The sequence below is a fragment of the Pandoraea sp. E26 genome (assembly GCF_000681415.1).
Taxonomy (GTDB): Bacteria; Pseudomonadota; Gammaproteobacteria; order Burkholderiales; family Burkholderiaceae; genus Pandoraea; species Pandoraea pnomenusa.
The window spans coordinates 688,288-773,252 of sequence record NZ_AYXJ01000009.1; the positions used below are offsets into that span (position 1 = coordinate 688,288).

Here is an 84,965-nt window from a genome sequence, read left to right on the forward strand (position 1 = left end):
GCCGTGCCTCCAGCGAACGTGGCACTACCCGCAGCGCCTCCAGCACCGCCCGAGATCGTTCCGATATTGAAAATGTTGGCGCTTCCCTGGAGCGACAATATCCCATCCCCGCCAGCGCCACCGCCGCCGCTGAAGCCGCCGGCGCCGCCGTTACCGCCAGCGCCGCCCGAAATCGTCCCCGAATTGCTGATCGATGTCACGACGCCGGCAGAGATCATCCCGGCCCCGCCGCCACCGCCGCCGCCGCCGTTGCCGACGCCTGCCGAGGCGTTGCCGCCCTGACCACCCGCGCCGCCGACGATCGCGCCCGCCGACGAGACGGTGATGTCGTCACCCAGGTAATAGAGTCCTGCGCCGCCGCCGTTCCCGCCGGATGCAAAATTGGTGCCATCGGCCCCGGCGAGGCCTCCAGGGCCGACAACCGGCCCGTTGACCACAAAGCCGCTGGAGAAGACGACCTGTGCAGGCGCTCCGCCCGAAGACGTGCCGCCGTCGCCGGAAGCCCCCGTGCCGCCCGTCCCCTGTGGCGCCCAGCCTCCGGGGACCTGTACCGTCACGCTGTTCGAATCAATCGTACTCGAACCGCCCCCCTGGCCATTGCCCGCGCCGCCCGGTCCGCCGCGTCCCGAGGCTCCGTCGCCGCCCGCCGCACCACAGCCGCTGATGTCGCTGACGGTACAAGTCCCGGCGGCCCATAGGGACGGCGCGGTGCCCGCGAGCGCCAGTGCGACCGCCGTACTGGTTGCAGTGCGAACAATTCGTGCCCCCATGGCATGCCGCGTCGGCCGCGACAATGGATGGCGAACGTCGTGCAGCGCGGGCGTCGCGGACGGAGGCTGGGCGGATTTGACACGGCGCGATACGCGCCTGGGTTTGCGTGAGACCACGGATATCCTCTCGTTTTGCGCCGTGCATGGCGACCGGCGACCGAGAAGATTCGGCCTTTCCCCCGCAGTACGGCAGTTCTCGAACACCAGTGCTCTGAGATGCCGTTCGAATTGAAATTGTCGAGCGCTGGGACGACGCGACCGCGTAGACGGGCGCATCGGACACCGAATGTAATACAAAGGAAGGTAATTCGCCACCCTCGCTCGCCCGGGTTCGCCGCCCCCTTGACGGGCGCGAAGGTCACGCCTCCAGATGCGGCTGCATCAGCGCCTCGAACCAGTCGAGAAAGACGGTCAGGCGCCGCGAGCGTTGGCGGCGGTGCGGGTAAAGCAACGAGACCGGCATGGGCGCCGCGCGAGCTTCGGGCATGACCTCGACAAGTTCGCCGGAATCAAGCAGATATTGCACATCGAAACGCGGAATCTGGATCAGCCCCAGGCCCGCGCGACAACATGCGATGTAGTTTTCGGCATTGTTGGTCACCACCTGACTGGGAACGTCGAGGGCACGCGCCACGCCGCCTTCGTCGCGATACTCCCACGGCAACTCGCGCCCGGTTGTCGGCGACGCGTACCCGACGGCGCAATGCCCGGCGAGCAGGTCCTCCGGGCGACGGGGGGTGCCGAATTCCTCGAGATAGCCGGGACTTGCACAGTTGATCAGCGAAATCGCGCCCAGCGCCCGCACGACCAGACTGCTGTCGTGCAACAGGCCCACGCGTACCGCACAGTCCACGCCCTCCTGGACCAGATCGACGGCACGATCGCTCGATCGCAGCATCAGGCGCAGGCGCGGATGCCGGCGCAGCAGCGTCGGCAGCGCCGGCGCGATGAGCCGACGCGCGATCCGGCTGGGAACGTCGATCTGCAACTGGCCGGATACCTGGCGCTGGCTGGCGTGAAACAACAGGTCGATTTCCTCGGCGTCGGCCAGCAATCCCCGTACGCGCTCGAGCAGTTGCGTGCCGTCGGCGGTGAGCGTGACCCGCCGAGTGGTTCGATGCAGCACGCGTGTGCCGACCTGCGCCTCCAACTGCGCAATCGCGGCGGACACGGACGCGCGCGGCACCTCCAATGCGTGCGCCGCCTTGATGAAGCTGCCCATCTCCGCCACTTTCACGAAGATCCGGTATCGATCGAATCTATCCATGTCCGCCTTTTATCACGCCCCAATCGATCCGCCCCGACCCCGAATGAGCGCCGGCACGACGGCTCGTGCCCGAACGTCAGTTCGCGCCGCCGTCGTGTGGGTCCCGCGATCACGGACCGGGCGCGCACTCACTTGGTCGTGTAGCCGCCGTTGATGAGGATCGTCTGACCGGTGATCCACCATCCATCGCTTACCAGGTGGCGAATGAACGGCACGACGTCCTCGATGTCGGTCAGTCCTGTCTTGCTGAACGGTGACAACGCGGCCGCCGTCTTGTGATACGCCACGGCATCCTCGCCCTCGGCGGGGTAGAAGAACGGCGTGTCCATCGGCCCCGGTCCCACGGCAGTCACCGAAATGCCGCGCGCACCGAACTCCTTGGCCGCCGCGCGGGTGAAATGCTCCACCGGCGCCTTGGTTCCGGCGTACGACGCATAGAACGGCGTGAATGCGCCGAGCAGCGAGGTCACCAACGTGACGATCTTGCCATGATCGTTTACATGCTTGCCCGCTTCCTTCAGGAAGAAAAAGGCGGCCTTCGCGTTGACCGCGCTCATCTCGTCGTATTCCGCTTCGGTGATCTCGACGAGGGGCTTCTTGAGCACCTTGCCCACCGTGTTGATGGCGATATCCGGCCGTCCGACCGCATCGGTGGCATCGCGAAACAGGGTCTCGACGGCCGAAGCCGCACTCAAATCCGCCTGAAACGCCACCGCCCTGGCCCCCAGGGCTTCGACCTCGGCAACCGTCTCCTGTGCCGACGCCGCGCTCGCCGCGCTGTTGTAATGGATCGCAATGGCCCTGGCGCCGTGCCGTGCCAGATCGCGGGCGATCAGCCCGCCGAGATTCTTCGCGCCGCCGGCAATCAATACCACCTTGCCCTGAATTGCGTGGTCTGCCATGAAATGCTCCTTGCTGAAGGGGAGACTCCAATGTAGACACTCGGCGCACTTGCATAAACAACTTGAGTCTGGATGGATCATCCAGAAAATCGTACTAATCCACGCCTACCCCACGCCGGCCGCGATCGGCACACGTTCGGTTACGGCCCGACGTGCCGCTCACTCGCGCGCCTCGTCAAGCGGAAGCGACATGCCGAACTTCACGCGTGACATCACCACCATTGTCTCGAAGTGCCGAATATTCGGATTCTGACGAAAGACGCGCGTCGCAAACGCTTCGTAATGGTCGATGTCGCGCACGGCGATCATCATCGCGAAATCCGCGCGCCCCGTGACGACATAACACTGCATCACTTCCGGCACGGACTGAAGGAACCGCTTGAACTCGTCGAGCAGGTCGAGCCGCTCGCGCTCGACCTGGACCAACACCCACATCATGATAGGCAGCCCCACCTTGTTGGGATCCACGACCGAGATGTCCTTCTGGATGTACTTCTCTTCGCGCAGCCGCCTCACCCGCCTCAGGCAGGCTGGCGGACTCAGATTCACCTCGGCGGCCAGCGCCTGGTTGCTGATCTGGTTATCGACTTGCAGCAGAGAAAGAATACGCAGGTCGTATTCGTCGAGTGGCGTGGCGGGGTTCTGACTCATATTTCGCAAACACCCTGAAAAAAGAAATCCGGTTAAGCAAACATGATCCGCGCGAATATTGAATTTCGCGACCGGTCCCTAGAATCGTAGCATCGCCACCCGATCGATTCCATGGAGAAAATCATGTTCCCGAAAGCCCTTGCCGCCGCCGCCGCGGCCATGCTTTGCACCCTGAGCGTGCACGCGCAAACGGTGGTGACCATCGGCTATGCCGGCGCACTCACAGGCGCTCAGGCGCACTTCGGCAAGGACAGCGAGCGCGGCATTCGCCTGGCAATGGACGAGATCAATGCCACGCATCCGGTCATCGGCGGCAAGCCGGTCCAGTTCGCGCTCGACGCGCAGGACGACGGCGCCGACCCGCGCATCGCCACCACCGTGGCCCAACGCTTCGCCGACAACCGCGTGAGTGCCGTGATCGGCCATCAGAACTCCGGTACCTCCATCGCCGTGGCGCGTATCTACGCCCAACAGCACATCGCCGAACTCACGCCGTCGGCCACCAACCCAGAGTTCACGCGCCTCGGTTTCGACACGACGTTCCGCATGCTGGCCAACGACGATTACCTCGGGCAGGCCCTCTCGCAATACGTCGCCACGCAGTTGCGTGCGCGGCGCATCGCCGTCATCGACGACCGTACCGCCTACGGACAGGGCATCGCCGAAGTCTTTGCCCGCCAGGCCGAGAAGGCCGGGGCGAAGATCGTGGCGCGCGAGTATTCCACCGACAAGGCATTCGACTTCTCGGCCGTGCTGACCCGCGTCAAACGTGAAAATCCGGATGCCATTTTCTTCGGCGGCATGGATGCACAGGGCGGGCCGATGCTCAAGCAGATGCGTCAATATTCGATTGCCGCGCCACTGGTCGGCGGCGACGGACTTTGCACCGCTGAAATGATCCGGCTGGCGGGCGCCGCGCTCGACGGCAATCTCTTCTGTGCCGACGGGGGACGCAGCCTCGCCAAGATGCCGGGCGGCGCGGCGTTCGCCGCGAAGTTCCGCCAGAAGTACGGCGAGCCGGTCCAGCTCTATGCCCCCTATGCCTACGACGCCATGACCGCAATTTATCGCGCCGCCGTCGCCGCGCAATCCACGGACCCCGACAAGATCGTGCAAGCGCTGCACCACGTGTCGTTCAGCGGTGTCACAGGGCAGATCGCATTTGACGAGCGCGGCGATCTGCGCCAGCCGGCCGCCACCATCTCCACCTACAAGGAAGGCAAGAAAATGGCTTTGACCGAGGTATCGAAATGAGTCTCGACATTCTCCGGGTCGGATCGCCCGGCCTGCGCGAAGTGGCCGCCGAGGTCACGCGTCTGGACGACCCCGTCGTCGTGCGTGAAGCCAACGCGCTGGGCGAGGCGATCCGGGCGTTCCGGGCGGAACACGGTTTCGGACGCGCCATCGCCGCGCCGCAAATCGGCATTCGCAAACGCATGATCGGACTGGCCATGCCGGGATGGCCCGACGTCATCGTCAATCCGCAGATCGTGTGGACCAGCAGCGAACGCATGACGCTCTGGGACGACTGCATGTGCTTTCCGGACATGCTCGTGCGGGTGGCGCGCTTCGCGTCGATCTCCGTGGACTTTCTGGACATGCGCGGCGAGCGGCATCTCCGGCAGGCGCTCGGCCGCCCGGAATCCGAACTGCTGCAACACGAGATCGACCATCTCGACGGCAAGCTCTCGTTCGATCGCGCCGTCGGCGAAAACGCCGTCGTGCACCGCACGGTCTTCGAGGCGCACCGCGCGGCCTTCGCCGCACAAGTCGACTACTTTCCTCAACCTCTGTGAGAGACGTGATGACCCGCCCCGACGTTGGCCGCATCGACGGTCTGACCTACCCCCCGGGCACGGCCTTCATGGCCGGCCAATACCTTCCCATGTCCGAGGCACGCATCTCCGTGCTCGACTGGGGGTTGCTGCACTCCGACGTGACCTACGACACCGTGCACGTCTGGAATGGCAGGTTCTTCCGGCTGGATTTGCATATCGCGAGATTCCGCCGCTCGCTCGAGAAGCTGCGCTTGCGAGTGGCGTACGACGACGACGCGCTGCGCGACATCCTCGTCGAGTGCGTCCGACGCTCCGGGCTGCGCAACGCGTACGTCGAGATGCTGTGCACGCGCGGCCTCTCGCCGACATTCAGCCGCGACCCGCGCGACGCCGCGAACCAGTTCGTCGCGTTCGCCGTGCCCTACGGTTCGGTGGCCAACGCCCGGCAACTCAAGGAAGGATTGCATCTGCACCTGATCGATACCGTACGTCGGATCCCGCCGGAGTCGGTGGACCCGCAGATCAAGAACTACCACTGGCTCGATCTGGTCACCGCCCAATTCCAGGGGTTCGACGCCGGGGCGGAGACCGTCGTCATCAAGGACATGGACGGCAACGTTGCCGAAGGCCCGGGCTTCAACATCTTCGCGGTCAAGGAAGGCGCCCTGTACACGCCCGAGCGCGGTGTGCTGCATGGCATCACCCGCCGTACGGTGTTCGACATTGCCGAACGACTCGGCATCGAAGTGCACGCGGGCAACGTGAGCGAAGCACAACTGCGTCACGCCGACGAGATCTTCATCACGTCGACGGCAGGCGGCATCATGCCGGTCACGCGCCTGAACGACGTCGCCGTCGGCGATGGCATGCCGGGCGAGCTGACCCGGACGATCTTTCGCACCTACTGGGATTGGCACGACGATCCGGCCTGGACGCTGGCGGTCGACTACGACGGGGCGGATCGTGTTCGCTGAGGCGCTGCGCTCCCGTCTCGAAGCCCGCCGGCAAGCGCTCGTCGAGCGGCACGCCCTCAAGCGCGAGATCGCGATCGGCTCGCCGCAGGGCGGCCGCATCACCGCGCACACGAGCGCCGCCGAGGCGCCACGCGGGTATCTCAATCTGTGCGCCAACAATTACCTCGGGTTGGCTGGCGACGCCCGCATCGTCGAGGCGGCGACGGAAGCCATTTCGCGCTTCGGCCTGGGCATGGCCTCGGTTCGCTTCATCAGCGGCACGCATGCGCTGCATTGGGAACTGGAGCAACGGCTGGCCGACTTTCTCGGCACCGAGGCATGCGCGCTGTTCCCTTCGGCTTTCGACGCCAACGGCGCGCTCTTCGAGGCGCTGTTGAGCGATGAGGACGCCGTGTTCTCCGACGCGCTCAATCATGCGAGCATCATCGACGGCATACGCCTGAGCCGGGCCGCCCGCTTTCGTTACGCGCATCGCGATGTCGACAGCGCCGCGCGGGCCTTCGACGAAGCGAACGACGCCCGCGCACGTCTGCTGGTGAGCGACGGCGTGTTCTCCATGGATGGCACGCAGGCACCGCTCCAGGCCCTGGCCGCGCTGTGTCGAGAGCGCCAGGCGCTCTTCGTCGTGGATGACTCGCATGGCATTGGGGTCATCGGCGAGACGGGGCGCGGAACCGCCCAGGCGCAGGCGCAGACCGCCGCGGTCGACGTTTTCGTCGGCACGCTCGGCAAGGCGCTGGGTGGCGCGGCCGGCGGATTCGTGGCGGGGCCGCAGGCCGTGGTCGATACGCTGCGCCAGTTCGGACGCCCCTATCTGTTCTCCAATGCCCTGATGCCCGCGATCGCCGCCGCCGCGCTTCGCGCCCTGGACCTGATCGAACAAGGTCAGATCGACTTCGCGCGCCTGCGAGCGATGAGCGTCTATTTGCGCGAGCGCCTGACAGCGGCAGGCTTCGATGTCATCCCTGGCGACCATCCGATCGTGCCGGTTCGCTTCGGAACGTCGGCACGTGCTCAGGCCGCCGCGTCGGCGCTCGCGCAGCGCGGCATTCTGGCGCAAGCGTTCTCGTACCCGGTCGTTCCCGAGGGGCAGGCCCGTTTGCGGCTGCAGGCGTCACTCGCGCTGTCCGACGACGACCTCGACCGGGTCGTGGAAGCATTCCGCTCGATGCGCCACTAGCACCGCGGAAGCGTTCGCGCACCAGCGGCCACAAGGCCGGCCGCATTCCCCCTCCCGTCGTCGCCAGCGCCGGTCCGAGCCTCGGACGCGGCCTGTCCCTTCACGGGCGTACTTCCCTGTCCACTCATCAGGTTGCCTCATGAACTCGAACCCTTCCCAAGCGCATGACAACTGGCCACACGCCGCCGCGCCGGCCGACACCCATCTTCCTGCCGCCGTCACCGACATCCCGGGTAGCGCCGCCGATAGGCCATGTCCGACAGGCACCCGCCGCACGACACAGACACAGGCCAGACGCGCAGTCGTGGCCGCCTCGCTCGGCAACATCCTCGAGTGGTACGACTTTGTGCTCTACGCCTACTTCTCGCCACAAATCGCCCATCACTTTTTCCCGGCGGCCAGCGAATCGACGTCATTTCTCGTCGCGATCGCCACGTTCGGCGTGGGTTTCGTCGCGCGCCCGGTGGGCGCCGCCGTTCTCGGGGCGTACGGCGATCGTGCGGGACGCAAGGCCGCCCTGCTGGTCGTGATCCTGCTCATGGCGATCGGCACGGCGATGATCGGTCTCACGCCCGCGTTCGACACGGCGGGCGTGTATGCCTCGATATCGATCGTGATCGCGCGCGTATTGCAGGGCTTCGCGTCCGGCGGCGAATGGGGCGGCGCCACGAGCTTCATCGTCGAATACGCACCTGCGCATCGTCGCGGCCTGTACGGCAGTTGGCAGCAGGCCAGCCTTGCCGTCGCGCTGCTGCTGGGCTCGCTCACCGCTGGCGTCATGACCTGGTTCATGTCGACACAGGCCCTGAATGACTGGGGATGGCGCGTGCCGTTCGTGCTGGGCGCGGTCGTCATCGGCACCTTCGGCTTCTGGCTGCGGCGCAACGTCGACGAGCCGCCGCGCGGCGGCGCGCAAGCCGGGACGTCTCCGTCATCGCCCATTCGCACCGCACTGCGTGAGCAGCGCCGCGCCCTTGGCATCGGCAGCCTCTTCACGATCGGCTGGACCGTCACCAACTATCTCTACCTGTTGTACATGCCCATCTACCTGACGCGCACGCTGGGACTGCCCGCGAGCGAGGCGCTGGCCGCCGTGAGCCTGCAGATCGCCTGCTTCATGGTCCTGTCACCGGTGATGGGGCGACTATCCGATCGGTGGGGCCGTCGTCCGCTCATGAGCGCCGGCGCACTGTGCGTTCTCGTCGGCACATACCCGCTGTTCGCCTTCATGTCGGCTCATCCGCACACGCTGCCGGTGCTCGGTGCGCTGTGCCTGCTCGCCACCTTCATGGCGATGATGACGGGACCCGCCCCGGCCTGGCAGGTCGAGCTGTATCCGGCCGCGGTGCGCACCACTTCCATCTCGCTGAGTTACAACGTGTCCGTCACGATCTTCGGCGGCTTCGCCCCGTTCGTCGCGACATGGCTCATCGGGACCACGGGCAACGTGCTCTCGCTTACCTGGTACATCGCCGCCGGGGCGCTCGCAAGCCTCGTCGCATCGCGGCTCTCGCGCGAGACGGCGCACTCGGCATTGATCTGACGCCCGCGACAGGAACTCCCCATGGCATCGTCCAAACCCATCCCCCCGTCCACCGACAACGACACCGTCGCCGCCTCATGTCGCGACGAGCCCGGGCAACCGGCGTCGAGCGCCGCCATCGAATGGATCTCGCGCCTGATCGCGATCGATACGACAAGCCGCCAGTCCAATCTCGGCCTGATCGAAGCGGTTCGCGACGACCTCCGATCCCACGGGGTGCATGCCTGGCTCGACTACGACGCGAGCGGCGCCAAGGCCAACCTCTTCGCCACCCTGCCGGCGAGCGACGGCCGCACGCAAGGCGGCATCGTACTGTCCGGGCATACCGACGTGGTACCGGTCGACGGCCAGGACTGGCACAGCCCGCCGTTCTCGCCGACAGTGCGAAACGGTCGCCTTTACGGGCGCGGGGCGTGCGACATGAAGGGCTTCATCGGCACCGTCATGAGTCGGGTGCCGGCGTGGTGCGCAACGCCACCCGGGGTGCCGGTCCATCTCGCCTTCTCGTACGACGAGGAGGTCGGGTGCCTCGGCGTCTCGCCCATGCTCGCCGCCATGGCGCGCCGCAATATCCGGCCGCAAGGCTGCGTGGTGGGCGAGCCGACCGGCATGCGCGTGATCGTCGCGCACAAGGGCATCAATATCTACCGTTGCTGCGTTCACGGGCATGCGGCGCACTCCTCGCTCACACCGCGCGGAGTCAACGCCATCGAGTATGCGGCGCGACTGATTTGCCACATTCGCGATGTTGCGGACGCCTTTGCGGCCAACGGTCCCTACGACGACGGTTTCGATGTCCCGTTCAGCACGGCGCAGACCGGCACGATCTCAGGGGGGATCGCCCTGAACACGATTCCCGCCGCGTGCGAATTTGTCTTCGAATACCGGAATCTGCCCGGTGTCGACGCCGACGCCGTGTTCGCCCGGATCGAGGCGTTCGCCGCGCAGACCCTCATTCCGGAGATGGCACGGGTGCATCCGAACGCCACGATCCGGTTCACGAAGATCGCCGCCCCGCCGTCGATGCAGGCGCCCGCGTCGGCGCCCTTCGTGCAGTTGATGCACGCCCTCACGCGCGACACCGCCGCCCGCAAGGTCTCCTACGGCACGGAGGCCGGCTTCTTCCAGCGCGCCGGCATCCCGACGGTGGTCTGCGGCCCCGGCAGCATCGAACAGGCCCATCAGCCCGACGAATTCGTGGCGCTGGCCGAGATCGCCCGATGCGAACGGTTTCTGTCGAAGCTCATCGCGCCTTCCACCACAGTCTCAACTCTTATATAAGACATAAGACATTTGACCGCACCTGGCATAGGGACTAAAATCTCGGGCAAAAGCAGTATTGGAAAAAGCCTTGGAGGTCTGACACCCTCCCCCGAAACGCACCACCAGCAGGTCTTCTCATGCTCGAAAACTATCGTGCTCACGTGGCCGCCCGCGCCGCGCTTGGTATTCCCCCCTTGCCGCTGACGGCGCAGCAGACCGCTGAACTGGTCGAGCTGCTGACCAATCCGCCGGCCGGCGAAGCGCAAACGCTGCTTGATCTCATCACCCATCGCGTGCCCGCCGGCGTGGACGAAGCCGCCCGCGTGAAGGCCGGTTTCCTGGCCGCCGTGGCCAAGGGCGAAACCGCCTGCTCGCTCATCTCGCGCGCCCGCGCCACCGAACTGCTCGGCACCATGCTGGGCGGCTACAACATCCAGCCGCTGATCGAACTGCTGTCCGATGCCGAAGTCGGCACGGTCGCGGCCGACGCGCTGAAGAACACCCTGCTGATGTTCGATCAGTTCCATGACGTGAAGGAGCTGGCCGACAAGGGCAATGCCAACGCCCGCGCCGTGCTGCAAAGCTGGGCCGACGCCGAGTGGTTCACGAGCCGCCCGGAAGTGCCGCAAAGCCTGACCATCACCGTGTTCAAGGTGCCGGGCGAAACCAACACCGACGACCTCTCGCCGGCCCCGGACGCCACGACCCGCCCGGACATCCCGCTGCACGCGCTCGCCATGCTCAAGAACGCGCGTCCGGGCATCACCCCGGAAGAAGACGGCAAGCGCGGCCCGGTCAAGTTCATCGAATCGCTCAAGGAAAAGGGCCATCTCGTCGCCTATGTGGGTGACGTGGTCGGCACGGGTTCCTCGCGCAAGTCCGCCACCAACTCGGTGCTGTGGTTCACGGGCCAGGACATCCCGTTCATTCCGAACAAGCGCTTTGGCGGCGTGTGCCTGGGCAGCAAGATCGCTCCGATCTTCTACAACACGATGGAAGACGCCGGCGCGCTGCCGATCGAGCTCGACGTGTCGAAGATGGAAATGGGCGATGTGGTCGAGCTGCGTCCGTACGAGGGCAAGGCCCTGAAGAACGGCGAAGTGATCGCCGAATTCCAGGTCAAGTCCGACGTGCTGTTCGACGAAGTGCGCGCCGGCGGCCGTATTCCCCTGATCATCGGTCGCGGCCTGACGGCCAAGGCCCGCGAAGCGCTGGGTCTGCCACCGTCCACGCTGTTCCGTCTGGCGCAGCAACCGGCCGATAGCGGCAAGGGCTTCTCGCTCGCGCAAAAGATGGTCGGCCGTGCCTGCGGTCTGCCCGAAGGGCAAGGGGTCCGTCCGGGGACCTATTGCGAGCCGAAGATGACGTCGGTGGGCTCGCAGGACACCACCGGTCCGATGACTCGCGACGAACTCAAGGATCTGGCGTGCCTCGGCTTCTCGGCCGACCTGGTGATGCAGTCGTTCTGCCACACCGCCGCGTATCCGAAGCCGGTCGACGTGAAGACGCACCAGACGCTGCCGAACTTCATCGCCACGCGCGGCGGTATCGCGCTGCGCCCGGGCGACGGCGTGATTCACTCGTGGCTGAACCGTATGCTGCTGCCCGACACCGTCGGCACGGGCGGCGACTCGCACACCCGCTTCCCGATCGGCATCAGCTTCCCGGCCGGTTCGGGCCTGGTCGCCTTCGCGGCCGCCACCGGCACCATGCCGCTGGACATGCCGGAATCGGTACTGGTGCGCTTCAAGGGCAAGATGCAGCCGGGCGTTACGCTGCGCGATCTCGTCAACGCGATTCCGCTGTATGCCATCAAGCAGGGGCTTCTGACCGTTGCCAAGCAAGGCAAGAAGAACATCTTCTCGGGCCGCATCCTCGAGATCGAAGGCCTGCCCGACCTGAAGGTCGAGCAAGCGTTCGAGCTGTCGGACGCCTCGGCAGAGCGCTCGGCCGCCGGTTGCACGGTGCATCTGAACAAGGAGCCGATCATCGAGTACCTCAACAGCAACGTCACGCTGCTGAAGTGGATGATCGCGCAGGGCTACCAGGATCCGCGCAGCCTGCAACGCCGTATCACGGCAATGGAGCAGTGGCTGGCCGATCCGAAACTGCTCTCGCCGGATGCCGACGCCGAGTACGCTGCGGTGATCGAAATCGATCTGGCCGACATCCATGAGCCGATCGTGGCCTGCCCGAACGACCCGGACGACGTGAAGACGCTGTCCGACGTCGCCGGCGCCAAGATCGACGAGGTGTTCATCGGCTCGTGCATGACCAACATCGGTCACTTCCGCGCCGCGTCAAAGCTGCTCGAAGGCAAGCGCGACATTCCGGTCAAGCTGTGGGTCGCGCCGCCGACGAAGATGGACCAGAAGCAACTGACGGAAGAAGGTCACTACGGCGTGTTCGGCACGGCCGGTGCACGCACGGAAATGCCGGGCTGCTCGCTGTGCATGGGTAACCAGGCACAAGTGCGCGAAGGCGCGACCGTCATGTCGACCTCGACCCGCAACTTCCCCAACCGCCTGGGCAAGAACACGAATGTGTATCTCGGCTCGGCGGAGCTGGCGGCGATCTGTTCGCGTCTTGGCAAGATCCCGTCCAAGGAAGAGTACATGGCCGACATCGGCGTGATCAACACCAATGGCGACAAGATCTACAAGTACATGAACTTCGATCAGATCGAGGACTTCAAGGCCGTCGCCGACACGGTGCAGGCCTGAGCACGAGGCTGATGCGCGGCGTGGGTTCCACGCCGCCGCGTCGGCCGCTGCCACCTCCTCGCCAATGCAAATGGCGCCGCGAACGTTCTGTTTGCGGCGCCATTTTCGTTTCAGCCTGTGTTCGTGGCGACAATCCGGTCCGCCTGCCGGTGGAACCGACGTCACACATTAGCGCAACCTCACCCCGTCGCCAGTTCGAGCGCGAGCTCCCGGTAGATGTCGCGCGCCCCTTCGAGTTGCTCCAGAGCGATCGACTCGTCGATGGTGTGCGCATCCTCTTCGTTGCCCGGCCCGAGCCCGATGGTGGGAATACCGCGTCGCCCGGCCGATTCCGATCCGTTGGTGCAAAAGCGCCACGTACCGAGCGTGGCCACGCGCCCCGCCGCCTGCGCCGCGCGGCCGGCCGCCGAGACCAGCGCATGGTCATCGGCGATCTGCCACGCAGGCAGCCAGCGGAACGGTCGCGCGCAGCACCCCGTGAACGTCCTCACCTTGTCGCCCGTGACCGCGAGCGTGAAGCGCGTCAGCCCCTCGGCGCGCAAGCGCGCCTCGATCGCCGAGAGCACGTCCTGCGACGTTTCGCCCGGGAGCGTGCGGCGGTCGAAACGAATCGTCGTCGCCGTCGGTATCATCGATATCGACGGGTACGGCGTGGAGACGATGTCGGTGGGCACCAGCAGGGCGTCGCCCAGCGACGCATGCGTGGGCAACGACAGATCCTGCAAGGCGATCAGGGCGCGGGCCGCCGCGTGCAACGGATTGACGCCGACCTCGGGCGACGCCGCATGTGCGGGCGTGCCCTCGAACGTCAGAAGCATCTCCATGCGCCCCTTCTGCCCCGACTTGATCTGGAGCTTCGACGGCTCGCAGATGATCACGGCGGCGGGTGCGCATCGGTCGAGCACCGGCGCCAGCGCGAAGCCTTCGATCACCTCTTCCATCACGCTTGCCGACACCGCCACCCGGCGGGTGAGTCGCCCCGTCGCCGCGGCTTGCGCCGCGCCGCACATGGCGGCCGCGACGCCCCCCTTCATGTCGGTGCTGCCACGCCCATAGAGGCGTCCATCGCGGATTTCGCCGCCGAACGGCGCGACTGACCATTCGCCGACCACCGGCACCACATCCATGTGGCCGTCGAAGAGCACGGCGACGTCCGCGCCCGCCGGGCCAATCAGCCCGAGCACCGACCCGTTCTCGTCGCGATGGATCTCGTCGAAGCCGAGCTCGCGCATACGCGCTTCGACCAGCGCCGCCATGCCTGCCTCGTCACCCGAGAAACTCGGCGTGCGCACCATCTCCTGCGTCAACGCAATGACATCGATCGTCATGACGTAGCGTCTCCTTCGTCTCAGCGATTGACCAGCCGGGCCGGCACGCGCAACACCAGGATGGCACCGATGAACGCGAAGCTTGCAAGGAAGTACATACCCCAATCCGTCGAGCCGGTCGTGTCCTTGATCCAGCCGATGACGTACGGGCTGACAAAGGCGGCCAGTCCGGCGAAGGCGTTGATGCCGGCAATGCCCGCGGCCGCACTGCGCCCCTCGAGGAAGGCCGTCGGCAGACTCCAGAAGAGCGGCGAGCAGACCATGCAACCGGCCGCGGCCACCGAGAGCATCGCCACGGCGACCGGCGGGTTATGGCCGAACAGTGTCGACAGGATGAGCCCGACGCCGCCCACGACGAACGGAATCACCATGTGCCAGCGGCGCTCGCGCGTCTTGTCCGAATGACGGCAAACCAGCACCATCGACACGACCGCACACGCGTTGGGCACCGCGGTCAGAAGACCGATTTCGAGCAGAGACTTCACGCCGGTCGACTTGATCACCGAGGGAATCCAGAAAGCCAGGCCCGACAGGCTCGACACAGTGCAGTAGCAGATCAGCGCCATGTGCAGCACGCGACGATCCTGCAGCAGCTTCCACAGCGACACGTGTTCGGTCTTCTCGCGCGTCTCGGCGGCGACGTTGTGCGCCAGGCGCGCTTTCTCCGCGTCGGAGAGCCAACGTGCATCGGCAATGCGGTCGTCCAGGTAGAACAACACGGCGGCGCCCAGCACCATCGACGGCACGGCCTCGATGACGAACATCCACTGCCAGCCCGCAAAGCCATGGCCCATGTGGAACGACTGCATGATCCAGCCCGAGAGCGGCCCGCCGAGAATGCCCGCGAACGGCACGGCAGTCATGAAGATCGCCACGATCTGGCCGCGACGCGCCGACGGAAACCAGTACGTGAGGTACAGGATGATGCCGGGATAGAAGCCCGCCTCGGCCGCGCCGAGCAGGAAGCGCAGCACGTAGAACTGGGTCGGCGTCTGCGTGAAAGCCATGGCCGCGGAAATGAGCCCCCAGAGGATCATGATGCGTGCAAGGGTCTTCTTGGCGCCGATGCGATGCATCAGCACGTTGCTCGGCACTTCGAACAGGAAGTAGCCGATGAAGAAGATGCCGGCGCCGAGGCCGTACACCGTCTCGGAGAAGCCGAGATCGTCGAGCATCTGCAGCTTGGCGAAGCCGACGTTGACCCGGTCAAGGAACGCGGCGACGTAGCAGAGCATCAGGAACGGCACCAGCCGCCATGCGACGCGGCGGTACAGGGCATTGTCGGCGGCGTCGCTCAGGACACGGGAATCGGCATGCATGGGTTGGCCGGGCGAGTTGCCCGCAAGTGATGCAGGGGACGGTGCGTTTTTCATCATAGGCTCCAGCGCGAAAAATATCGTGACGAACTGTTGGCCAGGCGTGATGCGCACGAAGACTTCGGCATAAGCTTCGGGCAACACGTTCCCCTGCGGGCCTCGCGGCCTGCATGGCTGTGATGGGGGTTGGGATGAACCGGGAGACGTCGCGGTGCCTGCCGCGCGCCTCCGTGTCAGACGCCTGCGCGTCCTGCGCCCTGGGCGCGGGCGCTCACGCCTGCGGAACCACGGCGCCGCGCCGTTCGACGATCATGCGATACGCCTCGGGACGGCGGTGCTTTGCAAAATTGAAGGTCGTGCTCTTGTACGAGTTGCACAGGTCGAGGTCGCAGCGCGCGATGGCCAGCTCGTCGCCCTTGGTCGAACAGGCAGCCACCACTTCGCCCGAGGGCGCGATGATGCAGCTCCCGCCGATCATCTCGCAGCCCTCTTCCTTGCCCGCCTTGGCCACACCGACCACCCACGTGCCGTTCTGGTACGCCCCGGCCTGCATGACCAACTGGTTGTGGAACATCGACAGATCGTCGTGTTCCGGCGCGGGCGGATTGTGAACCGGCGTGTTATAGCCGAGCAGGATCATCTCCACGCCCTGCAGGCCCATCACGCGATAGGTCTCCGACCAGCGACGGTCATTGCACAGGGCCATGCCCATCACGCCGCCGAAGCCGCGCCACACGCCGAACGCATCGCCCGGTTCGAAGTAGTACTTCTCCAGGTGCTGGAACGCGCGCCACGGCTCGTTCTCCGCATGGCCCGGCAGGTGCACCTTGCGATACTTGCCGATGATGCCGCCGTCGGCGCCGACCAGGATCGACGTATTGAAGCGATGCGGACAACCGGCGTCGTCGAGCGCGATTTCGGCGTAGCCGAGATAGAACCCGATGCCCAGGCGTCTGGCCGTGTCGAATAGCACCTGCGTTTGCGGGCCAGGCATTTCGCGCTCGTAGAAGGCATCGATCTCGGCCGGATCTTCCATGTACCAGCGCGGGAAGAAGGTCGTGAGCGCCAGTTCGGGGAAGACGACGAGATGGCAGCCCATCGCGTGCGCGTTGTGCAGGTGAGCGAGCAGGCGCTCCATCACGTCGGCACGGGAATCGGCGCGCTGGATGGGTCCGAGCTGCGCGGCGGCGACGTTGACGATACGGGACATGACGTTATCTCCTTGATGAATCTCTTCGAAACCCTGCGCGTCCGGCGTACCGGACGCCTCCTCCAGGGGTGGTGCGGCTGCGGCGGGTTCAGGCGGCAAGTTCCGTCATGAGCGCGAGCAGCAGATTGGCCCCGGCGTCGATATCGGCGTCGTGGGTGAATTCGGCAACGTTGTGCGACAGGCCCTTCACGCTCGGCACGAAAATCATCCCGGCAGGGCAGACCCGCGCGAGCATCTGCGCGTCGTGCCCCGCACCGCTGGGCATGCGGCGCACCGAGTGGCCGCGCTCTCGTGCGAGCGCCTCCACCCGCTCGACGATGCGTTCGTCGAACTGCACCGGAGCGAAATCCGCCAGCGAGCGTCGTGTGATGCGAACGCCTTCGGCCTCGGCCACGGCGTCGGCCTTCGCGAAGACACGGCGCACGGCCTCGGCGAGCGCATCGCCGTCGGTGTTGCGCAGGTCGACAGTGAAGACGGCCCGGTTCGGAATCACGTTGACCAGATTGGGCGACACCGTGACATGGCCAACGGTCGCCAGCTGCGCACCCCCCAGTTCGCGGGCCACGTCGCGTGCGTACGCGGCGATCGCGTAGGCGGCGTGGCCCGCGTCATGACGCATGCGCATCGGCGTGGTGCCGGCATGATTCGACACGCCCTCGACCGTGAACTCGGTCCAGTGAATGCCCTGCACGCCCGTGACCGCGCCGATCGTGACGCCCTCGTGCTCCAGCACCGGCCCCTGCTCCACATGCAGTTCAACGAACGCGTGGACGTCGGGCGCGCCGACCGCATGCGTGCCGTCGAACCCGATGCGCGTGAGGTTCTCGCGCACGGACGTGCCGTCGATCCCCACCGTGTCGAGCGCTTCGTCGAGCGGCATGCCGCCCACGTAGACGAGACTGCCCATCATGTCCGGCGAGAAACGGGCACCCTCCTCGTTCGTGAAGAAGGCCACCGCGAGCGGGCGACGCGTGACGATGCCTGCATCGTTGAGCGACGCAATGACCTCCAGGCCGGCAAGCACGCCGAGGTTGCCGTCGTATCGCCCGCCCGTTCGAACGGTGTCGATGTGCGAGCCGGTCATCACAGGCGGGCCGGCCTCGCTTCCCGCGCGCACACCCACGACATTGCCGATGGCGTCCACGCTCACCGCGAGCCCGAGCTCGCGCATCCAGCCCTCGACGAGACGGCGACCTTCGCCGTCGGCGTCGCTCAGTGCCAGGCGGCAGCAACCGCCTCCGTCGATCGCGCCGACTTGCGCCAGCGCGGCGATACGCCCGAGCAGGCGCGGCAAGTCGATACGGGGGACCGGCGGCATATTCGGGTCCGCCGCCACTGCGCCAGCCCCGGAAGTGTTGAAAAGCATGCTCATGATGCGTTCGTGCCCTGAATTCGCTGATGCGTTGATGCGTTGATGCGCTTGTGCCTTTATGCGGCTATGCGGCCCGCTTGACGGCAGCCGCTGTCACGGCTTCGGCAGGCATGCCGACGATCGTCTCGAACAGCACCGGATCCGTGGCGCCTTCGCTGCCGAAGACCAGCACGCGGCTCGAGGCATCGAGCCCCAGTTCGGCCCGCGCGTGCGCATCGGCGGCAGCGCCCAGGCACCCGGCCAGCCCGGCCACGGCCGATTCGCCGGCGACCATCGGCGCGTCGCCGAAGCGGCCTTGCGCGAGCATGCGCATCGTCTCCAGCGCAGAGGCGTCGTCGATGGTCAGAAACGCGTGCGCGCCCGGGCGCAGGATCTCCCACGCCAGCAACGACACCTCGCCACAGGCCAACCCGGCCATCACCGTATCGAGCTCGCCATGCACGGCCACCGGTTCCCCGGCGCGCGCGCTCTCGTAAAGACATGCGGCCTTGTCCGGCTCGACCACGACGAATCTCGGACGTGCCGCGCCGCGCACTTCGAGCGTTTCCCAGAAATGGGCGAGCACGGCAGCGGCCAGGCCGCCCACGCCGCCTTGCAGGAATACGTGCGTCGGCAGCTGCCCCGTCGCGTCGCGGAACTGGCGCAGCGCTTCGTCGGCCATGACAGCGTAGCCCTGCATCACGTCCTTGGGCACCTCCATGTAGCCGGGGTACGACGTGTCCGATACCACGAAGCGGCCCAGGCGCGAAGCGTCGTCGGCGGCCTGGCGCACCGCGTCGTCGTAGTTGCCCGCCGTGCGCACGACCTCGGCGCCGTAATGCGCAATGGCGTCGACGCGCCCCTGGCTGACCGTCGCGTGCACGTAGATCACGCACTGGCAGCCGAAGCGCTGCGCCCCCCATGCCACCGAGCGCCCGTGGTTGCCATCGGTGGCGCACGTCACGCACAGCGTGCGGGTCAGATCGGCGAAGCGTCCCGAGAGCAGGTCGGCCACGCTCACGCCCTGTTGCCCCGTGCGGGCTTCGATTTCGCGGATCAGCAGGCGACTCACGGCGTACGCCCCACCCAGCGCCTTGAAGCTTCCCAGGCCGAAGCGTCCCGCCTCGTCCTTGTAACGGATCTGCGCCACGCCCGCCGCGCGCGCCAGCCCGTCGAGTGCGACGAGCGGCGTCTCGGCGTAGCCCGGCCAGCGCGTGATTTCACGCGCGGCGGTGGCAAACGCGTCACCTCCCAGAATGGCACGGCGCGCGTCGCCATAACGCGCCCCAGGCTCGACGGCCGGGTTCGCGAAACACTGCAGGCGCAGATTGGGAAGGGGGTGGGTCATATGTGCTCCTCGGTTTCTGAATGGATCTGTCGGTGTCGATACCGGCTAGCGGCGCAAGTCGCCGTAGTCGTCATGCAGGCGCTCGATGTGGGCAAGCCGCTCGCGCGCCGCATCGCCAAGGGCCAGCCCAAGGCGCGTGCAAAGGTGGTTGATGACGCTCATCGCCGCAACGTAGGAATCGAACATGCCTGCGGTGCGATTCACGCAGCGCAGCACGATGTCGCTGCGCGCCGGCAGCTCCGTGGCGGTCGGATCGGTGAGGATCACCACGCGAGCGCCAACGCGATTGGCGTGTTCGACCATCGGGCGCAGCAGCGTGACGCGGCGGCGAAAGTCCATGACGACGAGCACGTCGTCGGCGGACATGTCGGCCAGGTCTTCCGCCAGGTTCAGGCCCGCGCCCGGCACCAGCAGCACGCCGTCTCGCACCTGCGTAAGCAATGCCCACATGTACTGGGCGAGCACGCGGCCGTTGCGAAAGCCCGCGATGAAGACGCGCCGCGCATTCGCGCCGATCTCCGCCGCGCGGTCCAGGTCGGCCGCGGCAATGCGCTCGAACGTGTGCGCGAGGTTCTGAAGGTCGGCCGCCAGATGCGCGCCCATGGCGCCTTCCGGCGTGTCGCCCGCCGTCTCGGGCGTGGAGATGCCCGCCAGCGCGAAGAGCGGCGACCCGTGGTCGGCGTCCTCGCGCATGCGGGTGCGCAATTCGTTGAATGTCTCGTAGCCCAGACGCTTGAAGAAGCGCGCCGCCGAAGCCTTCGAGACTTCCGCCATCTCCGCGAGCTCGGTCGCGGAATACGACGCCAATTGCGACAAGTGCGCGAGCGTCACATCCGCAAGACGTTTCTCGCTGGGCGTGAAGTCGTCTTGCAGTTGCAGGATGCGGTCTTGAAGCGTGCCGTTCATGGTGTTTTCCAATCGGCCCATCCGTTTCCGGCGGGCGCAAAGTTGCGGGTCCCAGCATGCTGCCATCGTCTGCGCCGCTTGCGCTGTTTGCGTCGCGCTTATCACGGGGCATCCTGCTTTTGGAACTTGTGTTTCAGTAAACTATGTAAACGAAAATAAAGTGTCAAAAGGAAAAAAATAAAGCATCGGCGCGGCGCCAAAGAAAATGCCCGCCAGTCGGCGGGCATGGGAGGGAGCAGACAAAGCGCTCGACTGTCCTGCGTGAGCGCCTGGCGACGGCTACTGCGAAGCGATCCACCAAGTGGTGCCGGAGGCGTCCTGAACACCGCCGCGAAGATCGTCGTCTTCCCGCTTGCGCAGCGGCGCCTGCACGACCGTCGCTCCTGCGGCCACAGCCCGCGCGAAAACGGCCGATACGTCCGGCACATAGAGGTGAATGTGCGGCGCGGTCGCGACAATCTCGGTCACCCCGCCGCCGAGCATCAATACGCTGTCGTCGATCCTGACTTCCGCATGCATGAGCGAACCGTCGGGCCGGTCGAAGCGGCGCAGCAGCACACCGCCGAACGCAGTCTCGACGAACCGGATCAATGCCTCGGCATCCGGACAGATCAGGTAAGGGCTCATCGAGGGATAGCTTTCGGGCTTCCAGGACATCGTTGACGCTCCGTGAGGTTGTACGACATTCGATTCAGGCGCACAGGTTTGCGCGCCCGCCGGCAATCACGCGACGCTGTCCAACGCCTTGGCGAATCGCGCCACCGCGCCTTCCACGTCATGGAGCTTGTCCAGACCGAACAGGCCGATGCGGAACGTCTTGAAGTCCTCCGGCTCATCGACGCGAAGTGGTACGCCCGCGGCAATCTGCAAGCCGGCGTCGGCGAACTTCTTGCCGGTGCGGATGCCATCGTCGTCGGTGTAGCTGACCACGACCCCCGGCGCCTGAAAACCTTCGGCGGCCACGCTCCGGAAGCCCTTGGCCGCGAGCAATGCGCGAATGCGCCTGCCGAGTTCCAACTGCTCGGCACGCACCTTTTCGAATCCGTAAGCCTCGGTTTCCTTGATCACGTCGCGCAATACCGCGAGGCTGTCCGTGGGCATGGTGGCGTGGTATGCGAAGCCGCCCTTCTCGTAGGCTTCCATGATCTGCAGCCACTGTCGAAGATCGCAGGCGAAGCTCGTGCTCGTCGTGCCCTCGATGCGCTCGCGCGCCAGGGCACTGAGCATCACCAGCGCGCAACAGGGAGAAGCGCTCCAACCCTTTTGCGGCGCGCTGATCAGCACGTCCACGCCAACCGCTTTCATGTCGACCCACACGGTGCCCGATGCGATGCAATCGAGGACGAACATGCCGCCAACGGCATGCACGGCATCGGCGACGGCACGCAGATAGTCGTCGGGCAACATCATGCCCGAGGCGGTTTCCACGTGCGGGGCGAACACCAGGTCCGGCTTGTTCGCCCTGATCGCGGCCACGACCTCGTCGATCGGCGCGGGCGCGTAGGCCGCCTGTCTGCCCGACTCGACCGGCCGCGCCTTGAGCACGAGGGTCTCGGAAGGAATACCGCCCATGTCGAAAATCTGCGACCAGCGGAAGCTGAACCAGCCGTTTCGAATGACGAGGCACTTCTTGTTCGTCGCGAACTGGCGGGCAACGGCCTCCATGCCGAAAGTCCCGCTGCCCGGCACGACGATGACCGAATTCGCGTTGTAGACCCGTTTCAGGCCATCGGAAATGTCGCGCATGACGCCCTGAAAGCGCTGCGACATGTGGTTGATCGACCGGTCGGTGTACACGACCGAATATTCGAGGAGTCCCTCGCGGTCGACATCGGGAAGTAGTCCTGGCACGTCAGCCTCCGATAATTGGCGAATACGAACATCGAAAGCAGATTCTAACGAAATCCCCTCCGGCGCACAGCCAATCATTCGGATGGGCGAGATGCCGTCGAATCGCGCCTTGCGCGAGCACCCGGGTATCGGTCGACGGTCCCCGCCGGACGGGTCAATCGTAGGCCCGGGCGTCCTCCACGAGCTTGCCGTCGGCCGGCAGCGAGCCCAATGCCACGAAGTCGACTTCGCCGCGCAGGCGGGTCACGTCGCGCAGCGTCTCCTGGACGCGCGCCGCCAACCCCTCCGGCGGGGCCTCGCTCGTCTCGCACAGCAGCCGCATGCGATCCTCGCCGACGCGCCCCTCCACGCGCAAGCGAACGCGCCCCAGCTCCGGGTACCGCTTCCCGATCTCGCCGACCTGGCCGGGATGCACGAACATGCCCCGCACCTTGACCGTCTGGTCGGCCCGTCCCAACCATCCCGTCAAACGCATATTCGTGCGCCCGCACGGGCTGACGCCAGGCGCTATCGCGGAGAGATCGCCGGTGGCAAACCGAATCAACGGGTAGTCGGGATTGAAGTTCGTCACGACCACTTCGCCGATCTCACCGTCCGGCACCGGCTTCGTTCCGCCCGGCTCGACCAGCTCGACCAACACGTTCTCGTCGACGATCAGCCCGGCCTGCGCGTCGCTCTCGAAAGCGATCAGGCCCAGATCCGCCGTGCCGTACAACTGACGCGCCGTAATGCCCCGGCCGTTGAACCACGCACGCAACGACGGCGGCAAGGCCTCGCCAGAAAGGGTTGCGCGACGGATGCAACCGATGTCGACGCCGGCGGCCTCGCTCTTCTCGATCAGGATCTTCAGGAATGACGGCGTGCCAGCATAGGCCACCGGCATCAGATGGCGGATTGCCTCGAGCTGCAACTCCGTCTGCCCGACGCCGGCCGGGAATACACAACACCCCAGCCTCGTCGCGCCCGTCTCGATCATCATGCCCGCGGGGGTGAAGTGATAGGAATACGTGTTGTAGACGAGGTCGCCCGGGCGCAGCCCCGCAGCAAACATGGCACGCGCGAAGCGCCACCAGTCGCTGCCCCGACCGTCCGGTTCGTAGATCGGGCCCGGCGATTGGTAGACGTGCGCGAGCGCGCCGATCGGGGTCGCATTCAGTCCACCCAGCGGCGGATGACGTCGCTGGAACGCCGACAAATCCGATTTACGTGTGACGGGCAGCGCGGCGAGCGCGGCGCGCGAGCCGATCGCCGCCGGATCGACATCGCCGAGCACTTGGGAAAAATACGCCGCGTTCGCACGCGCGTGCGAGACCTGCGCCGGCAACGCCGCCAGCAGCGCCTTCTCGCGAACCTCCGGCGCACGGGTTTCCAGCGTGTCGAAGTAGTCGTTCATAGAGACGGAAATTCGTTGGGGATTAACGGTCTGTCGTGTGCATCGCGCCGCTTGCCGGGCTGCCTAGGCAATCCAGCGCTTGCGTCGACGGTAGCTCTTGACGTTGCGGAAGCTGCCCGCGCTGCTGGCGCCGTCCTTGGCGATGCCCAGATAGAATTCCTTCACGTCCTCGTTGTCGCGCAGCGACGCCGCGTCGCCGTCCATCACCACGCGCCCGTTTTCGAGGATGTAGCCGTAGTCCGCATAACGCAGCGCCGCCATGGTGTTCTGCTCGGCCAACAGGAAGCTCACGTTCTCGCGCTGATTCAGGTCGCGCACGATCGTGAAGATCTCTTCGACGATCTGCGGCGCGAGTCCCATCGATGGCTCATCGAGCAGAATCATCGACGGCTGCGCCATCATGGCGCGCCCGATCGCGCACATCTGCTGTTCCCCGCCCGACGTGTAACCGGCTTGCGACTTGCGGCGCGTTTTGAGACGCGGAAAGTACGCGTAGATGCGCTCCAGCGCCTGTTGCTGCGCACTGCGCGACGCGTGCCTGACATAGGCGCCCGTGAGCAGGTTTTCCTCGATCGTCAAATGCCCGAAGCAGTGACGCCCTTCCATCACCTGAATCACGCCGCGCTTGACCAGCCCGTTGGGCGTGAGCTTCTCGACCCGTTCACCGCGATAGTCGATGGTGCCCTTCGTCACCTCGCCGCGCTCGGCATGCAGCAGGTTGGAAATCGCCTTGAGCGTCGTGCTCTTGCCCGCGCCGTTGGCGCCGAGCAGCGCCACGATCTTGCCCGCGGGCACGGTCAGCGAAACGCCCTTGAGCACCAGAATCACGTGGTCGTAGATGACTTCGATATTGTTGACGCGCAAACTCGCTTCCATGCCTGACTCCGAAATCGTTGCCACCGGGTCCCGATGATGGCGACCCTGCCTGTCGCGCGCACGTCGCCCACGCCGTGGTGCACAGCCCCGCTGCCGGCGCGGGCGACGACGTCGATCACATCTTGTAGCAGGCCGGCGTAATGCCCTTCTCCTTGGCATATTGCTTGGCCGACGCCTCGAACAGCGGGTGAATCAGACGGCGGTTGCCCTCGATCCAGTCGGACACCATGACCCACTTGGCGCCATCCCATTGCTGGATGCGAACCTTCCCCGAGCCCTCGTGATCCTCGCAGCTCGTCTTGATGTCGGGCAGCAGGCCGGTCGCACCGATCGCCTTGAGCCGGGCGGCGTCGATATTCAGGTTTTCGAACGCCCAGCGCACTTGCACGGGCGTCATCACCTTGCCTTTGCCGAACTTGTTCTGCGCCGTATTGAGCGCCTCGACGGTGGCGACCGCGGCGGACACGCCCCGGTTATAGAGTACCGAGCCCACCTTCGACGGGTCCTGCATGTTGCCCTTGCCCGCGCCGTAGACCACCTTGTCGATGTCGGCAATCAACGGCACCTGCTTGCCCGCCACGTTCCACGTGGCGCTCATGTAGCCCTTGGCGGCCGGTCCGGCGGGAATCGTGTCTTCCTCCGAGCCTGCCCACCAGCTGCCGATGATCTTCTCGCGCGGATAGCCGACCTTCTGCGCGGCCTTGAGCGCCGTCTGGTTCATTACGCCCCACCCCCAGAAGACCACGTAGTCGGGGTTCTCCTGACGAATGCGCAGCCACTGCGCCCCCTGCTCGTTGCCCGGATGCGCCACCGGAATCTCCACCAAGGTGAATTTGTGGATCTTCGATTCGGCCTGCATCGCCACGATCGGCTCCTTGCCGTAAGCCGAGTCGTGATACAGGTAGACGATCTTCTTGCCGGCGAGCGAGCCGCCGTTCTTGTCGGCGAGGAACTTGATGATGGCCGACGCCTGCATCTGATAGGTCGTGACCAGCGGGAAAGCCCACGGGAACACGGAGCCGTCCACGGCGTCGGTGCGGCCGTAGCCCATCATCACGAGCGGCACCTGGTCGGTGGCCGTCTTGTCGATCAGCGCATACGAGATTCCGGTGGCCATGGTGTGATATGCGGTGCCCTTGGTGACCGGATTCTTGCCCTTGAGGCGCTCGTAGCACTCCACGCCCTTGGCGTTGTTGTACTCGGTCTCGCACTCTTCCCACGTGAGCTTCACACCGTTCACACCGCCGTTTTTCATATTCACGTACTGCAGATAGTCGATGAACCCGCCGTAGAACGACTGACCGTTCGCGCCATACGGACCGACGCGGTAATCCGCGAGTGCGATGAACTGGTCATTCGACTGGGCGAGCGACGTGCCCGCCGCGCCCATGCCGAGCGCGAGCGCCACGCCCAACGATGCCGTCAACTGTTTCGTGTTCATGCTGTGTCTCCGTCTGTGGTTTTATCTGTGGCAAAACGTGCGCCGGCAACACGCGATGTCTCGCGCGCCGTCCGGGTGGACTTCAGTGCGGGAAAGGCCAGATGCGCAGCTTCTCCTTGGCGATTTGCCAAAGCCGCGCCAGCCCGTGCGGCTCGACGATCAGGAAAAAGATGATGAGACCGCCGAACATCATCAACTGGATGTGCGAGACGGTGGCGTTGGTAAAGGGCAAGTGCAGGAATGCGGCAACGGGAGGCAAGGTGCTGTCGAGCAGAATGGGCAGCAGCAGAATGAAGGCCGCGCCAAGAAAGCTGCCGAGAATGCTCCCCACCCCGCCGATGATGATCATGAACAGGATGCGAAACGACAGGTCGAGGGAAAAGCCATCCGGCTCGACCGAGCCCAGATAGCAATAGGCGTAGAGCGCGCCGGCCACGCCGCAGTAGAACGAGCTCACGGCGAACGCCAGCAGTTTCACCCGCATGAGCGGAATGCCGATGACCTCGGCCGCCACGTCCATGTCGCGCACCGCCATCCAGGCGCGACCGATGTGCGAGCGCACCAGATTCTTCGCCACGAGTGCCATGAGCGTGACCACGCCCAGCACGAAGAGGTATTTGCGCACCGGCGTGTCCACGTCGAACCCGAACACGGAGATCTTCTGCGCGGTGATCACCCCCGACGAGCTGTTGTTGGAAAGCCAGGGGAATTTCGTCAGCACCCAGAGCACGAAGAACTGCGCGGCGAGCGTGGCGACGGCCAGATAGAACCCCTTGATGCGCAGCGACGGCAGGCCGAACGCAATGCCCACCAGCGCCGCGCAGACCCCGCCCAGCGCGAACGAGGCCAGAATCGGCATGCCCTCGATACGCAACTGGAAGTTATACGACGCGTAAGCCCCCACCGCCATGAACGCCGCCGTGCCGAGCGACAACTGTCCCGCATACCCGGTGAGGATGTTCAGCCCCAGCGCCGCGAGCGAGAACACGAGGAAGGGCACGAGAATGGCCGTGAGCCAATATTCCGAGGCAATCCACGGCAGCACGCCAAACGCCACCGCCAGCAACGCGCCGACGGTCAGCCGGTCCTGCCGGATCGGGAAAATCTGGCTATCCGCTTCATATGAGGTCTTGAACTGCCCCGCTTCGCGATAAAACATGTCTGGCCCCTGCGATATTGGCTGATGCGTGGTCGATGTCGGCGATCAAACGCGATCGATGTGCCGCTCCCCGAACAACCCTTCCGGGCGAACGAGCAGGAACAGCAGCGCGAACACATACGGGAACCAGCCCTCGATACCGCCGAAGTTCCCGCCGAACTGGCTTTGCAGCAGTTGCGGCACGTAGATCTCGGCAAGCTTCTCGGCCGCACCGATGATCAACCCGCCGACAATCGCGCCCGGAATCGACGTGAATCCGCCGAGAATCAGCACGGGCAAGGCCTTGAGCGCCGTCATCGTGAGCGCGAACTGCACGCCGTTGCGCGACCCCCACAGCATGCCGGCGACCAGCGCGACGAAGCCCGACACGCTCCATACCACCACCCAGATGCGTTGCAGCGGAATGCCGAGCGAGAGCGCCGCCTGGTGATCGTCCGCCACCGCGCGCAGCGCCCGGCCAATACTGGTGGCCCGGAAGAACAGCGCGAGCAACGCCACGAGCACCGCCGCGATCGCGGCGGCCGCCAGATCGAAGCGGCTCACGAGGATGCCGGTCGAATCCAGGATCGACGCGATCGGCTCGTCCACGATGCCCAGCGAGAGCGGACGCACCTCGTTGCCCCACAGCAGCGGTGCGAGCCCCTCGAGGAAGAACGACAGGCCGATGGTCGCCATGAAGAGCGTAATGGGCGACTGGTTCACCAGCTTGCGCAGCACAAAGCGCTCCGTGGCCACGCTCATGAGCACCATCACCGCGAACGCCCCGACGGCCGCGGCCCACAGTGGCAGCCCGCGCTCCATGAGGCCGACCACGGACAGCGCCGCGAAGTACACCATCGCGCCCTGCGCGAAGTTGAATACGCCCGACGCCTTGAAGATCAGCACGAAGCCGAGCGCCACCAGGGAGTACATCACCCCGGAGAGCAACCCGCCGATCAGAATTTCCAGAAAGAACTGCATCGATGTCTCCCCATTTACCCACACCCGGCGCCGTCACCCAGCGCGGGTGGTACCCGCCTGGCTCCTGCCTCGCTTCTGCCTGGCTTCTGCCTGGCTTCTGCCTGGCTTCTGCCTGGCTTCTGCTTCGTTGCGGCCGGATTCCCCGCGCTTGCGCTTGGCGCCACTTTTCCCGATTCGTCTCAGGCGGCGGCCGGCTGGCCGTGCGCGGCACCGAGATAGGCGCGAATGACTTCAGGATCCGACCGCACCTCGTCGGGCGAGCCGTCACCGATCTTCTTCCCGTAGTCGAGCACCACCACGCGATCCGAGATATCCATCACCACGCCCATGTCGTGCTCGATCAGCACAATGGTCGTGCCGAACTCTTCGTTGACTTCCAGAATGAAGCGGCACATGTCTCGCTTCTCTTCGAGGTTCATGCCCGCCATGGGCTCGTCGAGCAGCAGCAATTCGGGCTCGGCGGCCAACGCGCGCGCCAGTTCTACGCGCTTTTGCAGGCCGTACGGCAGACGCCCCACCGGGGTCTTGCGGATGTGCTGGATCTCGAGAAAGTCGATGATCTCTTCGACCTTGGCGCGGTTCGCCATCTCTTCCTCGCGCGCCTTGCCCCACCAGATGGCGCTGGCGAGCAACCCGGCGCGCATGCGGGTGTTTCGCCCCGTCATGATGTTGTCGAGCACGGTCATGCCCTTGAACAGGGCGATGTTCTGGAATGTGCGGGCCACGCCGTGGCGGGCCGCCGAGGTTGGGTGCATGCGCTGGCGCGGCTTGCCGCGAAAGACGATCGCGCCTTGCTGCGGGTGATACACGCCGTTGATCACATTGAGCATCGAACTCTTGCCCGCACCGTTCGGGCCGATGATCGCGCGGATCTCGTGCTCGCGAACGTCGAACGAAATGTCCGTGAGCGCCTTGACGCCACCAAACGACAGGCTGATGTGCTGCAAATCGAGCAATACGTCGCCGGTCTTGCGGTTGTCCTTCATGCCATCTCCTGCAGTGTGCCGGGATGAAACCGGAGCGGGTTCGGTCGATGCGACATCGCGAAAGCGTCAGGCCGCGCAGCGCAACTTCACAGGCGCAGGATCGTCGACGGGGGCCCGGGCGCCGATCACGCGCGCCGGATGAATCGCGAGCGTGGCGCTCACGCTGCCCTCGCGTCCGTCCTCGAACTTCACGCGCGTTTCGATGAACTGCGTCGACTTGCCGGAATAGAACGCATCGACCAGTACCTCGTACTTCTGGGCGATGAATGCGCGTCGCACCTTGCGCGTGCGAGTGAGCTCGTCGTCATCGGGATCGAGTTCCTTATGCAGGATCACGAAGCGCTGAATCTGCGCGGATGAAAAGGCGGCTTCCCGGGCGAGATCGGCGTTCACGGATTCCACGCAACCGAGGATCAGCTCGGCCACGCGGGCATGGGTAGCTAGGTCGATGTAGCCGGCGTAAGCGAGGTTCTGCCGCTCCGCCCAGTTGCCCACGGCGTCAAAGTCGATATTGATGAAGGCGCAAACGCCGTCGCGTCCGTCGCCGAACGCCACCGCCTCCTTGATGTAGGAGAAGAACTTGAGCTTGTTCTCGATGTACTTCGGTGCGAAGAGCGAGCCGCAGGCGAGCTTGCCGACGTCCTTGGCGCGATCGATGATGCGCAGGTGGCCGTCGTCGTCGATGATGCCGGCATCGCCCGTGCGGAAATAGCCGTCGTCGTCCAGCGCCTCGCGCGTGGCGTCGGGGCGCTTGTAGTACGCCTTGAGCAGTCCCACGCCGCGCACCAGCACCTCGCCGCTCTCCCCGATCCTGATTTCCATGCCCGGGGCGACCGGGCCGACGCTGTCGAATCGCACCTGGCGATCCGGTTGCAGGCAGACGTATGCGCACGTCTCCGTCTGCCCGTAGAACTGCTTGAGGTTCACGCCGATGGCGCGATAGAAGCGAAACAGATCGGGGCCGATGGCCTCGCCCGCCGTGTAGGCGGTGCGAATCCGGCTCATGCCGAGCGTGTTGCGAAGCGGGCCGTACACGCAGAGATTGCCGATTGCGTACTGAACGCGATCGAGCAGCGCGACCGGACGGCGGTCGAGCACCGCCGCGCCGCAACGGTTGGCCACGTCCATGAAGTGCGAGAACATCCTGCGCTTGAGGCCACTCGCGTCTTCCATGCGGATCATCACTTGCGTGAGCACGTTCTCATAGACCCGCGGCGGCGCGAAGTAGTAGGTCGGGCCGATCTCGCGCATGTCGGTGGCGATCGTGTCGGGCGACTCGGGGCAATTGACGGTGAAACCCGCCACGAGCGCCTGCGCATACGAGAAGAGATGGTCCCCGACCCACGCCATCGGCAGGTAGGACAATACTTCGTCGCCCGGGCCGAGCCGATCGAAGGTGCTGCCGTGATACGCCGCACCGATGAGCCCGGCATGCGAATGGCACACCCCCTTGGGCTTGCCGGTCGTGCCCGAGGTGTAAAGGATGGTGGCGGTGTCGTCGGGATCGCCGGCGGCCACCGCGTCGTCGAAAAAGCGGGGATGTCGCGCGTTGAACTCGCGCCCCTGCTCGAGCGCGGCTTCGTAGGCGCGCAAACCCGGGGCGTCATAGCCGCGCAGGCCTCGCGGGTCTTCGTAGATGATGTTCGACAGGCGCGGCACCTGATCGCGCAGTTCCAGCAACTTGTCGACCTGCTCCTGATCTTCGACGATGGCGAAATCGATCTCGGCATCCTGGAGGACGTGCACCATTTCGGCGGCGACCGCGTCCTGGTACAGCGGTACGGCCACACCGCCGAGCGCTTGCGCGGCCGTCATGGCCCAGTACAAACGCACGCGATTGTTGCCCACGATGGCGAGATTGTCGCCGCGACGGAAGCCGGCGGCGGCCAGCGCGCACGCCAGCATGCGAACTTCGTGTGCGGCTTCCTGCCAGCTCCAACACTGCCAGATTCCCAGATCTTTTTCCCGATACGCCGTGCGGGTGCCGCGCGTTGCGGCGTGCGCCAGCAACAACCGCGGAAAGGTGGTCCGCTCCTGCATGCCTGTCTCCTGTGTCTCGCCACCATTCGACGCTCGTCGAGGGGGAGTGGCGTGGCTCGGTCGGCGCGCGTGCATGTGAGGCTTTCAGGCACGCATCCCTAACGCTGTGGGCGTCTGTGGTCGACACCTCTTCGATTCGAATTGATCTGACGCAGACTGCGATTTCGGCGACGGCTATGCCCGGCGGCGGGCAGCTTCTATACTGGTGCCTCGGCGCCGTACGGCAGCGTCATGAGGGTGGGCCAGGCCGTCATCGGGCAAGGCGAAGATACCTCATGACCCACGGCGGATTTGTCACCAGGACGACAATCAAGGGAAAGTCCCTATATGTCACTCGAAACCCTGCTGCAGCGCAGCGCATGGGCGCAAGGACTGACACCGGAGCAGCGCCGGCGCGTGGTCGCCGAAATTCAGGTGCGGCCCGTGGAGAGCGGTGCGTATGTGTGTCGCAAGGGCGACCCGTCGCACGCCTGGTTCGGTGTCATCGAAGGACTGGTGAAGATTGCGACGGCCTCCGCGAGCGGCAAGTCCGTGACGTTTACCGGCGTGCCGGCCGGTGCGTGGTTCGGCGAAGGGTCGGTGCTCAAGCGCGAGAACCGCAAGTACGACGTGATGGCGTTGCGCGACTCGGTCGTCGCGCACATGCCGATTGCCACGTTCGACTGGCTGCTCGACACGAGCATCCCGTTCAACCGTTTCCTGACGCTTCAACTCAACGAGCGCCTCGGCCAGTTCATCGCGGCCGTGGAACACGAGCGCCTGCTCGACACCGACGCGCGCGTGGCGCGCTCGCTGTCGTCGATGTTCAACCCGAACCTGTATCCGTCCGACGACAACACGGTCCAGATTTCACAGGAGGAGCTTAGCTATCTGGCGGGGGTGTCGCGCCAGCGGGTCAACCTCGCGCTCAAGGTGCTGGAGCAGGCCGGGCTCGTGAAGGTGGATTACGGTGTCCTGACGATTCTCGACCTGGAAGGCCTTCGCGAATTCGGGATGTAGCGGACGAGGCCTCGTCCCAGCGCTTCTTGCCTGCCCTTCGGGCGCCGCCGATGGCGCGCTCGCCCCGGCGCCGCGCGGCACCATGCGAAAAAAAGCCCGCAGGTGGCTGCGGGCCCGGCAACGCATCGATGATGCGTCTGCCCTCTTACTTCGCCGCGGCGATCACGGCAATTTCGACCAGCAGGTCCGGTGCCGCGAGACGCGACTCCACCGTCGCACGTGTGGGCGTATTGCCGGGGCTCGTCCACGCGTCCCACACGGCGTTCATGCCCGCGAAGTCCGATTCGATATCCTTGAGCCACACCTGCGCCGAGAGCAGACGCGACTTGTCGATGCCCGCGTCCTTCAGATAGCCGTCGATCTTCGCCAGCACCTGTTGCGTCTGGCCCGTGATGTCCTGGTTGCGATCGTCCGCCGTCTGGCCGCCGATGTACACCGTACCGTTATGCACCACGACACGGCTCATCCGTGCGTTCGTATGATGGCGCTGAATATCGCTCATTGACTACATCTCCAGAAAGAATAAAAAGCGTAAGCGCGCGGCGGCCACGCCGCATCGCTTACTTGGGGAAACCTGCCCGCTCGCTCAGGAACTCGGGCGCGTCGACCGCCACGGCCAGCTCGCCGAGCGTTACCGGCTTGATCGGCGGACGAATGCGGTAATAGCCCACGTCGGGCACCGCGCATCCCTGTGACTGCGCCAGCAATTCGGCCACTGTCAGACCGCAGAAGCGGCCCTGGCACGGTCCCATGCCGCATCGCGAGAATGTCTTCGTCTGATTCGGGCCAACGCAGCCGAGCTTCGCCATTCGCCGCACGTCGCCCGCCGTCACCTCCTCGCATCGGCACACGATCGTGCTGTCGTCGGGCGGCACACGGAAGCTGTCTGCCGGACGATAAAGCGCGTCGAGGAACGGGCGAATGGCGGTGTGCGAGGCCAGCTCGCGACGCAGGGTCAGCGCACGCGAGTCGCGCTTCGCCCCGTCGAGCTTGCCGAGCTTCACGGCGGCCTGGATCGCGGCCAGTCGCCCGGACGGCTCCGCGGCCAGCGCGCCCGAGATGCCCGCGCCGTCGCCTGCCACGAAAATGCCCGGCAGGCTCGTCTCGCCCCAGGCGTCCGTCTCCGGACGCCAGCACAACTGCGCCTCGTCCCACAGGTGTTCGCAACCGATGGAACGGGTGACCTGCGTGTTCGGAATCACGCCCTGATGCAACAGCACCAGCGAGGTGTCGATTCGCAGCGTTCGCCCGCCCGCGACATACTCGATGCTCTCGGCCCGCTGCGTTCCGTTCACGCGCAGCGACTCGACATGCTTCACGTGCTGCACGCCCGCCGCGCGGATCGCGCGCAGCAGTTTGAAGCCCTTCATGAGGTACGACGGCGCCTTGAGCGCACCGCCGGCATGACGCAGCGCCTCGCGTCGGCCGCCGGCCTGCGCCGTGTCGAGAATGGCCCGCACGGGCACGCCCGCGTTGATCAGTTGCCACGCGAACAGGTAAAGGAGCGGCCCGCATCCCGCCAGTACGGCAGGCGTGTCCGGCACGAGTGCCGAGGCCTTGAGCAGCGTTTGCGCAGCCCCGACGCCCATCACGCCGGGCAGCGTCCAGCCGGGAATCGGGAACGGCCGCTCCTGCGCACCGCCGGCGAGCACGATGGCGCCCGCCTCGATCTGCAACGTGCCGCCGCCCGCGCTCTGGCGCGTGACCGACACCCGCTTGTCCGCGCCGATCTGCCAGGCGAGCGTTTGCGGCCAATAGTCGATGCCCGCCGCCATGAATGCATCGACGAGCGCACGCCCGTGCAGATAGTCGGGCCCGAGCACCCCGGGGTCGGCCAGCGGCGAGCGACTGACACTGCGGTAGATCTGGCCGCCGGGCAGCGCATTTTCATCGACGACGAGCGGCGAGAGTCCGTGACGCTTCGCTTCGAGCGCAGCCGCCAGTCCCGCCGGTCCCGCCCCGATGACCAACAAATCCACAAGTTTCACGCTCATGCGACACTCCTCGCGCCATCCATGCGGCGCACCTGCATGCCTTCACGCACGGGCGTCATGCAGCCCTGCCGGTTCGGCACGCCGTCGATCTCGACGAGACAATCGAAGCACACCCCCATCATGCAGAACGGTGCACGATCGCTACCGCTCACGGGCGTGGTACGGCACGCCGTCACGCCCGCGAACAGCAACGCGGCGGCCACGTTCATGTCGGCCGGCACGTCGAGCGGCGTGCCTTCGATAAACATTCGCACGGTCGCGCCATCCTTGCGCGCCAGCGACTTAAGCAGCGAAACGTTTGGCATAGAAATGATCCAGAAGCGCAGGGCGCTCGGCGCCGAGAATCCACGGCGCGATGGTTTCACAGTGAGCGGCGGCCAGCGTCACGCCGCTATGGCAGGTCGCGAGATAGGCACCGGGGCAAGCCTCGGAGGCCTCGTAGATCGGCAGACCGTCGGCCGTCATGACACGCAGGGCTCCCCACGCGCGCACCACGCGTACGTCCTTGAGAATCGGAAAGGGTGCGATGCCGCGGCGGGCGATGTCGGCGAGCACATCCGGTGTTACACCGTCGTTGAAGCCGACGTCTTCGGCCGAGTCGCCCAGCATGACCGAGCCCTCGACCGTCTGACGCACATAGATCGTGGGGTAGTCGAGAAATCGCTTGACCCGCTCGGTGACGAGAATCTGTCCGCGCAGCGGCTTGACGGGCGCCGAGAGCCCCACCATCGGGGCGAGGTCGCGATTGCCGAGCCCGGCGGCGAGTACCACGCGCCCGGCCTCCAGCGACATGTCGCCCATGCTCACGCGAAACGCACTGCCCACCTGGCGAATATCGGTCACACGCACGTTCGGCGCATACTCTCCGCCGGCCTGCTCGAACGCGTCGAACAGCGCACGCAGTGTATAGAGCGGGCTCACGTGACCGTCGTTGGGCGAATAGATGGCGCCCGCCACGTCGGCGCCGATCGCCGGCAGCCGCTCGGCCAGCGCCTCGTGATCGAGCACGTCGTACGCGAGCGCAGGCTCCGCCTCCTGCAGCTTGCGCATGCTCTCGACCTTGATCGCCAGCTCTTCGGGCGTTTGCGCGATATTGAAGCCGCCGGGCCGCTCGAACCCGACGGACACGCCGGTGCGGGCGAACAACTCGTCGGCGAACCCCTGCCAGGTGTTGGCGGAGTGCAGCGACCAGCGGGCGTAATCGGTGCACGTGGCGCCCTTGCCCTGCACCCAGACAAGCCCGAAGTTGCCGCGCGCGGCGCGCAGCGAATTGTCTTCGCCATCGCACACGACCACGCGTTGTCCGCGCTTGACGAGTCCGTAGGCTATCGCCATGCCGACGAGGCCGCCGCCGATGACGGCGATATCGTATGTCTTTTGCATGTTTTAGTGATTTCCAACCAGAACCTTGTTCAATCCGTAGATACGGTCGAGCACCAGCATCACCGCCAGCGTCAGTCCGATGAGCAGCGTGGAGATCGCCGCCACGCTCGGATCGACCGTCTCGCTCATGTTCATGTAGATGCGCACCGGCAGCGTGATCGTCGTGGGCGACGTCACGAAGATCGTGGCCGTCAACTCGTCGAAGCTGTTGATGAACGCCAGTACCCACCCGCCCGCGACCCCCGGCAGGATCGCCGGCAGCGTGACGCGACGGAACGTGGTCCAGCGCCCGGCGCCGAGCGAGCGTGCCGCGCGTTCGGCTTCGTCCGCCTGCCCCACCAGCGCCGCCATGATCAGCCGCAACGCGTAAGGGAAGATGAGCAACGCATGGCACGCCACCAGGCTCACGAACGATCCGCCCATGTCGAGCAACGTGAACAGTCGCAGGAACGCGATGCCCAGCACCACCGGCGGAATCATCAGCGGCGAGAGCAGGAACGAATTGATCGCATCGCGCCCCGGGAAACGGTAGCGTGCAAGCCCCATCGCCGCGGGCACGGCCAGCGCGGTCGACACGCTCGCCGACGCCACCCCGAGCCAAAGGCTCGTGCGCAACGCCGACTGGAAGTCCTCGTCGTCCATGAGCGACGCGAACCAGCGCAACGAGAAGTGCTGTGTCGGGATCGAGAGGAAGTTGTCGGGCGTGAAGGCGACCAGGCAAACCACGACCAGCGGCGCCAGAATGAAAAGCAGGAACAGCCCATGGAACACCATGGCCCCGAGACCATTGCGGTCGTACTGAGGATCTTGTCGGTTCATCGTCCCTCCCTCAGCCGAGCCGGCGCGTGAAGCGCTTTTCGAGCGCACGGTTGTAGCCGCTGATGATCGCCACGTTGACGATCAGCAGCACGATCGCGATGGCGGCCCCAAGCGGCCAGTTCAGCGTGCCGAGGAACTCGTCGTACGCCGTGGTCGCCACGACCTTGAGGCGACGTCCGCCGATGAGTGCCGGCGTGGCAAACGCGCTGGCCGTCAGGGCGAACACGATGAGACTGCCCGACAGGATGCCCGGCGTGATCTGCGGCAACACGACGCGCCACATCACGGTCGCCCGCCCCGCCCCCAACGAACGCGCCGCGTGCGCGACCGCGGGGTCCAGCCGCGTGAGCGAGGTCCATACCGACAACACCATGAGCGGTACGAGCACATGCACGAGCGCCACCGTGACCGCGCCCATCGTGAACAGCATCTGCAAGGGATGCGCGATCAGTCCGAGCTTGGTGAGCACCAGGTTCACCAGCCCCTCGCGGCCCAGCAGGATCGACCAGCCCAGCGTGCGCACCACGACGGAGATCAGCAGCGGCCCGAGCACCAGCACCAGGCACAGCGAGCGCCACGGATCGCGCATGCGAAAGAGGAAGTACGCCTCCGGCACGCCGATCAGCACGCAAAGCAGCGTCACGCCCACCGACAGGAGCAACGTGCGCAGGAAGATTTCGTAGAAGTAGCTGTCGGTGAGAATGTCGACGTAATGCTGCAGCGACACCGTGGGCAGGATGCCGCCGCTGTTCGGATCGAAGCCGTGCAGGCTCAACACGAACGTGAGCACCAGCGGCACCGCCAGCAGCACGAGAAAGTACAGGGTGGCGGGCATGACCAGCGACCATGCGGCGCGACGCTGACCGGCGGCCTCGGGCGAAACCGTCGGCGACGCCTTTCCTTGCCGCACGGCGGGCGTGCCCGGAGGCGTGGAGGTTGCGGCGTTCATGCGCCCTCCCGCACGAGACGCAGCGCGTCGTCGGCCCAGTCGAGCCCGACGGCGTCGCCATCGTTGGCCGCCGCCACGCCGTCGTTGGACACGAGCACACGCAACTCGCCAAGCGCCGTTGCCACCGTGATGACCCAGTGATTGCCATGGAAGCTGCGCTGGCCCACGCGTCCGGCCACCCGCCCCGCCGTCGCCGACGTGAGACGGATGCGCTCGGGACGCAGGCTGAACGTCGCCGGTCCGCCCGCGGCCGTCGCATGCGCGGCCGTGACGGCGAGCCGATGCCCCTGAGCGTCGAGCACCGCCACGTCGCCGCGCACGTCGAGCTGGCCAGTGATGAGATTGGTCTGCCCGATGAAATGCGCGGCGAATGTGGCGCGCGGGTCTTCGTAGACGTCATGCGGCGTGTCGATGCGAACGACCCGGCCGGCATTGAGCAGCACTACCCGATCGCTGATCGCCAGCGCCTCCGCCTGATCGTGCGTCACCATGATGGTGGTCGTGCCGACCTGGCGCTGAATGGCACGCAACTCGTCCTGCATCTGTTCGCGCAGCTTCGCGTCGAGATTGGACAGGGGCTCGTCGAGCAGCAGCACCGGCGGTGCGATGACCAGCGCACGCGCCAGCGCCACGCGCTGACGCTGCCCGCCCGATAGCTCGCGCGGATAGCGGCCCGCGTGCGCACCGAGATGCACCAGCTCCAGCGCGTCCTGCACGCGACGCCGCTTCTCGCCCGGGTCCACGCGGCGCATGTCCAGACCGAACGCCACGTTCTGCGCCACCGTCATGTGCGGGAACAGCGCGTAGCTCTGAAACACGATGCCGAGCCCGCGCTTTTCCGGCGGCACCGGCGTGAGATCGCGACCTTCGAGCAGAATGCGACCGGTGCTCGGTGCCACGAAGCCCGCGATCATCTGCAGCGTGGTCGTCTTGCCGCAGCCGGACGGCCCGAGCAGGGAGATGAACTCCCCCTGCGCGATCGACAGGTCGACGCCTTCGACCGCCGCCGTTTCACCGTAACGCTTGCCGAGTTGCTCGAGACGCAAATATGGGGTGCAGGTGCTCATGACGCCTGGGGTCTCCTTGCGCTCAGCGCTCGATCTGACGGTTCCAGCGCTGCGTCCATTCCGCGCGCTTGGCGTTCACGACGTCCCAGTCCACGCGCACGAGCTTGTCGATCTGCGCCGGCGAGGGCACGCGCGCGGCCACCGCCATCGACAACTGCGTCTTCTTGTTGGACGGCGCCACGCCCTGGCTCTCGGCGAGCAGCGCCTGGGTCTGCGGGGTGAGAATCATCTGCACGAACTTCTGCGCGAGCGCGTCGTTGGCCGACTTGTCCACCACGCACATCCCCATGGCGAGCGCGACGGCGCCCTCCTTCGGGTAGACGAACTCCACCGGAATGCCCTGCTGGCGCAAGGCCTGGACACGGCCGTTGCCCCACACCGCGATCGCAACCTCGTCAGACTGGAACAGCTCGGCGATCTTGCCCGGCGACGGATCGAACGACAGCACGTTCGGCGCGATCTTCTCCATCTCGCGGAAACCCGGCTCGATGTTGGCGTCGCTGCCGCCGTTGAGCTTCGACTCGACGATCAGCGCATGCAGGCCATAGGTGTTCTTGATGCTCGGCATCACGAGCTTGCCCTTGTACTTCGGGTCGGACAGTTCCTTCCACGAGGTCGGCGCGGGCCAGCCCTTGGCCTGGAACAGACGCGTGTTGTAGGCGATGCCCGTGGCGATCAGGCCCGCGGCCACCGCGTTGCCGCTCTTGAACTTCGCGATGTCGTACAGATCGTGATAGATCGGCGCGTCGGCGAGCTTGCCGCAGAACCCCATCTGGATCGCCTGATACATCGGACCGTCATCGAGGAAAACCACGTCCATGCCGGCCTTGCCCTTCTGTGCCTGAAGCTTCGCGAGTGTCGTTGTCGAATCGCCGGGCACGATCACCACCTTCGTGCCGGGGTTCGCCTTTTCAAAGCCCGGAATGATGTCCTTCTTGAGCATCTGCTCGAACGAGCCGCCGTAGGCGCCGACGTAAAGCGTGGTGTCAGCGTGGGCGGGGCAAGCGCCGAATACGAATGCAGCCACGCCAGCCGACAGGACGGCGGTGCGACGGAGTTTGCGAAGGGTTTGGGGAACGACAGTCTTCATCGAGAGGCTCCTTGCGTGAAGCGGTGTTATGTGATGTTATGGGCCGGTATTACGAGAAAAACTCAAACTGTTGCGTTGTTTTCGTAGGGTCATTTTCGACTCGCCCACGGTCAAATCACATTTTTTTACCCACCCATACGCAAATGTTATGGGCGAGCCTTGCGAGGATTCGATGAAGATTCGGCAACTGGAGGCATTTCGTGCGCTGATCCTGCGCCAGACGGTCACGCGCGCGGCTGACATGCTTCATATCTCGCAGCCGGCGGTCACGCGTCTGATCAACGATCTGGAGACCGACGTAGGGTTTTCCTTATTCGACCGGATCAACGGCCGGTTGAATCCGACACCCGAGGCGATGGTGTTATTCGAAGAGGTGGAGCGTTCGTTCGCCGGGATCGATCGCATTGCGCAAACGGCCGAGCAGATCAAGTCGTTGCGGCGCGGCTCGCTGCACATCGCCGGGGCGCCGGCGCTCGCGCTCGAGTTCTTGCCGACCACGCTCACCGGGTTCATGCGCGAGCACCCCGGCATCAGCACCACGCTGCTCATCCACGCGTCGAGCATCGTGGTGGACATGGTGGTCGGGCGGCGGTGCGACGTGGGCTTCATCGCCCATCCGCTCACGCACGCGGGCGTGGACATCGAGCCGCTGCACCGCGCGCCCATGCGCTGCATCCTGCCGCGCGGGCATCGGTTGGCGTCCCGCGACGTGATTTACCCGGAGGACCTGCACAACGAGTCGTTCGTCTCCTATCCGAAGGAGTTCGACGGGCGCATGTACATCGACCGGATCTTCGCCGAGCGCCAGATCGACCGGGTGATGTCGGCGGAGTCGCAGTTGTCGGCGGCGATTTGCGTGCTGGTCGAGCACGGCGCCGGCGTGGCGATCATCGATCAGATCACCGCCACTTATGCGGCGCGCCGCGTGGTCGTCAAACCGTTCGAGCCCACGGTGCACTCGGGCTTCTCGCTCGTCACGTCGAACCAGCACCCGCCATCGCAACTGGCGACGGCCTTCGTGGCGTACACGAAGCAGCGCATGATCGCCCAGTTCGGCGCCTGAGACCGACGGTCGATCCGCCGCGGCGTTGCCGTTGCCGATCGGGACATCAGTGGTATCGGGGGTAAACGTTAGTTCCTCCCAGCAACAGAGAAGATGTCAAACGCTCCTAATTGTGCATTTTGTCGGGCACTACCATGACTTCACCGTGAACACGGTTTGCGGCAGTCAGACAAAAATTCTCAGGAGACACGGCATGCTTCACGACCTTCGCGCAACGCCCGAGACAGTGCACTGGGGCTACTTCAACGCGACTCAGAAACCGGCACTGACCATCAAGAGCGGGGACTTCATCCGCGCCGAGGCAGTCACCCATCATGCGGGCGACGCGCCCGATCTGATGATGGACGACGCCGTTCGCGCCATCTACGACAAGATTCCCCACGAGGATCGCAATCCCGGCGTGCACATCATGACCGGTCCGATCTACGTGGAAGGCGCCAAGCCGGGCGACATGCTCGAAGTGCGCTACCTCCAGATGATCCCGCGCTTTCGCTTCGGCGCCAACGTCGCGGCGCACTGGGGGCAGTTGTACGAGGACTTCAAGAAGGAGCGCGTGACGATCTACGAGCTCGACAACAGCTCGAACACCGCCCATGCGTTGTTCGCGTTCGACTATCCGGGCAAGCTCACCACGCCGGGCAAGGTCGTCGATCATCGCGAATGCTGCAAGGAACCGGCGCTCGCCGGCGTGCGCGTGCCGGTGCGCCCGCACTTGGGTACGGCGGGCGTCGCACCCGACGCTCAGGGCCGCGTCTCGACCGTCGAGCCCGGCCTGCATGGCGGCAATATCGACAACTGGCGTATCGGCGCCGGCGCGACCATGTATTACAAGGTCCAGGTCGACGGCGGCCTCTTCTCCATCGGTGACCCCCACATCTCGCAGGGCGACGGAGAGATCAGCGGCACCGCCATCGAGGCGTCGCTCAACGTGTTGTTCCAGGTCGTGCTGCGCAAGGACTTCGAGTTCCCGTCGCCCCTGCTGGAAACACCCGACGTCTGGATCGTGCACGGCTTCCACCAGGATCTTGACGAAGCGGGCAAGAACGCCGCGCGCGACATGATCCATCTGCTCACGGACCAACAGGGCCTGTCGCGCGACGACGCCTATTCGCTCATGAGCGTGGCGGCAGATTTCGGGGTCACGCAGGTGGTCGACGGCACCCAGGGTGTGCACTGCACCATGCCGCGCAGCATGTTCCCGCCCAAATCGTCGAAGTCATGAACGTCGCGGGCGGCCCATCCCCGCCCGCGGCAACAGGAGGTCCTTCCATGCAATATGTCTATGTCGGGCGCAACGAGCTTGTGGCCCTGATCGTCGGACTGGTGACCGGCACGCTCTATTCCTGGCTCGATTTGCCGATTCCCGCTCCGAACGTGCTCGGCGGCATTTTCGCCATCATCTTCACGTACCTGGGTTATCTGATCGTGAACGCGTGGCGCCGCTCGGTCACCTTCGGACGCCCGCCGGCCGACGGCTCGCCCGGCGTCGGTTCGGCGCGTGCTTCGTGAGGAGGCTGCCATGGTCGAAATCACGCTGGGCGCCACCGAACTGCAAGCCGCGGCCGTGGGACTGGTGACGGGGGTGCTCTACACGAGCGTGCGCGCACCGATTCCGGCGCCGAACGTACTCGGGGGCATCTTCGCCATCGTCGGCACATTCGTCGGCTTCGTTTTCGTCGCCGCCATGCGGGGGCAGTTGCACATCGGCTGACACCCTTGCACTATTGACGCCTGAGCGACGTCCCCGGCGCCCGATGTGTGATTGCAGGACGTCGGCGCCGGGGCCGCGTCGCCGGCACTTTCCGAAGGAGGCCGGGTTTTGGATCGCGCGCACTTTTCCACCGAGTCCTACGCCCACGATCAGCGCGGGCCGGCATGGCAGGCACGTCTGCTCGACGCGCGCCTGCACTTTCGCTCGCCCACACCGGGGCAGCCGCTGCATGGCACGTTGCTCACGCATCGCACGCCGGCTGGTATCGAGCTGTCCGTCATTGCGTCAACGCCGCAGATCGTCACCGCGCGCGCGGGCGGAGAACGTGGCTTCCTGCTTATCATGCTGCTCGACGGACAGGCCGAGTTGTCCGGACCAGGCACCCGTGACGGCGAGCGGCTCGCGGCCGGCGACATCGCCTGCATCCCCGGTAACGAAAGCGCCGACCTGGTGGCGAGCACACCGTTTCGTCTCGTCTCGGTACACGTGCGGCACGCGCTGATCGCGCCGCGCCTGGGCAGCGCGCCGCCCGTGCGCACGTGCAAGCTGCCCGCGGGCGTTGCGCCGCTCTTCGGCGGACTGCTCGGCGGACTGGCCGCCAGGCTCGAATCGATGCAGGACGCCGACCCGCATGTGCTCGCGCCGGTCGAGAGCGTCATCCTCGAATGCCTTGCGTCGGCGTTGGCCGCCGTCAAGCCGCAGGCCGCTCCCGGACTTTCGACTTCCCGTGCCATCGCGTTCGAGCGCATCTGCCATCGCATTCAGGCGCGCCTTGCCGAACCCGATCTCTCGCTGTGCGCCATCGCAAGGGACGAACACGTCTCGGATCGATATCTGCGCAAGCTGTTCGAAGGGTCCGGCCACAGCTTCTCGTCGTATCTGCGGCACAGCCGGTTGCAGCGCTGTTTTGCCGACTTGCACAACCCGGCCTACGATCAGTTGTCGGTCTCCGACATCTGCTACCGGTGGGGATTCAACGATCCATCGTATTTCAGCCAGGCGTTTCGCGAGCGGTTCGGGCTCTCGCCGAAAGCCAGCCGCGACCAGGCGATGCGCGCGCGGGCGCTGCCGCAACGTGCGCGCATCTCACGCGGGCATCCCGACGTGCCGGCCGGAATCGCCCAACGCGCGCAGGCTGTCGCGCGTGCCGAACAACGCGTCGGCAACGACGAAGGCGAAGACGTCGAAGCGTCTTGCGCGGCCGATATCGACCCATACCGTGCCGTGCCGCACGACGACGGCCGGCACCATTACCTGCGCGCCACGTGCGACACAGTGCATTGGGGTTATCTGAGCCACGACCTGCCGCCCGTACTGACCGTGCGCTCCGGGGACACGGTGACTGTAGAAACGCTGACGCAGCACGCGACGGACGACTGGGAGCGCATGATCCAGGGCGATCCGGGCGCGCAGAGCGTGTTCCACTGGACCGCCACGCAGAAGAATGTGGATCGTCGCGGCGCCGGCCCGATGGATGCCTCCGTGTACGGACGCGGCGCCGGCGAAGGGTTCGGTGTGCACATCTGCACCGGCCCGATCGCCGTGGAGGACGCCATGCCGGGCGACGTGCTGGAAGTCCGCATCCTCGATCTGCGCCCACGGCCGAGCGCCAACCCCGACTACGCGGGCAAGGCGTTCGGCAGTCATGCGTCGACTTGGTGGGGCTTTCACTACCAGGACATGCTCACGCTGCCGCGCGAGCGCGAAGTCGTGACCGTGTTCGAGATCGACTGTCACGAAGACGGCGACGGCGATGTGGCCCGCGCCCTCTACAGCTTTCGCTGGACACCGCAGCAAGACCCGTTTGGCGTTGTGCATCCGACCATCGATTACCCCGGGGTGCCGGTCGATCACACCCGCATCACAAAGAACTACCGCACGCTCAGGAACGTGGAAATTCCGCTGCGCCCACACTTTGGCGTGCTGGCCGTGGCACCGGCGCAGGACGGCCTGATCGATTCGATCCCGCCCTCGAGCTACGCGGGCAATCTCGACAATTGGCGCGTGACGCGCGGCGCAAGCGTGTTCCTCAAGGTCGCCGTACCCGGCGCGCTGTTGTCGATCGGCGACCCGCACGCGTCGCAGGGCGACGCCGAACTGGGCGGCACCGCCATCGAATGCTCATTGACGGGCAACGTCCAGTTGATCCTTCACAAGAAGGCCGCCATCGAGGCGAGCGCGCCGTATGCCGACCTGACCTACCCGCTCGTCGAAACGCCCACGGAGTGGATCATTCACGGCTTCAGCTCGCCCAACCACCTGGCCGAACTCGGCCAGAAGGCCCAGAGCCAGATCTACATGAAATCGACGCTGGACAGCGCGCTGCGCGACGCCTTCCTGAAGGCGCGCCGATTCCTCATGCAGGTCAAGCGCCTCACCGAAGACGAAGCTACCGCGATCCTCTCGATCGCCGTCGATTTCGGCGTGACGCAGGTCGTGAACGGTAACTGGGGCGTGCACGCCATCATTCGAAAAAGGATGTTCCTCGATCGGTGACCGTTCTCGCCATGGCCACCGGCAAGCGGACGGGAGACCGCCGGCTTCCGGATATTCGAGCGGTCGCTCAACGCTCCCCGCTCGACGCCGCCGGCGCGGTTGCAGGCTCGGCTCTGCCTGTCGGCAAAGTGATCGCCAGCAAGGCCTGCGCCTGCGCACGCAGGTCTTGCGCCGATGGGTGGAACGCGAACGGTACCGCCTGCGCGAGGCCCTGCAACATCTTGCGCGAGCTCCGGGAATACGCCGGGTCGTAGTGCCTGACAATGAGCGCCTCCGACAGGGCACGATGGTCCCCCCGATCGAGCAGCGTCAGCCACTGGTCGATCACGGCACGCCCATGCAAAGGCACCAGCCGCAGCAACTGTGCACGAAAGTAGTCCGGCTGCGCGAGCAGATGGCCATATTCCTGCATCAGGAGATCCACGCGTTCGTCGCGCGCGACGTTCACCTCGATGCACGCCGCCGTGGTGCGCAGCGCGGTCATCAGCGATTCCGGCAGCGAAATCAGACCGATGCGCCGGCTTTCCGCCTCGACGAACACCGGCCGTGCGGGATCGAAGCCGCGCAACGCCGAAACCAATGCCGTATCGAACGATTTCTGCGACGGCTGTGGCCGGTCGGGCACGGCGCCGAGCAACGAACCGCGATGCCGCGCCAACCCCTCGAGATCGAGCGTCTGCGCCCCGGCATCCGCCAGTGCATGCAGCAGACGCGTCTTGCCGCTACCGGTGTGCCCGGCAAGGACAACATAGTCGAGCCGGGGCGGCAGCGCATCGAGCGAAGCCACCACATCGCGCCGGTAGGTCTTGTAACCGCCTTCGAGCTGACGGGCGCGCCAGCCGATCATGTTCATCATCAAGGTCATCGACGCCGAGCGCGTTCCACCGCGCCAGCAATAGATGAGCGGCCGCCAGTTGCGCGGCCGTCCCGAGAACGTCGTATCGAGATGGTGAGCGATATTGCGTGCGACCATGGCCGCGCCGACCCGCGAGGCGTCGAACGGCGAGACCTGCTTGTACAGGGTGCCGACGGTGACGCGCTCCTCGTTGCTGAGTACCGGCGTGTTGATCGCACCGGGAATGTGGTCGTCGTCGAATTCGAGCGGTGTGCGCACGTCGACGATTTCGTCGAACTCGTTCAGGTGCTCCAGCGAAACGCGCAAGTGGTTCATCGTGTACGCCCTGCCGCCGGCGTCGATTCGTCAGCCCCGGCCACCTTCCCACAGCGGGTACCGTACGGCGTGCGCGAAGTTGCCTGCCGCTGGTCCGCGGCGTCGAGACGCGCACGCACCTTCGCGGCCCGGTCGATGATGCGCGCCGCGCCCTCGGCGTCGCCCGCGCCGCCGAGCGCCAGCGCGTAGTCGTCGAGCATTTCGACGTATGCGAACGGTGCATGGCGCGACGCGTCGATGCGATCGAGCGTCGCGAGCGCCCGTCCGAAATATTTCGCGGACTGCGCGAACCGGCGCTGAGTCAGCGACAGACGCGCCAGCTCGATGAGCGCCGGATAGCGATAACGGTTCGTGAGAATGTCGAGATCGTAGGCGAGACTCAGTTCGCGCTCGGCTTCCGTGTAATAGCACGTCACGCCCAGCGCGCGCCCATAGTCGTAATGCATGGCCGCGCGCTGCGAGGCCGGCCATCCGGATTGGTCCGCAACGAGCACTGCCTGCCCGAAGTCGCGGCGCGCGGTGTCCCAGTCGCCACGCACTTCCGCCGCGCCACCCATTGCCGCGTAATCCGGCCCGGGCCGCATGCGCACGGGCGTGCCGCACCCGGCCACGCTCAACAGGCCGCCGAGCACGCCCACCGCCGTCCACCACTTGAAGGATCCAATCATCGGGAAATGCACGTTCGAAGCGCTAATCGGGAATTGAGTTGTCGCGAGACACCGTTGCCTCGCGTTCGCCCGACAGGATACCTCGTCGCACCTGAACGCCCCACCGCCGGCGCCCGGTGAGAAAGTGCCCCCATCCTAGCGCCGCGCCGGCATGGCGCATCAACTGGAACGAGAACGGCTCGAGCACGGCCGCCACGAAGGCCAGCCCGAAGCTTGTGCCGGTGCGGTTTCCGGTCCAGCGCCGGTAAGCGTGGACAGACCACAGATGAAAGCCGAGATCGATGCCGATCTTGCCGAGAATGATGCCCGAGACCGGCAATACCACGCTCGCGTGCCCTCGACAGACGAACGCCACGAGCAGTGCGAAGGCACTCAGCCCATAGATGGGCTGCAACGTGTCGAAGGCCTTGACCGGCAGCATCAGGCGTCCCAGATTGCCGTAGCGCCCGTTGCCCACCATGTCGCGGTACCAGTACTGCGTTTGCAGGAACCCCGCGAACCACCGGCGACGCTGGCGCAGGAAGCTCGCGAGCGTACCGGGCGCGTCGGTGATCGCCTGAGCGGCGCCCACGACGCGCACGTCCCAGCCCAGATCATGATCGGCCGAATAGCGACGGAGCCGGTGGATGAGTTCATAGTCTTCGACCAGGCACGCCGGGTCGAATCCGCCCACTGCCAGGACCGCGTGACGGCGAAAACACGCGAACGCGCCCGAGATCAGCAGCAAGCCATCGACGCGCATCCACGCGAAACGGGAAATGAAGTTGCGAATGTACTCATACGTCTGGAAGAACTGCAGGACACGGGCACCGGGCGAAGTCCCGCAAACCGGCGTGAGCACGCCGGTGGCGGCAACGAGGTACGCACGCCGTACGAATGCATCGTGCATCGCCGCGCATGCGCCCGGCGCAAGCAACGTGTCAGCGTCGACTGTCATCACAATGTCGGTCGTCATGCCCACCCACGCGGCGTTCAGCGCCCGCGCCTTGCCGCCGTGCGGCAGGCGAAGCCAGCGCAAGTTCGGAAATGTGGCGCTGGGGGCGCTCAGACGACCTTCGCCCGGATCGGTCAGCCCGTAGTGCTCCGTAAGCAGCGCGAGCGTGCCGTCGCGCGAACCGTCGTCGGCAATGACGATCGCGTCCGGAACACGCCGCCCCGCCATGAGCGCGCGCAACGTGACTGGCAGCGCCGCCGCCTCGTTGTGCGCCGCGATCACGACCCCGAGCGTGAGTCGCGCGTCGGTGCCGCTGGAGGTCGGCATCGCCATCGCGGCAGCATCGGGATCGGGGCGCATCAGGCGCCACGCCTGATGGAACACGAACGCCAGCAGCACCGTGTCGTACACCACGTAGGCCACCCCCGTTCCCCATGCCAACACCCCCCTGAGGAAGAAGGCCTGGGCGAACAGCAGGCACCACAGGGCGCCCACACCGACATGCACAACACCGCTGGCCAGCGGTGTACGAAGGCGCGCGAAACGAGGCGAGCATCGCGCACGGGCCGCGTCCAGACGCGCGGTATCGATGGCATGCGGCACGCCCATCGCTGCGCCGGCCGCCGCGCCGTTCGGCTCGCAGACGCTCACGGCAACATCCTGCGAAGCACGGAATGACGGTCGATCCACTGATGCTTCAGCGCCGCGCCGATGTGCAATGCCAGCAGTGCGTACAGCGCATATGCGCAATAGGCATGCACGTTCCCCAGCAAATCGTGCCAATAGTTCTTGCTCGCCTCGTTCATGCCCATGAGCCACCCCATGCGGGGAAACGGCACCACGCCGAACAGCACCAGCAGGTGCGTGGACGCCGCCACCCAGGCGGAGTCGTGAGCCCAGCCGGTGAGCGGCAGCGCGAGGATCAACAGGTAGAGCATCCAGTGCACCGCATGCGCCGATGCGCGCTCCCACGAGGCAAAGACTTGCGACAGTGGCGGCGGACGGTGCGTCAGGCGCCAGACGACGCGCAACATCGCCAGGCCGAGCACGGTAATGCCGATGGATTTATGGAGGTCGATCCAGAAACGCACGTCGATCTTTTCGAGGGTGGCGTCCGAGAGCAGCGCAATCGTCTGGCCGATGGCAACATTGCCCAGCATGAGCAACGCCACCGCCCAATGCAGCACCATGGCGACACGCGTGTACTTCTCGTCCTCGTACAACGAGATGCCCGGCTTCGGCACGGACGGGGAAGGCGCGGTTGGAGTGGGGGAATTCACGTCGGACATCCTGAAAAGACAGAGGCTGATGATGGCATAACGCCAATTTAAGCGCGGTTATTCCAACGTTGGTTCAACAGACTGTTACCGGAAGTTACACAGACCTCGCCCAAGCGTCGGCCGCCGCGTCCCACGAATACCGTCGATCATTCGCCAATATCGGAATCGCGTCGGGGCTTGCCTTGCGAGTGCGCCGGAAAACCGCGATGATCGGGCATCTCGAGCGCAGCCCGAACGGCATTGCGCCCCTCCAAGGAGACCCATCATGCCTCGCAGCATTGCCGAAAAACGCGCCTTGTTTCGCGAACTTCATCTGGCCGGTTGCTTTGTCATCCCCAATCCGTGGGACGTGGGCAGTGCCCGGTATCTCGAACACGCCGGTTTCCAGGCGATTGCCACGACCAGCTCCGGATTCGCCTGGTCGACAGGCCGTCCCGACAATGGTGTGACGCGCGACAGCGTGCTGGCGCATTTGCGCACGCTCGTGGAGGCCACCGACCTGCCGGTAAACGCGGACTTCGAGAGCGGCTTCGGCAGCACGCCCGACGAGGTGGCGCACAGCGTGAAGATGGCCGTGGCGACTGGCGTCGCGGGCTTGTCCATCGAAGACTCGACCGGCGACGCCAACGCCCCGCTTTTCCCCATCGACGAGGCCGTGGCACGGCTGAGGGCAGCGCGACGCGCGATCGACGAGACCGGCGGCGACACGCTGCTCGTCGGACGCGCGGAGAATTTCTTCGCCGGCGTACCGGACCTGGACGATACCGTCGCCCGACTGAAGGCCTATGCCGACGCGGGCGCCGACTGTCTCTATGCGCCAGGTATTCAGTCAGCCGAACAGATTCGCACGGTGGTGACGGCCGTCGCGCCCAGACCGGTCAATGTCCTGGTGGGCGCGACCTCGCCGTTCACGTTGCAGGACCTGGCCGATCTCGGCGTGAGGCGTGTCAGCGTGGGCGGCGCCCTCGCCCGTGCGGCCTGGGGAGGCTTCATGCACGCGGCACAGGCGCTCGCCGAGGGTCGCTTCGACGGTTTCGACGGCGCGGCCAGCGGGGCCACACTCAACGGATTGTTCCAGCCGGGCCGGTAAAGACGCGGGGGCGCGGTCTGGCGCGCGGTGCATGACCAGTGACTTTTCGTCGATGGACGGCGTGTTCATCGCCCGGAGACAATGGGTTGCCCTGCCGATGCACCGCGTCGCCGTCGATGGCACACGTGACTCGGCGCCCAGACCCCACGGAGTGACCATGACCCCGCCGCACGATGCCTTTGCCATTCCCACACCGCTCGGTGCCGCGCTGCCCAAGCCGCGCATCTTCGAGACGTTCGACGAGACGCGCGCCGACCGGAAGCTGCGTCTGGCCGTTGCATTCCGGATCTTCGCGCGCTTTGGACTGGCCGAAGGCATCGCGGGACACATCACCGTGCGCGACCCCGAGTTCGCCGACCGCTTCTGGGTCAATCGCTACGCGCAGCACTTCTCCTCGATCCACCCGGACGACCTGATCCTGGTCGACGAAGCCGGTGGCCTGCACCACGGCGAAGGTCCCGTCAACGCCGCCGCCATGGCGATCCACGCCGGGATTCACGCCACGCTGCCCCATGTCACCGCCGCCGCTCATACCCATACGACCCACGGCCGCGCATTCTCCGCGCGCGCTCGCGCACTGGCGCCGATCAATCAGGAGGCCTGCCTGTTCCATGACGACCACGTGCTGTTTCGCGGCGACGTGCTCGTGCTGGGCGCCGAGGAGGGGCGTCGCATTGCGCAGACCATGGGGCACAAGCGCGCCGCGGTATTGCTCAACCACGGGCTGCTCACCGTCGGCTCGTCGGTCGATGCCGCGGCCTACCGCTTTCTCGCGATGGAGCGATGCGCGCAGGTGCAGTTGCTCGCGGAAGCGTCAGGACCGCTCGAAGTGCTGCCCGATGCCGAGGCCCGCGAGGTCTTCCGCCTGCTCGGCTCGGACTATGTGGCATGGCTCGGCTTCCAGGGGCTCTACGAACAGGTGTTGCGCGAAAGCCCCGAATTGTCGGCGTACGCAACGCGGCTAGCCCGATAGGACGCCACCGCGCGACGCAGCCACGCATCGAACTGGCGCAGCGGCGCCCAGTCGCTGCGCTGCGCGGGATGGGAAAAGTAGATCGTCTGCGGATTGGCGAGCGTGTGCGCGTGCGCCTGCACCAACGCGCCGCTGGCCAGTTCCCGCTCGATCAGCACGCGCGGCAGCAATGCCACGCCGAGACCGGCAACCGCGGCGTTGATGGCCATGATGAACATGTCGTAGCGCTGCGCACTGCGTTGCGGCCGAACCTCGGCGGCCTGCGGCGGACATAGCGACGCGAGCCAGTCATCCCATACGCGCGGCAGATCGCGCGCACAGATCCACGACGCGGCGGCGATGTCCTCGAGCGATAGCGACGAGCGGCCGTCGAGCAGACGCGGCGCGGCCACGAGCAGCAGCGAATCGTCGGTGATGAGCGCATTGCCGGGCATGCCGGGCCACAGGCGTGTGCTGAAGTAGATCGTCGCGTCGAACGCGCAGTCGTCGAAGAATACGGGTTGATCGCGTCCGAGGATATGCAGGCGGACGTCGCGCGTGTTTGCGTAAAAGTCGTCGAGCCGGGGAATGAGCCATTGCGCGGCGAACGTCACCCCGACGGCGATTTCCAGCGCCGTCTCGCGGCCCTGCTGCACCACGTCGAGTGTGTCGCGCCGGATCTGGTCGAGGTGCACGCGAATGCGCTTGGCGTATTCGGCGCCGGCGGGCGTGAGCACGAGCCGCTGCTTGACGCGCTCGAACAGTGCCACACCCAGGTGCTTCTCCAGTTCTCCCACGCGCTTGCAAACCGCGCCGTGCGTGAGTGCGAGTTCCAGTGCGGCCTGGGCGAAGTTCTGATGACGGGCGCTGGCCTCGAAGGCCTGCAACGCTGAGAGGCTGGGGACGCCCAGACGCATGATGACTCCTGCGGGATTTCGATGTTGCCCGACAGTCTATGCGAAGCGCCCCGCGCCATCCAGAATCCATCTATCGCCCACGGACCGGCCCGTCGCACCCCTGGCGGGGGATCGACGGGCCGCGCCGGCTGCCACGCGTGCGCCTTACTCCACGTGCGCCACGCCGCCCGCGAGCACCGCCCCACCGGCGACCTCCTTCGGCAGCGCCCACGACATCCAGTGCGTGCGCAGCGCCACGACCAGCACGAAGGCAAGCGCCGCCAGGGCACCAAAGGTCGCAAAGCCCATCTGGTAGCTACCGGTCGATTCCTTCGCAATGCCCATGATCACCGGCAGATAGAAGCCTCCGATGCCACCGGCCGCGCCGATAATGCCCGACATGAGCCCGGTCTTGCCTTGCCAGCGTTGCGGCACGAGCTGGAACGTCGCGCCGTTACCCAACCCGAAGCACAAGTAGACGAGCACGAGCAGGGCGATCCCGGCGCCCTGCGGCGGCATCCATGCAGCAAATACGAAGTCGATCACGGAGATCGCCGCGAGCAGCAGCACGAGCGCGCGCACGCCGGAGATCCGGTCGGCGACGAGTCCGCCGATCGGACGCACCAGGGCACCGAGGAAGGCCAGCAAAGACATGAACAGGCCGGCTTCGATGCGCGGCATGCCGTACAGCGAGATGAGCAGCGTCGTGACGTAGGAGGACATGCCCACGAAGCCACCGAACGTGATGCTGTAGACGAGCATGATCACCCACGTGTCGCGCTCGGTGAGCACGCCGCGATAGTGGCGCGGCAGCACGGCGATGGCGAGCAGCGCCCCGAGCACGGGCAGCAGCAGCACGCCGGCCTTGCCTTCGCCGAACGCACCGGCGTGCACGCAGAGCACGAGCGCGATCAGGCCGAATACCGTAATGAAGAAGCTGGTGAACGCACGCGGAGCACTCCCCGACTTCACGCCCCGATCCTTCGCCCAGAACACCAGCGCCAGCGCGGCGAGCGCAAGCAGCGGCAGTGCCGCGCCGGCGGCGCGTGCCCAGCCGAAGTGCTCGGCCAGTCCCGGGAACATGAATCCGTCGAGCACGGCGCCGACGTTGCCGGCGGCGGCAAGCCCCAGCACCAGCCCCTGCACCTTGGGCGGATAGTTACTGCCCGCCATGGGCAGCGCCACCGCGAAGCTGGCACCACCCACGCCGAGAAACACGCCGAGCACGAGCAGCAGCGTGTACGACGGCGTACCCGGCATGAGCAGCAGCACCACCGATGGAATCGCCGAAAGCGCCAGGCCCATCAGGGCGATCTTGCGACCGTCGCACGCCTGGTAGAGGTTGCCGAGCGTGACGCGCAGAATCGCCGCACCCAGCACCGGGACCGCCACGAGAAAGCCGGTTTGCGCCGGGGTCATCGCAATGTCCTTGCCGATGAACGGGGCCAGCGGGCCGAGCATCACCCAGACCGTGAAGCCGGTGTCGAAGTACAGAAAACACGCAACCAGCGCGCGCCAGTTGCCACTTTTCAACGATTGCGTGAGCGTGCTCATGGGAACCCTCGTGTTCGTGTGCCAAAAAAAAAGCGTCCCGAAGCCGAGCGCCTGACGAACAGGCCTTTGGCTTCGGGACGCCGTTGCCCCGAAATCCCCGCTCTCGCAGGGTCATGCGTGCGGTGCAGAAAATTCGCTTGTCTTCACTCGGCCGCCTTTGGCCTTGCACATGGACTAGCAAATGGCGTGCCAGCGCTGCGACGGGCGGGCGTCCCAAATGGCGTTGCGGCCCTGTCCACGCCGGTCTTCGCGACATGGTCGCCCCTGAGCCGGACCTGCCGCCGCGCGTCCCGGGGCACGAGGCAAGGCGGCATTCGTGTTCCGCTTGAGGGTGTCGTGCCGCATCTCGATGCGGCGGCGCACCAATTGCGTGCGCCATCGATGCCGATCTTTCATGCCGGATTTCGGCGTCTGCGCGATCTCGTGGCGCGCTGGCTGTCCGCCGCCATCGCGCCTCACGCGACGATCCATGCAGCCTTCTGACTCACGAAAGTACCGTCGCAAGTCCTGCTCGACGTGACCTTCGTGGATAATCGAAACGTTCGCACCTTTTCGCTCCGGCGCTGCCCATGAACGCCAAGTTCTTTCCGCATTTGCTGCGCTTTCATCCCCGCCTGCTGATCGCCATCGTCATCGGCGTGATCGCCGGACTGTTCGTCCAGGTGGCCGTGAGCGGCGAATTCACGCCCATCACGCGCACCCTGATCGGATGGAACGCTGGCGCCTGGTCTTATCTCGCGATGATCTGGTTCATGATGGTCACGTCGCCCAGACGCAGCATCGAGCGCTTTGCCGAGCAGGAAGACCAGAGCGCCGCCCTCGTGCTCACGCTGGTCAGCGTGTCGGCCATCGCCAGTGTGGCGGCGATCGTCCATATTCTCGCGAGCGCCAAGGCAGGCGGCTCGCAACACGCCTCCGAGCACGTGCTGTTTGCCGCCGCCACGCTCATCGCCGGGTGGTTCCTGGTGCCGACGATCTATACGCTGCATTACGCGCGCCTTTACTTCACCGATACCGAAACGCCCTACGCGCTCGGCTGGCCCGACCGCGACTGCGACCCGGATTACTGGGACTTCCTCTACTTCTCGTTCACCATCGCGGTCGCGTCGCAAACTGCCGACGTCTCGCTCAAGTCGCGCCGCATGCGACGCGCGGCGCTCGCGCAGGCCATCCTCTCGTTTTTCTTCAATCTCGCCGTGCTGGGCCTGTCGATCAATATCGCCGCCGGGTTGCTCAGCTGAAGCGCCGCCTCGCCCTGCCCGCCGCCATGTGACATGACGTCGCATCCGACGCGCACATAATTCCTTTCAAAAACATACATGTATCGCCGCCGATCGTCGCAGACGGTGGCGCGTCAATGCGCCACATGTGACGACTTGTCACGCGTGCTGCACCGCAGCAACCCCTAATATGCAAGCAAACAAATGGTGTTTGGATGACATAGACACCATACAAGACAGGGTTTATTTGCATACATAGAGCGCAACATGACTGCCGTTTCGGAAGCCCTCGACCTCGCGCGCCTGCAATTCGCGTTCACGGTCTCGTTTCACATCGTTTTCCCCGCCGTCTCGATTGGCCTTGCGAGCTTCATCGCCGTGCTCGAAGGGCTTTGGCTCAAAACACGTCGACAGCACTATCTCGAGCTGTGCCGCTTCTGGTCGAAGGCCTTCGCCGTGTGCTTCGGCATGGGCGTGGTCTCGGGCGTGGTCATGGCGTATCAGTTCGGCACGAACTGGTCGGGCTTCTCGAGCTTCGCAGGGGCGGTGACCGGTCCGCTGCTGACTTATGAGGTCATGACCGCGTTCTTCCTCGAAGCCGGCTTTCTCGGCATCATGCTGTTCGGCTGGAACCGCGTGAGTCCTCGCGCGCACTTCGCCGCCACGCTGTGTGTGGCGCTCGGCACGCTGATCTCCACGTTCTGGATCCTCGCGTCGAACAGCTGGATGCAAACGCCGCAAGGCTTCGAGATCGTCGACGGCCGTGTCGTGGTGCTCTCCTGGTGGGACGTGATTTTCAATCCGTCCTTTCCTTACCGTCTTGCGCACATGAGTATCGCCGCATTCGTGGTTGCCGCCCTCGTCGTGGCCGGCACGGGCGCCTGGCACCTGCTTCGCGGACGTCGCGATCCGGCCGTGAAGACCATGTTCTCAATGGCCATGTGGCTGCTGCTGATCTTCGCGCCGCTTCAGGCTTTCGTCGGCGACCTTCACGGACTCAACACCCGAGAGCATCAGCCCGCGAAGCTCGCCGCGATGGAAGGCCTCTGGGAGACGAAGTCCGGCGGCACGCCGCTCAACCTGTTCGGCTGGCCCGACATGCAGGCCGAGACGACCCGCTACGCCGTCGAGGTGCCGCATCTGGCCAGCTTGATCCTCACGCATAGTTGGGATGGCGAAATTCGCGGCCTGAAGGAATTCCCGAAGGATGAACGCCCCAACGTGCCGCTCGTGTTCTGGAGCTTCCGAATCATGGTCGGCCTCGGCGTGGCCATGATCGCCGCGGCGCTCGCCGCCCTGTGGCTGCGCCGTCGCGGCACGCTCTTCGCCTCGCGCGGCTTCGCCCGCACCATGCTGCTGCTCTCGCCCACCGGCTTCGTCGCCCTGCTCGCGGGCTGGGTCACCACCGAGGCCGGACGCCAGCCATGGGTGGTGTATGGCGTGATGCGCACCGCAAACGCCATGTCGCCGGTGAGCGCGCAGCAGGTGCAGGTCTCATTGCTCGTGCTTGTGCTCGCGTACTTCCTCGTGTTCGGCACCGGCGTGTACTACCTGCTGAAGATTCTGCGTGGCGGCCCGGCACTGTCCGGCGACGCATCGAACGAATCGGGCGAGTCCGGCGCCGCGCACGACGAGCGCCGCGTGCCGCAGGCCGTGCTGGCCGCGCCGGCGATGTCAGGCTTGTCCGCACGCCTGGATACCGACACGGCCCGCGCGCTCTGACCGCGCTTCGCACCACCGACGACACTGAACCTTGCGAGACCTCTCATGGATCTGACCTTAGCCTGGGCCGCCATCATCGCGCTCGGCCTCTTTCTCTATGTCGTGCTCGACGGCTTCGACCTCGGCATCGGCATTCTCTTCCCGTTCTTCCCCGACGCACGCGAGCGCGACACGATGATGAACTCGGTCGCGCCGGTGTGGGACGGCAACGAAACCTGGCTCGTACTGGGCGGCGCCGGCCTGCTCGCCGCGTTTCCCATGGTGTATTCGGTGCTGCTCTCCGCCCTGTACCTGCCACTCGTGCTCATGCTGGTGTGCCTGATCTTCCGGGGCGTGGCATTCGAGATTCGCGGCAAGTCACGCCGCACGCGACAGTGGTGGGATCTGGCGTTCATCGGCGGGTCGGCCGGCGCCACGTTCTTTCAGGGTGTCGCGCTCGGCGCCTATCTGTCCGGTATCCCGGTGGAGAACGGACAGTTTTCGGGCGACGCCTTCGGATGGCTCACCGCATTCAACCTCTTCACGGGTCTCGGCCTGCTGGTGACGTACGCGCTGCTCGGTGCATGCTGGCTCATCGGCAAGACCGAAGGCGACCTGCAACGCCGCCTGCGCCAGCTTGCGTGGCCGCTGACGATGACGCTGGTCGCCGTCATGGCCGTCGTCTCGCTGTGGACGCCGCTGCGGGTGCCCATGGTCGCGCAACGCTGGTTCGACGGCCAGTGGTTCTGGCGTTGCCTGCCGGTACCCTTCCTCGTGGCCGGCGCCGCGCTCGTCATGCGACGTGTGCTACGCCGCGCGCACGACGCCACGCCCTTCTGGCTCGCAATCGGGCTGGTGTTTCTCGGCTACAGCGGGTTGCTCATCAGCGCCTATCCGTACGCGATCCTGCCGGGCGTCACCCTGTGGGATGCGGCGGCACCGCACTCGAGTCTGTCGTTCACGATGTGGGGTGCGGCGTTCATCATTCCCGTGATCCTCGGCTATACGATGCTGGCGTACTGGGTCTTTCGCGGCAAGGTGGCTCACGATGCGCACTATCACTGATCTCGTGCGCCCCGACGTGCGCAGGCAGCGCGAGCGAAGCGTCGCGCGCAGCGCCTGGCAACTCGCCATGATTCGCTGGGGATGGTTCGTTGTCCTGTGGTGCGCGGGGGTGGCCGGGACCGCCCTGCTTGCACTACCATTCAAGCTCATCATCGCATCTGCCAAATAGGAGGCATGCTAATGAATGGACTTTGCTCTGCGCATCCGACGCGCGGTGTACGACGCCTGAACGTCGCCGCCGCGGTCCTGGCCGCGACGTTCGCCGCGGGCGCCGGCGTGGCACGTGCCGAGGGAATGAGTGTTTCGTCCCCCGCGTTCGCCGACGGCGGCATGCTGCCGGCGATTCATGCTGGCCTCGGCGATTGCGGCGGTCAGAACGTCAGCCCGCCGATCGAGTGGAAAAACCTTCCGCAGGCCACCCGGAGCGTGGTCGTCACGATGAAAGACCCCGACGGGGCAAAAGGTGGCGGCGTGGTGCATTGGGTTGCCTACAACATTCCGGCGACCGTCTCGTCGCTCGCCGCCGGTGCGGGCAACCAGTCGGGCGATCACATCACCGTGGGCAAGAACGTGAGCGGTGCGACGATGTATCGCGGGGCCTGCCCGCCGGTCGGCGATTCGCCGCATCACTACATCGTCACCGTGACGGCGACCGATCTCGATCCGGGACGTCTGCCGCCCGGACTGGACGCGTCGGGGCTCGCCGTGGCGCTCGCCGGACACACCCTCAACGGCTCGACCATCGTCGCGCGCTATGGCCGATAGTCACGGCCGATAGCCGGACACCGGCGAGTCGCATCGACACATGAAACAAAGCGCCGGCGCACACAGGCGGCCGGCGCTTTGTCTTGTCGAGGTCGTCGGTGCGCGGCGATTACTTGTCGCGAGCGAGCGCGAGAAATTCGGTGCGCAATGCCAGGTTCGGCTGCAACTCGCCAAGCATGGCCGAAGTTACCGTTTCCTCGCCGGCCGTGCGAATGCCCCGGCTTTCCATGCACATGTGACGGCACGACACCACCACCCCCACCGCCTTGGGTTGCAGATGGGTCATGAGCGCTTCGGCGACCTGTGTGGTCAGGCGCTCCTGGACTTGCAAACGGCGGGCGAAGCAGTCGACCAGACGCGTGAGCTTCGAGAGTCCGACGATCTTGCCATTGGGCAGGTAGCCGATGGTGGCCTTGCCGAAGAACGGCGCGAGGTGATGTTCGCAGTGGCTGTACACGGGAATGCCTCGCACGACGATCAGCTCGTTGTACTGTTCGGCACCATCCTCGAAGACCTTGAGCACTTCGGCCGGATCCTGCGCGTACCCCGCCGTCCATTGACGCCACGCCTTTTGCACCCGCGCCGGAGTCTCGTGAAGCCCGGGGCGGTTCGGGTCTTCGCCGATGTGTTTGAGGAATCGCTTCCAGTCGTTTTCGTCGAACGTGTCGTGAGACATATGAATCAAGCTCCTTGCATGAGGTCCGGTGCGCTGCGCCGCTGCCGCTCGCGCGCCCCGTGCGCTGCCGGACATGTGCGCACAATAGCAGAGAGTCCCGGCACGCGCATCGATGCCCCCACGGCGCGCGAGGCGCTCGCTGCGACATGCCTGCGTCGCCACGGATTGCCGTCGCCGCCGATTTTGCGCTAATGTGACATCGAACCATCGCAACCTTGCAATCCCACTTCGCAACGAACCGCAACGCATGAGGCGCGTCATGCCGGCCATCCCCCGCATGTGCACTATCCCGGGCAATCTCACGATCCGCCTTGCCGCGCTGTCCGCGCTCGCTGTGCTCGCCGGCTGCGGCGATCCGGGCAACAAGCCGTGGCAGGGCTACGTCGAAGGCGAGTTCGTCAACGTCGCCTCGTCGCAGGCTGGCACCTTGCAGACCCTTGCCGTATCGCGCGGCCAGCAGGTGAAGGCCGGCGATCCGCTCTTCGCGCTCGAATCCACCTATGAGCAGGCCGCGCAATCCCACGCGCGCGATACGCTCGCCAATGCCGAAGCACAATTGCGCGATCTCGCGACCGGCAAGCGACCCGACGAAATCGCCGTGTCGAGCGCTCAACTCAAACAGGCCGTCGCCGTGCGAGACAAGTCGGTCGCGCAATTCGACCGCGATCAGTCGCAATACGCCGCCGGCGGCATTTCCCGCGAGCAGTTCGACGCGAGCCGGGCCGACGCGCGCAGCAGCATCGCGCGCGTTCAGGAATTGCAGAGCAGCCTGGCCGTGGCACACCTGCCCGGACGCGAGGCCCAGCGTCAGGCGCAAGCGGCACAGGTGGACGCCGCGCGTGCCTCGCTCGCACAGGCCGACTGGCAGCTCGCGCAGAAGCATCCGGTGGCCGGTGCCGCGGCGCGCGTATACGACACGCTGTATCGTGTGGGCGAATGGGTCGGCGCCGGCAGCCCCGTCGTGCGCCTGCTGCCGCCGGGCAACATCAAGGTGCGCTTCTTCGTGCCCGAAGCCTCGCTCGGCGCGTTACGCGCCGGGCAGACAGTGCACGTCGCCTGTGACGGATGCGGCGGCGGCATCGACGCGCATATCACGTACATCGCCGCGCAAGCCGAATACACGCCGCCCGTCATCTACAGCAATGACACGCGCGAAAAGCTCGTGTACATGATCGAAGCCCGCCCCGCCGTGACCGACGCCGCGAAGCTCAACCCCGGCCAGCCGGTACAGGTGAGCCGCCCATGAATCCGAACACCGGTTCACCGGGCATGCCGGACATGCCGGACATGCGGGAATCGCCGGACAGGCATGGCGGGCACGACCTCGCCATCGACGTTCGCGGCCTCGACAAGCATTTCGGCGACAAGCACGTGGTGAAAAACGTCTCGCTGCAAGTCAGGCGCGGAGAGATCTTCGGCTTTCTCGGGCCGAACGGCAGCGGCAAGACGACCTGCATCCGCATGATGTGCGGCCTGCTCACGCCCGACGGCGGCAGCGGTACGTGTCTCGGCTACGACATCGTGCGCGAGAGCGCCCAGATCAAGCGACACGTGGGCTACATGACGCAACGCTTTTCGTATTGGGAAGACCTGACGATTCGCGAGAATCTCGACTTCGTCGCGCGCGTCTACGGTATGGCAAACCGCCGCGAAGCCGTCGATCGCGCCATCGAGGGACTCGGGCTCAAGGCGCGCGCGAAGCAACTGACCGGTTCGCTCTCGGGCGGATGGAAGCAACGCCTGGCCCTGGCCGCATGCATGCTGCATGAGCCTCGGGTGCTGCTGCTCGACGAGCCGACCGCGGGCGTCGACCCCACCGCGAGACGCGACTTCTGGGAAGAACTGCACGCGCTCGCCGCGCGCGGCATCTCGGTACTCGTCAGCACGCACTACATGGACGAGGCCGAGCGCTGTCACAAACTTGCCTACATCTCCTACGGCGAGCTGCTCGCGCAAGGCACGTCCGAGGAGGTCATCGCCGCGCAGCATCTGACCACGTGGACGGTGCATGGCGAGAACCTCGTCGAGTTGTCGCGCGAACTGCGCGAGCAGCCCGCCGTGGCACAGACTGTTGCCTTCGGCAATGCCCTGCATGTGAGCGGACAGGACGCCGACGCGCTTGCGCGGTTGCTGCAGGGTCTCGCGCGTGAGCGCGGCCTGCACGCCGCCCCGATCGACACGAGCCTGGAGGATGTCTTCATCTTTCTGATGAGTCACGCCAGGGACAACTTCGGGGACGGGACATGAGTACGCCGCTGGGATTTTCCATCGCGCGCTGGTGGAGCATCGTGTGCAAGGAGTTCCTGCAATTGCGGCGCGACCGCGTCACGTTCGCCATGATCGTGGGCGTGCCGCTCGTGCAACTGGCGTTGTTTGGCTTTGCCATCAACTCCGATCCGAAACACATGCCCACGGCCGTCATCCTTCAGGACCAGAGCGAATTCACGCGCAGCCTCGTGGCCGCGATGGAGCACTCTGGATACTTCCGTTTCACCGAGACGCTGACCGACGAGGCCGCCGGACGCACGGCGCTGGCGCAGGGCCGCGTGCAGTTCGTGCTCAATGTCCCGGCCGATTTCACGCGGCGGCTGTTGCGAGGCGAGCGGCCCGCGGTGCTCGTCGAAGCCGACGCGACCGATCCGATGGCCATGGCCTCCGCGCTCGGCGCGCTGCCGGCGATCGCGCAATCCGTCGCGCAGAAGGACCTGACCGGCGCGCTGGCGCCGCTGGCGGGCACGCCGGGCGGTTTCGACGTGCAGGTGCACCGCATGTACAACGCCGAGGGCATTACCCAGTACAACATCATTCCGGGCCTGATGGGTGTGATTCTCACCATGACGCTCGCGATGATGACCGGCCTGGCCATCGTGCGCGAGCGCGAGCGCGGCACCATGGAGAATCTGCTCGCCACGCCCGTGCTGCCCATCGAGGTCATGACCGGCAAGATCGTGCCGTACATCGCCATCGGGCTGATTCAGGCGAGCATCATCCTCATTGCCGCGCGCTTTGTCTTTCATGTGCCGTTCGAAGGCAGCGTGATCGCGATCTACCTGTCCGCGCTCGTGTTCATCGCGGCGAATCTGACCGTCGGCATCGCCCTCTCGTCGTTCGCCGACAACCAGTTGCAGGCCATGCAGCTCACCGTGTTCTACTTCCTGCCCAGCATGCTGCTCTCGGGTTTCATGTTCCCGTTCGGCGGCATGCCGGCGTGGGCGCAGGCGATCGGCAACCTGCTGCCGCTCACCTACTTCAACCGGCTCGTTCGCGGCATTTTGCTCAAAGGGAACGGCTGGGGCGACGCCTGGCATGACCTGTGGCCGCTGCTGGTGTTCTCCGCACTGCTCATGGCGGTGGCCGTGAAGTTCTACAAACGAACGCTCGACTGAGGCCCGTATGCGAGTCACACGCGCTTGCCGATGGCCCATACCGCGCCGCCCGCGCATCGGTACCCTCGCGCTCGGATTGAGCGCGGCCCTGTCGGCCTGTGCGGTTGGCCCCGACTTCCGTGTGCCCGACGCGCCCGCCACGGCGCAATACACGAGCGAGAGGCAATCCACGGCAACGGCGCAGGCGCGCGCCCTGCCCACCTCCCAGGGCGAAGCGCAGACGTTCGCCACCGATGTCGACGTGCCGGCAGACTGGTGGACGCGCTTCGGCTCGCCCCCGCTGAACGCACTCGTCGCGCAGGCGCTTGCCGACAGTCCCACGCTCCGGCAGGCCGAGGCGAAGCTGCGCGAGGCGCAGGAGAACTACCGCGCGCAGGCGGGAGCACGCTTGCTGCCGTCGGCGGACCTGAAACTCTCCGGCACGCGTGAACAGGTCGATCTTGCGTCATTTGGCATCACGAGCGTACCGAGCCCCGGCCCATTCACGCTTTACAACGCGAGCGTGAACATCTCGTATACGCTCGATGTATTCGGCGGCAACCGACGCGCCCTCGAATCGCTCGCCGCGCAGGTCGACTATCAGCGATTCGAACTCGAAGCGGCGCGCCTCTCGCTCGCCGGCAACGTGGTCACCACCGCATTGCGGCAGGCCAGCGCCCGTGCGCAACGCGCCGCGCTCGAAGGCATGCTGGCCGCGCAACGGGTCCAGCTCGACATCACGCAAGCGCGTGAGCGCGCCGGCGGCGTAGCCACGCTCGATGTGCAGAATCAAGCGGCGCTCGTCGCGCAAACGGAAGCGCAACTCCCCGCCCTGAGCGCGCAGATCGCCCAGTACGATCATCAACTCGCTCGGTGGCTCGGCCAGCCGCCAGGGGCATTCACCTCACCCACCATCGACCTCGCAACGCTGCAGTTGCCGCGGACGGTGCCCGTTGGCCTGCCTTCGACGCTCGCGCGGCGACGGCCCGACATCCGGGCATCCGAGGCGATGCTGCACAAGGCCAGCGCCGATGTCGGCGTGGCCACCGCCAACCTGTATCCTCAGTTCACGCTATCGGGCAGCTTCGGCACGCAGCGCATGCGCACGGCCGATCTGGGCGACGGTATCAACATCTGGAATATCGGCATGAACCTGCTGCAGCCGCTCTTTCGCGGCGGCGAGTTGCGCGCCCAGCGGCGCGCGGCCGTGGCGGCCTACGACGCCGCGCTCGCGTCGTATCAGGACACCGTGCTACTCGGCCTCGCGCAGGTAGCCGACGCGATGCGGGCGCTCGAAGCCGATGCGGCCACGCTCGCCGCACGCGCAGACGCGGCACAGCGCGCGGAGACCGCCTACCGGATCGCACGCGAGCGCTACCGGGCTGGCGGCATCAGTCATCTCGCGCTGCTCGACGCCCAGCGTCAGGCGCTCGATGCCACACGCGCCCGGCTCGACGCCCAGGGCGCACGCCTGAGCGACACGGCGGCGTTGTGGCAGGCCCTGGGCGGCGCACCGATCACCACGGCAGCCGACGATGCGGCAGTCGCGGCCCCCGAGCCCGCCCGTCCGTCTAGCCCAGCGAGTGCGCGGCCTCGGTGAGGCATTTCATCAGCGTGGCGACCGGTGCGCGCTTGAGTGCCGACTGACGCGCGAGCACCCCCAGTTCTCGCGTGAGCGGCTCACCCGCGAGCGGCAACACCTGAACACCGGTTCGCGTCGGCTTGTCCGCCGCGTTGCCGTGCGAGGGCAGGCCAATGAGCGTGGCCGGCACGATCGACCACCCGAGTCGCGCACGCACCATGCGAAGAATCACTTCAGGCTCGTCGAGCTCCACCCCCTCGCGCACCCACAGCCGGTGACGCTTCAGGTAACGCTCCACAAGATCGCCACCGTACGAGCGTCGGTTGTAGCGCACGAACGGCAATGACCCGGCCCAATGCGCGACGTCGCCACGTGTGCCCTTCGGGGCGATCGCCACGTACGGCTCGCGCATCAGCATGAGCCACTTCATGTCGGCGGGCACGCCGATGCGCGGCCGGATCATGACCGCCAGATCCAGTTCCCGGGCGTCGAGTTGCGCGAGCAACTGCACCGACATGCCCGGCACGATGTTCAGGTGCGGCATCGCCCCCAGTGCCGTCCATCGCTGCACGGCGCCCGGCAACAGCCCGAGCTGCACCGTCAGGATCGCGCCGACGTGAATCGGCGCGAGCGTCGCCTGCGCGTCGCGCGCGCCTGCCTCGCCACGCATGGCCTGATAGCCCGCGATCACGCCTTGCGCCTGTGCGAGCAATCGGCGGCCGTCATCGGACAGCGATACCGCGCGACCGGTGCGTTCGAACAGCGCAACGCCGAGATCGTCTTCCAGACGCTGGATCTGGGCGCTGACCGCCGACTGCGTCAACCCCAGACGCGCCCCCGCCGCCGAAAACGACGCGGTTTCGGCGGCCGTGACGAAGGTTTTGAGATATCGGATCATTGATCGAAAATTTTGTGACTGAGTCGCCGAATTATTCGTTTTTTATTATTTTTATCGATGGATAGAATTTACCGCAAAACCACGTTTCGCGACGAAGCCGGTGGGGATGACCCGCTTCGGCCCCCGCGGCGCGTTTGCGATCCAACCCTACATTGCACGGGAGTCCTTCATGGCAACACCGCTCTTTCACCTTGCGTTCCCGGTCGACGACCTCGAAGCCGCGCGCCGCTTCTATGGCGGCGTGATGGGCTGCGAGGAAGGTCGCAGCTCGGACCACTGGATCGACTTCGACTTCTTCGGCCATCAACTGGTCGCCCATCTTTCGCCGGAGGATGCCGGCAAGCGCATCACCAATCCGGTCGACGGCGACGAAGTGCCGGTGCCGCATTTCGGCGTTATCCTTGACATGCCCGCATGGCACGCGCTCGCCGACCGGCTTCGCGCGGCAGGCACGCGCTTCGTGATCGAGCCGCACATCCGCTTCGCCGGCCAGGTGGGCGAGCAGGCCACGCTGTTCTTTTACGATCCGGCAGGCAACGCATTGGAGTTCAAGGCGTTTGCGGACATGTCGCAGGTTTTTGCCAAGTAATTCGGGGCGCTGTCGATCGGCAGCGCCCATGCTGTTTCATTGGTTGTTGTTTCCGCTTTTGTTGCATACCGGACCCGAGTCTTCTCATGAGCCAATTCGTCATTTCGGCGCCGCCCCAGGCGTCGGTCGCCGTGGCGGGCAGCGATGCCCGCTTTCCCGTGCGCCGCGTGTTCTGCGTCGGCCGTAACTACGCCGCCCACGCGCGCGAGATGGGCAGCAATCCGGACCGCGAGCCGCCCTTCTTCTTCATGAAGCCGGCCGACGCCGTGGTGCCCGCCAGCGGCACGCTGCCCTACCCGCCGCTCACCCGCGAGCTGCATCACGAAATCGAACTGGTGGTGGCCATTGGCGCCCCGGGCGAGAACGTCGACGCGAACCAGGCGCTGTCGCTGGTGTGGGGATATGGCGTTGGCGTGGATCTCACCCGCCGCGACTTGCAGCAGCAGGCCAAGGACACGCGCCGCCCATGGGACTGGGGCAAGGCGTTCGACGCCTCGGCGCCGTGCGGCCCCTTGCACGCTGTCGCGCAGGTCGGTCATCCGAAGGAAGGCCGCGTGTGGCTGGACGTGAACGGCGAGAATCGTCAGACGGGCGACCTCAACGAACTGATCTGGTCCGTGCCCGATCTCATTGCCGAGATCTCGCGCAGCGTCAGACTGGCACCGGGCGATCTGATCTTCACGGGCACGCCGGCCGGCGTGGGACCGCTCGAACCCGGCGACAAGGTGAGCGCGGGCGTTGCCGGCGTCGGTGAGATCGCCTTCACGATCGGCAAGGCACCGGCCGCCTGACACCGCGATGCCGCGGTGCCGCGGTGCCGCACGGCCCGCTCCGGTCTCGTGGCCGGGGCGGGCCTGCCGCGCGGGACCGTCAAGGATATCCACAACATCTGTTGATAACCCTTTGCATAAGTCACCTTCCGACGTCGCAAATGCCCGCCGGCATTGACTGTCAAGTCCATTGCCTAATTTGCCGTCACCGATACGGTATTGCCCTTCTCGCCGCTCGCCCCTTCGGCAATCGAATCCCTGCGATGCAACATCTTCCGCGAGCCGCTCAGGCAGCCTTTCAATCCTGAAACGTTTTCGCGCGCACACTGACGACCCACGCGTTTCGAATGGTGAATTCCCCATTGAATTCATCGGCTTGCATCGATTGGCATGCTTCTCGCATAAAGCATGGGGCAAGCCGTCCGCTCTCGGGGAAGCCTCTTCGCTGAGTCGACTGTCTCGGGAATCAAGCCATGAACGCCACATGGCCCCGGCACGCCCGATGCCTATCCTTCGCCGGGAGCGCCCCGAGCGCGGACGGATTGCACCTCGTGCTGGAAATCGACGGCCGACACCGTCAGGGAGGGGATCATGCAAATGCGCCGAACCGGGCCTTGCGCCCTGAGTCCCTGCGCCCGCTCGCTCTCACCGGCGAGCCCGGCGAGATCGGCGAAATCAGCGAAATCGGCCCGACGCCATCCGCGCGAACGATGCGCGAGCTGGCGGCACCGGCGTCACGATGCCGCCGGCGACCGCCGCCACGTCGCACCGGGCCGGGCGCTGCGCTGACGACGGCGCTTGCTCAGGCGTCTTCCGCCCAGGACTTCGCCGCGCGTACCGCGCGCTGCCAACGGCTCACCGCCCGCGCAATCTCGTCCTCGGACAAATGGCGCGAGAAGTGTCGCTGGAGTTTCCACTGACGCTCGAGCGTGTCGATATCGGGCCAGAAGCCGACCGCCAGCCCCGCCAGATAGGCGGCCCCGGCGGCCGTCGTTTCGATGACCTCCGGCCGCACGACATCCGCGCCGAGCAGGTCCGCCTGCCACTGCATGAGCAGATCGTTCGCGGCCGCCCCGCCGTCCACGCGCAGCTCGGCCACCTGCATGCCAGCGTCCGCCTCCATGGCGCGCAGCACGTCGAGCGTCTGGAAGGCGATGCTGTCGAGTGCCGCACGCGCCACATGCGCGGCCGTCGTGCCGCGCGTGGCGCCGAACAGCGTGCCGCGCGCGCGCGGCTGCCAGTGCGGTGCGCCAAGACCGGCGAAGGCGGGAACGAGTACCACGCCGTCGGCGTCGGGCACGCTGGTCGCGAGCGCCTCGACGTCGCGCGAATGCCGGATGATGCCCAGTCCGTCGCGCAGCCACTGAACCACCGCGCCGCCAATGAAGATGCTGCCCTCCAGCGCGTAGTCCACACGGTCGCCGATCTTCCAGGCCACGGTCGTGAGCAGGTTATGGCTCGACACTTGGGGCTTGTCGCCGGTGTTCATCACCATGAAGCAACCGGTGCCGTATGTGTTCTTCACCATGCCCGGCGCGAGACACATCTGCCCGAAGAGCGCCGCCTGCTGATCGCCCGCGATGCCGGCAATCGGCACCGGCGCGGAGAACAGCGGCGTCGCCGTATGGCCGTAGACTTCGCTCGACGAACGCACGTCCGGCAACATGCTGCGCGGCACGCCGAGCAGCGCAAGCAGTTCGTCGTCCCATTCGAGCGAGTGAATGTTGAAAAGCATGGTGCGCGACGCATTCGATACGTCGGTTGCATGCAGTGCACCGCCCGTGAGATGCCACACGAGCCAGCTGTCGACCGTGCCGAACGCGAGATGCCCGGCCTCGGCCGCGTCGCGCGCACCGTCGACGTTATCGAGAATCCAGCGCACCTTGCTGCCCGAGAAGTAGGCGTCGATCCGAAGACCCGTGCGGCTCGAGACGAGCGCCTCGTGGCCGCCCGCGCGCAAACCGTCGCAGAAGTCCGCGGTGCGCCGGTCCTGCCAGACGATGGCGTTGTAGACGGGCTCGCCGGTCCGACGATCCCACACGATGGTCGTCTCTCGCTGGTTGGTGATCCCGATGGCGGCGATGTCGATCCCGCCGACGCCGGCGTGCGTGAGCGCCTCGGCGGCGACGCCGGCTTGCGTTGCCCAGATCTCGCGCGGGTCGTGTTCGACCCAGCCCGGATGCGGATAAATCTGGCGAAACTCCTTCTGCGCGGTCGACACGACACGTCCGTCGCGATCGAACAGCAACGCCCGTGAGCTGGTGGTGCCCTGATCGAACGCGAGGATGTACTTGCCCCCTGCCATCGTGCTTGCCTCCTGTCTCTTCGCTGGTAACGGCACTCAGGCGGCCATTTCCCTGTGTTGCGCGAACCATTCCCGCACGCGGGCCTCGCCTTGCGGACCGACATGCAGTCCCAGCTTGGTGCGACGCCATAGCACGTCCTGCGCGGTGCAAGCCCATTCGTACTGCACAAGATAGCGCAGCTCGGCGTCGTAGAGATCGCCGCAGACACACTCGCCCAGACCGTCGAGCGAATTGGCTTCACCGACGAGGACGTGCGTGCGCGTGCCGTACGTGCGTGCATAGCGCTGCGCGAGCGTCCGCGGCAACCACGGCAGTTGCGCCTGTAGCGACGCCGCGAAGGCGCCGGCGTCCGGCTGTGCCATGTCGCCGCCTGGCAACGGTGCCGCCGCCGTCCAGTCGCCGTGCGTGAACCCGAGGGGGCCTCGCAAGTGCGACATGGCCTCCTCGGCCAGGCGCCGGTATGTCGTGATCTTGCCCCCGAAGACCGAGAGCAGGGGCGCGCGACTGACCGGGGCGTCGAGTTCGAGCTTGTAGTCGCGCGTGACCGCCGACGGATTCGAGACTTCCTCCTCCATCAGCGGCCGCACGCCCGCGTAGGTCCATACGACGTCGGCCGGCGCGATTGCCTTGGTGAAATATTCGCTCGCCGACTTGCAGAGGTAAGCGATCTCTTCATCGTCGATCGCCACCTTCGCCGGGTCGCCGTGGTATTCGATATCGGTCGTGCCGATCAGCGTGAACTCGCCCTCGTACGGAATCGCAAAGATGATGCGCTTGTCGGGGTTCTGGAAGATGTAGGCGTGATCGTGATCGAACAGTCTGCGCGTGACGATGTGGCTGCCCTTGACCATGCGCACGCGGTGCGTTGCCTGCTGGTGAAGCACATCGCCCAGCAAATGTCCGACCCACGGCCCCGCCGCATTGACGATGGCCCTCGCGCGCACGGTCTGATGCGTGCCTTCCGGGGTTTCCAGCTGGGCGATCCACAGCGTGTCGCCGCGCTCGGCGCCGATGAGTCGCGTGCGCGTGAGAATGGTCGCACCACGCTCGGCGGCATCCTGCGCATTGAGTACGACCAGGCGCGCGTCCTGCACCCAGCCGTCGGAGTATACGAAACCGCGCGTCAGATCGCGTCGCAGCGGCGCGCCGGCCGGATGCCGGCGCAGATCGATGCCGCGCGAGCCGGGCAGGATTTCGCGTCGCGCCAGATGATCGTACAGGAACAGGCCCGCGCGAATCAGCCACGCCGGGCGCAGATTCGGCATGTGCGGCATGACAAAGCGCAATGGCCACATGATGTGCGGCGCCGCGCGCAGCAATACCTCACGCTCTTGCAACGCCTTGCGCACCAGACCGAATTCGTAATACTCGAGATAGCGCAGCCCGCCGTGAATCAGCTTGGTGCTGGCCGACGACGTGTGCGAGGCGAGATCGTCCTGCTCGACGAGCAGCACGCGAAGGCCGCGCCCGGCCGCGTCGCGCGCGATGCCCGTGCCGTTGATGCCTCCGCCCACGATCAACAGGTCGTAGGGCGCGAGCGGGTTGTCCGATGGCGATTGGGCAGGTGTCTGCACGGCGTCACTCCCGGGAAATGGGCGTCAAATCTGTGAAAGTTCGAAAATGTTCGATTGATGTTCGTTTTGCGTTCGTTTTGTGCTCAATTACGTTCACTTACGAACATCAATGTTCGAATTCTAACAGATCACGCGACTTGAGTTTCGGATTCGCGCATTTTGCGGTACCGATGCGCGAGTTCGCGCCGGGGGGTCAGGCGTCGTCTGCCACGTGGACCAGGGTGCCGGCCTCGGCAATCACCTGCGCCATGCCGGGTGGCACCGGGCGGTCGGTGAAAAGCGCATCGATTTGCGACAAATGGCCCAGGCGGACGAGCGCGGGGCGGCCGAACTTGCTGTGATCCGCGGCCAGAAACACCGTGCGCGAATGCGCGATGATGGCCTCGGCAACACGCACTTCGCGGTAATCGAAGTCACGCAGCGTGCCGTCGGCATCGATGGCCGAGATGCCCACAATGCCAAAGTCGACTTTGAACTGTCGGATGAAATCGAGCGTCGCTTCGCCGGTCACGCCCTGGTCACGGGCGCGAACGACACCACCGGTAATGATGACCTCGGCATCCGCGTAGCTGCTCATCATGGCCGCCACGTGCAGGTTGTTGGTGATGACACGCAAGCCGCGATGGCGCGAGAGCGCGCGCGCGACCGCTTCGGTCGTGGTACCGAGGTTGATGAACAGCGAAGCGTGATCGGGAATCTGTTCGGCAAGGCGCACGGCGATGCGGCGCTTTTCGTCGGCGAGTTGCGTTTGGCGGGCGTCGTAGGCGTCGTTTTCCGCGCCGCCCGGCAACCCCACGCCACCGTGATAGCGCCGCACCCACTTGCGCTCGGCCAGGAAATTGATATCGCGACGGATCGTTTGCGGCGTGACGTCGAAACGCACCGCGAGCTCGTCGACCGTGAGAAAACCGTCACGGCGAACCGCATCGAAGAGCGCTTCCTGACGCGGGTTCAGCGAAGCGGGCGCGGCGTCGCCGCCGACAGCGAGCGCCTCGGAGGCACCGGTGGGCGCGACAGTTTCGGCGGATTCGGTATGGGACATCGGAACACACGCAGTAAAAGCCTTCGCACGGCCCGGGCGGCCGCGCGTTTGCCGTCATGATACCCCGCCGTTGTATGGCATGTCGGTGACGGCACCGTGACAGCCGGCGCGGCCATCGGCGTGGTCCGGGAGGCTAGCTCAATATGGCGCGATATCGCGCGACCGGGTGAGGGGTGGCGTGTCGCGCGCGCCGGGCCGGAATCCCCCGGCGACTCGCGAGGACCAACTCAGAGGCACTGACGCACGGCGTCGGCAAGCGATTGCGGGCCCGTGGCGCCCAGATAGAGCGAGCCTTCGCTGCCCGGTCGGTGCGGCGCCAGGTCGAGAATGGCGAGTACGCCGTCTTCGGACGAAGAGAGTTGCAGCGTCTGGCCGGCACCCGCCTTGCTGCGCTGCAAACGCGCGTACGGCAGTTGCTTCTTCCACAGCCTCGCCGTGCAGGCACTCACGCGTACATACGTCTTTTTGGACGATCCCTGCCAGACCGCGCCGTTCGCGCGGGCATCCTCGACCGTGTCGCGATAGGCCGGCAACGTCTCGACTTTTACATTTTCCGGTGCAACGTCGGCGACGCTGCCCAGCGGCGGTTCGTCCTTCGCCACGACGGGTGCCGTCGGTGCGCAACCGGTCAGCCACATGGCCAGCGCCAGCGCCCCTGCAACATTGCGCGTTGCCCCGCGCATCGTCATGGAAATCCTGCCCATTCCCCGGTTCATGCCCTGCTCCACGCTCGCAAACGGTTGCCGCACGCGCCTTGTGCGGCGCCGGCCGCGCGGGCGGGCGCCGTGGTGACGACAACCTGGTATCTGGTCGCGGCGCCCGATGGCTGCGGCCACGCGATGTCTTGATGCATCCGTGTCAGGCCGCAACGCACGCCGTCATGTTCGTTAGTGCTGCCGAATTCGGCACTGGCGCCGCCGGTGTATCGCCTGCCACGCACCGCCAGTTGGCGCTCATCTTACCCGTGTTATTCATAGCATGGCAATTCGCGCAATGCGCGCTGGCCCGAATCGCGTATATTGCTGGTTTCTGTCACACTGCGCCGCTGCGCCTCGCGCACGATCCTGCCGCGAGCCGAAGTGCACCCCGCCCACCGGGCCCCGGATTGACCGTCCGGCCGGTACGCCAAAAGCGACAACGACGCGCGGGCCGAATGTTGGCACCCGTGGGGCGCGCGAGCGCCGCCAATCCGTATCCATTTTTGCGACTGTCCCGATTTCCATGTCCAGCAACGCGCAAGCCCCGATCATCGTCATCGCCCCCGATTCGTTCAAAGGTTCGTTGAGTGCGCCGGAAGTGGCGCGCGCCATTGCCGCAGGCATCGCGCGTGCGTTGCCGCAGGCCGATTTGCGGCTGCGCCCCATGGCCGACGGCGGCGAGGGTACGCTCGACGCCCTGCTCTCGGCCGGCGGACGCCGCGTGCCGCTGTCGGTGCGTGGCGCGGGTCAGGCGTCGGTGACGGCCGAGTACGGCGTCATGCCCGACGGCACCGGTGTGCTCGAGAGCGCCAACGTGGTGAGCATTACCGATCCGGTCGGCATGCAGACGCCCGTGGCGGAACGCTCGACCGTGGGCCTTGGCGAATTGCTGCGCGCCCTGCTCGACACCGGTGCGCGCCGCGTGCTCATCGGCCTGGGCGGCAGCAGCACGAACGACGGCGGCGCCGGCCTGCTCGTCGGCCTCGGTGCGCGACTGCTCGACGATGCGGGCGAGGTGGTGCCGCCGGTGCCGGCCGCCCTGCACCGGGTCGCCTCCATCGATCTGAACGGTCTCGACGCACGTCTGAAGGACTGCGAACTGATCGCCATGTCCGATGTGAACAATCCGCTCAACGGCACGCAGGGCGCCACGGCGATCTTCGGGCCGCAGAAGGGCGTAAGCCAAGCGCAGATCGAACCGCTCGACCGCGCCATCGCGCACTTCGCCGGACATGCGCATCGCGCGTTCAATGCCAACGAGGCGGCCAGCCGTGCTGGCGCCGGTGCAGCGGGCGGACTGGGCTTCGCTCTGCATCTGCTGGGCGCGCAGTTCCGTTCCGGCGCCGAGGTCGTGGCCGAGCGCGTCGGCCTGCCGCAGGCGGTGGAAGGTGCCGACTGGCTCATCACCGGCGAAGGTCGCAGCGACGGCCAGACACTCTCCGGCAAGACCCCGATGATCGCCGCACAAATCGCGATCAAGGCGGGGGCGACGGCCTCGCTGCTGTCCGGCGCCATCGACCGCGGCGCGCTCGAGAACCTGTCGCGCGTATTCTCCGGTTGCTTCTCGCTGACGTTCGGGCCGACCACGCTGGAAAAGGCCATCGCCGATGCCGCCGGCCTGCTGACCGACAGCGCCGAGCAAATGGCCCGCCTGCGCTACTCGCACAAGGCCTGAGTCCCCGCGGCGCACATCGGGCACATCGCGCGCCGCTTCTTGTCGCGCCGTTCATCGCGCCTCGCTTCGACGGCGGCGCGGCGGCACGCTGTCGCGCTCGGCGATCACACCAGCAAATCAACGAACTGGTGCACGGGCATGGCCTCGAGTCGCTGCTGATCGAGCGCAACGTCGAGAATACGCGTCTGCTGTCGCGCGGCGAAGCGCCGCGCGAGGTTCGTCTTGAATTTCTCCACCAGCAGCGGCATGCCCTGCGCCCGACGGCGCCTGTGGCCAATCGGATACTCCACCAGCACTTCGTCGAGCCGGGTACCGTCGGCGAGCGTCACCGTCAATCCGTTGGCGATCGAGCGCTTGTCCGGATCGTGGTAGTCGCGCGTGAACTGCGGGTCTTCCTGGCAGACGATCTTCGCACGCAACGCGTCGATACGCGGATCGGCCGCGACCCCGTCTTCGTAGTCATCGGCCGTGAGCCGCCCGAACAACAGCGGCACCGCCACCATGTACTGGATGCAGTGATCGCGGTCGGCAGGATTGGCAAGCGGCCCCTGCTTGTCGATGATGCGAATCGCCGCCGCATGCGTGCGAATGACAACCGAAGCGATGTCCTGCGCACTGCGCCCCATCGCCTGCAGGCGACCATGCAGCGTCATCGCCGCCTCGGCGGCCGTTTGCGCATGGAATTCGGCGGGAAACGAGATCTTGAACAGCACGTTCTCCATGACGTAGGTCCCGTACGGTCGCTGGAACGCAAACGGCCGCCCCCTGAACAGCACGTCGTAGAAGCCCCATGGCTTGGCCGTGAGCACCGACGGATACCCCATCTCCCCGGTGCGGGCCATGAGCGCGAGACGCACCGCGCGGCTGGTCGCATCGCCTGCCGCCCAGGACTTCCGGCTGCCGGTGTTCGGGGCATGTCGATAGGTGCGCAGGCTCTGACCGTCGACGAACGCGAGCGACAGCGCATTGATCATTTCGTCTCGCGACAGGCCGAGCATTTCCCCAACGACCGCTGTCGACGCCACCTTCACCAGCACGACGTGATCGAGTCCGACCTGGTTGAACGCGTTTTCCAGTGCGAGACAGCCCTGGATTTCGTGCGCCTTGATCATGGCGGTGAGTACATGGCGCATCGTGAGCGCGGGCAGCCCCTGCGCCACGGCCGTGCGCGACAGCCAGTCGGCGGTCATCAGAATGCCGCCCAGGTTATCGGACGGATGTCCCCACTCGGCCGCCAGCCAGGTGTCGTTGAAGTCGAGCCAGCGAATCATCGCCCCGAGGCTGAACGCCGCCTGTACCGGATCGAGCTGATAGGGCGTGCCGGGCACCTTCGCGCCGTTGGGCACGACCGTGCCCGGCACGATGGGCCCGAGCAATTTGGTGCAGGCGGGATAGGAGAGCGCCTCGAAGCCGCAGCCGAGCGTGTCGATCAGACAATAGCGAGCGGTCTCGAAGGCCAGATCGCTGCGGATCTCGTAGGAGAGGACGTAGTCGACAATATCCGTGAGAACCTTGTCGGGTGCGGGGCGCACGTTCGAGATGCCTGAGGACATTGTCCACCTCCGTCAACACATCAGCGGTTCACCTTCAGAACGCGTCCCCCGGAACGCGCACCCATCCTTCCATCAACACGCGCGCGCTGCGGCTCATGATGGCCTTCGTGACCGTCCATTCGCCACCGACTTCCTTCGCCTCGGCACCCACGCGCAGCGTACCCGACGGATGCCCGAAGCGCACGGCGTTACGCGCCCCGCCGCCGGCCGCCAGATTGACGAGCGTGCCCGGAATCGAGGCCGCGGCCCCGATGCAGACCGCCGCCGTGCCCATCATCGCGTGGTGCAGCTTGCCCATCGACAACGCGCGCACCAGCAAGTCGATGTCGCCCGCGTCGACGGCCTTGCCGCTCGACGCGGTGTAGCTCGCCGGCTTTGCCACGAACGCGACCTTGGGCGTGTGCTGGCGGGTGGCCGCCTCCGACACGTCCTTGATCAGTCCCATGCGAATCGCCCCGTGCGCGCGGATCGTCTCGAACATCGCGAGCGCCTTGGGGTCGCCGTTGATCGCGTCCTGCAATTCCGTGCCGCGGTAGCCGATATCCTCCGCGTTGAGGAAGATGGTCGGAATGCCGGCATTGATCATCGTGGCCTTGAACGTGCCCACGCCGGGCACTTCGAGGTCGTCGACGAGATGGCCTGTCGGGAACATCGCCCCGCCGCCGTCACCGTCTTCCTCGGCGGCCGGGTCGAGAAATTCCAGCTGCACCTCCGCGGCGGGAAAGGTCACGCCGTCGAGCTCGAAATCCCCCGTCTCCTGCACCGCACCGTCGGTCATCGGCACGTGCGCAACGATCGTCTTGCCGATGTTCGCCTGCCAGATACGCACGACGGCCACGCCATCGCACGGCACCCGCGCCGGATCGACCAGCCCGCCGCTGATGGCGAACGGGCCGACGGCCGCCGACAGGTTGCCGCAATTGCCGCTCCAGTCGACGAACTTCGAGTCGATCGAGACCTGCCCGAACAGGTAGTCCACATCGTGCCCGGGGCGCTCGCTCTTCGCGATGATGACCGTCTTGCTCGTGCTCGACGTGGCGCCGCCCATGCCGTCGATCTGCTTGCCGTACGGGTCGGGGCTGCCGATCACACGCATGAGCAGCGCGTCGCGCGCCGCGCCCGGCGTCTGCGCCGCGGGCGGCAGGTCCTGAAGCCGGAAAAACACGCCCTTGCTGGTGCCGCCGCGCATATACGTGGCGGGGATGCGGATTTGTGGCTGATGCGCCATCACGTCTCTCCTCAGGCCGCCGCTTGCGACGATTCCAGAAAGTCCTGAGCGAAGCGCTGCAGCACCCCGCCCGCCTCATAAATCGAGACTTCCTCCGCCGTATCGAGACGGCAGGTCACGGGCACCTCCACGCGCTCGCCGTTGCGGCGGTGGATCACCAGCGTCAGCTCGGCGCGCGGCGTGCGCTCGCCGATCACGTCGAACGTCTCGCTGCCGTCGATGCCGAGCGTCTTGCGATTGGTACCCGGTTTGAACTCGAGCGGCAACACGCCCATGCCCACGAGGTTGGTGCGGTGAATACGCTCGAAGCCTTCCGCAACGATCGCCTCGGTGCCGGCCAGACGCACGCCCTTGGCCGCCCAGTCCCGTGACGAGCCCTGACCGTAGTCGGCCCCGGCGATCACGATGAGCGGCTGCTTGCGCGCCATATAGGTCTCGATGGCTTCCCACATGCGCGTGATCTTGCCTTCCGGCTCGATGCGCGCGAGCGAGCCCGCCTTGACCTGACCGTCGACCACGACCATCTCGTTCTTGAGCGTCGGGTTGGCGAACGTGGCGCGTTGCGCCGTCAGGTGATCGCCGCGATGTGTGGCGTACGAATTGAAGTCCTCTTCCGGCAGGCCCATCTTCGCCAGGTACTCGCCCGCCGCACTGTCGGCCATGATGGCGTTCGACGGCGAGAGGTGGTCGGTCGTGATGTTGTCGCCCAGCACGGCCAGCGCCCGCATGCCGCGCAGCGTGCGCTCACCGGCCAACGCGCCTTCCCAGTATGGTGGCCGGCGAATATAGGTGCTCTTCTCGCGCCAGTCGTACAGCGGCTCGGCGCGCTCGCCCTGCGCCACCGACGCGGCGAACATCGGTTCGTACACGCGCCGGAACTGCTCCGGCTTGACGCTGCTGGCGACGATCGCGTCGATCTCCTCGTCTGTCGGCCACAGGTCGGCCAGCCGCAGCGGCTTGCCGTCGGCGTCCACGCCGAGCACGTCTTTTTCGATGTCGAAGCGGATCGTGCCGGCAATGGCGTAGGCCACCACCAGCGGCGGCGATGCGAGAAACGCCTGCTTCGCGTACGGGTGGATGCGGCCGTCGAAGTTGCGATTGCCCGAGAGCACGGCGGTCGCGTAAAGGTCGCGCTCGATGATCTCCTGCTGGATCGCCGGGTCGAGCGCACCCGACATGCCGTTGCACGACGTGCAAGCGTACGCGACCACGCCGAAGCCGAGCTTTTCCAGCTCAGGCAGCAGCCCCGCCGCTTCGAGATACAGCGTAACGGCCTTGGAGCCAGGGGCCAGCGAGCTCTTCACCCACGGCTTGCGCGCGAGGCCGGCGCGATTCGCATTGCGCGCGAACAACCCCGCCGCGATCATGTTGCGCGGGTTGTTGGTGTTCGTGCAGCTCGTGATCGCGGCAATGATGACCGCGCCGTCGGGCATGCGCCCCGGCTCGTTCTCCACCTTGCCGCTGATGCCCCGTGCTGCCAGCTCGCTCGTGGGCACGCGCTTGTGCGGATTCGACGGCCCCGCAATATTGCGCACCACGCTCGACAGATCGAACCGGAGCACGCGCTCGTACACCGCCGTCTTCAGGCTGTCGGCCCACAGGCCGGTCTGCCGGGCGTAGGTCTCGACCAACGCGACGAGCGCGTCGTCGCGACCGGTGAGCTTCAGATATTTGATGGTCTGCGCGTCGATGTAGAACATCGCGGCCGTGGCGCCGAACTCGGGGGCCATGTTCGAGATCGTGGCCCGATCGCCCAACGTGAGATTCGCCGCGCCCTCGCCGTAGAACTCGAGGTAGGCCGAGACCACCTTTTCCTTGCGCAGGAATTCGGTGAGCGCGAGCACGATGTCCGTGGCGGTGATGCCCGGCTGCGGTTTGCCCGTGAGCTCCACGCCGACGATGTCCGGCAAACGCATCCACGAGGCACGCCCGAGCATCACACTTTCCGCTTCGAGCCCGCCCACGCCGACGGCAATCACGCCGAGGGCATCGACCATCGGGGTATGCGAATCGGTGCCCACGAGCGTGTCGGGATACGCCACGCCGTCCGTCACCTGAATCACCGGGCTCATGCGCTCCAGGTTGATCTGGTGAAGAATGCCGTTGCCCGGCGGAATCACGTCGACGTTGCGAAACGCCTTCTTCGTCCAGTTGATGAAGTCGAAGCGGTCTTCGTTGCGGCGATCTTCGATGGCGCGGTTCTTGGCGAAGGCATCCGGATCGAAACCGCCGCACTCCACCGCCAGGGAGTGATCGACCACAAGTTGCGTGGGCACCACCGGGTTCACGAGCGCCGGATCGCCCCCTTGCGCGGCAATCGCATCACGCAGACCGGCGAGGTCGACGAGCGCCGTCTGGCCAAGAATGTCGTGGCACACCACACGGGCGGGAAACCACGGAAAGTCGAGGTCGCGGCGTCGCTCGATCAGTTGCCTGAGCGACTCGGCCAGCGTGGCCGGATCGCACCGGCGCACGAGGTTCTCGGCGAGCACGCGCGACGTGTAGGGCAAGGTGTCGTAGGCGCCCGGCGCGATGGCCTCGACGGCAGCGCGGGCGTCGAAGTAATCCAGCGACGTGCCGGGCAGCGATTTACGGTATTCGGTGTTCATGGACGGCTCAGCGTTGCTCGATCGGTACGAACTTCTGATCTTCCGGACCGGTGTAGTTGGCGCTCGGGCGAATGATCTTGTTGTCGATGCGCTGCTCGATGATGTGTGCGCTCCAACCCGACGTACGGGCGATCACGAACAGCGGCGTGAACATCGCGGTCGGCACGCCCATCATGTGATAGCTCACGGCGCTGAACCAGTCGAGGTTCGGGAACATCTTCTTGACGTCCCACATGACCGACTCCAGACGCTCGGCGATGTCGTACATGGCAGTGTTCTGCTGATCTTTCGACAACTGATGCGCGACTTCCTTGATGACCTTGTTGCGCGGGTCGCTCACGGTATAGACGGGGTGACCGAAGCCGATGATCACTTCCTTGTTCTCGACACGCTTGCGGATGTCGGCCTCGGCCTCGTCCGGCGAGTCGTAACGCTTTTGCACTTCGAACGCCACTTCGTTGGCGCCGCCATGCTTCGGACCGCGCAGCGCGCCGATGGCCCCGGTAATGGCCGAGTGCATGTCGGAACCCGTGCCCGCGATCACGCGAGCGGTGAAGGTCGATGCGTTGAACTCGTGCTCGGCGTACAGGATCAGCGACGTGTGCATCGCACGCACCCACTGATCCGACGGCTTCCGACCGTGGAGCAGGTGCAGGAAGTGCCCGCCGATGCTGTCGTCGTCGGTCTCGACATCGATGCGCACGCCATTCTGGCTGTAGTGGAACCAGTACAGGAGCATCGAGCCCAGGCTCGCCATGAGGCGGTCGGCGATGTCGCGCGCGCCCGGAATGTTGTGGTCGTCCTTTTCGGGCAGCACGGTGCCCAGCACCGATACCCCGGTGCGCATCACGTCCATCGGGTGCGCGGCGGCGGGCACGGCCTCGAGGGCTTCCTTCACCGCGGCCGGCAGGCCACGCAGCGACTTGAGTTTGGCCTTGTAGCCGCGCAGTTCAGCCACCGTCGGCAGCTTGCCGTAGACCAGCAGATACGCGATTTCCTCGAACTCCGAGGTCTGCGCCAGATCCAGGATGTCGTAGCCGCGATAGTGCAGGTCGTTGCCCGAGCGGCCCACCGTACACAGGGCGGTGTTGCCGGCGGTCACGCCCGACAGGGCGACGGATTTCTTGGGCTTGAAGCCGGTGGCGGTCGTCTCGCTCATGCTCATTCCTCCAGATCAGGGATTCGGTTATTTCTGTTGCGCGAACAACGCGTCGAGCTTCTGCTCGTACGCGTGATAGCCAATGCTCTCATAGAGCTCGGCGCGGGTTTGCATGGTGTCGAGCACGGCCTTTTGCGTGCCGTCGCGACGAATCGTGTGGTACACGTTCTCGGCCGCCTTGTTCATCGCGCGGAACGCCGACAGCGGATACAGCACCAACCCGACCTGCGCGCTCCTGAGCTCTTCCACGGTGAACAACGGGGTCGAGCCGAACTCGGTGATGTTGGCGAGCACCGGCACCTTCACCGCATCGGCGAACTGGCGGTACATCGGCAGTTCGGTCATCGCTTCCGGGAAGATCATGTCGGCGCCCGCTTCCACGCACGCGCAAGCGCGGTCGATGGCCGCCTGCAGACCTTCCACGGCCAACGCGTCCGTACGCGCCATGATGACGAAGTTCTCGTCGGTGCGCGCGTCGACCGCGGCCTTGATGCGATCGACCATCTCCTGCTGTGTCACGATCGCCTTGCCCGGACGGTGGCCGCAACGCTTCGCACCGACCTGATCCTCGATGTGCATGGCGCCGGCGCCGAATTTGATGAGCGACTGCACCGTACGTGCAATGTTGAACGCCGACGGACCGAACCCGGTGTCGACATCGACCAGCAGCGGCAGGTCGCAGACGTCCGTAATGCGGCGCACATCGGTCAGCACATCGTCGAGCGTGGAGATGCCCAGATCGGGCAACCCGAGCGAGCCGGCCGCGACGCCGCCGCCGGACAGATAAATCGCCTTGAAGCCGGCCGCCTTGGCCAGCAGGGCGTGGTTGGCGTTGATCGCACCGACAACCTGCAACGGTTGCTCGGTCTTGACGGCCTCGCGGAAGGCGGCGCCGGCCGAACGAATGGTTTGCGTCACGTGAATCCCTCGGTCGTGTCACGCGCGACGAACGGTCGGAAATCGCCGGATCGCGCTGGGTTGAAATGCAGTGGCTTGTTATAGCAATGAGCGTGCCAGACGCCGGAGCAGGCTGATCGCACCGGGCGTCGCACGCGGCGCACCAATGCGTAACGCGTTCATTTATCAAAGGAAATTCTTCGCGCACCTGACGTTTACGTCAAGGCGAACCCCGTGCGCCGCGCTGCGACCACGTCGCAAATCATTTCAATTTGAAACGAAATATGAAACGCGTTGTCGCAATATGCTACGATCATTGCTGTTCCACGCGCCCAGACTGACGCGTCGCCCTCGCTTTTCCACAAGCCGCGCCATGCCGAAACCCAACGCTACCGACCTGTCCGCCCGTGTGCCGATGCCACTGCCCGCCTCCGGCGGATTGTTGCGCACGGCGCTTGCGCAGTCGACCGTCACCGCCGTCAGGAAGCCGGTGATCTGGGCGGTGGGCATCAGCAAGCTCGGCGAACTCTATCGCGACATCGTGCCCGATTACACGGCCGTCGCCGACGTCCAGATCATCGACAAAGGCTACGAAGCCGTGATCGACGCGCTGGCGCGGCTGCCCGCGGGCAGCGTCGACGGTATCGTCGCGGCGGGCTCGAATGGCGCATTCCTGCGCGAGCGCGTCGCACTGCCCGTCGTGCTCGTGAAAGTCACCGGCTTCGATGTCATGCACGCGCTCGCCCGGGCGCGCCGCGCACTGCCCTCGCCATCGCCTGCGTCGCGCATCGCGTTGGTGTCGTATGCACGCCCGGCCGCCGAATTCGAACGCTTCAAGAGCGCGTTTCATCTCGATATCCCGCAGCATGCCTATCACGACGCGCATGACGCCGAAGACCTCGTGCATCGACTGCGCGACGAAGGTATGGAAGTCATCGTCGGCCCCGGCCTGGTGACCGAACTGGCCGAGCGCGCGGGGCTCACGGGCGTGTTTCTCTATTCGCAGGACTCGGTGCGCGCGGCGTTCGACACGGCGCTGGAAGTCGCGCGCTTCGGACGCATCGAAGCGCAGCGGCGCGAGCGTCTCGACACCGTGCTCCGACATCTGCACGAAGGCGTGGCCGCCGTCGACCTCGATGGCCGGGTGGAGGCGATCAATGCGTCGATGGCCGGCATGCTCGGCGTGAATGCGATCGACGCCGTCGGCCGACCGCTCGACGCCATCGCGCCGGCACTGGACATTTCCCGCACCCTGGAGAGCGCGAGCGCCGAACTGGAGGCGATCGTTTCCATGGCGGGCAAGACGTGGGTCGTCAACCGCATCCCGCTGCTGGATCAGGGCACGCTCACAGGCGCGCTCCTCACGTGCCAGGACTCGCAAGCGTTTGCGCGTGTGGACCGTTCGCTGCGTTCGCGTCACCGCCCGCGACACCTTGTGGCGCGCTACCGGCTCGACGATCTGATCGGCGACTCGGCTGCGATGACGCAGGTGCGCGCGCTGGCGCGCCGCTACGCCCAGACGGATTCGACCGTGCTTGTGCACGGCGAGAGCGGCACCGGCAAGGAATTGCTCGCGCAGGGCATCCACAACGCCAGTCGACGACGCGACTATCCCTTCGTGGCGATCAATTGCGCGGCGTTTCCCGAGACGCTGCTCGAGAGCGAGCTCTTCGGCTATGAAGACGGCGCGTTCTCCGGCGCGCGGCGCGGCGGCAAGGCCGGCCTGTTCGAGACGGCCCACAACGGCACGATCTTTCTCGACGAAATCGGCGAAATGCCGATGCCGCTGCAAACGCGCCTGCTGCGCGTGCTTCAGGAGCGCGAGGTGCTGCGGCTCGGTGCGACCGAACCGGTGCCGTGCGACGTGCGCGTGATCGCCGCAACGCACCGCGACCTTCGGCAGCAGGTGGCCGCCGGTCTGTTCCGCGAAGACCTGTATTACCGGCTCAACATCCTGCGCATGGTGCTGCCGCCGTTGCGCGAGCGCATGGACGACCTGCCACGCCTCACCCCGCTCTTTCTGGAGCGCGCCCTCGCGCGCGCCGGCGCGCGCATGAGCGTCGAAGCCCTGCAGGCGTCGCTACTGCCACTGCTGGCGACTTATCGCTGGCCCGGCAATGTGCGCGAACTGGAAAATCTGCTCGAGCGCATTGCGGTCGTCTGCGCCGATGTGGTGGAGGCGCGTGAGATCGATCGCGCACGGCTGGTCGAGATTGCACCGGAACTCGATCCGGCGGGTGGCGCACCCCTGCGCATCGATGCGCCGGCGTCGCCCGATGTTCCCCCCACGCACGGGGGACGGCAAGTCGGCGAGCCCGGAGTGCGACAGACCGGCGCCGCGCCACTGGCGCAGACCGGGCGCGCCCGACGCGCCGCCGAGGAACTGGCACGCATTCGCGCCACGCTCGCGGCGTGCGGCGGCGACCGGGGCGCCGCCTGCGAGGCGCTGGGCATCAGCCGGTCGACGCTATGGCGAAAGCTGCGCGAGCATCCCGGCAACTGACCGGCGGGATGCCAGCGTCAGTGCTGGTGGCGGATACGCTCCCACATCTCGTGCCAGTCGAGTCGCTTGTGATTGGCGGGCTCGTCGTGATGGGTGACCCAGAAATGGTCGACCAGCATGCCGACGGCGAAGCCGACAAGCAATGCCACGAGCATCATCGAAACGTTGAGCATGGACATGGCGCCCCCCCTGCGTCGGAATGACACTTCCATTCTAGTCAAACGCTTTCATGCCAGCGACGTGGTGCACGACGCGTTGCAAATGATGCGCGCATGAAAAAACCGGGACCATGGCCCCGGTTTTTTTGCCCACCGGCCGCGCGGCGTGCAAGTCACGCCACGGCATCGTGGCTTACCACGTGGCGATGAGCGCGCCCTTGAACTGCTTGTCGATGAACTGCTTGACTTCGTCCGAGTGGTAAGCGTCGACCAGTTGCTTGACCCAGGGCTTGTTCGCATCCTTCGCGCGCACGGCGATCAGGTTCGCGTAAGGCCCCTTCAGGTCCTCGATGGCAATCGCATCGCGCTTGGGCACCAGACCGGCCTGCGCCGCGAAGTTGGTGTTGATCGACGCGGCGTCGAGGTCCGGCAATGCACGCGGCAATTGCGCGGCTTCCAATTCCACGATCTTCAGCTTCTTCGGATTCTCGGCGATATCGAGCGGCGTGGCGTTCTTGCCGTCGACGCCGGCACCGGCGCGCAACTTGATCAGCCCCTCTTTCTGCAACAGCAGCAGGGCGCGGTTACCGTTCGACGGGTCGTTCTGGATACCGACCTTCGCGCCGTTGGGCAGATCCTTGAGCGACTTGTACTTCCTGGAATAGAAGCCCAGTGGTGAGACGTAAGTGAGTCCCGCGCTCACGATCTTGTAGCCGCGATCCTTGACCTGGCTGTCGAGGAACGGCTTGTGCTGAAAGCCGTTGGCGTCCAGATCGCCGGCATCGAGCGCGGCGTTGGGCTGTGCGTAGTCACTGAACTCGATGATCTTGATTTCGAGGCCGCGCTTATGCGCGACCTGCTTCACGACTTCGAAGATCTGGGCGTCCGAGCCGGCCATGGTGCCGACCTTCAGGGGCTTGTCGGCGGTCTGCGCGGCGGCGCCGAGCGAAGCCACGGCCAGCGTGGCGCCGAGGATCGCATGGATCAGTTGACGGGACAGCATGTGCGAATTCTCCTTTTGCTTGTCTGGCGCCTGATGGGCGCCCGTTCAGTATCGTGTGAGCCGGGTGGGCCCACGTGGGCCACGCGCGGCCCACTGCCGCCATCGTCACCCAGACCCGCGATGCTGCCACAGATGCGGGTTTACGCGAAATACATAATCGGCATTTCCATATCCCCACTGCTGTCGACGGTCTGCTCACCCCCAAAAAAACGCCCCTTCGGACAACCGAAGGGGCGCATCGCCGGGAGAACAGCCTGATCACGGGCCGGGGGGGTGGCACGGCAAGCGGCGAAGCCGCCAGCCGGTCGCGTCAGGAACCGACGATTAACCTGCAAGATGCCTTCCACAGCGCTGAAGCCCACGCAAGCCTTGCGCGCGACGACAGCCCAATCATTGGCTCAGGGGCACGGTTCCTCACCGTTCTGACCGTTCATCGAACATCCCCCGCCGCCACCGAAACCGCTCGGACCGCCGAACGCGGCCAGTCCGTTTCCGCCCGCGGCACCACCGATACCACGACCGCCCGGGCCGCCGACACCGCCGCCACCGCCGCTGCTCGCACCGACGCCACCGCCACCAGTACCGCCTCCTGTACCA

At 65.9% G+C, this 84,965-nt stretch carries 76 protein-coding genes (1 of these 76 running past the window's edge); 30 read left to right on the forward strand and 46 right to left on the reverse strand.

From position 1 onward, the window contains the following. The 4 genes from W930_RS30780 to W930_RS0108580 all read right to left on the reverse strand — a co-directional run. On the reverse strand, positions 1 to 770 hold the beginning of the coding sequence (locus W930_RS30780) for an autotransporter domain-containing protein (protein ID WP_023871663.1). The gene continues 2,818 nt to the left of window position 1, outside the view; 770 of the gene's 3,588 nt are visible here — the first part of the coding sequence; its start codon is at positions 768 to 770; its stop codon lies beyond the left edge, outside the window. A 358-nt stretch (positions 771 to 1,128) separates the two neighbouring features. Then, positions 1,129 to 2,037, reverse strand: a complete 909-nt coding sequence (locus W930_RS0108570; RefSeq protein ID WP_023595412.1) for a LysR family transcriptional regulator — start codon at positions 2,035 to 2,037, stop codon at positions 1,129 to 1,131. A gap of 128 nt (positions 2,038 to 2,165) precedes the next feature. Beyond that, complete coding sequence (locus W930_RS0108575; protein ID WP_023595411.1) at positions 2,166 to 2,939, reverse strand: SDR family oxidoreductase; 774 nt, start codon at positions 2,937 to 2,939, stop codon at positions 2,166 to 2,168. 159 nt (positions 2,940 to 3,098) lie between these two features. Further along, positions 3,099 to 3,590 (reverse strand): Lrp/AsnC family transcriptional regulator, encoded by a 492-nt coding sequence (locus tag W930_RS0108580; RefSeq protein WP_023595410.1) that lies wholly within the window; start codon positions 3,588 to 3,590, stop codon positions 3,099 to 3,101. 123 nt (positions 3,591 to 3,713) lie between these two features. Between W930_RS0108580 and W930_RS0108585 the strand changes: the two genes are divergently transcribed. From W930_RS0108585 to acnB, 7 genes are all read left to right on the forward strand, one after another. Continuing rightward, a complete protein-coding gene (locus tag W930_RS0108585) occupies positions 3,714 to 4,844 on the forward strand; it encodes a branched-chain amino acid ABC transporter substrate-binding protein (RefSeq protein ID WP_023595409.1) in 1,131 nt (376 codons plus the stop codon). Beyond that, entirely contained in the window at positions 4,841 to 5,386 is a 546-nt protein-coding gene (locus W930_RS30790; protein WP_028730914.1) for a peptide deformylase, read from the forward strand. The genes W930_RS0108585 and W930_RS30790 overlap by 4 nt, the downstream gene beginning before the upstream one ends. Before the next feature lie 8 nt (positions 5,387 to 5,394). Beyond that, the gene (locus W930_RS30795) at positions 5,395 to 6,342 is read left to right on the forward strand and encodes an aminotransferase class IV (RefSeq protein WP_023871665.1); all 948 of its coding nucleotides are present in this window, start codon (positions 5,395 to 5,397) and stop codon (positions 6,340 to 6,342) included. Next, on the forward strand, positions 6,332 to 7,522 hold the full coding sequence (locus tag W930_RS0108600) for a glycine C-acetyltransferase (RefSeq protein ID WP_023871666.1): 1,191 nt from the start codon (positions 6,332 to 6,334) through the stop codon (positions 7,520 to 7,522). Before W930_RS30795 ends, W930_RS0108600 begins: the two co-directional genes overlap by 11 nt. A gap of 139 nt (positions 7,523 to 7,661) precedes the next feature. Beyond that, positions 7,662 to 9,065, forward strand: coding sequence for an MFS transporter (locus W930_RS26685; RefSeq protein ID WP_023871667.1), 1,404 nt, complete (start codon positions 7,662 to 7,664; stop codon positions 9,063 to 9,065). A gap of 21 nt (positions 9,066 to 9,086) precedes the next feature. After that, on the forward strand, positions 9,087 to 10,346 hold the full coding sequence (argE, locus tag W930_RS0108610; protein WP_023871668.1) for an acetylornithine deacetylase: 1,260 nt from the start codon (positions 9,087 to 9,089) through the stop codon (positions 10,344 to 10,346). Between the two features lie 119 nt (positions 10,347 to 10,465). Continuing rightward, positions 10,466 to 13,051, forward strand: a complete 2,586-nt coding sequence (gene acnB / locus W930_RS0108615; RefSeq protein WP_023871669.1) for a bifunctional aconitate hydratase 2/2-methylisocitrate dehydratase — start codon at positions 10,466 to 10,468, stop codon at positions 13,049 to 13,051. A 179-nt stretch (positions 13,052 to 13,230) separates the two neighbouring features. On the opposite strand, the gene W930_RS0108620 is transcribed toward acnB, so the two are convergent. From W930_RS0108620 to W930_RS0108690, 15 genes are all read right to left on the reverse strand, one after another. Beyond that, positions 13,231 to 14,379, reverse strand: a complete 1,149-nt coding sequence (locus W930_RS0108620; protein ID WP_024788613.1) for a YgeY family selenium metabolism-linked hydrolase — start codon at positions 14,377 to 14,379, stop codon at positions 13,231 to 13,233. A 20-nt stretch (positions 14,380 to 14,399) separates the two neighbouring features. Continuing rightward, positions 14,400 to 15,698 (reverse strand): MFS transporter, encoded by a 1,299-nt coding sequence (locus W930_RS0108625; RefSeq protein WP_028730917.1) that lies wholly within the window; start codon positions 15,696 to 15,698, stop codon positions 14,400 to 14,402. Between the two features lie 268 nt (positions 15,699 to 15,966). Then, positions 15,967 to 16,905: an N-carbamoyl-D-amino-acid hydrolase gene (locus W930_RS0108630; protein WP_023595402.1), complete on the reverse strand. Its 939-nt coding sequence runs from the start codon at positions 16,903 to 16,905 to the stop codon at positions 15,967 to 15,969. A gap of 88 nt (positions 16,906 to 16,993) precedes the next feature. Next, positions 16,994 to 18,223: a Zn-dependent hydrolase gene (locus tag W930_RS0108635; RefSeq protein WP_023871672.1), complete on the reverse strand. Its 1,230-nt coding sequence runs from the start codon at positions 18,221 to 18,223 to the stop codon at positions 16,994 to 16,996. 118 nt (positions 18,224 to 18,341) lie between these two features. Further along, positions 18,342 to 19,604, reverse strand: coding sequence for a diaminopropionate ammonia-lyase (locus tag W930_RS0108640; protein ID WP_023595400.1), 1,263 nt, complete (start codon positions 19,602 to 19,604; stop codon positions 18,342 to 18,344). Positions 19,605 to 19,649: 45 nt separating this feature from the next. Continuing rightward, positions 19,650 to 20,510, reverse strand: a complete 861-nt coding sequence (locus W930_RS0108645; protein ID WP_024788616.1) for a MurR/RpiR family transcriptional regulator — start codon at positions 20,508 to 20,510, stop codon at positions 19,650 to 19,652. 279 nt (positions 20,511 to 20,789) lie between these two features. Further along, entirely contained in the window at positions 20,790 to 21,167 is a 378-nt protein-coding gene (locus W930_RS0108650; protein WP_023595398.1) for a VOC family protein, read from the reverse strand. Between the two features lie 66 nt (positions 21,168 to 21,233). Then, on the reverse strand, positions 21,234 to 22,361 hold the full coding sequence (locus W930_RS0108655; protein WP_023871674.1) for an aminotransferase class V-fold PLP-dependent enzyme: 1,128 nt from the start codon (positions 22,359 to 22,361) through the stop codon (positions 21,234 to 21,236). Between the two features lie 154 nt (positions 22,362 to 22,515). Continuing rightward, positions 22,516 to 23,754, reverse strand: coding sequence for a phenylacetate--CoA ligase family protein (locus tag W930_RS0108660; protein WP_023871675.1), 1,239 nt, complete (start codon positions 23,752 to 23,754; stop codon positions 22,516 to 22,518). A gap of 63 nt (positions 23,755 to 23,817) precedes the next feature. Beyond that, positions 23,818 to 24,630: an ABC transporter ATP-binding protein gene (locus tag W930_RS0108665; RefSeq protein WP_023871676.1), complete on the reverse strand. Its 813-nt coding sequence runs from the start codon at positions 24,628 to 24,630 to the stop codon at positions 23,818 to 23,820. Between the two features lie 115 nt (positions 24,631 to 24,745). Then, the gene (locus W930_RS0108670) at positions 24,746 to 26,020 is read right to left on the reverse strand and encodes an ABC transporter substrate-binding protein (RefSeq protein WP_224785322.1); all 1,275 of its coding nucleotides are present in this window, start codon (positions 26,018 to 26,020) and stop codon (positions 24,746 to 24,748) included. Positions 26,021 to 26,153: 133 nt separating this feature from the next. Next, positions 26,154 to 27,230 carry a branched-chain amino acid ABC transporter permease gene (locus tag W930_RS0108675; protein ID WP_023871677.1) on the reverse strand — a complete coding sequence of 359 codons (1,077 nt, stop codon included), beginning with the start codon at positions 27,228 to 27,230 and terminating at the stop codon, positions 26,154 to 26,156. 45 nt (positions 27,231 to 27,275) lie between these two features. Beyond that, complete coding sequence (locus W930_RS0108680; RefSeq protein ID WP_023595392.1) at positions 27,276 to 28,190, reverse strand: branched-chain amino acid ABC transporter permease; 915 nt, start codon at positions 28,188 to 28,190, stop codon at positions 27,276 to 27,278. 179 nt (positions 28,191 to 28,369) lie between these two features. Continuing rightward, the gene (locus W930_RS0108685; RefSeq protein ID WP_023871678.1) at positions 28,370 to 29,176 is read right to left on the reverse strand and encodes an ABC transporter ATP-binding protein; all 807 of its coding nucleotides are present in this window, start codon (positions 29,174 to 29,176) and stop codon (positions 28,370 to 28,372) included. Between the two features lie 66 nt (positions 29,177 to 29,242). After that, positions 29,243 to 31,216, reverse strand: coding sequence for a long-chain fatty acid--CoA ligase (locus W930_RS0108690; RefSeq protein WP_023871679.1), 1,974 nt, complete (start codon positions 31,214 to 31,216; stop codon positions 29,243 to 29,245). Between the two features lie 327 nt (positions 31,217 to 31,543). Between W930_RS0108690 and W930_RS0108695 the strand changes: the two genes are divergently transcribed. Then, positions 31,544 to 32,215: a Crp/Fnr family transcriptional regulator gene (locus tag W930_RS0108695; RefSeq protein ID WP_023595389.1), complete on the forward strand. Its 672-nt coding sequence runs from the start codon at positions 31,544 to 31,546 to the stop codon at positions 32,213 to 32,215. A gap of 145 nt (positions 32,216 to 32,360) precedes the next feature. On the opposite strand, the gene W930_RS0108700 is transcribed toward W930_RS0108695, so the two are convergent. From W930_RS0108700 to W930_RS0108735, 8 genes are read right to left on the reverse strand one after another with little or no spacing between them, the layout of a single operon-like run. Continuing rightward, positions 32,361 to 32,717: a RidA family protein gene (locus W930_RS0108700; protein ID WP_023595388.1), complete on the reverse strand. Its 357-nt coding sequence runs from the start codon at positions 32,715 to 32,717 to the stop codon at positions 32,361 to 32,363. 58 nt (positions 32,718 to 32,775) lie between these two features. After that, positions 32,776 to 34,209 (reverse strand): NAD(P)/FAD-dependent oxidoreductase, encoded by a 1,434-nt coding sequence (locus W930_RS0108705; protein WP_023595387.1) that lies wholly within the window; start codon positions 34,207 to 34,209, stop codon positions 32,776 to 32,778. Continuing rightward, on the reverse strand, positions 34,206 to 34,514 hold the full coding sequence (locus tag W930_RS0108710; protein WP_023595386.1) for a (2Fe-2S)-binding protein: 309 nt from the start codon (positions 34,512 to 34,514) through the stop codon (positions 34,206 to 34,208). Before W930_RS0108710 ends, W930_RS0108705 begins: the two co-directional genes overlap by 4 nt. Next, the gene (locus W930_RS0108715) at positions 34,492 to 35,592 is read right to left on the reverse strand and encodes an FAD-binding oxidoreductase (RefSeq protein ID WP_023871680.1); all 1,101 of its coding nucleotides are present in this window, start codon (positions 35,590 to 35,592) and stop codon (positions 34,492 to 34,494) included. The genes W930_RS0108710 and W930_RS0108715 overlap by 23 nt, the downstream gene beginning before the upstream one ends. 3 nt (positions 35,593 to 35,595) lie before the next feature. Then, positions 35,596 to 36,411, reverse strand: coding sequence for an ABC transporter permease (locus tag W930_RS0108720; RefSeq protein ID WP_023595384.1), 816 nt, complete (start codon positions 36,409 to 36,411; stop codon positions 35,596 to 35,598). Between the two features lie 10 nt (positions 36,412 to 36,421). Continuing rightward, positions 36,422 to 37,360, reverse strand: a complete 939-nt coding sequence (locus tag W930_RS0108725) for an ABC transporter permease (protein ID WP_023871681.1) — start codon at positions 37,358 to 37,360, stop codon at positions 36,422 to 36,424. Beyond that, positions 37,357 to 38,427 (reverse strand): ABC transporter ATP-binding protein, encoded by a 1,071-nt coding sequence (locus tag W930_RS0108730; RefSeq protein WP_023595382.1) that lies wholly within the window; start codon positions 38,425 to 38,427, stop codon positions 37,357 to 37,359. Before W930_RS0108730 ends, W930_RS0108725 begins: the two co-directional genes overlap by 4 nt. A 22-nt stretch (positions 38,428 to 38,449) precedes the next feature. Next, positions 38,450 to 39,517, reverse strand: a complete 1,068-nt coding sequence (locus W930_RS0108735; protein ID WP_023871682.1) for an ABC transporter substrate-binding protein — start codon at positions 39,515 to 39,517, stop codon at positions 38,450 to 38,452. Positions 39,518 to 39,689: 172 nt separating this feature from the next. Here W930_RS0108735 and W930_RS0108740 point away from each other — a divergent pair, with 172 nt between their 5' ends. The 5 genes from W930_RS0108740 (at position 39,690) to W930_RS0108760 (ending at position 44,787) form a co-directional block, all read left to right on the forward strand. Beyond that, complete coding sequence (locus W930_RS0108740) at positions 39,690 to 40,580, forward strand: LysR substrate-binding domain-containing protein (protein WP_158443193.1); 891 nt, start codon at positions 39,690 to 39,692, stop codon at positions 40,578 to 40,580. A 193-nt stretch (positions 40,581 to 40,773) separates the two neighbouring features. Continuing rightward, positions 40,774 to 41,802 (forward strand): acetamidase/formamidase family protein, encoded by a 1,029-nt coding sequence (locus W930_RS0108745; protein ID WP_023595379.1) that lies wholly within the window; start codon positions 40,774 to 40,776, stop codon positions 41,800 to 41,802. 47 nt (positions 41,803 to 41,849) lie between these two features. Then, positions 41,850 to 42,089 carry a XapX domain-containing protein gene (locus W930_RS26690; protein WP_023595378.1) on the forward strand — a complete coding sequence of 80 codons (240 nt, stop codon included), beginning with the start codon at positions 41,850 to 41,852 and terminating at the stop codon, positions 42,087 to 42,089. Between the two features lie 10 nt (positions 42,090 to 42,099). Further along, positions 42,100 to 42,291: a XapX domain-containing protein gene (locus W930_RS0108755; protein WP_023595377.1), complete on the forward strand. Its 192-nt coding sequence runs from the start codon at positions 42,100 to 42,102 to the stop codon at positions 42,289 to 42,291. Between the two features lie 108 nt (positions 42,292 to 42,399). Next, entirely contained in the window at positions 42,400 to 44,787 is a 2,388-nt protein-coding gene (locus W930_RS0108760; protein ID WP_023871683.1) for an acetamidase/formamidase family protein, read from the forward strand. A gap of 67 nt (positions 44,788 to 44,854) precedes the next feature. On the opposite strand, the gene mnmH is transcribed toward W930_RS0108760, so the two are convergent. Genes mnmH through W930_RS0108780 form a run of 4 tightly spaced genes read right to left on the reverse strand, consistent with a single transcriptional unit; the run spans position 44,855 to position 48,750 of the window. Then, the gene (gene mnmH, locus W930_RS0108765) at positions 44,855 to 45,958 is read right to left on the reverse strand and encodes a tRNA 2-selenouridine(34) synthase MnmH (RefSeq protein ID WP_023595375.1); all 1,104 of its coding nucleotides are present in this window, start codon (positions 45,956 to 45,958) and stop codon (positions 44,855 to 44,857) included. Further along, positions 45,955 to 46,626, reverse strand: a complete 672-nt coding sequence (locus W930_RS26695; protein WP_023871684.1) for a protein prenyltransferase — start codon at positions 46,624 to 46,626, stop codon at positions 45,955 to 45,957. The genes mnmH and W930_RS26695 overlap by 4 nt, the downstream gene beginning before the upstream one ends. Positions 46,627 to 46,648: 22 nt before the next feature. Continuing rightward, positions 46,649 to 48,169, reverse strand: coding sequence for a glycosyltransferase family 2 protein (locus tag W930_RS0108775; RefSeq protein WP_028730919.1), 1,521 nt, complete (start codon positions 48,167 to 48,169; stop codon positions 46,649 to 46,651). A gap of 38 nt (positions 48,170 to 48,207) precedes the next feature. Then, positions 48,208 to 48,750, reverse strand: a complete 543-nt coding sequence (locus W930_RS0108780; protein ID WP_235195529.1) for a cytochrome b — start codon at positions 48,748 to 48,750, stop codon at positions 48,208 to 48,210. A 355-nt stretch (positions 48,751 to 49,105) separates the two neighbouring features. On the opposite strand from W930_RS0108780, the gene W930_RS0108795 reads away from it, so the two are divergent. Together W930_RS0108795 and W930_RS0108800 are read left to right on the forward strand one after the other, a co-directional pair. Then, complete coding sequence (locus W930_RS0108795) at positions 49,106 to 49,930, forward strand: oxaloacetate decarboxylase (protein WP_023595370.1); 825 nt, start codon at positions 49,106 to 49,108, stop codon at positions 49,928 to 49,930. Between the two features lie 157 nt (positions 49,931 to 50,087). After that, the gene (locus W930_RS0108800) at positions 50,088 to 50,903 is read left to right on the forward strand and encodes a class II aldolase/adducin family protein (RefSeq protein WP_023595369.1); all 816 of its coding nucleotides are present in this window, start codon (positions 50,088 to 50,090) and stop codon (positions 50,901 to 50,903) included. Here the strand turns inward: W930_RS0108800 and W930_RS26700 are convergent. Both W930_RS26700 and W930_RS0108810 read right to left on the reverse strand, forming a co-directional pair. After that, entirely contained in the window at positions 50,840 to 51,799 is a 960-nt protein-coding gene (locus tag W930_RS26700) for a LysR substrate-binding domain-containing protein (protein WP_023871688.1), read from the reverse strand. The genes W930_RS0108800 and W930_RS26700 overlap by 64 nt on opposite strands. 144 nt (positions 51,800 to 51,943) lie before the next feature. Continuing rightward, positions 51,944 to 53,332, reverse strand: coding sequence for an MFS transporter (locus W930_RS0108810; protein WP_023871689.1), 1,389 nt, complete (start codon positions 53,330 to 53,332; stop codon positions 51,944 to 51,946). A 336-nt stretch (positions 53,333 to 53,668) separates the two neighbouring features. Between W930_RS0108810 and W930_RS30415 the strand changes: the two genes are divergently transcribed. The 6 genes from W930_RS30415 (at position 53,669) to W930_RS0108835 (ending at position 58,083) form a co-directional block, all read left to right on the forward strand. Then, on the forward strand, positions 53,669 to 53,815 hold the full coding sequence (locus W930_RS30415; RefSeq protein ID WP_023871690.1) for a hypothetical protein: 147 nt from the start codon (positions 53,669 to 53,671) through the stop codon (positions 53,813 to 53,815). Between the two features lie 86 nt (positions 53,816 to 53,901). Then, positions 53,902 to 54,573, forward strand: coding sequence for a DUF1345 domain-containing protein (locus W930_RS0108820; RefSeq protein ID WP_023595365.1), 672 nt, complete (start codon positions 53,902 to 53,904; stop codon positions 54,571 to 54,573). Positions 54,574 to 54,819: 246 nt separating this feature from the next. After that, the gene (locus W930_RS26705; protein ID WP_023871691.1) at positions 54,820 to 56,274 is read left to right on the forward strand and encodes a cytochrome ubiquinol oxidase subunit I; all 1,455 of its coding nucleotides are present in this window, start codon (positions 54,820 to 54,822) and stop codon (positions 56,272 to 56,274) included. A gap of 45 nt (positions 56,275 to 56,319) precedes the next feature. Beyond that, the gene (gene cydB / locus W930_RS0108830) at positions 56,320 to 57,318 is read left to right on the forward strand and encodes a cytochrome d ubiquinol oxidase subunit II (RefSeq protein ID WP_023595363.1); all 999 of its coding nucleotides are present in this window, start codon (positions 56,320 to 56,322) and stop codon (positions 57,316 to 57,318) included. Beyond that, entirely contained in the window at positions 57,302 to 57,487 is a 186-nt protein-coding gene (locus tag W930_RS30600; RefSeq protein WP_023595362.1) for a hypothetical protein, read from the forward strand. Before cydB ends, W930_RS30600 begins: the two co-directional genes overlap by 17 nt. A gap of 11 nt (positions 57,488 to 57,498) precedes the next feature. Continuing rightward, a complete protein-coding gene (locus W930_RS0108835) occupies positions 57,499 to 58,083 on the forward strand; it encodes a YbhB/YbcL family Raf kinase inhibitor-like protein (protein ID WP_023595361.1) in 585 nt (194 codons plus the stop codon). A gap of 109 nt (positions 58,084 to 58,192) precedes the next feature. On the opposite strand, the gene folE is transcribed toward W930_RS0108835, so the two are convergent. Next, positions 58,193 to 58,759 (reverse strand): GTP cyclohydrolase I FolE, encoded by a 567-nt coding sequence (folE, locus tag W930_RS0108840; protein WP_023595360.1) that lies wholly within the window; start codon positions 58,757 to 58,759, stop codon positions 58,193 to 58,195. Positions 58,760 to 59,018: 259 nt separating this feature from the next. Here folE and W930_RS0108845 point away from each other — a divergent pair, with 259 nt between their 5' ends. Genes W930_RS0108845 through W930_RS26715 form a run of 4 tightly spaced genes read left to right on the forward strand, consistent with a single transcriptional unit; the run spans position 59,019 to position 63,724 of the window. Next, positions 59,019 to 60,005 carry an HlyD family secretion protein gene (locus W930_RS0108845; RefSeq protein ID WP_080685269.1) on the forward strand — a complete coding sequence of 329 codons (987 nt, stop codon included), beginning with the start codon at positions 59,019 to 59,021 and terminating at the stop codon, positions 60,003 to 60,005. Between the two features lie 41 nt (positions 60,006 to 60,046). Next, entirely contained in the window at positions 60,047 to 61,006 is a 960-nt protein-coding gene (locus tag W930_RS0108850; protein ID WP_031627172.1) for an ABC transporter ATP-binding protein, read from the forward strand. After that, a complete protein-coding gene (locus W930_RS0108855; protein ID WP_023595357.1) occupies positions 61,003 to 62,145 on the forward strand; it encodes an ABC transporter permease in 1,143 nt (380 codons plus the stop codon). Before W930_RS0108850 ends, W930_RS0108855 begins: the two co-directional genes overlap by 4 nt. A gap of 7 nt (positions 62,146 to 62,152) precedes the next feature. Beyond that, a complete protein-coding gene (locus tag W930_RS26715) occupies positions 62,153 to 63,724 on the forward strand; it encodes an efflux transporter outer membrane subunit (protein ID WP_051399202.1) in 1,572 nt (523 codons plus the stop codon). Here the strand turns inward: W930_RS26715 and W930_RS0108865 are convergent. After that, positions 63,696 to 64,604, reverse strand: coding sequence for a LysR family transcriptional regulator (locus W930_RS0108865; RefSeq protein ID WP_023871696.1), 909 nt, complete (start codon positions 64,602 to 64,604; stop codon positions 63,696 to 63,698). The two genes, W930_RS26715 and W930_RS0108865, sit on opposite strands and share 29 nt — an antisense overlap. 169 nt (positions 64,605 to 64,773) lie before the next feature. Between W930_RS0108865 and W930_RS0108870 the strand changes: the two genes are divergently transcribed. Then, positions 64,774 to 65,193, forward strand: a complete 420-nt coding sequence (locus W930_RS0108870; protein ID WP_024788764.1) for a VOC family protein — start codon at positions 64,774 to 64,776, stop codon at positions 65,191 to 65,193. Positions 65,194 to 65,279: 86 nt separating this feature from the next. Further along, positions 65,280 to 65,984, forward strand: a complete 705-nt coding sequence (locus W930_RS0108875; RefSeq protein WP_023595353.1) for a fumarylacetoacetate hydrolase family protein — start codon at positions 65,280 to 65,282, stop codon at positions 65,982 to 65,984. 781 nt (positions 65,985 to 66,765) lie between these two features. Here W930_RS0108875 and glpK read toward each other — a convergent pair. The 4 genes from glpK to W930_RS0108900 all read right to left on the reverse strand — a co-directional run bounded on the left by glpK (position 66,766) and on the right by W930_RS0108900 (position 71,601). Then, on the reverse strand, positions 66,766 to 68,268 hold the full coding sequence (gene glpK / locus W930_RS0108885) for a glycerol kinase GlpK (RefSeq protein WP_023871697.1): 1,503 nt from the start codon (positions 68,266 to 68,268) through the stop codon (positions 66,766 to 66,768). Between the two features lie 36 nt (positions 68,269 to 68,304). Beyond that, the gene (gene glpD, locus W930_RS0108890) at positions 68,305 to 69,843 is read right to left on the reverse strand and encodes a glycerol-3-phosphate dehydrogenase (RefSeq protein WP_023595350.1); all 1,539 of its coding nucleotides are present in this window, start codon (positions 69,841 to 69,843) and stop codon (positions 68,305 to 68,307) included. 193 nt (positions 69,844 to 70,036) lie between these two features. Further along, positions 70,037 to 70,885: a DeoR/GlpR family DNA-binding transcription regulator gene (locus tag W930_RS0108895; RefSeq protein ID WP_023871698.1), complete on the reverse strand. Its 849-nt coding sequence runs from the start codon at positions 70,883 to 70,885 to the stop codon at positions 70,037 to 70,039. Between the two features lie 227 nt (positions 70,886 to 71,112). After that, positions 71,113 to 71,601: a hypothetical protein gene (locus tag W930_RS0108900; RefSeq protein ID WP_144347301.1), complete on the reverse strand. Its 489-nt coding sequence runs from the start codon at positions 71,599 to 71,601 to the stop codon at positions 71,113 to 71,115. Positions 71,602 to 72,106: 505 nt separating this feature from the next. Between W930_RS0108900 and W930_RS0108905 the strand changes: the two genes are divergently transcribed. Next, positions 72,107 to 73,258 (forward strand): glycerate kinase, encoded by a 1,152-nt coding sequence (locus W930_RS0108905; RefSeq protein ID WP_023595347.1) that lies wholly within the window; start codon positions 72,107 to 72,109, stop codon positions 73,256 to 73,258. Positions 73,259 to 73,362: 104 nt separating this feature from the next. Here W930_RS0108905 and W930_RS0108910 read toward each other — a convergent pair whose 3' ends face one another. From W930_RS0108910 to prpB, 5 genes are read right to left on the reverse strand one after another with little or no spacing between them, the layout of a single operon-like run. Next, positions 73,363 to 74,811: a bifunctional 2-methylcitrate dehydratase/aconitate hydratase gene (locus tag W930_RS0108910; RefSeq protein ID WP_023595346.1), complete on the reverse strand. Its 1,449-nt coding sequence runs from the start codon at positions 74,809 to 74,811 to the stop codon at positions 73,363 to 73,365. Between the two features lie 34 nt (positions 74,812 to 74,845). After that, positions 74,846 to 76,039 (reverse strand): 2-methylaconitate cis-trans isomerase PrpF, encoded by a 1,194-nt coding sequence (prpF, locus tag W930_RS0108915; protein WP_023871700.1) that lies wholly within the window; start codon positions 76,037 to 76,039, stop codon positions 74,846 to 74,848. Positions 76,040 to 76,050: 11 nt separating this feature from the next. Further along, positions 76,051 to 78,648, reverse strand: coding sequence for a Fe/S-dependent 2-methylisocitrate dehydratase AcnD (gene acnD, locus W930_RS0108920; protein ID WP_023595344.1), 2,598 nt, complete (start codon positions 78,646 to 78,648; stop codon positions 76,051 to 76,053). A 7-nt stretch (positions 78,649 to 78,655) separates the two neighbouring features. Beyond that, on the reverse strand, positions 78,656 to 79,807 hold the full coding sequence (gene prpC, locus W930_RS0108925; protein WP_023595343.1) for a 2-methylcitrate synthase: 1,152 nt from the start codon (positions 79,805 to 79,807) through the stop codon (positions 78,656 to 78,658). 27 nt (positions 79,808 to 79,834) lie between these two features. Beyond that, the gene (gene prpB / locus W930_RS0108930) at positions 79,835 to 80,725 is read right to left on the reverse strand and encodes a methylisocitrate lyase (protein ID WP_023595342.1); all 891 of its coding nucleotides are present in this window, start codon (positions 80,723 to 80,725) and stop codon (positions 79,835 to 79,837) included. A gap of 352 nt (positions 80,726 to 81,077) precedes the next feature. Here prpB and prpR point away from each other — a divergent pair, with 352 nt between their 5' ends. After that, complete coding sequence (gene prpR / locus W930_RS0108940; RefSeq protein ID WP_235195521.1) at positions 81,078 to 83,207, forward strand: propionate catabolism operon regulatory protein PrpR; 2,130 nt, start codon at positions 81,078 to 81,080, stop codon at positions 83,205 to 83,207. 17 nt (positions 83,208 to 83,224) lie between these two features. On the opposite strand, the gene W930_RS30420 is transcribed toward prpR, so the two are convergent. Together W930_RS30420 and W930_RS0108955 are read right to left on the reverse strand one after the other, a co-directional pair. Continuing rightward, positions 83,225 to 83,386 (reverse strand): hypothetical protein, encoded by a 162-nt coding sequence (locus W930_RS30420; protein ID WP_023595339.1) that lies wholly within the window; start codon positions 83,384 to 83,386, stop codon positions 83,225 to 83,227. A 172-nt stretch (positions 83,387 to 83,558) separates the two neighbouring features. Further along, on the reverse strand, positions 83,559 to 84,368 hold the full coding sequence (locus W930_RS0108955) for a MetQ/NlpA family ABC transporter substrate-binding protein (protein WP_023595338.1): 810 nt from the start codon (positions 84,366 to 84,368) through the stop codon (positions 83,559 to 83,561). Between the two features lie 74 nt (positions 84,369 to 84,442). Between W930_RS0108955 and W930_RS30800 the strand changes: the two genes are divergently transcribed. After that, positions 84,443 to 84,965: hypothetical protein (locus W930_RS30800; protein ID WP_235195522.1), on the forward strand; the 523-nt coding region annotated here is incomplete at its 3' end.

Coding starts and splice junctions, on each gene's coding strand:
- W930_RS0108835 (WP_023595361.1), top strand. CDS start 57,499: ATGAATGGACTTTGCTCTGCGCATCCGACGCGCGGTGTACGACGCCTG.
- W930_RS0108690 (WP_023871679.1), bottom strand. CDS start 31,216: ATGCAGGAGCGGACCACCTTTCCGCGGTTGTTGCTGGCGCACGCCGCA.
- W930_RS0108670 (WP_224785322.1), bottom strand. CDS start 26,020: ATGGGCGCGGCGGGCACGTCGCTCGCCCAGTCGAATGACCAGTTCATC.
- W930_RS0108895 (WP_023871698.1), bottom strand. CDS start 70,885: ATGTCCCATACCGAATCCGCCGAAACTGTCGCGCCCACCGGTGCCTCC.
- W930_RS0108635 (WP_023871672.1), bottom strand. CDS start 18,223: ATGCCGCCGGTCCCCCGTATCGACTTGCCGCGCCTGCTCGGGCGTATC.
- W930_RS0108645 (WP_024788616.1), bottom strand. CDS start 20,510: ATGAACGGCACGCTTCAAGACCGCATCCTGCAACTGCAAGACGACTTC.
- W930_RS0108875 (WP_023595353.1), top strand. CDS start 65,280: ATGAGCCAATTCGTCATTTCGGCGCCGCCCCAGGCGTCGGTCGCCGTG.
- W930_RS0108845 (WP_080685269.1), top strand. CDS start 59,019: ATGCCGGCCATCCCCCGCATGTGCACTATCCCGGGCAATCTCACGATC.
- W930_RS30790 (WP_028730914.1), top strand. CDS start 4,841: ATGAGTCTCGACATTCTCCGGGTCGGATCGCCCGGCCTGCGCGAAGTG.
- W930_RS30420 (WP_023595339.1), bottom strand. CDS start 83,386: ATGTCCATGCTCAACGTTTCGATGATGCTCGTGGCATTGCTTGTCGGC.
- acnB (WP_023871669.1), top strand. CDS start 10,466: ATGCTCGAAAACTATCGTGCTCACGTGGCCGCCCGCGCCGCGCTTGGT.
- mnmH (WP_023595375.1), bottom strand. CDS start 45,958: ATGAACCACTTGCGCGTTTCGCTGGAGCACCTGAACGAGTTCGACGAA.
- W930_RS0108680 (WP_023595392.1), bottom strand. CDS start 28,190: ATGCAGTTCTTTCTGGAAATTCTGATCGGCGGGTTGCTCTCCGGGGTG.
- W930_RS0108755 (WP_023595377.1), top strand. CDS start 42,100: ATGGTCGAAATCACGCTGGGCGCCACCGAACTGCAAGCCGCGGCCGTG.
- acnD (WP_023595344.1), bottom strand. CDS start 78,648: ATGAACACCGAATACCGTAAATCGCTGCCCGGCACGTCGCTGGATTAC.
- W930_RS26690 (WP_023595378.1), top strand. CDS start 41,850: ATGCAATATGTCTATGTCGGGCGCAACGAGCTTGTGGCCCTGATCGTC.
- W930_RS0108570 (WP_023595412.1), bottom strand. CDS start 2,037: ATGGATAGATTCGATCGATACCGGATCTTCGTGAAAGTGGCGGAGATG.
- W930_RS0108715 (WP_023871680.1), bottom strand. CDS start 35,592: ATGCAAAAGACATACGATATCGCCGTCATCGGCGGCGGCCTCGTCGGC.
- W930_RS0108705 (WP_023595387.1), bottom strand. CDS start 34,209: ATGAGCGTGAAACTTGTGGATTTGTTGGTCATCGGGGCGGGACCGGCG.
- W930_RS0108865 (WP_023871696.1), bottom strand. CDS start 64,604: ATGATCCGATATCTCAAAACCTTCGTCACGGCCGCCGAAACCGCGTCG.
- W930_RS26695 (WP_023871684.1), bottom strand. CDS start 46,626: ATGATTGGATCCTTCAAGTGGTGGACGGCGGTGGGCGTGCTCGGCGGC.
- W930_RS26685 (WP_023871667.1), top strand. CDS start 7,662: ATGAACTCGAACCCTTCCCAAGCGCATGACAACTGGCCACACGCCGCC.
- W930_RS0108780 (WP_235195529.1), bottom strand. CDS start 48,750: ATGGTGCTGCATTGGGCGGTGGCGTTGCTCATGCTGGGCAATGTTGCC.
- W930_RS0108650 (WP_023595398.1), bottom strand. CDS start 21,167: ATGTCCTGGAAGCCCGAAAGCTATCCCTCGATGAGCCCTTACCTGATC.
- W930_RS0108745 (WP_023595379.1), top strand. CDS start 40,774: ATGCTTCACGACCTTCGCGCAACGCCCGAGACAGTGCACTGGGGCTAC.
- W930_RS0108585 (WP_023595409.1), top strand. CDS start 3,714: ATGTTCCCGAAAGCCCTTGCCGCCGCCGCCGCGGCCATGCTTTGCACC.
- glpK (WP_023871697.1), bottom strand. CDS start 68,268: ATGGCAGGGGGCAAGTACATCCTCGCGTTCGATCAGGGCACCACCAGC.
- prpR (WP_235195521.1), top strand. CDS start 81,078: ATGCCGAAACCCAACGCTACCGACCTGTCCGCCCGTGTGCCGATGCCA.
- W930_RS30795 (WP_023871665.1), top strand. CDS start 5,395: ATGACCCGCCCCGACGTTGGCCGCATCGACGGTCTGACCTACCCCCCG.
- W930_RS0108575 (WP_023595411.1), bottom strand. CDS start 2,939: ATGGCAGACCACGCAATTCAGGGCAAGGTGGTATTGATTGCCGGCGGC.
- argE (WP_023871668.1), top strand. CDS start 9,087: ATGGCATCGTCCAAACCCATCCCCCCGTCCACCGACAACGACACCGTC.
- W930_RS0108660 (WP_023871675.1), bottom strand. CDS start 23,754: ATGAACGACTACTTCGACACGCTGGAAACCCGTGCGCCGGAGGTTCGC.
- W930_RS0108625 (WP_028730917.1), bottom strand. CDS start 15,698: ATGCATGCCGATTCCCGTGTCCTGAGCGACGCCGCCGACAATGCCCTG.
- W930_RS0108685 (WP_023871678.1), bottom strand. CDS start 29,176: ATGAAGGACAACCGCAAGACCGGCGACGTATTGCTCGATTTGCAGCAC.
- W930_RS0108740 (WP_158443193.1), top strand. CDS start 39,690: ATGAAGATTCGGCAACTGGAGGCATTTCGTGCGCTGATCCTGCGCCAG.
- W930_RS0108955 (WP_023595338.1), bottom strand. CDS start 84,368: ATGCTGTCCCGTCAACTGATCCATGCGATCCTCGGCGCCACGCTGGCC.
- W930_RS0108630 (WP_023595402.1), bottom strand. CDS start 16,905: ATGTCCCGTATCGTCAACGTCGCCGCCGCGCAGCTCGGACCCATCCAG.
- W930_RS0108720 (WP_023595384.1), bottom strand. CDS start 36,411: ATGAACCGACAAGATCCTCAGTACGACCGCAATGGTCTCGGGGCCATG.
- W930_RS30600 (WP_023595362.1), top strand. CDS start 57,302: ATGCGCACTATCACTGATCTCGTGCGCCCCGACGTGCGCAGGCAGCGC.
- W930_RS0108675 (WP_023871677.1), bottom strand. CDS start 27,230: ATGTTTTATCGCGAAGCGGGGCAGTTCAAGACCTCATATGAAGCGGAT.
- W930_RS0108620 (WP_024788613.1), bottom strand. CDS start 14,379: ATGACGATCGATGTCATTGCGTTGACGCAGGAGATGGTGCGCACGCCG.
- W930_RS0108800 (WP_023595369.1), top strand. CDS start 50,088: ATGACCCCGCCGCACGATGCCTTTGCCATTCCCACACCGCTCGGTGCC.
- W930_RS0108795 (WP_023595370.1), top strand. CDS start 49,106: ATGCCTCGCAGCATTGCCGAAAAACGCGCCTTGTTTCGCGAACTTCAT.
- W930_RS0108695 (WP_023595389.1), top strand. CDS start 31,544: ATGTCACTCGAAACCCTGCTGCAGCGCAGCGCATGGGCGCAAGGACTG.
- prpC (WP_023595343.1), bottom strand. CDS start 79,807: ATGAGCGAGACGACCGCCACCGGCTTCAAGCCCAAGAAATCCGTCGCC.
- W930_RS0108905 (WP_023595347.1), top strand. CDS start 72,107: ATGTCCAGCAACGCGCAAGCCCCGATCATCGTCATCGCCCCCGATTCG.
- W930_RS0108700 (WP_023595388.1), bottom strand. CDS start 32,717: ATGAGCGATATTCAGCGCCATCATACGAACGCACGGATGAGCCGTGTC.
- W930_RS0108730 (WP_023595382.1), bottom strand. CDS start 38,427: ATGAGCACCTGCACCCCATATTTGCGTCTCGAGCAACTCGGCAAGCGT.
- W930_RS0108810 (WP_023871689.1), bottom strand. CDS start 53,332: ATGAGCACGCTCACGCAATCGTTGAAAAGTGGCAACTGGCGCGCGCTG.
- W930_RS0108870 (WP_024788764.1), top strand. CDS start 64,774: ATGGCAACACCGCTCTTTCACCTTGCGTTCCCGGTCGACGACCTCGAA.
- W930_RS0108640 (WP_023595400.1), bottom strand. CDS start 19,604: ATGACCCACCCCCTTCCCAATCTGCGCCTGCAGTGTTTCGCGAACCCG.
- W930_RS0108735 (WP_023871682.1), bottom strand. CDS start 39,517: ATGAAGACTGTCGTTCCCCAAACCCTTCGCAAACTCCGTCGCACCGCC.
- prpF (WP_023871700.1), bottom strand. CDS start 76,039: ATGGCGCATCAGCCACAAATCCGCATCCCCGCCACGTATATGCGCGGC.
- W930_RS26700 (WP_023871688.1), bottom strand. CDS start 51,799: ATGCGTCTGGGCGTCCCCAGCCTCTCAGCGTTGCAGGCCTTCGAGGCC.
- W930_RS0108710 (WP_023595386.1), bottom strand. CDS start 34,514: ATGCCAAACGTTTCGCTGCTTAAGTCGCTGGCGCGCAAGGATGGCGCG.
- W930_RS26715 (WP_051399202.1), top strand. CDS start 62,153: ATGCGAGTCACACGCGCTTGCCGATGGCCCATACCGCGCCGCCCGCGC.
- W930_RS0108775 (WP_028730919.1), bottom strand. CDS start 48,169: ATGGGCGTGCCGCATGCCATCGATACCGCGCGTCTGGACGCGGCCCGT.
- W930_RS0108665 (WP_023871676.1), bottom strand. CDS start 24,630: ATGGAAGCGAGTTTGCGCGTCAACAATATCGAAGTCATCTACGACCAC.
- W930_RS26705 (WP_023871691.1), top strand. CDS start 54,820: ATGACTGCCGTTTCGGAAGCCCTCGACCTCGCGCGCCTGCAATTCGCG.
- W930_RS0108910 (WP_023595346.1), bottom strand. CDS start 74,811: ATGTCCTCAGGCATCTCGAACGTGCGCCCCGCACCCGACAAGGTTCTC.
- W930_RS0108850 (WP_031627172.1), top strand. CDS start 60,047: ATGCGGGAATCGCCGGACAGGCATGGCGGGCACGACCTCGCCATCGAC.
- cydB (WP_023595363.1), top strand. CDS start 56,320: ATGGATCTGACCTTAGCCTGGGCCGCCATCATCGCGCTCGGCCTCTTT.
- W930_RS0108855 (WP_023595357.1), top strand. CDS start 61,003: ATGAGTACGCCGCTGGGATTTTCCATCGCGCGCTGGTGGAGCATCGTG.
- W930_RS0108725 (WP_023871681.1), bottom strand. CDS start 37,360: ATGAACGCCGCAACCTCCACGCCTCCGGGCACGCCCGCCGTGCGGCAA.
- folE (WP_023595360.1), bottom strand. CDS start 58,759: ATGTCTCACGACACGTTCGACGAAAACGACTGGAAGCGATTCCTCAAA.
- W930_RS0108820 (WP_023595365.1), top strand. CDS start 53,902: ATGAACGCCAAGTTCTTTCCGCATTTGCTGCGCTTTCATCCCCGCCTG.
- W930_RS0108580 (WP_023595410.1), bottom strand. CDS start 3,590: ATGAGTCAGAACCCCGCCACGCCACTCGACGAATACGACCTGCGTATT.
- W930_RS0108900 (WP_144347301.1), bottom strand. CDS start 71,601: ATGAACCGGGGAATGGGCAGGATTTCCATGACGATGCGCGGGGCAACG.